A 115,343-nucleotide genomic window follows, 5' to 3' on the forward strand; every position below is an offset into this window, starting at 1 on the left:
GTGTCTGTCGAACTTTGGCTACAGTGCGTAGATTTTTTATGCGATGAACTGCCCTCGCAGCAATTCAATACGTGGATTCGTCCCTTACAGGTAGAAGCGCACCCCGGTGGATTAAATATTTATGCCCCCAATCGCTTTGTTTTAGATTGGGTGAACGAAAAGTATATTACCCGTTTATTGGAGCTGATGGCCGAGCGCAATAATGGGATTGCTCCGCAGCTGACCTTATTAATCGGCAGTCGGCATAAAAAATCCGCAATACCGGCCGCAGCGCCAGTGGGTAAGTTGCAAATTCCGGCACCGATCGTGATTCACACGCCACAAATGCCCGAGGTTGAGCCAATTTATCAGGCCGCGCCTGAGCCAGTAGCCGCACCGACGCCAGCCCCAGCTCCCACAGTAAAACGCACGACCAGTAGCAGTAGCCAAAAAAGCAGCGCCGAGCGCCCAGGTTTTGAGCCTTTGCTTGAGGCCAATAGCGCACCAACGCCGGTTTCTACCCCCGAGCGTAAAGAGCAAGTAGAAGGGGCACTGAAACATGTTAGTGCGCTGAACCGAGCGTTCACTTTTGATAGCTTTGTTGAGGGTAAATCGAACCAGCTAGCCCGTGCAGCTGCTTGGCAAGTAGCTGATAATCCTAAGCATGGTTATAACCCACTCTTTTTATATGGCGGAGTAGGGCTTGGTAAAACTCACTTGATGCATGCGGTGGGTAACCATTTAATGCAAAAGAACCCCAATGCTAAGGTTATTTATTTGCACTCAGAACGCTTTGTCGCCGACATGGTAAAAGCCTTGCAGATGAATGCCTTTAATGAGTTTAAAAATTACTACCGCTCGGTGGACGCTTTACTGATTGATGATATTCAATTCTTTGCCAATAAAGAGCGTTCCCAAGAAGAGTTCTTCCATACGTTTAATGCATTACTGGAAGGTAATCAGCAGGTTATTTTAACCAGTGATCGCTACCCTAAAGAAATTGATGGCTTAGAAGAACGGTTAAAATCCCGTTTTGGTTGGGGCTTAACTGTTGCTGTCGAGCCGCCAGAGCTGGAAACGCGGGTTGCGATCTTGATGAAAAAAGCGGAAGAGAGCAAGGTCAGCTTGCCCCATGATGCAGCGTTCTTTATTGCTCAGCGTATCCGTTCCAACGTGCGTGAACTAGAGGGGGCGTTAAAAAGGGTCATTGCCCACTCGCACTTCACTAATGAGCCAATTACCATTGAGCTGATTCGCGAATCGCTTAAAGACTTATTAGCACTGCAAGAAAAGCTGATTAGTATTGATAATATTCAGCGTACCGTGGCTGAGTATTACAAAATCAAAATGTCCGACATGATGTCGAAACGACGTTCACGTTCTATCGCGCGGCCTAGACAAATGGCCATGGCACTGGCAAAACAGTTAACCAACCACAGCTTGCCAGAAATTGGTGATGCTTTTGGCGGCCGAGACCATACTACGGTGTTGCATGCTTGCCGAAAAATTGCTGAGCTACGCGAAACGGATGCTGGCATCAGCGAAGACTTCCACAACCTTTACCGCACCTTATCAAGCTAATTTATAGGATTTGTTATGCACTTTACTATTTCACGCGAGGCGCTGCTGCCTGCTTTACAACTAGTAGCAGGAGTGGTTGAGCGTCGCCAAACCATGGCAGTGCTGTCAAACATCTTGTTAGTGTTGCAAGGCCAAGAATTAAGTTTGACCGGTACTGACACTGAAGTTGAGTTAGTCGGGCGAGTCACTTTAGATCAGCCTGGGGAATCAGGTGAAATTACAGTACCTGCGCGTAAACTAATGGATATTTGTAAAAGCCTACCCACCGATGCGCAGTTAAACATAGAGCTAGATGACCATCGTTTAGTGATTAAGTCAGGCCGTAGTCAGTTTACCCTGACCACGTTACCGGCGGCTGACTTCCCATCAGTTGAAGAGAGTGCAGGCTCCTTAATGCTCAATATTGAGCAGAAAAAACTACGTCACCTAATTGAGCGCACCAGTTTTGCCATGGCCCAGCAAGATGTGCGTTATTACCTTAATGGTTTGTTACTGGAGGTGCGCTCTGGACAATTGCGTGCAGTAGCAACCGATGGTCACCGTCTGGCAATGTGTGAGGTGGATACTGGTGTTGATCGCAATGATGAGCATCAAATTATTGTGCCGCGTAAGGGAGTACTTGAGCTGGCTCGCTTAATGAGTTCAGATAGCGAGCACGTTAACTTAGTGTTTGGCAGTAACCATATTCGCGCCACCACACCTAACTTTACCTTCACCTCTAAATTAGTTGACGGCAAGTTTCCAGATTACGAACGAGTACTGCCACAAAACAGCAGTAAATTAGTAACGGCTAATCGCTTAGGCTTAAAAGATGCCTTAACCCGTGCGTCGATCTTATCCAATGAAAAGTACCGTGGAATCCGCTTAGATCTAGAAAATAATTTACTGCGCATCGAAGCCAATAACCCTGAGCAAGAGCAGGCAAAAGAAGAAGTGGCAGTGGAGTACTTGGGCGAGCCATTAAATATTGGATTTAACGTCAGCTACCTATTAGATGTGCTTAATGTCATGACTGAAGAGCAGGTGGTGCTGCGCATGGCCGATGCTAATAGCAGTACCTTGTTGCAAGAAGCCAGTAATGCCAACTCGTCATACGTTGTTATGCCAATGCGCATTTAGGGCTAAGCCGCAATCTTTATGGGCATTCGCCAATTACAGATTAACGGGGTGCGCAATCTACACCCCGTAACTCTTAATCTTTCCCCGCAAATTAATGTCTTTTATGGCGAGAATGGCAGTGGTAAAACCAGTGTCTTAGAAGCCATTCATTTGTTAGCACTCACGCGTTCTTTCCGTAGTAATCGAATTCAACCGGTGATTCAGCAGCAGCAAGAGCAATGTCTAGTATTTGCTGAGTTACACGATGTAAGTTTAGATACAGTCCATCGACTAGGTATGAGTCGTAATCGTCAGGCTGAGTTACAGTTACGTTTAGATGGGCAGGCAATAAAAAGCGCTGCTGAATTAGCTGCAGTGTTGCCGGTGCAGGTGATTAATCCCGATAGTTTTAGTTTGTTAGAAGGGGCGCCTAAGGTCCGTCGGCAGTTTTTAGATTGGGGAGTGTTCCACGTGGAACATTCTTTTATGCCTGCTTGGCAAAGGCTACAGCATTCGCTGCGGCAAAGAAATTCATTGCTGCGTCATGCTACAATAGACCCCATTTCTCAGCAGAGCTGGGACCGTGAGCTAAGCTTAGCAAGCGCGCAGATTGATCAGTTACGCCAAGCCTATATTCAGCAGTTAAAACCTGTGTTTGAAGAAGTACTGGGCAAACTTATTACCCTTGAAGGACTTAGCCTAAGTTATTATCGCGGCTGGGATCGAGAGCGCGAACTAAGCGAAGTGTTACTAAGTAATTATGAGCGTGATCGGCAGCTGGGATATACCCAAGCCGGACCACAGCGGGCAGATTTACGGATAAGAATTGGCACCACTAACTCGGTTGATGTGTTGTCCCGAGGCCAGCAGAAGCTGGTAGTCTGTGCCCTAAGAATTGCCCAGGGTTATCTGTTATCACGTTTGCGTCAACACAACTGTATTTACCTTGTGGATGATCTGCCATCAGAGCTTGATCAGCAGCATCGTAAGGCGTTATGTCAGTTGTTAGAAAATTTAAATTGTCAGGTTTTTATCACCAGTATTGATAAAGACCTAATGATCCATGATTGGAGTGAAGCCACTTCGGTCAAAATGTTCCACGTGGAACATGGACAAATCACACCTTCGGAGTGAATGCATGAGCGAAAATAAATCTTACGACTCCAGTAGTATTAAGGTTCTGAAAGGCCTAGATGCGGTTCGTAAACGTCCTGGCATGTACATTGGGGATACTGATGACGGCACAGGATTACACCACATGGTATTTGAAGTGGTGGATAACTCGATTGATGAAGCTCTGGCAGGTTACTGCGATGAAATTAGCATCACCATTCATACTGACGAATCTATTACTGTACAAGATAACGGTCGTGGTATTCCGGTCGATATTCACGAAGAAGAAGGCGTTTCTGCTGCTGAAGTGATTATGACCGTTCTGCACGCTGGCGGTAAGTTTGACGATAACAGCTATAAGGTTTCTGGCGGATTGCACGGTGTAGGGGTGTCGGTGGTTAACGCGCTGTCTAAGCAGTTAATTATGACCATTCGCCGTCAAGGTAAAGTCTGGGAACAGACCTATGTGCATGGTGTACCGCAGGGGCCGATGTCACCGATTGGTGACACTGATGCAAGCGGTACTCGCATCCACTTTAAGCCTTCAGAAGAAACCTTCCGTAATATTCAATTCAGCTGGGATGTGTTGGCTAAACGCTTACGCGAATTATCCTTCCTCAACTCTGGGGTAGGGATTCTGCTTAAAGACGAGCGTAGCGGCAAAGAAGAATTGTTTAAGTATGAAGGTGGCCTTAAGGCGTTTGTTGAGTACTTAAACACCAATAAAACCTGCGTCAATGATGTGTTTCACTTTACGGTACAACGTGAAGAGGATGGGGTTGGCGTTGAAGTGGCGATGCAGTGGAATGATGGTTTTAATGAGAGCATTTTATGCTTTACCAACAATATTCCACAGCGTGATGGCGGCACCCATATGGCGGGCTTTCGTTCGGCACTGACTCGTAGTCTGAATAACTACATTGAGGCTGAAGGTTTAGGTAAGCGTGAGAAAGTAAGCACTACGGGTGACGATGCCCGTGAAGGTCTGACTGCGATTATTTCGGTCAAGGTGCCTGATCCTAAGTTTAGCTCGCAAACCAAAGACAAACTGGTGTCGTCTGAGGTGAAAACTGCAGTTGAGCAGGAGATGGGCAAGTTCTTTGCTGACTTTTTATTAGAAAGTCCAAATGAAGCCAAGGCCATTGTTGGCAAAATGATTGATGCGGCCCGTGCCCGTGAAGCCGCTCGTAAAGCCCGAGAAATGACCCGTCGCAAAGGTGCCCTCGATATTGCTGGGCTGCCGGGTAAACTGGCCGATTGCCAAGAGAAAGATCCGGCGTTATCAGAACTTTATATTGTGGAAGGGGACTCTGCTGGCGGATCTGCCAAGCAGGGACGAGACCGTAAAACCCAAGCTATTTTGCCGCTGAAAGGTAAAATTTTAAACGTTGAGAAAGCACGCTTTGATCGGATGATTTCGTCCCAAGAAGTGGGTACGTTGATTACAGCGTTAGGCTGCGGAATTGGTCGTGAGGACTACAATATTGACAAGTTGCGCTATCACAACATTATCATCATGACCGATGCTGACGTGGATGGCTCACACATTCGTACCTTGTTGCTCACCTTTTTCTTCCGTCAATTACCCGAGTTAGTTGAGCGTGGCTATATCTATATTGCTCAGCCGCCGCTGTATAAAGTTAAACGCGGTAAGCATGAGCAATACATCAAAGATGATGAGGCCATGGATGAATACATGACCCAAGCGGCATTAGAAGAAGCCAGCTTGCATGTTAATGAAAACGCGCCAGGCTTATCCGGTGCTGCGCTTGAAAGCTTAGTTAATGAATACCGTGGAGTGATGAAAACCTTAGATCGTTTATCACGCCTGTATCCAAAAGAAATGACCGAGCATTTTGTCTACCTGCCACGCTTAGAAGCTACCGAGCTTACTAGCCAATCAGCTGTTGCTGCTTGGGTTGAGTTGCTGCAAGCCGAATTAGATGCGGTCGAAAAATCAGGTGAGACGTATACGGTCTCGGTCCGTGAAGATAAAGAGCGTGGTTTATGGCTGCCTGAAGTTAAAATTAAGGCCCATGGCTTAGCTAATTATGTCACCTTTAACCATGATTTCTTCGGCAGTAATGATTACCGGAGTATGACTGAGCTTGGTGCTAAGCTGAATCAGTTACTGGAAGAAGGCGCTTACGTTAAGCGTGGTGAGCGCACTAAAGCGGTCAGCTCGTTTAAAGAAGCACTTGATTGGCTACTAACTGAAAGCATGCGTCGCCACAGTGTACAACGCTATAAAGGATTAGGTGAGATGAACCCAGAGCAATTGTGGGAAACCACCATGGATCCCAATACCCGCCGGATGCTGCAAGTCACTATTGAAGATGCAGTGGCCGCGGATCAGATCTTTAATACCCTCATGGGCGATCATGTAGAACCCCGCCGCGAGTTCATTGAAACCAACGCTTTAGCTGCCTCTAATTTAGATTTTTAGTTAAGGTTATACGCTTAAGAAAAGGCGAGCTCAAGATGAGCTCGCTTTTTTTGTACCGCTAATTAAGAATCCACAGTGGTTAAAATAGGCAGATATAAGCGCGCAATTAAGCCTTGGGGCTGGTTGCTGCTGAGGGAGAGCTGTCCTTGATAGCGATCGGTAATGGCCTGCACGATGGCCAGTCCAAGGCCAGAGCCTTGCTGATTACTGGCGCGCCAGAAGCGTTGATGCATCTGTGCCAGTTGCTGCTGATCGAGGCTAAGCCCTTGATCCTTCACCTCAAAAATTAGATCTTGCTCAATTTGGCTGAGGGTGAGGGTAATCGGTTGCTGGTGGCTATAGCGCAGGGCATTTTCTAATAAATTGCGCAGCGCAATCACTGCTAAGGATTCAGGTAGTGCTAAGCGCACCGGTTGTTGCAGCTGGTTATCGAGTTGAATCCGTTGTGGTTGTAAGTTGGTAAGTTCTGACAGACTAACGCGCACGACCTGATCGGCCAGTACCCCTTGTTCATTTTCAAATAACTCAGTGGCTTCAACCCGGGCCAATAGCAGTAACTGCTCTAGGGTGCGCTGTAGACGTTCAACGCCATGCTCGGCTTTAGTCAGCGCGACTTGCGACTGCTCGCCGGTGGTCATCTGGGCCAGTTGTAGATGGGTTTTTATTGCAGTAAGCGGGGTGCGTAGCTCATGGGCGGCATCTCCGGTGAAGCGCCGTTCTCGAGCTAATAAATCCTCAATTCGGGCAAATAGCTGATTTAACGTATCAACCAAGGGCGCTAGCTCGTGGGGTAAAGGCTTGAGCGGTAAGGGGGCTAAATCATTGGCTGAACGTTGAGCTAGGCTATGGCGCAACTGTTTAAGCGGTGCTAAACCTTGGCCAATTCCAAGCCAGATCAGCACCAAACTTCCCAGCAAAGCTAAGAGTACCGGTAACGCAGCAGCGATTAAGATCGAGCGCTCTAAGGCTTCACGTTCTTCCATGCGATCAGCGGTGGTAACCATTAATTGATTACGGGTCAGGGTAAAGGTGCGCCAGCGATCGGCATCAACGCTGGTTTCGCTAAAGCCGCCGGCATGGCTCGCTAAAGCCTGACTGGGGCTGCTGGGGGTATGCACCAAGACTTCGCCCCGCAGCGAGTTAACTTGGCAGACTAAACCATCGGGAATCCCCAGCTGATCAGTGGCTAATGGATTACTAGGAATCAGTAGCGGTGGCGGCAGTTGCTCTAATAAGCCAGCGACCATCCGCGCTGAAGAGGCTAAGCGCTCATCTAGGGCGTAGGAGACCTCTTTACGCAAATCACCCAGCAACCAGATAGCTGCTAAGGACCAGAGCAAAATAAAGGTACCACTGAGGGTCAGCAGGAGGCGGCGGCGAATACTCATGGTGCCGGGCCTAAACGAAAGCCTAAACCGCGGACAGTTTCCACAATCTGGCTGCCCAGCTTACGGCGCAAATTATGGATATGCACATTCAGCGCATTGCTTTCTACACCCTCACTAAAACCATAGAGACTGTCTTGCAGTTGCTCGCTGCTGAGAATGCGCCCAGGGCTATGCAGTAACGCCATCAATAACGCATGTTCTTTGGCTGACAGTAAGACCGGCTGCTGATTGAGAGTGACCGACTTCCCAGAAGGATCGTAAGTGAGTGCTCCATATTCAATTAAATTACTGCTTCGGCCGCTGCTGCGGCGTAATAAGCTGTGCAACCGAGCAGCTAGTTCCCGTAAGTCAAAGGGCTTGAGCAAATAATCATCGGCCCCCGCCTGTAGGCCAGCTACGCGCTGGGTGACGGCATCGCGGGCGCTTAAAATCAGCACCGGTAAATCGATTCTTTGCTTACGTTGCCGCTCTAAAAAAACTAAGCCGTCTTCATCGGGCAGGCCTAAATCTAAAATTAAAGCATCAAAACTGGCCAGTTTTAAAGCTTGTTCAGCAGCGGCAGCAGTGGCCATATGGTCTACGGTAAAGCCTTGTACGGTTAATCCAGCCACTACGCCTTCGGCAATTAAGTGGTCATCTTCAACTAAAAGTACATGCATCGAGCCTGATCCTTACGCCATTAAGTGACGCACTAGCAAAACGTAAGCCTGTATCATACAGCGGATTTCTTAATCCTAGATTAATCGCCATCGGTAGAATACTAACGCAAACTATTGTTAAAGGGTGGGTCATGCCTCGTTTACTCTCATGGTTGCTGTTGTTCTGGTTAATTCCAGCCCAGGCATTTATTACCAATCAAGATGATTTTTTACCGGTGGAACAGGCGTTTCAGTTTGAATTGATTCAGCCTGATCAAGGTCAGCCAATTTTGGCCTGGAAGATTGCCGATGGTTATTATCTCTATCAACATAAGCTTGGCTTAATTGATGACAGTGGAACAGCGGTTGAGTTGGAGTTGCCGCCGGGAATTCCTCATTCTGATGAGTATTTTGGTGATTCTGAAATTTACCGTAATCAACTCTCAATTAGTTTGCCTGAAGCTGTCGAGCCACCTTACGAGGTGCGCTGGCAAGGTTGTGCGGATGCAGGTTTATGTTATGCACCTCAAGAGTTAGTTATTGGTGGCGAGTTAAGCCAAACGGGAGCGCCTGCGTTAGCTGAGGATCAAAGCATTGCTGCCACCTTGGCCGATGCCGGGTTGCTGTGGAACTTAGTGGCCTTTTTTGGCATGGGCTTACTGTTAGCCTTTACTCCGTGCATGCTGCCAATGCTGCCGATTCTAACCAGTGTAGTGGGTGGCGCTCAGCGTGGTGGCTGGAGCGGCGCACGGCTGGGACTGGCCTTTGTGCTGCCGATGGCATTGGTGTATGCACTCTTGGGGGTATTGGCGGCTAAGCTTGGGGGCAACTTACAGGCCGCGCTACAGCAGCCGTGGCTCCTGATTCCCTTTGCTGGAATTTTTATTGCTTTAGCCTTAGCTCAGTTTGGGGTGTATACCCTGCAATTACCGGCAGTTATTCGTGATCGCTTACAAACGGTAGACCGCAAACAAAAAGGCGGCAACATGCTGGGCGTGGCGATTATGGGAGCGTTGTCGGCACTACTGGTGGGTCCCTGTATGACCGCGCCGTTAGCCGGTGCCCTGCTTTACATTGCCCAAAGTGGTGATGGTGCGACTGGTGGATTGGCATTATTTGCCCTTGGCTTAGGTAGCGGAACACCATTGCTGTTAGCGATTAGTTTTGGTATGCGCTGGATGCCAAAACCTGGGGTATGGATGGAAAACGTCAATAAAACCTTTGGCTTTGCCTTAATTGCTGCCGCTATTTTAATCACTCAACCGCTGTATAGCGATACCTTGGCCTTGGGTTTATGGGGCGCTTGGTTATTGAGTGTAGCGGTATTTTTTAGCCAGGTGCAGGCTACGAGTAAGCTGTATTTTATCGGTCGTTATTTAGCTTTTTTATTAGGGATTTGGAGTGCGGCCATGATTTTTGGAGCGGCCGCTGGAGGTTATGATCCTTTGCGTCCACTTTCAGGCTTAACAGCCGGTGCATCGGTAGCCAGTGCTCATCAGCAGCAGTTTTTGCGTACGCCATCGGTTGATGAGCTAAAGCAACAGCTGGCCCAAGCACAGCAACAAGAGCAATGGGCATTAGTGGATTTTTACGCCGACTGGTGTGTTTCTTGTAAGGTGATGGAACGTGAAGTATTTGCTAAGCCAGAGGTGCAGCAGGCATTAGCTGGCATGCGTTTACTGCAAATTGATGTGACTGATAACACCAAAGCACAGCAGGCCTATATGCAAGAAATCAGTATTATGGGACCCCCGACGATTTTATTTATCTCCCCTGATGGTAGCGAGATTCGAGCCCAGCGAATTACGGGTGAGGTCAATGCTGAGCAATTTTTGGCTTACTTAGCCCGCGCTAAAGGAGAGGCTTAATGTTAAGTGTTAACTTGGGACCTTTAGCTATTCCAGCAAACTTAGCGTTATTGTATTTAGGCTTTTTTATCGCCTGGCTGACCGGCTGGATTATTGGCCGTAAGCGTGGAGTTAATCCAGAATCAGCACTTTTTAATATGCTGTTAGGCGGTGCCTTAGTTGCTCGAATCGCCTTTGTGGTGAGTTATTTTGAGCAATATAAAGCCCAGCCGTTAGGCATGCTGGATATTCGTGATGGTGGATTTTTACTTATCCCCGGCTTAATCGCGGCGATTGTGATTGGCGTGCTGTATGCTATTTGGCAGCGACCATTACGCACACCGCTGAGTATTGGCGTGGTGGTTGGTGCTATGATTTGGGGCGCTGGAATGTCATTGTTGAGCGCCTTTGAAAGCAGTCAAAGTATCCCTGAGTTGGCCTTGCGTGATCTGCAGGGAAATCCTGTGGCTTTGCATGAGTTAGACGATAAACCCTTGGTGGTGAATTTGTGGGCGACTTGGTGTCCACCTTGTCGTCGTGAAATGCCGGTCTTAGAAGCGGCACAAAAAGCCAATCCTGATGTCCGTTTTGTGTACGTCAATCAAGGTGAAGGGCAAGAATTAGTGGCTGATTTTTTATTGCGGCAACAATTAGAGCTATCCGGTGTATTACTTGACAGTGGCGCGCGGGCGGGACAAGCCGTCGGTTCGCGCTCCTTGCCTACCACCTTATTTTATAACAGTGGCGGTCAGTTGCAGCACAGTCATTTGGGTGAGCTGTCCAATGCCAGTTTAGATCATTCGTTGAAGCACATTAAAGCTTCAGCTAAGTAATAGAGAACAAGGAAATTTTTAATGAAACCATTTGCAATTGCATCACTCGCTGCACTTTTAGCCGCGCCTACTGTGGCGCTAGCCGCAGACTATCCTGCACCGATTAAAGCCATGCAAGAGCGTGGCATTGAAGTGTTAGAGAAGGTCGACGCGCCGGCCAATCTAACCGCTTATACCGCACTGTATCAGGGCCGCCCTTTAGTGTTGTATGTAACCGCAGACAATAAGCATGCGTTAATCGGTAGCTTACTAGATGAGCAAGGGACAGACTTAACCAGTTCGGTAATTGAGGAAAAAATTGCCCGTCCCCAAGGTGAAAAAATGTGGGCAGAAATGGAGAAAATGGATTGGATTAAAGATGGTTCAGATAAAGCGAAGCAGGTCGCCTATGTTTTTACTGATCCCAATTGCCCTTACTGTAAAAAATTCTGGGCCGATGCGCGTCCTTGGGTAGATGCAGGAGAGGTTCAGCTGCGCCACTTTGTGGTGGGTATGTTAAGTGAAGGCAGTGCCAAAAAAGCGGCGTCTATCTTAATGGCGAAAGATCAAACCAAAGCATTAAATGATAACGAGAGCGGTAAAAAAGCGGCAAAAGAAATTACCGTGTCCGCGGCAGTGAAAAAGCAGTTAGACACTAATATGCAGATGATGCAAGGCTTAGGTGCAAGCGGTACACCAGCGATTTTCTATAAAGACGAAACGGGTTTACTGCAACTGCAACCAGGTGCAGCCAGTGCTGAAAAACTGGTGGAAATGTTTGGTGCTAAACCGAAGAAATAATCTTGGGTTAAGCAAAAAAAGGCGCTATCACAGCGCCTCAGACTGCTGACAAACCCCTCGTTCCCATCGAGGGGTTTGTTTTTTATACTGGGCACACATCTGCTGCAGGAGTTGTACAGTGCTACGTGATCGCCCCCAGACCCAGTCCGAACTCGAATTTGTCTGTATTGACGAGCTGGTTCCTTCAGACCATTTACTACGCAAAGTAGATCGTCATATCGATTTCTCGTTTATTCATGATCTGGTCAAAGACTTGTACTGCGCGAACAACGGTCGCCCAGCGCTGGATCCAACCCTACTGTTTAAACTGCTGCTTATAGGCTATTTATTCGGTATTCGTAGTGAACGTCAGTTGATCCGTGAGGTTCAGGTCAATGTAGCCTACCGCTGGTTCCTCGGTTTAAACCTGACCGACAAAGTCCCTGATGCCAGCACCCTTAGTCAGAACCGTCGCCGCCGCTTTAATGACTCGGATATCTACCAGCAAATTTTTGATGAAATCGTCTTGCAGGCGATGCAGCGTAAGTTGGTATCCGGCACGGTACTGTATACCGATTCAACCCACCTGAAAGCTAATGCTAACAAGGGGAAATGGGTCAAAGCACACGCCGTTTCAGAACGGCAAGCCTATATGGATAAGTTGGATCAGGCGATCGAGGAGGATCGCCTAGCCCACGGAAAAAAGCCCTTGCCGCCGCCATCGAGCGAACCTCAGGTGCGGGAAATCAAACAAAGTAAGACCGACCCTGAAAGCGGCTTTATGACTCGGGATAATAAGCCCAAAGGCTTCTTCTATCTTGACCATCGTACGGTGGATACCAAAGCCAATATCATTACCGATGTGCATGTCACGGCAGGTAACGTCCATGACGCAGTGCCCTATTTGGCACGATTGGAACGGCAGACACAGCGTTTTGGCTTTAACGTCCAGTATGTTGGCCTGGATGCAGGCTATCACACCACAGCCATCAGCAAAGGTCTGGAAGATAAGGGGATAAAAGCGGTGTTTGGCTATCGGCGACCGATCCATCGCCAAGGGTACTTGCGTAAACGTGAGTTTATCTATATCGCCGAAACAGACCAGTATGTGTGCCCACAAGGACAGGCCTTGATTTACAGTACAACTAACCGGGAAGGGTATCGCCACTATGTATCTGATCCGGCTGTGTGCCGACAATGCCCGCTGCTGTCACGCTGTAATCAGAACGCCAAACAACAAAAAACGGTCACCCGTCATGTGTGGGAAGGCAGCAGAGAACGGCAGGATGCCAACCGGCTGACGCCTTGGGGTAAGACCATCTATCAGAGGCGCAAAGAAACAGTAGAGCGCAGCTTTGCCGATGCCAAAGAGCTGCACCAATACCGCTACGCGCGGTATCGCGGTCGTCACAAAGTGCAGGCGCAATGCCTGATGACTGCCGCGGCACAAAACATCAAGAAAATCGCACTATTGGCAGGATAATCCCGCTTTTGTAAACCTCTTGCCCTCATGAGTGCCTGTTTACACGCCTACTTAAGCTCAGATACGCCCAATTTACTTTAAAAAATCTTGGAGCAAAAACTTCCGCTCTTTGAACGCTTATCCCATTTGAGTGCTTATCCCAAAAGAAAAAGCGTCATTGAAGTGCATAAAACAACAAACCCCACCAAAAAGGCGGGGTTTGTCAGCTACCTGAGGCGCTATCACAGCGCCTTTTTCATTTTTAATTTAGCCTCAGTCGTTAGCGAGCACTGCGAATGCCTTGGCTTAGCTCGCGGCACAGTGCCAGCACCTCATCCACAGCTTGCTGATCATTCTCAGCTTGTTCGATTTTATTGACTAAAGCTGAACCGACCACCACGCCATCGGCACGTTTAGCCACCTCGGCGGCATGCTCTGGGGTGCGAATGCCAAAGCCAATGCACACCGGTAAATCCGAGTGGCGACGAATTCTCGCGACGGCTTCTTCCACTTGATCCATGGTAGCTGAACCAGCTCCTGTGACTCCGGCAACGGAAACATAATAGACAAAACCAGCACTTCCGGCTAAGACCGTAGGTAACCGTTGATCGTCAGTGGTGGGAGTGGTTAAACGAATAAAATCTAATCCAGCGGCTTGAGCTGGGGTACAAAAGTCAGCGTTATGTTCGGGGGGTAAATCCACCACAATCATGCCATCGACGCCAGCGGCTGTGGCATCGGCAATAAATTGCTCAACTCCGTAGTGATAAATAGGGTTGAAGTAACCCATTAATACCACTGGAGTTTCTTGGTTAGTTTGACGAAACTCACTGACCATTTGTAACGTTTTACGTAGATTTTGACCGTTGGCCAATGAGCGTAAGTTAGCCTTTTGAATCGCAGGACCATCGGCCATTGGATCGGTAAAGGGCATCCCTAGCTCGATAATATCGGCCCCAGCGGCTGGTAAACCCTTAAAAATTTGCATGGCTGCCAAATAGTTAGGGTCCCCTGCAGTGACAAAGGTAACTAGTGCGGCACGATTTTCTTGTTTTAGCTTGGCAAAGCAATCTGTAAAGCGACTCATGCTGATTGCTCCTCTAGGTTTAAATAGTGCATGACCGATTGCATGTCTTTATCACCACGGCCAGAGAGATTCACTACCATTAGGTGATCAGTTGGCAGTTTGGGCGCTCGTTTAAACATTTCAGCCAGCGCGTGGGAGGATTCCAGTGCCGGAATAATTCCCTCTAAACGGCAGCACTCTTGGAAGGCGGCTAAGGCTTCATCGTCCTTAACTGCGGTATATTCCACCCGACCGATATCATTTAACCAAGAGTGTTCAGGGCCAATGCCTGGGTAATCTAAGCCTGCAGAGATTGAATGAGCATCTACAATTTGGCCATCTTCATCTTGCAGTAAGTAGGTTTTATTACCGTGTAATACTCCCGGTTTGCCACCTTTTAAGCTGGCCGCATGCAAGCCAGTTTCTACCCCTTTACCGGCGGCTTCTACGCCAATAATGTGGACGCTGCTGTCATCTAAAAACTCATGGAATAGTCCCATGGCATTTGAGCCACCGCCAATGCAGGCGATTAAGCTATCGGGTAGACGGCCTTCTTGTTCCTGTAGTTGCTGGCGGGTTTCCTTGCCAATGACGGCTTGGAAATCGCGCACCATGGCCGGATAAGGGTGAGGGCCTGCCACCGTACCAATTAAATAAAAGGTGCTATCGACATTGGTTACCCAGTCGCGCAGCGCTTCGTTCATGGCATCTTTTAATGTGCCGGTACCAGCGGTTACCGGAATCACCTCAGCCCCTAATAACTTCATCCGAAATACGTTAGCTTGTTGGCGTTCAATATCGGTTGAGCCCATATAAATAACGCACTGCAAACCAAAGCGAGCAGCTACTGTGGCGGTGGCAACCCCATGCATACCAGCACCAGTTTCAGCAATAATGCGCTTTTTACCCATGCGTCGGGCCAGTAAAATTTGGCCAATACAGTTATTAATCTTATGCGCACCGGTATGGTTGAGTTCTTCACGCTTGAGATAAATTTTAGCTCCGCCACAAAACTCAGTAAGGCGCTCGGCAAAATACAAAGGGCTTGGGCGACCTACATAATCACGCTGAAAGTAAGCTAGCTCTTGGGCAAAGGCTGGGTCCTGTTTCGCTGCTTCGTATTCTTTGCCTAGTTCTAAAATGAGTGGCATCAGCGTTTCAGCGACGTACTGTCCACCAAACTGGCCAAACAGTCCTTTGGCATCGGGTGCTTGAGAAAACTGGCTCATGATAAGTCCTGTTAAAAATAACTAATGGAATCAAGTTAAAGGATTGATTGGCGCAATAAAAGCGATATTATTGAGTGAATAGGTTAGGAAAACTCACATATGGAAGCTGTAGAACTACCTCCACTTAATGCACTTCGGGCGTTTGAAGCAGCGGCTAAACATCAAAGTATCAGTCTTGCTGCAGATGAGTTGTGTGTGACCCATGGCGCAGTGAGCCGACAAATCAAACAATTAGAAGACTACTTAGCAGTAGCACTATTTAGTAAACAGGGGCGCGGCGTAAAACTCACAGAAGCCGGTGAGCGCTTATATCAGGCAAGCCATCAGGCGTTTAATTTGTTGCGACAAGTCACTTGGCAGCTTCAGCAGCAACAACAGGAAGCACCTTTTGTGCTGAGTTGTCCTGGTAGTTTGTTGGCGCGTTGGTTAATCCCTAGGCTCGATCAACTGAAGCACGATCTGCCCCAGTTACAGTTACAAGTAGTGACCCATGAAGGCGATGATGCAGTCGATATTCATAATCCCTATGTTAATGCTTACCTAAGCTTTAGCCAGCCGCCTTGGCCACAGCAGATGCACGTGATTGAATTGGCCGATGAGCGAATTGGGCCAGTGGTTAGTGGCTATTCAGCATTAGCAGAACAATTACAGCAGGCAAGTCCTGAGCAGTTAACTCAGGTACCATTGCTATATACACAGTCAAGGCCACAAGCATGGCCCAACTGGTTGGCCGCCCATGGCTTAACTGTCGAACAATTATCCTTTGAGCAAGGTTTTTCCCATCTTTATTATTTGTTAGAAGCTGCTGTTGCAGGTTTAGGAGTAGCCATTGCCCCCGAGCTTTTGGTGCAAGATGATATGGCCAAGCAGCGTTTAATTGCCCCTTGGGGCTTTCATAACACCTCAGGCAAGCTGGTTTTACTGCTACCTAAGCAGAAACTAAACCCTCAGGCGCAACTGTTTGCTCGTTGGTTACAACAGCAAATTGCATCAGGTGAAGAAGGGGGGAAATCAGTTCAGAACTAAAGTCGTATGCGGGTTTCGAAGCACTTGACAAGTGCGGGGTCTGAACGTAACTTTTCAAACGACTGTTTGAGGGTGGCAAAAACGATGATTCCCACTCTTTTTTTAGAATCTTGTTGTGGATTTACGCAAGGTCATTACACCTAGAGGTGATTCAACTATGGCTAACTATAAAGCTCCTTTACGCGATATTCGCTTTGTTCGTGATGAATTATTAGGTTACGAAGCGCACTACCAAAATTTAAACTGTGAAGACGCAACACCCGATATGGTTAATGCGATTCTTGAAGAAGGGGCTAAATTCTGTGAAGAAGTTTTAGCACCATTAAATCGCGTAGGTGACCAAGAAGGCTGTACGTGGAGTGCTGAAGGTGTGACCACGCCGACTGGCTTTAAAGAAGCCTATCAGCAGTTTGTTGAAGGTGGCTGGCCAAGCCTAGCTCACGACGTTGAGCACGGTGGTCAGGGCTTACCTGAGTCACTGGGGATTGCTATCAGTGAAATGGTGGGTCAGTCGAACTGGTCATGGGGTATGTACCCAGGTCTGTCCCACGGTGCAATGAATACACTGCACGCTCACGGTACAGAAGAGCAACAAGCCACTTACTTAACTAAATTAGTCTCCGGTGAGTGGACCGGTACCATGTGCTTAACCGAGCCACACTGTGGTACTGACTTAGGTATGCTGCGTACTAAAGCTGAACCTAATGCCGATGGTAGCTACAGCATTACAGGTACTAAGATCTTTATTTCAGCCGGTGAACACGACATGGCTGATAATATCGTGCACATTGTATTAGCCCGCCTGCCTGATGCACCGCAAGGTACCAAAGGTATCTCGTTATTTATCGTGCCTAAGTTTTTACCGAACGCTGAAGGCGGTGTGGGTGAGCGTAACGGCGTGAGCTGTGGTTCGATTGAACACAAAATGGGTATCCACGGTAACTCAACTTGCGTAATGAACTTTGACGCGGCGACCGGTTTCTTGATTGGTCCACCAAACAAAGGTCTAAACTGCATGTTCACCTTTATGAACACTGCTCGTTTAGGTACTGCACTACAGGGCTTAGCCCACGCTGAAGTTGCGTTCCAAGGCGGTATTGAATACGCCCGTGAGCGGATCCAAATGCGTTCCTTAACCGGACCTAAAGCACCAGAAATGGCGGCTGACCCAATCATCGTGCACCCTGATGTGCGTCGTATGTTACTGACCACTAAAGCCTTTGCTGAAGGTAATCGTGCGATGTTGTACTACGCAGCACAACAGGTTGATATTCTGCAGCGCAGTAAAGATGAAGAAGAGCGCAAAGCAGCGGATATGATGCTGGGCTTCTTAACCCCAATCGCTAAAGCCTTTATGACCGAAACTGGTTTTGAAGCGGCTAACCACGGTGTACAGATTTTCGGTGGCCACGGCTACATCTCTGAGCACGGTATGGAGCAGAACGTACGTGATAGCCGTATTTCTATGCTGTATGAAGGTACCACTGGTATTCAAGCGCTTGACTTATTAGGCCGTAAAGTTCTGATGACTCAAGGCGAAAGCTTAAAAGGCTTTACCAAGGTAGTACACAAATTCGTTAAAGCTAACGAAGAAAACGATGCGGTTAAAGAGTTCGTGGCGCCGCTTGCAGAGCTCAACAAAGAGTGGGGCGACATCACTATGAAAGTAGGGATGGCAGCGATGAAAAACCGTGAGGAGGTCGGTGCAGCTTCTGTGGATTACCTGATGTACTCAGGTTATGCTTGCCTTGCTTACTTCTGGGCTGATATGGCGCGTTTAGCTGCCGAGAAAATTGCTGCAGGCACCACTGAAGAAGCGTTCTACAAAGCGAAAATTCAGACTGCACGTTTCTACTTTGCTCGTATTCTGCCGCGTACTCGCGCGCACGTAGCTGCAATGTTATCTGGTGCAGATAACTTAATGGATATGGCTGACGAAGACTTTGCATTAAGTTACTAAGGCTTAGGTCTTGGAACGACAAAAAGGTCCATGCAAATGGGCCTTTTTGTGTTAATAAGTATATGCATTCTTATATCTTTTAAAGTCATCACGCTTTGTAAGCTTTCTCTTACAAAGCGTGATGACTTTTTCGTATTCCATACTTTTTATTGCGCACTATAATGGTACCCAAGGAATGAGGCAGGGCGCCCCCTACTAGTACTAGAAGTTAATCTAGCGGCAACCATGAGGGTTGAGCTTACAAGGATGTCAGGAGAAAACCACACACGACGAAAGCTGTGGTAAAAGGATAACGACAGGAATCGTTCATCAGGAGTGGAATCTGATGATAGTAAGGATTCTTGATAGACAGGGATGTAAGGAAACAGTCTGCAAAACCCCGCTTAGGCGGGGTTTTATTTTTCTGCTAAATAATTAGCTCAGTGCGCAACCTGTACCCCGTAGACCACAGTAACCATTGGGATTCTTGGCTAAATACTGTTGGTGTTCCGTTTCTGCATAATAAAACCGAGGAGCCATGGCTATTTCGGTAGTGATCATTCCTTTGCCATAGCGATCCAATTGCTTTTGAAATTGAGCCTTTGAAATCTCGGCTAATTCCAGTTGTTCCGCCAGTGAGCAGTAAATGACCGAGCGATACTGACTGCCAATATCATTGCCTTGGCGCATGCCTTGGGTTGGGTCATGGGACTCCCAAAACACCGTTAATAAATCCCAGTAAGCCACTTGCTTAGGGTCATAAACCACCTTGACTACTTCAGCATGCTGAGTTTGGCCCGTACATACTTCAAGATAACTAGGGTTGTCGATTACTCCTCCAGAATAACCCACTGCAGTTAAGTAAACCCCTGGCTGCTGCCAAAAGCGGCGCTCTGCGCCCCAAAAACATCCCATACCAAAATAAGCCACTGCTAATCCCGTAGGTGTCGGTTGAGTAAGGGGACGCTGAAAAATAGGGTGAATGGTTTGCATAGCCTAAAGCCTATTAATTAAGAAGAGTGAAAGCAGGGCAGTAAGCCTAGAAACTTTCTGACAACTTTGAAAGCGAAGGGTTGATGTCCTGTAACTGCTTAAGTTCAGGTATGATAGGCAAACATTTTAAGAAAAAGCAGTGAAATAATAAAAACAGAGCGATAGTTTCCAGGAAATATTGAAATATCCTGACTTATCGAGACTTTTAACCAAAATTCACCGCACAAACTTCTACTTAATTATGGACTCCTGCTATGACTACTCTGAAAAATGATCGTTTTCTTCGCGCCCTGCTGAAACAGCCGGTAGATGTCACCCCGGTCTGGATGATGCGTCAAGCAGGACGCTATTTACCTGAGTATCGAGCAAGCCGTGCTAAAGCGGGCGACTTTATGAGTCTCTGCATGAATCCCGAGTTTGCTTGTGAGGTTACGTTACAGCCACTAGAGCGTTACCCATTAGATGCGGCGATCTTGTTTTCAGATATTCTAACCATTCCAGATGCGATGGGTTTAGGCCTGTATTTTGAAACCGGTGAAGGTCCGCGTTTTCGCAATGTAGTGGATACCCCCGAAGCGATTGAAGCATTACCGATTCCAGATGCCAATGATGATCTGGGTTATGTAATGGATGCGGTGCGTACTATCCGCCGTGAACTCAATGGCCGTGTGCCGCTCATTGGTTTTGCCGGTAGCCCTTGGACTTTAGCTACTTACATGGTTGAAGGTGGTTCTTCTAAGGACTTTCGCAAGTGTAAGGCGCTGATGTACAACAATCCGCAAGCCATGCATATGCTACTAGATAAGTTAGCGCAATCAGTGACGAGCTACCTGAATGCACAAATTCTCGCCGGTGCTCAAGCGGTACAGATCTTTGATAGCTGGGGCGGTAGTTTATCCGATGTGGCTTATCAAACGTTCTCGTTAGCTTATATGCAAAAAATTGTTGATGGCTTAATCCGCGAACATGAAGGTCGCCGCGTACCAGTGATTTTGTTCACTAAAGGGGGTGGTTTGTGGTTAGAGTCAATGGCCGATACTGGCGTTGAAGCTTTGGGGCTTGATTGGACTTGCGACATTGGCAGCGCGCGTCAGCGCGTGGGCGATAAGGTAGCGCTACAGGGCAACATGGATCCTTCGGTACTGTACGCTAGCCCTGATTCGATTCGCGATGAAGTGGCCCGTATTTTAGCCAGCTACGGTACTGGTACCGGTCATGTATTTAACCTTGGCCACGGCATTACACCGCAGGTTGATCCCGAGCATGCAGGCGCCTTTATTAATGCAGTGCATGAGCTATCAGCTAAATACCACGAGCAAAACTAAGTACTCTAGTTTTCGCTAGGCCGCTGTATTAGCCATATCCACCAGCCCTGCTAGCCTTAGGTTATGCAGGGCTGTTTGGTTTTATGCCAGTGCTTGCTGCAATTGCTCGGTTAAAAAATCAATCATTACTCGCACCTTCAACGGTAAATAGCGCTGCTTAGGATAAAACGCATAAATTCCCTCTTGCGGCAGCACCGGTTGATCCAAGGTTAAGTTGACTAAACGCCCATCGGCGAGAGCATCACGCACTAAAAAGTCGGGTTTATAGATAATGCCTTGGCCGCCAATGGCTGCTATGACTAAGGCATCACCATTATTAGCGGTGAGATTACCGCTAACCTCAACCACAGTTTGTTGATGCGTACCAAATGCCCAGCGATTGGGCTCGCTCAGGCTGTACTGTAAACAGTTATGCTGGGCTAAATCGGCCACAGTTTGCGGTGTGCCGTGTTGCGCTAAATAAGCCGGTGCTGCACACACATGTAGTTGGCAGTCGGCCAGTTTACGCGCTTGTAAGCTGGGGCTATTGGCTAAGCTGCCGACCCGAATCCCCATATCCCAGTGGCCAGCCAATAAATCGATCGCTTGATCTGTTAAACCCAATTCCACTTGCACCTGGGGGTAAGTTTGGCTAAATAACGGCATTAATGGCGCTAGGTATTTAATGCTAAAGCTTAGGGGAACATTCATCCGCAATATCCCTTGGGCTTGGTGCTGCTGGGCGGAGACCATGCGATTGGCCTCACTGATATCAGCCAAAATTCGTTCGCAGGCGGGTAGGTAGTTAACCCCAGGCTCAGTAATGGATAGGCGTCGGGTAGAGCGATGAAACAGCTTAACTCCCAAATATTCTTCTAGCTGGGTTAAATGGCGTCCGGCCATGGTAGGCGAAAGTTCTAGCCGCTCGGCAGCTGCAGAAATACTGCCTTGCTGTGCAGCCAAGACAAACACGCGCATCCCTGTTAATTGATCGAACATTATCTACTCCTAGTACAAAGATTTTGTACATAAAGGGTGATTATCTTTGTTTAGTATACCTATAAGCTAATTGATAGTGATTCTTATCTAGTTTGTGGGGTGTCTTATGTTTCATACAGCAGCTACAGCATCGGTGCCGAGCCCGATGCCCAGACACTATATTCCCCATGGAGCAGGCCCGTGTTTTTTTATGGACTGGCAGCCAGCCGATGAGTGGTATGCATTAAAAGACTATTTAGCTAGCGTTCAGCAGCGGTTACCGCGTGTGCCAAAAGCTATCGTAGTGATTTCGGCACATTGGTTAGAGGCAGAATTTACTGTGCTCACTCAAGCCCAACCGCAACTGTTGTTTGATTATTACGGCTTTCCAGAGTCGACCTATCAGCTTACCTACCCTGCAGCCAATGACTTACCGCTAACCGATACTATCGTGCAGCGTATTCAAGGGGCAGGGCTTAGGGTTAATACTGACGCCGAGCGTAACTATGATCATGGTGTGTTTATTCCGTTATTACTGATGTTTCCTGAGGCTCAGATTCCGGTGGTGCAGATTTCCTTACGCCAAGATTTAGATCCAGCGGCCCATATTCAATTAGGCCAAGCTCTTGCGTCTTTGGCCGAAGAAGACGTATTTATTTTGGGCAGTGGCATGAGCTTTCACAATATGCGGGGGTACGGTGATCCTCACTATACTGCTGCGTCCCAGCAGTTTGATCAGTGGTTGACGGATACTTTGTGCCTACCGGTAGCCGAGCGTAATGCTGCTTTAGCTAATTGGCAGCAGGCGCCTGCGGCACGTCTTTGTCATCCCGTAGGTGCCGAAGAACACTTATTGCCGTTAATGGTGGTGGCGGGTGCGAGTGGGCAGCCGGCACAGAAAGCCTTTAGTCAATTACAGCTTAAAACACAAATTTCAGCCTTTGAGTTTGGCTGATTATTTTACTTATCAGAGGTGTCTTGCATGCAACAGTTAATAGGACAGGTAACCACAGCAAATCCGCAGCGCTTAGCCAAGCGTTTAGCCAAACATTGGGCGCACAAATTTCCGGTGACCGAAGATGAGCAGCAGCTCAGCATTGAGCTGACGGATTTTGGTCGTTGTGTGATGGGCTATCAAGCCAATGGCTTACTGTTGCAGTTAAGTGCGAGTGCGGAGCAGTTAGCTCAACTTAAGCAGGTGGTGGTTGATCATTTGTTGCGAATGGCCAGTAAAGAAACGTTAGAGTTTAGCTGGCAAACGGCTGAATAAGGGATAAACCAATGGGGAGTAACACGATGTGGCAGGACAGCAAGCAGCGTTATGGCACTTTCAGCAAGCTATTGCACTGGGGAATGGCCATCTTATTTTTGCAGCAATTTTTTAAATTTGCTGGACGGATCAATGATAATCAGCACTGGCTGGGCAACACCTTTGGTCCTTGGCATGGTTCAGTAGGTAGCTTGTTATTGCTGCTGGTGATTGTGCGGCTAGTTTGGGCCTTTAGCCAGCGTCGGCAGCGGCCATCGACAGCAGGTAGCTTAGGTCTGTTAGCCAAATTAGGCCACGGTGTACTCTATGCTTGTATGCTGGCAATGCCCTTAACCGGTATCGCTTTTATGCTGGGTAATGGCTATGGGTTAACAATTTTTGGTATGCAGTGGGTAGCTAAAAGCCCTGACACTATTCCTTGGTTAGTGACGCTTGGTAATTTGCACTCGCCATTGGCTTTGTTATTTGTGTTGTTGGTGCTGGGTCATATTGCTGCGGCTTTGGGCCATCACTGGCTATTAAAAGATAACACCTTAAAACGCATGCTTTAATTCACTTGTCCGTGCCCTAAAATGACGGACAAGTGAAGTGTAAAATCTGCTTAGTTGGTGCTAGGCAGATTTTTTTGTTTTCAGTAGTGGTTTACTAATGCTGGCAGCGAGGCTGCGCAAGGAGGCCAGCTGCTGGCTGATCAGCAAGAGCTGAGTTTGTAGTAGCCGCAGGGTGTCGTCCTCTTCGCTGTCGAGATGGCGTAAGCGTACAGTTTGTTGCTGTTCGGTTTCATTGATCAGCTCGATGGTTTGCCGTTGTTTCAGTTGTTCTGCTAAGGCCTCTAAACTGTTAACCAGTAACTGCGCCTCAGCGGATAAATTGCTATAGGTCGGGGCATCTGCCAGTAGTTGACGATGGGCACCTAGCGCCGAAATATAGCCTAGCAAGGTGTGCGACAGCAGTAAAAAGCGAAAACCAACATCGGTTTCTTTACGAAAATGTCCCGGTTCTTTGAGCATATTGGCTAAGGTAACAGAGAGCGCAGCATCGGCATTATGGGCATCGCGGCGTGCTACCCGATAACTCATATCGTTGGTTTTACCGGTTTGATACTCCTGCATAATTTGCTGTAGGTAATGGCTATTAGCGGTTAGGGTGTTAGCCACTACCAGATTTAAGCGCCGGCCTTGCCAGTCAGGCAGAATTAATAACACTGCTAAACCTGCAATACCCGCACCAATTAGGGTATCGGTTAAGCGTGGCAAAAACAGATGATAACCGTCACCAATTTGGTTAAAACAAAACAGCACCATCAAGGTAATAAAGGCGGTCGACAACATATAGTGGGTGGTGCGGGTGGCAAAAAAAGCCACCCCAGCGGCCACCGCAAATAGGGCTTGTACCCATAAATAAGGAAACAGGGTAAACAACACCCAGCTGGCACCCAAGCCGGCAATGGTGCCAATAATCCGCTCTACTAATTTAACTCGGGTAGCACCATAGTTCGGCCGGCAGACAAATAGCGCAGTCAGTAAAATCCAAAAGCCTTGATGGGGATGCAGCCATTGCATCACACTAAAACTCACTGCTACTACCAAGGATAAACGCAGCGCATGGCGAAACAGTAAAGAGTTAGGTGTAAGTTGCTGTACGATACGTTCCCAAGCCTCGCGTAAGGTTTTAGGATCACGGTCTAAAATCATAGTGTCTTGGCTCAGCGCCAGTGCATCAGGATTAGCGGCATCACTTAGTAAACTATCGAGGGTACTGAGGTTGTTAGCCAGCGCGCGCAATGAGCGCAGTAAATCTCGCCATTCGGGATTGTTTTGTTGGCGTAAATATAAAATTGCTGCTTGTAAATCCTCTAACGCTGCGGTGTGCCCCGCACCGTAATCGAACGGCTGCTTAAACTGAATCGCCTTGGCCAGCGCCTTACAGGCATCACCTTGCTGGCGCAATAAACGTAAACAGCGAAACAGTACATCGCTGTGGAAGAAAGCTTCAGCTAGTTCTTGGTAAGGGTAATGCGACGAGCTGGCGCGCTCGTGAATATCTTGGGCTAAAAAATATAACTTAAGGTAGCGACTAACTTTAGGGCTCGGGCGACCGCCACCTACACGGTGTAGGATGATATTTTTGGTGTCATTGAGGGCCGCTACTACTCGGCTATTTTGCTGGGCCAAGGCTAAACGATGACTCTCCACATCCATATTGCGTAGCGGTTCAAACAGGGTGGACTTGATTTTTAAGTATTCACATTGACGGCGAAATAATCGCGCTAAGCTTTGCTGCAGCGGCTGTTGGGCAAACAGACCATGCCAAATGACCGAGATCACCCCATAAATAGCCGCCCCGCTAAGTAATACTAAAGAATCATCAAATAAGATAATGGGCTGATCACCTTTTTGTTCTAAACCGATCATGGTGTAAATCGACAGTACTAAGGTGGCAAAGGCAATGGTGCCGTAGCGCTCACTCACTGCACCAAACATAATCAAGGCAAAGGTTGCCATACTGAGGCTAATACCAAACAGCAAAGGGTGAGGGTAGAGCAGCTCGACCGCGGTGGCGGTGACTAAAAAGCAGCCTAAGGTAACTAACAACGCGACCAGACGACCTTGCCAAGTGTCATCTGATTCAGCCAGTGCACTGGCAATCACTCCTAAGAACAGAGGAATTAGCTGCTGCATATTATGCTGCGACCAGCTCCAAGCCATGCAAATAGTCAGCGCGATAAAAAAGCGCACACTGGGGCCAAACTTATCAATCGCCCACACTCGGCGTAAGGGTAAGCGTAGGGTGAACACAGCCATAATGATTTTCTCCTAAAACTCTCGCGCTGAATTGCGAGCTTAATCAGCGCTCAAGTTACTACAACTGGGTGACAATTGGGTGAGAAACAACAGGGCGTTGGTAAAATGTTCCACGTGGAACATTGTGTGCCACGAGGAATAAAACACGCCTAAGATAAAGCAAAAACACTGGTTAAAAGCTCGTATACTTTGGCGTAATTTTACTTTACCAAGAGTGCAGCGATGTTGACTGAACAAACCTTTATTGCCGGCAAAGACGCGGCCTTAGAAACTACCATTGAGCGTTTTCAGCAGCAGCTGCAAAACATAGGCTTTAATATCGAGCAGGCTTCATGGCTTAACCCGGTGCCTAATGTCTGGTCGGTGCATATTCATGACCGTGATTGCCCGCAGTGCTTTACCAACGGCAAAGGCACCACTAAAAAAGCGGCCCTGGCTTCGGCTTTAGGTGAGTTTCTTGAGCGCTTATCTTGCAACTATTTTTTTGCCGATTTTTATTTGGGTGAGCAAATCGCCAACAGTGAGTTTGTGCATTATCCCGATGAGCGTTGGTTTGAATTAACTGATAACCAACAATTACCCGCAGGGCTGCTGGATCAGCGTTTATTAGATTTTTATCAAGCCGAGCAGCCGTTACAAGCCAATGCCTTGATTGATTTACAGTCTGATAACTTCGAGCGCGGTATTTGTGCGCTGCCCTTTGTGCGTCAGGCCGATCAGCAAAGGGTGTATATCCCGATGAATATTATCGGCAACTTGTATGTATCTAATGGTATGTCGGCGGGTAATAGTCGTGATGAGGCGCGGGTGCAAGCGCTATCGGAGATTTTGGAGCGCTATGTAAAAAACCGAGTATTAATTGATGCCATTAGCCTGCCAGAAATTCCAGCCGCAGTGCTAGCGCGCTATCCGCTAGTAGTAGAGGCGATGCAAGCGATTGAGGCGCAGGGTTTTCCGCTGTATGCCTTTGATGCTTCGCTAGGTGGCGAGTTTCCGGTTATTAGTGTGGTGTTATTTAACCCAAGCAACGGCACTTGTTTTGCCTCCTTTGGCGCACACCCTGATTTTTCCGTAGCCTTAGAGCGCACCGTAACCGAGTTATTGCAAGGCCGTAGCCTAAAGCAGCTGGATGTGTTTTTACCACCGACCTTTGATAACGACCAAGTAGCCGATTACACCAACCTAGAAACTCACTTTACCGATTCAAGTGGTTTAGTTTCTTGGGATTTATTTAGTCAGCAGGCTGATTATGAGTTTGTCGACTGGAGCTTTAAAGGCAGTACTGCTGAAGAGTTTGCCAACTTATTAGCCATTGTGCAGCAGCAAGGAACTGATGCTTATATTGCCGATTATCAGCACCTAGGGATTGACGCTTGCCGCATTATTGTGCCGGGACTGTCTGAAATTTATGCAGTGGAAGATTTAGAGTTAGCCAATAACAACATGGGGCAAGACTTGCGTGAACTGGTGCTTAATCTTGCCGACAGTGATTGGCAAGAAGAAGAGTATTTAGAGTTAATTGATGCCTTAACCGAAGAGGGTTTTGATGACTTTATGCCAATTGCCGAGCTAATTGGTGTAGTGCCTACCGCAGGCTCGGTACTGGCTGGGCTGCGTATTGGCGAATTAAAAGCAATGTTGGCGCTGGCTGGTGGTGACTTTGCAGCCGCCATGGAATGGACTGAGTGGACACTGGCCTTTAATAGCAGCGTGTTTTCAGCAGAGCGTCAAAACTATTACCGTTGCCTACACGCATTCCTTAGTTTTGAGTTAGACGGCACCGAGCGCGAATTTGCGGACTACTTGCCTGCATTTAATCGTATGTACGGCGCCGCGGTCGTTCAGCAAGTACAACAGGTAGTAAACGGCGAGTTGCGTTTTGCTGGCTTAGAAACAGTCGACAACAACTTAACCCAGCTTCCCGCCCACCAACGTTTACTCGAGGCTTATCAAAAGTTGCAGCGAGCAAAAAGATCAGCCTGAAAGAGAGCTGGGTACTTTAGATAAGGTGCCCAGCGTTTGTTTCGGGCTCTGCTGTGTTCAACTGAGTTTACTGGCGGCTGAATTAAGTTTGAATGTCAAAAAACGCCTTAGGCGTAGCTGAAAAAAGTTGTTTAAACGCAGCAATAAATGCCGATACCGATTCGTAACCGCAGCTAAAGGCTACTTCAGTAACCGCTTGTTGCTGTTCGAGTAGGGACAGTGCGCTGAGCAATCTTAGGCGTTGACGCCATTCACGAAAGGTCAGTCCTGTTTCCTTAATAAATAAGCGACTTAAGGTTTTGCTCGAAACAGTCAGTTGCTCAGCCCACTGCTCCAGCGTGGTAGGGTTTTCTGGGTGCTGGCTTAATTGCTCGGTAATGCGTTTTAGCCGCGAGTCTTCAGGTAGCGGCAGCATTAAATCGTGCTTGGGAGCAGCGGCTAGTTGATCCAGTAACACGCTGGCTAAACGCCCAGCAGCAGAGTCTTCATCGTACTCAATCGGCAGCTGGCTAAAGGCGCGGATTAACTCCCTGAGTAATAAATTGACTTCCAGCACCCTGCAGTCAGTACTGCCCCAAGGGGCTGCTGCCGAATCAATGTATAAACTGCGCACCACAGTTTGCGGTTGGCTAGTCACCCGGTGTTCGATGCCTTGGGGAATCCAAATACCCCGTTGTGGCGGCGCTATGTAGCGGCCGCGCGCGGTTTTCACCTCCAGCACCCCTTGTAACGCATAGGAAAACTGCACCCACGGGTGGCTATGCCAAAAATTCAAGACATAATTGGGCAGTGATTCAGCTTGTCCGTAAATAGGTCGTGGTAGCTGTGTTAATTGATTGAGATCCAGTAAGGCAGGGCTCATTTTATGTCCGTTTAGCATTACTCTTAGACTGTTTGTCGTTAGCAAGAAGGTTAGCAACTGCGTATGCTGTGCCGCAATCTTTATTCAGTTGTTGTAAGGAAAGTTAGCCATGTTGGCCAAGTTACGTATTTTATTTGATAACTTTACTCTGATTTTAATTGCGGTCATTGTTACGGCTTCGCTGTTGCCGGCCCATGGTCAAGGCGCGTTGGTGTTTGAGTGGATCACAGCCTTTGCCATTGCGCTGTTGTTTTTTTTACATGGCTCTAAATTATCGCGCAGTGCGATTATTGCCGGTGCTATGCATTGGCGACTGCACTTGTTGGTGTTTGCCTGCACCTTTATTTTATTTCCTATTTTAATGCTTGGTTTGCAGCCGGTGCTGCGTCCGTTACTGGGTGATGAGTTATGGGTGGGGATGCTGTATTTATCGGCTTTGCCAGGCACCGTGCAATCGGCGATTGCTTTTACCTCCATGGCACGGGGCAATATACCGGCCGCGGTGTGTAATGCTTCGGCGTCGAGCTTGGTAGGAATTTTAGTCACCCCGCTGTTGGTCAAAATCTTGTTAGATGCCGATGCGGGAACCACCGGAATGTTAGAGGCGGTGCTAAAAATCAGTGTGCAATTATTACTGCCATTTATTGCCGGGCACCTTATGCGTCGTTGGATTGGCGACTGGATTGATCGCAACCGTAACTGGTTAAAAAATGTCGATCAAGGCTCTATTTTGTTAGTGGTCTACACCGCCTTTAGTGCGGCAGTGGTTGGTGGCTTATGGAGCGCCGTGCCACCGTTATCGCTGTTGTTACTCACGGTGGTTTGTAGCGTGATTTTAGCCATAGTGCTATGGATGACCACCACGCTGGCGCGCCGGTTACACTTTAATAAAGAAGATGAAATCACCATTGTGTTTTGTGGCTCGAAAAAAAGTATGGCCACCGGTGTTCCTATGGCCCAGGTGTTATTTGCCGGTGGCGCAGTAGGTCCTGCTATTTTGCCGCTGATGATTTTCCACCAAATTCAATTGATGGTGTGTGCCGTGATGGCGCAGCATTACGCTAAGCGTGAAAATCTACCCGAAGATTGATCCGTCTTAAGCTTTACAGTAACACCCAAGCGAGCCTGCATCAGCGGCTCGCTTTTTGCGTTACTCTATTTAAACCTTGCAGCCGATCATCTAAGGCGTCGCGGGCGGTGCGCATAATAATCGGCGTATGATTCTGAGCATCTTGGCGCAGCCGTTGGCAAACCTGATAGCCATCAATTCCTGGCAGCATAATATCCAGCACAATTAAATCGTAGCTGTTACTGGCCGCTAGATGCAGACCACTTAGGCCGTCTTGGGCACAGTCTCCGGTAAAGCCCTTAAGCTGCAGATAATCCAAAATATTCGACAAAATATCCCGATTATCTTCAATTACTAACCTTGGTTTGACGATACTATCTTTGTGTTTGTCGCCGATCACACGGCAGGTAGTGCCGGTAAAGAAGACTTACCGATTGCCAACTACCATATTCCGCTCTTTATCTACAGTCCCCAGCATATTCCAGCGCAAACAATCGAGTTAGTCACCAGTCAGATTGATTTAGCCCCAACCTTATTGGGCTTGCTTAATGTGTCCTATGAGTCGACCTTTTTTGGCCGTGATGTATTGCGAGCCGAAGCTCAGCACAAAGGCCGCGCACTGATTGGCAACTATCAGCACTTAGGTTTATTTGATGGGCAAGACGTAGCCATTTTAAGTCCGCGCAAACAAATGCGCCGCCATGATCATGTGCTACAAGATAGCCAAGAGCGTAGCGCCACCCGAGCAGCAAGGCAAGGTATTGATTCACTGCAAGCATGGACAAAATCGCACGGGACTCATCGCAGCGATGTATCGCATGGTGTATCAAGGCTGGAGTAAAGCCCAAGCGCTAGCTGAGATGCAGCAAGGATTTGGCGGTGAAGCCCGCATGGAAGACACTACCCGCTATATTCAACAGGTAGATGTGGCAGCGATTCGTTATGCCTTAGCCAATGGCCATTGCAGCACGCAAAAGTGGCATTTTTGCCAGATATCCCAATGGTGGCGTGATTTTAATTTAATTGGAGGTGCAAGTTGATTAAATGTGAGATTTAGCGATTTTAGCCAATAGGATTATTTGTTATTTGTTATTTGTTATTTGTTATTTGTTATTTGTTATTTGTTATTTGTTATTTGTTATTTGTTATTTGTTATTTGTTATTTGTTATTTGTTATTTGTGTAAATAGCATTTTGTTTATTGTTTATTGTTTATTGTTTATTGTTTATTGTTTATTGTTTATTGTTTATTGTTTATTGTTTATTGTTTATTGTTTATTGTTTATTGTTTATTGTTTATTGTTTATTGTTTATTGTTTATTGTTTATTGTTTATTGTTTATTGTTTATTGTTTATTGTTTAATTAAAAATTAAAAATTAAAAATTAAAAGAGCTTGCGCCAGTTATTGTTGTATGTAATAACTGACGCTTAGTTTAGTATTTTATTTAGGGGTTAATTTAAGTGATGAAGCCGTTTGTTGTTTAATTAACTCAGGAGATAAATATTGTTTTTGATAAATACCTAATGTATGGTCTTGGGCTTGGTCTGCATAATGTTTATCAAAAAATACGCCACTTTGCCCAGTGGGAATAATGCCTAATGAATAATCAGTATTAGCAAAGTCAATAATCCGTCGCGTAGAAGGACCATAACTAACGGGCCAAGGCGCAATACTGCGGGCAGCAGAAAAGTTATTGGGCAGCTCGTGTCCACCTGGCGCGGCAAACTCGCCAATATTAAGCAAAAAATCCAAAGGGGCGACCTGACCTAAGGGGTGTTTGTGGGTAATACGGTGGGCTTGTCCCCAATGCCAGTCTTGCCACTGCTCGCCATACAGTTCGCTTAAGTGCGCCCAACTGGCTTGCCAAGCGGCTGCGACTGCGGCTTGCCGCCCTTGGGCATCACGCCACCAAGGTGATTGCTGGCGCTGGGCCAGTTCAGGTAAGGCGTAATCGATAATTGGCGTGTGCACCAAGGCGTGATACAGCTCCTCACCAATGTTAGGCTGCACCACGTTTTGCATTAGCTGCATGCTAAATTCACTAAACAGAGTAGGTAGCGCACTGTCTAGCGGATAGTCGCCGTGCCAATTCAGTAACGCTGCCACTGCCTGCTGTTGCGCATCGGTTTGCGCGGCCTGTTGTAACTCAGTAGCTAAGGCCTGCAGCACCTTAGGCGCATAGTCTGATTGGGCATCTAGCTGCAGCGCTTGCATATCGCTGGCTTGCCAAGGGCTGGCCTGGGCTTGTAGCAAGTCCCAGAGCCTTTGCCCACGCTCGGGCGGGTTGTAATAGCCAGGAATACTAATGCCTTTAGGCGAAGCAGTGCGGTAGTTGGCGGATAAAATTTTGCCGTTTACCGGATTTTCTAGCTGCGGATTGTAGCTAAAGTCATAAAAGCCTAACTTTTGTGCCTGCCCTTGGTTGGCCTGCAATACTAAGTTAGGGTTCACTCCCTCTGGCCTAATCGGCAACTTAGCTGCGGCCCACCAAGCAATATCACCTTCGGCGTTGGCCCAGACAATATTTAATCCTGGTGCATGAATTTTTTGCACCGCCTCCCGCGCCGCTTCTAGATGATCCGCGCGATTGAGCAGATAAAACGCATCCAGTAAGGGGTTTTCAGTTTCTAAAAATGCCCACCATAGCGCGATTGGCTGGCTCACTGGTCCTTCAACAATATCGGTAATAATCGGGCCATTGGGCGAGCGCGAAAGGGTTAACGCCACCGGCTCAGCGCCTTTAACCTTAATGAGCTCGGTGTGCTGTTCTAGCTCGACCCATTGCTGCTTATGCCAAACTTGCTGCGGATTGTCCGGATTGAGCTGCTCGGCAATTAAATCCACATCATCATTTTGGAACATCGTAATGCTCCAAGCGAAGTTTTGATTATGCCCTAGCAACGCAAAGGGATTGAGCGCCATAAAATGTCCATACAGTTCAAAATCTGGGCTATTTAGGTGTGCCTCATACCAAACTGCTGGGGTCGAAAAAGTAATGTGTGGATCACCCGCCAAAATAGGTAGGCCGCTTGCAGTATGGGCACCAGAAACAGCCCACGCATTACTGCCTTCAAATTGCGGAAGACCCGCATCTAATAAAGCACTATGGGATAAGCGGGCAACCTGTTGCAGCGCTTGCAAGGAGTCTTGTGGCAGTTGGCTGACTGCGCCAGTGCTTGGGCTATCGAGCGGGAAAATATCTAAATAATCATTGCCCAGCTCTTGCTGAATAAAGCTTAGCACCGGCTCGGTGCGAAAAGCCGCAGCAAAGCTGTAGGCTAAATAGCCGGCAATCGCCACCGTGTCTTCTGGGGTAAAAGGACGCGGCTGAATGCCCAGTAAATCGTACTCAACTGGTGTAGGACCTGTTGCTTGGTAATGATTAACCCCAGCTAAATAGGCTTGCATTGCGGCTAATGCGGGGCTATCGGCAGGGATATTCGCTACATACTGCCGTGCGTGTTCGGCCAGCCGTAGGGTACGAAACAGCTTATCAATGTTAACTAAATCTTCACCCAGCACTTCGGCTAGCTCGCCGTTAGCTAGGCGGCGCATAATTTCCATTTGAAATAATCGATCCTGGGCATGCACAAACCCCAGTGCACGGTACATATCGGTTTGATTCTTAGCATAAATATGCGGCACCCCGCGCTCATCATAATGCACCGTTACTTCAGCACTTAGCCCAGACAACGCAAGACTGCCGCTGCGCTTGGGCAGTTTGTAATACAAATAGCCCGCGCCTAAGGCTAGCAGTAACAAAGGCACCGCTAACATCACCGCCAATAACCGTCTCATCTGCACGACCTTCCCAGCAAAGATTCTAAAGTGACCAAAGCATGGCAATTCGTTCTGTGTGAGGCAAGGGTTCTAGATAGAAAGGATGAGGCGTACCAGCTGCTATGTTTGCTGTTACAGTAGCTAAACGAGTGAATTAAATGAGCCCAAGAACAAATCACCTGATGTACACGTTTTAACGGCAGGCTACGTGTTGCTTGCTCTGGGTGGCGGATAAGCAAGCATTGATTTTCATAAGCCAGTTCTAAATGACGATGATCAAGAATAATGGTTTGCATGATTAGATACTCTAGCGTGCATTATTTAATCTAAGTTACTTATAACATCCGCTGAATAGATAAAAACTAAGCTTATGTTGAAGCAACGACAGAACACTTACTAATTATTAAGAGTTGGATTTAGCACCATGTCAGGCACTAAAGATACGCTGTTACGGCAATTAACTTTGTTGCGTTTAATTCCGGAGGCGCCGCGTTTTACTAGCACTGCAGTGTTGCAAGAAAAGCTACAAGAGCGGGGCTTTGAGGTAACGCTGCGTAGTGTGCAGCGTGATTTAGTGCGATTGTCTGGGCCTTTTCAGTTAACCACCGAAAAGCGTAATGGGCGTAATGCGTGGAGCTTTATTGCCGGTGGCACAGTGGATTTGCGTGATATAGAGTCGCCAACGGCCTTGGCTTTGGCGCTGGCTGAAGAACACTTGCAAAACTTATTGCCGCAAAGTGTGCTGGACTTAATGGCGCCGCAGTTTAGTCGGGCGTGGTCGTACATTAATAGCATGAGTAAAAACCACCTATCGCATTGGTCGCGTTCAGTGCGGGCGATACCGAACGGTAAATGTTTGCTGCCAGCAGAAGTCAGTGCTGAGGTGTGGGCGGCGGTATCGAATGCGTTGCTGGAGCGCAAGCAGATACAGGTTAGTTACTTAGGGCGTAATAAAACCCAGCCCAGTCAGTTTGTCTTGCATCCTGCGGGGGTTGTCTCAAGGCATGCTATCAGCTACTTAATTGCCAGCGTTAATGAGTACACTGATCTACGCCAATTTGCCTTGCATCGAATTCAGGCCGCTACTGTATTGGAGCAGCCTGCCAAAGAGCATCCAGAGTTTAATATTGATCACTACATTCGCGATGAGCTGAACAGCGCCGCGCCTATTCAGCAGGTAACACTGGAGGCGATTGTTTCGGCCGATATGGCCTGGGTGTTAAAAGAAACCCCGCTGGCTGAGCAACAACAGCTGACGCCTATCGCCCATAGTGAGGATTATCGTTTAGTTGCTACTGTGCCCGATGACAGTGAAACCCTATGGTGGGTATTTGGCTTGGGCGAGCATATTCAGGTGCAAGCCCCCACGCATTGGCGTAAGGCCATCACCGAGCGCTTACAAGCTATGCAGCGGCTTTATCCTGAGTCAGCGCAATAAAATAATGGAATATTTTGCCGTGTATGCGGTCTGATGCTGCATCTAGTTGGGAGGACACCTTAATGAAAACACTTACTCAGTCATTGAAATACTTAGGTTTTGCAACACTGGCGCTAGCGGCTGTGGGCTGTAGCAGTATGGAAAACTCATTTAAAAAGTCAGGCGATACCCTAGAGCGGGTTACCACCGCAGTAGTTGGCAAAATGAGCAGCTACCAGTGCAGCGATAAAAAAACCTATTCGGTGCGCTACTACGATTCAGGTGAATCGAATTTGGCGGAAATTCGTCTACCTAATGGCAAAATTTATACCCTGGCGCAGGTAATCTCTGGCAGTGGTGCTAAATATGTTGGCGACATTTATGAATGGTGGAGCAAGGGCGATACCGCTTACTTTACCGACCTAATGGCCAACCCTGATCAGTCACTTGAGTGCAAGATTAAAAGCTAATTCTGCTGCTGCACTAGGATTAAGCCGATTTCACTGGCCTGAAGTCGGCTTTTTTATTGCGCCGCTGTTAGCTGAAAAAGCTGGTGAAAGTTTTGGCTAGAATGCTTGGCCAGTTGCTCAGGGGATACTTGTAAGATTTGGGCTACCTGCTGGCAGATTTGCGGCAGGTTTTCTGGGCTGTTGCGCTGATTAGCTGCAAAACTTGGCGCCATATCGGGGCTGTCGGTTTCCAGCAGCAGACTATCTAGCGGCAGTTGCTGCAAGGTACGCTGTAAGCGGGTGGCATTTGGCCAGGTATAAGCGCCGCCAATGCCTAGATAAAATCCAAGCTTAATGTATTCTTTGGCTTGTTCTGGGCTGCCATTAAAAGCATGAATTATTCCACCGCGCGACAGTTTAAAGCGTTTTAGGATAGCGATGGTTGGGTCGTGAGCTTTGCGCACATGAATAATGGCTGGCAAATTAAACTCATGAGCTAGCGCTAGTTGTTGCTCAAAAAAGTAGTGTTGTTGGCTTCGATCAAGTTCTGGCAACTGAAAATCTAAACCGATTTCACCCACTGCAACCAGTTGTGGGTTAGTAGCTTGGCTGCTGAGTTGTTCGGCTAGCTGTTGAAGGTGCAGGGCCTGGTGCTCGGCTAAAAAATACGGGTGTAAACCCAGCGCGCCGTAGAAATTAGGAAATTCTTTAAGGGTAGCAAGCAGGCGCTGCCAGGTCGCCTGAGTAGTGCCTGCCAGCAGCATATGGCTCACGCCCAGAGCTTGACTTCGCTGAATCACTTGGGAGCGATCAGGATCAAACACAGGGAAGTCAAGGTGGCAATGGGAGTCAATCAGCTGCATGGTGGCTCCTTAGTGTACTCAGCTAAGCGTTGCGCCTAGCTGAGTCAGCGAGCTGGCGGCCGCGAAAGTTAGTGGTGCTCGCGAGTGGCTAAGAATTTAATATCGGGCCAACGCTCTTCCATTAAACTCAGGTTAACTCGGGTAGGGGCAAGGTAGGTGAGGTGACCGCCGCCATCAATTGATAAATTGTCGTAGGCTTTGTCTTTAAACTCATCCAGCTTTTTCGCGTTATCACATTCAATCCAACGCGCCGACCAAACGTTAACTGATTCGTAAATACAGTCGACTTTGTATTCTTCTTTTAAGCGGCTAGCCACCACATCAAATTGCAGCACGCCGATGGCACCCAAAATAATATCGTTATTGTGCTGCGGGAAGAATACCTGGGTGGCGCCTTCTTCGGCTAACTCCTGCAAACCTTGGCGTAACTGTTTGGATTTGAGCGGATCTTTTAGACGCACGCGGCGGAACAGTTCTGGTGCAAAGTGCGGGATGCCCATAAAGGTCATACTTTCACCGGCGGTAAAGGTATCGCCAATTTGAATTGTGCCGTGGTTGTGTAGGCCAATAATATCGCCGGCATAGGCTTCTTCTAGGCGCTCACGATCACTTGAGAAAAAGGTCAGCGCATCGGCAATTTTAATGTCTTTGTTAATCCGTACGTGGCGCATTTTCATGCCTTGCTCGTATTTACCTGAACATACCCGCATAAAGGCAATCCGGTCGCGGTGGCGTGGATCCATATTGGCCTGAATTTTAAACACGAAACCACTAAAAGTTTCTTCGCTAGGCTGCACCGCACGCACTTCAGTGTCGCGCGATTGGGGTTGTGGCGCCCAATTAACAAAGGCATCTAACACATGATCAACCCCAAAGTTGCCAAGTGCGGTACCAAAGAACACTGGGGTCATTTTGCCCGCTAAGAACAGTTCATGATCAAACTCATGGCAGGCGCCCTGTACTAGCTCCAATTCTTCGATGAAATCATCGTACAGGTCACCAATTAGCTCCCTTGCTTCGGGGCTATCGAGGCCTTGAATCACTTTGGCTTCGGTACGCTCATGACCATGACCTGGACTATATACATAGATACAGTCATCGGTTAGGTGATACACCCCTTTAAATTCACGATAAGAACCAATCGGCCAAGTAATGGGCGCGGCTTGAATATTGAGTACTTCTTCGATTTCATCCAGTAGCTCAATGGGATCACGAATATCACGGTCGAGTTTGTTCACAAAACTAATGATCGGCGTATCACGTAGGCGACAGACGTTCATTAAGGCGATAGTCCGCGGCTCTACCCCTTTACCGCCGTCAATCATCATCAGGGCGCTATCGACCGCGGTTAGGGTGCGGTAAGTATCTTCCGAGAAGTCTTCGTGACCTGGGGTATCGAGCAGGTTAATCATGTGCTCGCGGTAAGGAAACTGCATCACCGAGGTGGTAATTGAAATACCCCGTTGCTTTTCCATTTCCATCCAGTCTGAGGTGGCATGGCGATCGGACTTACGGGATTTAACCGTGCCCGCTACCGAAATGGCTTGCCCCATTAACAGTAGGCGCTCGGTAATGGTGGTTTTACCCGCATCTGGGTGCGAGATAATAGCGAAAGTACGGCGTTTTGCGACTTCGGCAGCTTGCTTGCTCATGCTTAATAGCGCCTCAATGAAAGAATTAAAATGGGCGCAAGTATAACAAAAAAAGCGCTCGATATTTGAGCGCTTCGTGGTTAAACGCTTTGCTTAGGGATTAGTCAGCTGGCTAAGTATGTTGTAGTTGTGCAGTGAGATAAACTCGAAAATCAAACTCTACCTGATGGTAATTGGGCATCATAAACTCACAGAGCTGGTAGAAGCTTTTGTTGTGTGCACTTTCTCGTAAGTGAGCAAGCTCGTGTACCACAATCATGTTTAAAAATGCGCTATCGGCCTGTTTGAATAGATGAGAAATTCGAATTTCTTTTTTTACTTTAAGCTTATTACCTTGCACCCTAGCATATGAGGCTCTTCGCATTTGAGGGTGTGGAAAAAATCTGACCGGCTGGAAAAGGAGTCGGGGATCTTAGAAAATGTAAGCTCCTACACCAACAAAAACCAAGCCCCCGACATGAGCAATCTTACCTTTTCCAGCCCAGACCTTTCCAGCTTTTGCCAACTAAATATCCTCGGCCTGACTGCCACTGGACAACATCTTTGTGCAGAACGCGCCGTCATCGAATGCCGTTTCACCAAAGCACCTGAGCCGTGCCCCAAGTGCGGTGCTGCTGGCGTTTCACGCGGCACGGTCGATAGGTATCTTGCTCACACACCTTACGGGCAACGGCCAACTACATTGTTGCTGCGTATTCGGCGTTGGCGTTGTATTTGCGGCTGCTTCTGGCACGAAGATACCAGCAGTGCTGCGCCGCCACGCGCAAAGCTTTCCCATGGGGCGATACGCTGGGCATTGGCTGCCATCGTGCTGGATGACTTGTCGGTATCCCGTGTTGCGAGCCATCTGGACGTTGCCTGGCACACCGCCAATAGCGCTATTATCAACGAAGGTCAGCGCCTGCTTTTTAATGACTCGACACGTTTTGACGGTGTGACCGTGCTCGGCGTGGATGAGCATGTCTGGCGGCATACACGCTGGGGTGACAAGTACGTCACCATCGTGGTTGACCTTACGCCCGTGCGTAACAAAACTGGGCCGGCCCGCTTGCTCGATGTGCTGGAAGGCCGCTCCAAACAAGCCTTTAAACAGTGGCTGAACAATCGTCCCAAGGCTTGGCGTGACCAGATTGAAAGCATTGCCATGGACGGTTTTACGGGGTTTAAATCTGCGGCACAAGAAGCCTTGCCCCAAGCCCAAACCGTGCTGGATCCCTTTCATGTGGTGCGCTGGGCAAGCAACATGCTGGATGAATGCCGCCGGCGTGTGCAACAAGACGTCCTAGGCCGTAGAGGGCGTAAAAACGACCCGCTCTACAAAAGCCGTCGAACGCTGCTGACCCGGATCAGCTACCTGTCTGACGCCAACAAAAAGCAACTGTTCCAGCTGTTTGCAGATGAGCACCACCTCGAAGTGGATTGCACTTGGAACATGTACCAACGGGTGGTCAGCGCCTACAACGAGCCGGATCGAAGGCGTGGTAAAAAACTCATGGAAGAGGTCATAAATATCATTACAGCCAGTGACTTGCCCAAAGCGCTCATCGAGGTGAAAGGCTTGGGAAAAACGCTGAAAAAATACGCGGATAGCATCCTGGCCTACTTCGACCGACCAGGAACCAGCAACGGACCTACAGAAGCTATCAATGGTCGGCTAGAACACTTGCGAGGCACTGCTTTGGGCTTTAGAAATTTAACCAACTACATCGCCAGGTGCCTGCTGAAATCCGGAGGGTTTAGAAACCAGCTACACCCTTAAATGCGAAGAGCCGCATATGAGGTGTGGAGCCCTAAGGCGTGGTGAATCACATCCAGTTTGCTGTCATAGAGTGCTTTTGCAATGGGCGGCGCTGATTTTAAGTGGGTGTTTTTCAGGTGCTGGATGTAATGATAAAGCGCTTTATCATTAGTGTAATTGTGTGGGGTTTGATACCTAGCCTGTAAATACGCATTGAGCTGTTGCTGATTCCAGAGTTGCTCTACTTGCTGTTGTAGTGCTAGTGGGTAATGTTGAATATAACGATTAGAAAAAGCAGAAACATTCATAACGCCATTAGCCGATATTTGAGGATGTGATGCGCATTATAGGCAACAAAGCAACTAGCAGTAGACGTTTTAGCTGGCATGACTGTCAGGCTGCTGACGGATTAGCAACCTGACAGTTAAGGCGTGATTTACTTAAGACATTACTTGATAGTAAGTTTGCGGCTATTTTCAGCAGGTTTACGTTTTGGTAAGACTAAGTGCAGTAGTCCTTCGCTATACTCAGCCTGCGCCTGTTCTAGGTCAATATCAGTCGGTAATTCAAAGCGCCGTGACACGCTACCGTAATAGCGCTCGCTGCGTAAGCGTCGACTGTCTTCGCCGGTAGCATTTTTTTGCATGATTTCTGCTTTAATGCTGACTACTGCGCCATCAATATCTACGTGGATATCTTCTTTTTTTACGCCAGGTAGTTCGGCCTGAATATGATAAGTATCGTTAATTTCTTCAATATCAACTTTAATGCTTTGGGGTAAAGCTTCGCCATGTAAGGGCTTAATATAATAGCCGCCTAAGTTATCTAGCAGTTCATCAAATAGACGGTTACGTGTAGGAAACATACTCATCGTTTACCTCCTATGGTTTGCTTATACCTTATATATTGGGATGGCATCGATTTAATTCAAGGGCTGTAATAAATCAGCACGATACAATATCGAACTCAGGCCTTGGCCGCTTAATTATTTACCTATCCAATAAATGGGGGCAGTTCAATTATGCAGGCTTTTTTCATCCTACTTTTCTATCATGACTAGTGTTGGCTGTGCCATAGTCATCGGTTGATGAATTTCTAATTGCTTATTGTGTTTTGTCTTCTATCGGATACAATCATGTTATGAATTATTTTGAGAGAACTGCTGAGTTCGATAAATGGCTGGGTGGGCTAAGAGATCCTGCTGCTCGTGTGCGCATTGTGAGGCGTATCAATGCTGCAGTCAGCGGTAATTTCGGAGACTGTCAGCCAGTTGGCGAGAGTGTCTCCGAGATGCGTATCCATTACGGACCTGGTTACCGGGTGTACTTCACTCGAATCGGAGATACGGTGTATCTCCTGCTGGCTGGCGGCGACAAGTCCAGTCAGAAGCGTGACATAGCCAGAGCTCTGGAAATGGCCAGACAACTAAAGGGGGAGTAAAAAATGGAAATAATCAATGTTAACCCGAGCGTATTGAAAAAGCTTGGCGTTCAGCCTTTTGATGTAGCCGACTACCTACAAACCGATGAGGATATCGTCGAGTATCTCAGCCAAGTGTTATCGGAAGGCGATACTGATGAGCTAGTCCGTGCCGTTGGCTATGTGGCCAAAGCACGTGGAATGTCTCAGATAGCCAAGGACTCTGGCCTTGGCAGAGCGAGCTTGTATAAGTCTTTTGCGCCCGGCGCACAACCTCGTTTTGAGACCGTAATAAAAGTCATGCGTGCCATTGGTCTTGAGCTACAAGCTATTCCTTCTACGCATAAAGCCTAACATCGCTATACGCGGCAGTAAGGCAGTTTACAGGGCTTAGATGAAAGCGGTTAACCCTAGATAGGGGTATATTAAGTTTGTGGCATATTAGGTTTTTCTGCATATTTTTTGAAGGTTGGAGACACTACAATGGAACGTATATTTGAAGCTCAAAATGTGGGGTACGGGCAGATGATTCTTGGAGTTGCCTGAGCCACCAAGAAGTGAACTGACCCCAAAAAGTTGGACTAATTTTTTGGGGTTTTTATGTCTAAGTACTCACCTTAGTTTAAAGAAAAACTGGCTCGGAAATATCATGAGTCAAACATTGGAATAACAAGCTTAGCTAACCAGTACGGATTATCAGTAGGCATGCTTCTTTCTTGGTATCAACGATATCAGGTGCATGGCGCTCAAGCCTTTGTGAAAAAGTACGGTGCTTACTCAGCCAAGTTCAAAGTCTCAGTTCTTGTGTATATGAAAAAACATCAGCTGTCATATAGAGAAACAGCTGCTTATTTTAATTTACGCGGAGGTCATAGTGTCGTTAGCAAGTGGCAGCGTGTGTATGATGAGGGTGATATCCGGCTCTTCGCATTTAAGGGTGTAGCTGGTTTCTAAACCCTCCGGATTTCAACAGGCATCTGGCGATGTAGTTGGTTAAATTTCTAAAGCCCAAAGCAGTGCCTCGCAAGTGTTCCAGCCGACCATTGATAGCTTCTGTAGGTCCGTTGCTGGTTCCTGGTCGGTCGAAGTAGGACAGGATGCTATCCGCGTATTTTTTCAGCGTTTTTCCCAAGCCTTTCACCTCGATGAGCGCTTTGGGCAAGTCACTGGCTGTAATGATATTTATGACCTCTTCCATGAGTTTTTTACCACGCCTTCGATCCGGCTCGTTGTAGGCGCTGACCACCCGTTGGTACATGTTCCAAGTGCAATCCACTTCGAGGTGGTGCTCATCTGCAAACAGCTGGAACAGTTGCTTTTTGTTGGCGTCAGACAGGTAGCTGATCCGGGTCAGCAGCGTTCGACGGCTTTTGTAGAGCGGGTCGTTTTTACGCCCTCTACGGCCTAGGACGTCTTGTTGCACACGCCGGCGGCATTCATCCAGCATGTTGCTTGCCCAGCGCACCACATGAAAGGGATCCAGCACGGTTTGGGCTTGGGGCAAGGCTTCTTGTGCCGCAGATTTAAACCCCGTAAAACCGTCCATGGCAATGCTTTCAATCTGGTCACGCCAAGCCTTGGGACGATTGTTCAGCCACTGTTTAAAGGCTTGTTTGGAGCGGCCTTCCAGCACATCGAGCAAGCGGGCCGGCCCAGTTTTGTTACGCACGGGCGTAAGGTCAACCACGATGGTGACGTACTTGTCACCCCAGCTTGTATGCCGCCAGACATGCTCATCCACGCCCAGCACGGTCACACCGTCAAAACGTGTCGAGTCATTAAAAAGCAGGCGCTGACCTTCGTTGATAATAGCGCTATTGGCGGTGTGCCAGGCAACGTCCAGATGGCTCGCAACACGGGATACCGACAAGTCATCCAGCACGATGGCAGCCAATGCCCAGCGTATCGCTCCATGGGAAAGCTTTGCGCGTGGCGGCGCAGCACTGCTGGTATCTTCGTGCCAGAAGCAGCCGCAAATACAACGCCAACGCCGAATACGCAGCAACAATGTAGTTGGCCGTTGCCCGTAAGGTGTGTGAGCAAGATACCTATCGACCGTGCCGCGTGAAACGCCAGCAGCACCGCACTTGGGGCACGGCTCAGGTGCTTTGGTGAAACGGCATTCGATGACGGCGCGTTCTGCACAAAGATGTTGTCCAGTGGCAGTCAGGCCGAGGATATTTAGTTGGCAAAAGCTGGAAAGGTCTGGGCTGGAAAAGGTAAGATTGCTCATGTCGGGGGCTTGGTTTTTGTTGGTGTAGGAGCTTACATTTTCCAAGTTCCCCGGCACCTTTTCCAGCCGGTCAGATTTTTTCCACACCCTCAAATGCGAAGAGCCTGATATCCAAGCACTTGAACCTCGCCGCAAAGGACATCCTGCTAAAATGAATAGACCACCAAAACTCCTCCCTCACAAAACCTAACTCCAGCAGAGCAAGAGCTTAAAAAGCTGCAAGAAGAAGTGGCGTACTTGCATGCGGAAAATGCTTATTTAAAAAAGTTTGACGACTTGCTCCGCCAGAAAGAGCAGTTCTTAAAGAACACGAGCAAAAGAAAGAGAAAGTAAAAGCAATCATCGAGTTAAGGAAGAGATATCCGCTAGTGACTCTGCTTCAAGTGGCGAATATAGCGCGGAGTACTTTCTATTATTATGCAGATCAACAATCAAAGCCTGATGTATACGCTGCAATTCAAGATAAAATTTTAAAGGTTTACCACCAGCATAAAGGGCGCTATGGCTACCGTCGTATTACGTCTGCTTTACGCAGTCAAGAGTTGCGTATTAACCATAAAAAAGTACAGCGAATCATGCAGGTCATGGGTCTTAAAACTTTAGTCAGGCCTAAGAAATATCGCTCATATCGAGGACAAGAGGGCCGTATAGCAGCTAATATGTTGCAGCCAGACTTTACGGCGACACACCCCAATGAAAAATGGGTAATAGATGTCACAGAGTTCAATGTGGCGGGTGAGAAGTTGTACTTCTCACCTCCAGTGGAACTTTATAATGGTGAAATTGTTGCCTATGAGCTTAAAAGTCGCCCTGCGCTTAGCTTGGTTACTAATATGATAAGCAACGCTTATAAAGAGCTTAAAATGATGAGGCGCCAGTCGTGCATAGTGATCAAGGCTGGCAATACCAAAACCCTCGGTACCAAGAAATGCTACGAAGTAGAGGGCTGTCACAAAGTATGTCTCGCAAAGGAAGTTGCTTAGATAATGCAGTGATAGAGAGCTTCTTTGGAACGCTAAAATCAGAACTGTATTACTTACAGAAATGGACGTCTGTAGAGCAGCTAAAAAAGGCTATTGATGGATATATCCACTACTATAATCACAAACGCATTAGGCTAAAATTAAAAGGCCTGAGCCCGATACAATATCGAACTCAGGCCTTGGCCGCTTAATCATTTACCTGTCCAATAAATGGGAGGCAGTTCAGAAGCAGTGGCTAAACTGACTGTAGAGCTATTTAACAGAGAAACAAGAAGCTGAAAAGGGTAACTATTAAAGGGTGACTTTAACTCCTACGGTTAGATTACGACCGGGTAATTGCACGCGGTCTTTGATGAATGACGTATGTTCGCGGGCTTTAACATTAAGCAAGTTATCACCGCGTAAATACAGCTGATAGTCGCTTTGTGCATTGAGTGCGCCTTGATAGCTAATACCTGCACCCAATAAGTTATAGCCCGAGGTTTTGCTTTCAAAATCGGCTAAGCGGTTTTGTTGCTGTACGCGAAATAGCTCTGCAGAGGCTTGAATATTATGGGCAAATTGTTGCTCAACCTTGATCCCGAAGCGATCGGCTGGAATCCGTGCGAGATTACCGGCTCTTCGCATTTAAGGGTGTAGAAAAAATCTGACCGGCTGGAAAAGGTGCCGGGGAACTTGGAAAATGTAAGCTCCTACACCAACAAAAACCAAGCCCCCGACGTGAACAATCTTACCTTTTCAAGCCCCGATCTTTCCAGCTTTTGCCAACTAAATATCCTCGGCCTGACTGCCACTGGGCAGCACCTTTGTGCAGAACGCGCCGTCATCGAATGCCGTTTCACCAAAGCACCTGAGCCGTGCCCCAAGTGCGGTGCTGCTGGCGTTTCACGCGGCACGGTCGATAGGTATCTTGCTCACACACCTTACGGGCAACGGCCAACTACATTGTTGCTGCGTATTCGGCGTTGGCGTTGTATTTGCGGCTGCTTCTGGCACGAAGATACCAGCAGTGCTGCGCCGCCACGCGCAAAGCTTTCCCATGGAGCGATACGCTGGGCATTGGCTGCCATCGTGCTGGATGACTTGTCGGTATCCCGTGTTGCGAGTCATCTTGACGTTGCCTGGCACACCGTCAATAACGCCATTATCAACGAAGGACGGCGCCTGCTTTTTAATGATTCGACACGTTTTGACGGTGTGACCGTGCTGGGCGTGGATGAGCATGTTTGGCGACATACACGCCGTGGTGACAAGTACGTCACCATCGTGGTTGACCTTACGCCCGTGCGTAACAAAACAGGACCATCGCGCTTGCTGGCTGTGCTGGAAGGCCGCTCCAAACAAGCCTTTAAGCAGTGGCTGAACAATCGTCCCAAGGCTTGGCGTGACCAGATTGAAAGCATTGCCATGGACGGTTTTACGGGGTTTAAATCTGCGGCGCAAGAAGCCCTGCCTCAAGCCCAAACCGTGCTGGATCCTTTCCATGTCGTGCGCTGGGCAAGCAATATGCTGGATGAATGTCGCAGGCGTGTTCAGCAAGACACTCTGGGCCGAAGAGGGCGCAAAAGCGACCCGCTCTACAAAAGCCGTCGAACGCTGCTGACCCGGATCAGCTACCTGTCTGACGCCAACAAAAAGCAACTGTTCCAGCTGTTTGCAGATGAGCACCACCTCGAAGTGGATTGCACTTGGAACATGTACCAACGGGTGGTCAGCGCCTACAACGAGCCGGATCGAAGGCGTGGTAAAAAACTCATGGAAGAGGTCATAAATATCATTACAGCCAGTGACTTGCCCAAAGCGCTCATCGAGGTGAAAGGCTTGGGAAAAACGCTGAAAAAATACGCGGATAGCATCCTGGCCTACTTCGACCGACCAGGAACCAGCAACGGACCTACAGAAGCTATCAATGGTCGGCTGGAACACTTGCGAGGCACTGCTTTGGGCTTTAGAAATTTAACCAACTACATCGCCAGATGCCTGTTGAAATCCGGAGGGTTTAGAAACCAGCTACACCCTTAAATGCGAAGAGCCAGATTACCTTGTTTATTACGCAGCTTGCCGCGCACATGATCACCTTGGACCGAGACCGCTAAGCCACGGGCTAATTGATAACGGGCTTGACCTTCTAAACCACGAAAGACAGCATCTTGTTGACGATACTCGAGGACGCGATAGCCAGATCCTGGACGTTCGCCAGTATCGGCACCATGGATATAGTCGTTAATGCGATTTTGATAGGCGGTTAAATTGAAAGTTAGCGGGCCGTTAATTTTTTTCACCGAAAGCTCGATATTATGTGAAGTTTCTTTGTTCAGTTTAGGGTTGCCAATTTCGACGGTACGGCTAGCGGCGTGAGGGCCAAAAGCATAGAGTTCTTCAGCCACTGGTAAGCGCTGTGAGCGTGACCAAGAAATAGCGGCATTGTAGTCAGGATGAAACTGCCAAACGCTGCCTAAAGAGAACGAAGTGCCTTGATGGCTGCGATCAGGTTGCTGACTTTTGGCATCAATCGATTGCCATTCATGGCGCAGGCCTAGCTCATAGCGCCAGTTTTGCCATTGGTACTCTTCGAGTAAAAACAGGGCGTGGTTCTTGGTTAATGTTTTGGGTACATAAGCCTCTTCGCCGCTGGCTTTAAAGTTACGACGACTAAACTGTCCACCAAATACCCCTTTCCAACCCCACAGTGGTTCGTGCGTGAGTTCTAAGCGGCTATCCCAAGCACGGCTATCGAAGGCCGTACTGACTTCGTGGCCTTCAATTTCATCATGTTGATAATCGCTATGGCTAGCGCGAAAGCGTAATTGTTCAATCCCAGCAAAGGGCTGTTCGTAGTCTGAACGTAAATCCCAGCGTTTTTGCACCATATCAATATAAGGCACGCCGTGCTCATCGTGTCCGTGTCCGTGTCCGTGTCCGTGTCCGTGTCCGTGTCCGTGAGAGCCACAGTGCCAGTGCAAACTGCTGCCTTGGCCATGGGTATGGCAATGCCCGTGCTCATGTGCCAGTAAACCGTAGGTGTTGGCTTGGCGACTATAGGCGATGCCGGTGTAGCCGGTATCGGTGATCCAGCTTAAGCCGAGGCTGGCGCTGTCGGTATCGTTGTAAGAGCCGGTTTGTTTTTTAGCGCGGCTGCCATCTTCATGGCCGGCTAGGCGATAAGCATTGGCGTTGCGCTTTAATCCTTCGACCCGTAGGGCAAAAGGTCCCATGCCTAAGGTGGCACCAGCCGCGGCGGTATTACTTTTGGCTACGCTGTTGGCTTGCCACTCCAGATCAACGGCGTGACCATTTTCTGGTAAGTATTCAGGAATTTTACTGTCGAGTACGTTGACTACGCCACCAATAGCACCACCGCCATAAAGTAAGGTGGCTGGCCCTTTGAGTACTTCAATTTGTTGGCTGAGCATAGGCTCTAAAGTGACTGCATGATCAGGGCTTAACGTTGAAGCATCGAGACTGCTCACACCGTTGGATAAGACTTTTACCCGGGCGCCATCCATACCACGAATCACTGGGCGACTAGCGCCTGCACCAAAGGAACTGCCGCGCACCCCAGGCAGTTGCTCAATGGTTTCACCTAAAGTGGCTTTACGTTGCAGTAATAAATCTTCTGTGGTTAAGACTTCAGCAGCGCTGGTCATAGCATTAGGTGAGCTGGCTAGGGGACTGGCGCTAACTACGGTGGTGGGCAATTGCAGCACAGGATCAGCCGCTAGCGCGTGAGTCGATAAGCTAATACTCACCGCTAACAGGGTTAAAGAAGTAGGAGAAGGGCGTTGCATGGTGACTAACCTCGGATCGGAGAACTATCAAAACGCAGTCATTTTAGTGTTATAACGTAACAAATCAACAAAAAGTTATAATATTGCACTTTATGCTGGGGTAACGTGCAACAGATTGAGGGCCTGAGGGTGATGCGGAGGGTGGTACAGGTGGGAATTAACAAGCGGGCTCGCGGCTAATTCATAGAGTTAACCGCGAGCGCAGGATTGGCCGTGTTATTGCAGCATGCCTGCAGCCACGGTTTGATTAGAAGAAGGATCAATCAAAATAAAAGCACCAATGGCTTTTTGCTGTTGATAAGGCAGATGAATCAGAGGGTCGCGGGCTAGCAAGCTAATGCGGGCAATGTCATTCATCTCCAGTGTGGCTTTGTCTTGATTAGGTTCTAGGGTTGCGATATCTCGCACATGGTGAATTTGTGTCAGTTTAGTTTGGGTTAGGCGAGTACCTTGTTTTAGCCAATAGGTGCGAGCGAGATTCACTGGGGTCGTATCAAGCCAGCAAATATCTGCCTCTAGCTTGCGCTCTAACGGCACCTGAACTTCAGCCTGGGTAATTAAATCACCCCGCGAAATATCAATATTTTCTTGCAGCTCTACAGTAATCGCATCGCCAGCCTGCACCTCGCTCACAGCTTGGCCTGAGCGATACAGTTGTTTAATGGTGGCTTGCACTTGGCTAGGCCAGACGCTAATGCTGTCGCCTACTTTAAGCTGGCCTTCTAATAATTGGCCGGCATAACCACGGAAGGCATCTTGGGCTTGGCCATTATGCCGAATCACCCACTGCACGTAGAGCTTAGCATTGGCCGCAAGCGGTTGCGTATTGGTAGGTAAGGTTTCTAATAGATGCAACAAAGTCGGACCGTTATACCATGGGGTGTGGGCGCTGGCAGTGCTAATGTTATCGCCAGTTAAGGCTGCGACCGGAATGATATGAAACTGCTCAATGCCCACTTGCTGCGCCAGTTCCTGATAGGCCTGTTGAATTTGTACAAACACCTGTTGATCCCAGTTAACTAAATCCATTTTATTGACCGCGACGATAATGTGCTCAATTCCCAGCAGCTGCGCAATCACAGAGTGACGGCGGGTTTGGGTAAGCAATTGGCCATGTTTGATCTTACTGGCATCAATTAAAATAATCGCTGCTTGCGCAGTCGAGGCACCGGTGATCATATTGCGGGTGTACTGCTCATGGCCTGGGGCATCAGCAACAATAAATTTGCGTTTGGGGGTGGCAAAGTAGCGATAGGCTACATCAATGGTAATGCCTTGCTCCCGCTCTGCTTCTAAGCCATCGGTTAATAGGGCTAGGTCGGGTTGATCCTGCTCGGTGCGCTTATATTTGGAGCGATTAATCGCCGCCAGTTGATCAATAAAAACACCTTTGGTATCAAACAAGAGGCGACCAATCAGGGTAGATTTACCATCATCCACTGAGCCGGCAGTAATAAAGCGCAGTACATCGGTTTGTTGGCTGTTGAGCCAGTTTAAATCCTGTGTAGTCATTAGAAATACCCCTGACGTTTACGGTGTTCCATGGAGGCTTCCGAGCTTTGATCATCCATCCGCGTGGCGCCTCGCTCGGTTAAGGTGGCAATGGCGGTTTCTTGAATAATTTCCAGCGGATTACTGGCTAACGACTCAACAGGGCAGGTGCAGGAAATATCGCCCACGGTGCGAAAACGCACATCCACTACTTCGATTATTTCGCCTTCTTTGGGCGGTGTGAGTGGGGTATTGGGCACCAATAAGCCGTCGCGACGCACCACCTCACGTTTGTGGCTGTAATAAATCGGCGGCAGAGCAATTTGCTCGCGTTCGATGTATTGCCAGACATCCATTTCAGTCCAGTTAGAAATCGGGAACGCCCGCAGGTTCTCGCCTGGATGGATTCTTGTATTAAACAGGTGCCAGAGCTCGGGACGCTGATTTTTAGGATCCCACTGGCCAAAGGCATCACGAAACGAGACAAAGCGCTCTTTGGCCCTTGCTTTTTCTTCATCACGGCGGGCGCCACCAATGCAGGCGTCAAAGCCAAATTCCTCGATGGCCTCCAGCAAAGTCACCGCTTGCGCGCCGTTGCGCGAAGCATTGGCGTGGTGCAGGGTGACGGTTCCCCGCGCGATCGAGTCTTCAACCGAACGGACAATTAATTGCTCGCCAAGCTGGGCGACGTATTGATCACGAAACTCGATGACCTCAGGATAGTTATGGCCGGTATCAATATGCATCAAAGGAAAAGGAAATTTACCTGGACGAAAAGCTTTTTCGGCCAGTTTAAGCAGTACGGCTGAATCCTTGCCACCAGAGAATAATAAAACGGGGCGTTGGCATTCTGCCGCAATTTCACGCAACACATAGATGGCTTCTGCTTCTAGCCAATCTAGATGGGAGTTTGCAACTGTGCTCATGGTGATTCCTATCAATAAAAATTAAGCATTGGCAGCGGGCAAGGCCATTAATGCTGAGAGTGTTCTAAATTGGTGGCGTGTAAACCACACTCAACGGTATCGCGCTGCTCCCACCACCAGCGGCCAGCGCGCAGGTCTTCATCGGGTTTAATGGCGCGGGTACAGGGTTCGCAGCCAATCGATGGGTAACCCTGATCATGCAGCGGGTTGTAGGGGATCTGCTGGTGGCGAATCGCGGTCCAGATATCGGCAAACGACCAATCACGTAGCGGATTAAATTTAATTAAGCCAAACACCTCATCCTGCTCTTGAAAATCCAAGTGAGCGCGGGTGATGGCTTGGTCTTTACGCTGCCCAGTAATCCAGGCCGAAAACTGCGGTAAAAATGCTTGTAAGGGCGCCACTTTGCGAATCGTGCAGCAGGCTTTACGCAGCGCTAAACTCTCATAGAAAGCAAAAGCGCCATGGGCTTTTACATGTGCTTCAACCTGCTCGGGATCAGGATGTAAAACCGTCAGTGAGGTGCCGTAGCGTTGCTCAATGGTGTCAATTAACTGCAAAGTAGCACTATGTAAACGACCCGTATCGATCACAAAGCTGGTAATGCTGAGCTCAGGGTGAGTCTGTTTAAGCACGCTTAAGGCATGCTGTAACACCATATCTTCAGCGCCTAAAGAATTAGCAAAAGCAGTAGTCGGCGAGTGCTGCGCAATCTGGTGTAAGTCATCTAGCAGCTTGGCCCAACGGGCGGGATAGCTGTCAGTCGACTGAGTAGGAATTATCTGCGTCATCATCTGCCCTCCAAATAATGAATTTGCTAAAAAAGCCTGAAATCAATGATTAATTCAGGCCACTGGTTATGGCTTATTAAAAATTAGCAAACAACCCATGGGCTTAGCTAAGACCATAAATTTATATGGTTAGAGAGGCATATCGATATAGCTAAACGCTGGTTGTTGCCGTGGCTGGCGCTTTATAAAGTAGCGATCTAACAGGTAGGCCATTAATAACCCAAACACTGGTTACCTTTCATTTGCTAGCTGAAGAATGATCATGACTGACACTGCGTTATTTCCTTTATTTGCCAACTTAGCTAAGCGTCCGGTACTGGTCGTGGGGGCGGGTGAAATTGCCGAGCGTAAAATCCACTTATTACTTAAAAGTCAGGCGTTGATTACAGTGGTGGCCCATCACGCCAGTGAGCAAGTGCAGCGCTGGCATGCGGCTCAGCAAATCACTTGGTTGCAACGCGATTATCAAGCGAGCGACTTAGATCAAGTGTATTTAGCCGTGGCGGCGACCAATAACCGCAGTCTTAACGCACAAATTGCCGATGATGCAGAGGCGCGTTTTCGCTTAGTCAATGTGGTGGATGATGCCGAATTATCCAGTTATCAGGTTCCTGCGATTGTTGATCGGGCGCCCTTAACGATTGCCATTTCTTCCGCTGGGGCTGCGCCGATGATGGCGCGTTATGTGCGGGCTAAACTGGAAACAGTATTGGATGAGTCTTTGGCTGACATGACTCAGTTACTGCAGCAGTATCGCCAGGCAATTCAGCGACAGTTTCCAGAGCTAGAAGCACGCCGTGCTTTTTATGATTGGGTGATTGAAGGACCAGTGGCGCAAGCAGTGCAGGCCGCGCAGTGGAACACCGCTTGCCAGCGTTTAGAGGCGGCTTTGCAGCAGCCACGACTGCCTAGTACAGGGCAGGTGATTTTAGTCGGTGCAGGTTCAGGTGATCCTGGTTTATTGACCTTGCATGGATTGCGCGCACTGAATCAGGCGGATGTGATTTTGTATGATCGCTTGGTGAGTGATGAAATTTTAGAGCTAGCTCGGCGTGATGCTACCCAAGTTTATGTCGGAAAAAAGGTAGGTGAAGATCACCACGCGACCCAAGCCCGAATACATCAGTTGATGCTGGATTATGTGGCCCAAGGTTTAACCGTGGTGCGGCTGAAAGGGGGCGATGCCTTTGTTTTTGGTCGTGGCGGCGAAGAGCTGAGCGTACTAAGAGCGCATCAGGTGCCGTATCGGGTAGTCCCTGGAATTACCGCTGCCTTGGCCTGTGGTGCTTACAGTGGGATTCCTTTAACCCACCGTGAATATGCCCAAGGCGTGCAGTTAATTACTGGGCATCAACAGGCAAATAGTCAGCCCGTGAGTTTGGTCAGCAGTTCTGAGGATCAAACGCTGGTGGTATACATGGGGTTACAGCAGATTTTAGCTTTTAGCCAACGTTTGCTAGCCGAAGGTCGTGCCGCCGAGACAAGCTGTGCCTTGATTGAAAATGGTTCGCGGCCAAATCAACGGGTGTTATTGGGGGAGTTAGCGCAGATACCCCAGCTGGCTACTGAACATGCCTTTAAAGCGCCTTCATTATTGGTGGTTGGCGACGTTGCGGCATTGGCGGCAGAATTGCATTGGTTTGGTCAGCTGATTGATGCACGAGGCACAGCCGTGCCACCGGTGTTATTAAATGCAGGCTAAAAAATAACGGTCAGTAAAATGACTGACCGTTATTTTTAGGCTAACAGTGCCGCTTTTAGGCGGTTGCGAGTGCTAAGCGACGACGTCGGCTTTGCAGCCAAGCGATAAAGCCTAATAACAGCAAGCCTGGAATCCACATCCATTCTTTCTGGATACGATCGGTCGGTGCACGAACGCGTAAAATTTCCTGATCAAACTCTAAGCCAAGGTCAGCCGCCTGGCTGCCAAAAGCTACGTTGTCGACCAGTAATTTGCCATCTTCGACCATCAGTTCTAGGCCTAGTTTTTCTAAGCGTTGCTCACCTGTATCGCCAGAAGGCACTGGCAGTAACAAGACAAACTCACGGGGCTGACCAATACCATCTTCACCCATGATCCGTAAACGTAGTTGGCTGCCTTCATCGACTTGACCTAAGGCTTGCACCATTTCGGTTAGTGGAATTTCTTGGTAAGGGTCATGTAACTTATCCATCCAAAAGCCAGGGCGGAATAAGGTGAAAGCTACTAATAACAGTAAGACACTGTCGTACCAACGGTTTTTGGTAATAAACCAACCTTGGGTTCCGGCGGCAAAGATCAGCATCGCGATAGTGGCTACAACAAAGATTAACAACCCGTGCCAAAAGCTCACATCGATTAACAGTAAATCGGTGTTAAAGATGAACAAGAAAGGCAGTGCTGCAGTACGCAAGCTGTAGTAAAAGGCCTGCACGCCGGTTTTGATTGGGCTTCCTTTTGAAACCGCTGCCGCCGCGAAGGAGGCCAAACCAACAGGTGGCGTAACGTCCGCCATAATGCCGAAGTAAAACACGAATAAGTGCACGGCAATTAATGGCACGATCAGTCCATTTTGTTGGCCCAGCTGGACAATCACGGGTGCTAGCAGGCTTGATACCACAATGTAGTTGGCGGTAGTGGGTAAACCCATACCTAAAATCAAGCTAAATACCGCAGTAAATAGCAGCATCAACAGTAGGTTGCCCATCGACAGTAGTTCGACTAAATCCGCAAGAACTAGCCCAACACCGGTTTGGGAAACGGCACCGACGATGATTCCAGCCGCTGCGGTTGCAATCCCAATTCCAATCATGTTGCGCGCACCGGAAATTAAGCCTTCACGTAGGTCGATTAAACCATCGGTAAAGCTGCCATGATTAAAGCTATGGTCTTTGCGCATCCAGTTCAGCAATGGGCGCTGGGTGATTAAAATCAGCATCAGCATCACACTGCCCCAGAATGCAGACAATCCGGGCGACAAGCGTTCGACCATCAAACACCAGACCAACACCACCACCGGTAAAATAAAGTGTAGGCCAGACAGTAGCACCTCTTTCGTTTTCGGTAGTACATCAATCGGTTTATCTGAGGCATCCGCTGGCAGCGGTGGATTTGAAGCCGCAATTTTTAACAAGCCTAAATAGGTGACCAATAAAATAATGGCCGAACCTAACAGCATGTACTCGCCCAGCATAGGCTTGAGCCAGCCGAGCCCGTAATATACCAGCAGTGAAATACCCGAGATCAGCATCACGCCAAAGGCAAAACCGGTTAAGCGGCGTAACCAAGGTTTGGGTGTGTGTTCACCAATTGGCTGCATGCCCAGTTTTAGCGCTTCAAGGTGCACAATATAGAGCAAGGCAATATAGGAAATTGCCGCTGGTAAGAAGGCATGCTTGATCACTTCAACGTAGGGAATCCCCACATATTCCACCATCAAAAACGCAGCAGCGCCCATCACTGGCGGCATAATTTGCCCGTTAACCGAGGACGCCACTTCCACAGCCCCGGCTTTTTCTGCTGAGAAACCAACGCGTTTCATCATCGGAATAGTGAAGGTACCGGTGGTCACTACGTTGGCAATTGATGAGCCAGAAATCATCCCGGTCAGTGCAGAAGAAACCACCGCCGCTTTGGCCGGACCACCGCGCATGTGTCCCAGTAGGCTAAAGGCTAGCTGGATAAAATAGTTACCGGCTCCAGCACGTTCGAGTAGCGCCCCAAAGAGTACAAATAAGAACACAAAGCTGGTGGAAACGCCTAATGCAATGCCGAACACCCCTTCGGTGGTAATCCACTGATGGTTTGCAAGCGCATTAATACTGACGCCGCGGTGGGCGATCAGGCTGGGCATATAAGGGCCGGCCAAACTGTAGATTAAAAAGATTAGGGCAATAATCGCCAGTGGTGGACCAAGGGCGCGACGGGTGGCTTCCAGCAGCAAGGGAATACCAATACAGGCGGTTACCATGTCGCCAGTGGTTAAACTGCCTGGGCGTAGCGCTAACTGTTGATAAAAAATAAACAGGTAGGCAGCACTGGCGGCAGCCACCAGTCCCAAAGCAATATCAATTAAGGGCACACGGTTACGGGGTGAGCGCTTAAAGGCTGGATAAGCTAAAAAAGCTAATAACAGCGCAAAAGTTAAATGGATTGCGCGGGCTTGGGTGTCATTAAACACCCCAAATCCGAAAATGAAGGGCAGTGGTGAGGCAATCCAGAGTTGGAAGCTCGACCATAATAATGCCAAGCCAGCCATCACCTTGGCCATTACGCCATCGGGCAAGCGCGCACCGGTATCTTGAGCAATCAGCTCTTGGGTAGAAAGTTGTTTCTCAGGCATAAAAGAACCTGCTGTTAACAGCTAAGAAAGCGAAAAACGCCCGCACCTGAGTAGGTGGGGCGTTCAATTACAATCGCGAAGTAACGCGTTTAACTTACATCCAGCCGCGTTCTTTGTAGTAACGCACCGCACCGTCATGTAAAGGCGCAGAGAGACCGGCTTTGATCATTTCTTCTTCTTTTAGATCTTTAAATGCAGGGTGCAATTTCTTAAAGCGATCTAAGTTGTCGAATACTGATTTTACTAATGCGTAAACCGTGTCATCGCTGACTTTAGCGCTGGTAGTTAATACGGCTTTACCACCAATCGATGGCGTTGGATTGTCATTACCCTTGTACACGCCACCTGGAATTTCGGCTTTGGTGTAGTAGGATTTTTCTGCTAGGAGCTGATCAATTGCTTCGCCAGTGACCGGAACTAACACCGAGTCGACGGTGGTGGTGGCTTCTTGAATTGCGCCATTGGGATGACCTACGAAGTAAGTCATGGCATCAATGTTATTGTCGCCTAACGCACTGGCTTGTTCAGCTGGTTTAAGCTCTGCAGCTAAGGCAAAGTCTTTTTTACTCCAGCCTTTGACAGCCATGATTTCTTCTAAGGTGTCACGCTGACCTGAACCTGGGTTACCAACGTTTACACGTTTGCCTTTAAGGTCATCAAAATTGGCGATATGCGCATCACGGCGGGCCAAAATGGTGAATACTTCACTTTGCAGAGAAAATACTGCGCGGATATCGTCCATTGCGCCTTCTTTTTCAAAGGGCGCCAGACCCTCCATAGCTTTGTATTGGTGATCAGACTGCATCACCCCAAAGTTAAATTCGCCGCTGCGAATGCCATTTACGTTGGCTACACCGCCGCCACTGGCTGGGGCGTTGCATTTGATGCCGGTAGTTTTAGTATCGCGGTTTACAAAGCGGCAGATTGACTGCCCAGCTACGTAATACACTCCAGTTTGGCCACCTGTACCGATGGTTACAAACTTATCGTCTGCTTGCACAGCGCTGGTAGCGCCTAAGCTAAGACCTGCCAGCGTAGCGGACAGGGCCCATGCGAGGGATTTACCTTTAATCATGGGATGACTCCTTGAGGTTTGTTTGTCGAAAATGCTGAAATGCAATTTTTTCGAGATCGGGAGGATATTAACGTATTTTTAATCGAATGCGTATTATCCCAAGGTTTTGCGAAAAACTTTAGAATTGCGTTGGAAGTTGTATAACTCAGCTTTTTTCTGTGGTAATTGTTCGAGCTGGCAAGGTTCAAAGCCGCGCTCTTGGAACCAGTGTGCGGTACGGGTAGTAAGGACAAACAGGCTATTTAAGCCCTGGGCTTGAGCGCGCTGCTCAATCCGCTCCAGTACGGCATCACCACGGCCGCCGTGGCGATATTCAGGGTGGACTGCTAAGCAGGCGAGCTCTCCTGTTTGTTCTTGGGGAAACTCATATAAGGCGGCGCAGGCAATGATGGTGCCGTCACGCTCGACAATCGAGAAGTGGCTAATCTCTTGCTCAAGTAGATCTCTTGAGCGGCGCACTAGGATTCCTTGTTCTTCAAGGGGGCGAATTAGCTCGAGTAAGCCGCCCACATCTTCAATACTAGCCTCACGTACTTGTTCAAATAGCCCGGCACTAATTAAGGTGCCGCTGCCATCGCGGGTAAAGAGTTCGGTTAATAAGGCGCCATCTTCGGCATAGCTGACTACATGGCAGCGCTTAACAGTCTCAGCGCAGGCTTGTACGGCGCTACTTAATAACGAACGACTGGGCGCGGTAGTGGGTAGTTGCTCGGCTAGCTGCCGGGCTTGTTCAAGGTTCAGTTCACGTAATAGTTGCTGCTTAGTATCGACAATGCCAGGTTCGGGGCTAAACAAAATTAACTTATCGGCATGCAAGCTGAGCGCTGCTTGGGTCGCAACGGTTTCGGCTGATAGGTTAAAGGCCTCGCCAGTCGGCGAATAGCCTAAGGCAGATAGCAGCACAATATTTTGCCGCTCTAATACTTGGCTAATCGCGGCACGATTAATCCGCCGTACTTCGCCAGTGCTTTGTAAATCAACTCCTTCTACTACGCCAATCGGTTTAGCTGTTACCCAATTACCGCTGACGACCTGGACCTGGGCGCCGCGCATGGGAGAAGAGGCCATATCGGTGGAGAGCAAGGCTTCTATTTGAATCCGTAATTGACCTACTGCCTGTTGCACACAGTTTAAGGTGGGGCCATCGGTAATACGCAGACCTTGATGATAGCGCGAGGCCAGCTGTTGCTCGGCCAGTCGCTGTTCAATTTGCGGACGAGCACCATGCACCAGTACCAGCTTAACGCCTAGGCTATGGAGTAAGACTAGGTCGTGAATGATGGCTTGAAAATTGGGGTGAGCCATGGCCTCGCCTGGCAGCATAACCACAAACACTCGGCCGCGGTGGGCATTGATATAGGGCGAGGCATTGCGTAGCCAGGTAACAGAATTGGGCATGGTTAATCCAAAAGCAAAGTAAAGTCAGTGATTAATTTAATGCATCAGCCAGTTTACGCAAGGGTTGGCGTTAATCAGGGAGGCGATATTTTCTCTAGGCATAAAAAAACGGTATTGGCAGAGCCAATACCGTTTCGGTTAACGCTGTAGCTTAGAGGAAAATCAGCTTTAAAATGCTAAAGAAGATAATCGCTAAGAACGCACCAGCAGGCAAGGTGATGGCCCATGACATAAAAATCGAACCAATCACGCGCAAGTTCAGTGCGCCAATACCGCGGGCTAAACCGATGCCTAAGACCGCCCCGACTAAGGTGTGGGTAGTCGATACCGGTAAGCCAATGGCTGAAGCGCCTACCACCGTTGAAGCAGTGGCAAGCTCAGCAGCAAAGCCACGGCTTGGGGTAAGTTCGGTAATTTGTCCACCTACGGTGGCAATAACTTTATAGCCGTAAGTGGCTAAGCCGATCACGATCCCTAGGGCGCCGAGCAACAGTACCCAAGCGGGTACGGCTGATTTCGTGGTGAGCTCGGTTAAGCCTTCGGACTGAATCACACCGGCAATCGCCGCTAAGGGACCAACTGCGTTGGCTACATCGTTAGCGCCATGGGCAAAGGCCATAGAACAGGCGGTGAAGATCATTAGGATCGCAAAGACTTTTTCAACTCCCGCAAAGTAGGTGTTGTTATTGGCTTGGGTGTCGACCTTAATGTTGCGCAGCAACAAGATACCAAGCAGCATCACTAAAATACCCACGCCGATGGCCAGTAAAATACTTTGCTCATCGGATAAGTCTAAGCCCACATGCTTTAACCCCTTTGAAAGGGTCATAATTGCCACCATAAAGCCGGTGACAAACATATAGAACGGCACATAGCGTTTAGCATTGGCGAACGGATCATCGGTATTAATAATCAGCTTTTGTACACTGACAAATAAACCAAAGGCCAAAATTCCAGATAAGAAAGGCGTAACAACCCAACTCATAGTGATCGGAATAATCGCTGCCCAGTGCACTGCATCGAAGGACACGCCAATGGCTGAGAAGCCAACCACCGCACCAATAATAGAGTGGGTGGTAGAGACCGGCCAGCCTTTACTGGTGGCAATCATTAGCCAGGTACCAGCGGCTAAGAGTGCCGACATCATGCCCAAGACTAGTAAGTCTGGTGTCATGACATCCATATCCACAATGCCATTTTTAATGGTTTCGGTAACCTGACCGCCTGCGAGATAAGCACCGCAGAATTCAAAGACCATGGCGATAATAATCGCCTGTTTAATGGTTAACGCTTTGGAGCCTACCGAAGTTCCCATAGCGTTAGCGACGTCGTTTGCACCGACCCCCCACGCCATAAAAAAACCAAATAGACAAGCCAGCACCAAGAGTACGAAGCCGTAGTCGGCGAGAAAAGACATATAAATAATTCCGCTAGTAAAAAGCTTAGCGCGTTACCTTAACGCGCTAACAGTTGTTCCAGACGGTTACCGATTCGCTCGGCACGGTCAGCGACATCACCGATCCATTCGATAATGGTGTATAAGAACATCACATCGACTGGAGGCAAATCCTTCTCCAGTGCGTAGAGAGAGCGGCGTACTTCAATTTGGATACGATCGGTATCGTGCTCGATATCTTCTAGCACTTCGATCATCCCAGTAATACGCGCCACTTGGCGAGAGCCAAAGCCGGTTTCTAAGACTTCATCGAGTTCGTTCATGGCCCGCAACGCTTGTTCGCTGGCATCCACACTGCGCTGCACATACGCCAACATGGCGAGTTGCATAGGCTGTGGAATAGTCATTTGACGGCCTGTCATCAGTCCAGCGATATCTTTTGCGCGGTTGGCTACTTTGTCCTGTACACTGAGCAGCTCTAATAAGTCTGAGCGTGGCACAGGTAAAAATAGGCTTTTAGGCAGGTGAATGCGCACGTTTCGTTTCAGCTTGTCAGCTTCTTTTTCAAGACGCGACATTTCTTGCTGAACTTCAGTCACTTTAGGCCAATCTTCGGCGATAACCGCTTGAAAGAACGGGACTAAGTGGGTCGCACATTCATGTGCTTTAGCAATATGTTGTTGCATCGGCCCGATAGGGGAACGACCAAACAAGCTAACAAAGGGATTAATTGACATAGCGAGCAACGCTCAGTTTCCAATGATGGGGCTAATTATACGGTGGGAACTGTCGCTCGACTAGCATCCTTGCGCTTTCAGCGTTTTTAAACAGGTAAAACATGGCAATTGAAACAGAAATTAAGCTGCAAACAACGCTAGAAGGCTTGCAGGCCTTGCGTCAGTCTGCAGTTGTAGCAAAGTTACAAAAAGATACGGCTTGGCAAACTAAGCAGCTAAATAATCAGTATTTTGATACCCCGGACTGTCGTTTGGCGCATTCAGCAGTGGCGCTGCGGATTCGCCAAGATGGTCAGCAACTGATCCAAACGCTAAAAACCCGAGGCCAAAGTGTGGCCGGTTTAGCAGCGCGTAATGAGTGGGAGTGGCCACTCACCAGCGAGCAATTAGACCTAACACGCCTTGATGACAGCTGCTGGCCGATTGAACTTAATGACTTAGATAAAACACAGTTGCAGCCGATTTTTCGCACAGACTTTAGCCGAGAGTTACTGGAACTCGCCTTTGACTATGAAGGGCAGCCAGTAGTGATTGAGCTGGCGCTGGATCAGGGCCAAGTGACGACAGCCCAAGGCAGTGAGGCAATCTGCGAAGTGGAGCTTGAGTTGCGTCAAGGACCCGCAGTGGCCTTGTTGATTGTCGCTCAGCAATTAGCAGCTGAGGTAGTTTTGCTACCCTGTGATGTGAGTAAAGCCGAGCGAGGTTACCGCTTGTTAGGTGCTGAACACTATGCACTCCGCTTAGCCAAATTGCACTTAGCTCAGGAGCAGAACCTAGATCAAACGATTGCCGCTTGTAGTGGGTACTTACTTGGTAATAGTCAGCGTTTAGCTGAGCACTATCGCTTTACTGGGCAGTGGAAATTGTTTGAGCAATGGCTGCAGCAGGTGGCTCAGTTAAAAGCTTTTCTAAGTAGTTTGGGCTTAGCCGCACCCCGTAAAACTACCGCCCATCTGCGTCAGCAATTAGAGGAGTTTATTGCGCATTGGCAACCCTTGGCCCAAGCAGCAACCCAGCAGCAAACTGCCCGTGAGCAAGTGGCGACTCATTTCAGCGAATGGTTACAGCAACCGGCCTGGGGCCAGTTTGTCTTGGCTATGGCGCTCTGGATTGAGCAACAGGCGTGGCAAGTTGGGCGTAATGCTAAGGGGCAACGTCAAGGCCAAGCGTTGTTAGTGAATTGGCTAAGCCACTTCTTGCAAGATGAGTTGCACGCTTTATCAGTGACTGACTACCTACGAGAGCCGCAACGCATTAATGAGCAACAGCCACGGCTAGCGCGGATATTAGTTTGGCTAGAGTTAGCCCGCGAGCAGTTGGCGCTGGCTGAGATTGATCAACTATTGGGCAGTTTACGGGCTATTTATAGCCTCAGCCAAACCTCCGAGCAGTGGCCAAGTGCGGAGGCAGCGGTTGCCAGTGATGAATTAGAACAAGTGGTGATGACTCCAGCGGCACAGCTTATTGAGCGATTAATTGAGTTACGTCGTTTATCGGCGTGGAAACAACTGGTTAAATAATCCTTATAACAGGATGTGCTGCTCGGCGGTGAAGGCGCAGGCGTACATTGATTAGACATACACAGCGGAGAATTAAAGATGGATATGGGAACGGCAGTTATTGTTTTTTTTGGCTTAATCGCCGCCATTATTTTTATGGGTTTCAAGGTGGTGCCTCAAGGTGATGAGTGGACCGTAGAACGTTTTGGGCGCTATATCAAAACCTTAAAACCTGGGCTGAATGTGATTGTACCTGTGATGGATACCATTGGCCGTAAGCTTAATATGATGGAGCGGGTATTGGATATTCCACCACAAGAGGCGATCAGTGCTGATAACGCCATTGTGCGGATTGATGCTGTGTGTTTCTTTCAAGTGATTGATGCTGCGCGCGCGGCCTACGAGGTGAGTGATCTGGAATATGCCATTCGTAATCTAGTCATGACCAATATTCGCACGGTATTAGGCTCAATGGAGCTGGACCATATGTTAAGTCAGCGCGACTCTATTAACGAGCGCTTACTGACCACGGTGGATCATGCTACTGCGCCTTGGGGGATTAAAGTCACTCGGATTGAAATTAAAGACATCACCCCGCCAGCGGATCTAGTGGACGCGATGGCCAGTCAGATGAAAGCGGAACGCATTAAGCGGGCGCAAATTCTGGAAGCTGAAGGTAAGCGGGCAGCAGAGATTTTAACTGCAGAAGGTGAAAAGCAATCACAAATTTTAACCGCCCAAGGTAAACGTGAAGCGGCGTTCCTTGAAGCCGAAGCCCGTGAGCGGGCTGCTCAAGCAGAAGCAGAAGCTACGCGCATGGTATCGGAGGCGATTGCTGAGGGTAACGTGCATGCGGTGAACTACTTTGTGGCGCAAAAGTATGTGGATGCTTTAGGTAAGGTGGCTTCGGCCAATAACAGTAAAATTATCATGATGCCCTTAGAGTCTACCCAGTTAGTTGGCTCGGTCGCGGGGGTAGGTGAAATCATTAAGGCTGCGTTTGACGGAAAGAAATAAATGAGTGCGCTGTTAACCGAACTGACACCATGGACGTGGCTGGCAATCGCCAGTTTACTATTGATAGTTGAGGTATTTGGGACAGCTGGCTATTTCTTATGGTTTGGTATTTCTGCGGCCCTAGTAGCCGCAGTACTTGCCCTGATTCCTTTGCCTTGGACCTTGCAGCTGACGTTGTTTGGGTGTCTAGCTCTAGTCACGGCCGTGATTTGGTGGAAACGTCTTAAACTGCGTGCACCAGAAGCCTTTAGCCTGAATAATTTAGGTAAAGAATACCTCGGACGTGAAGTGTTGCTGCATGAGGCGATTATTAATGGTCGCGGTAAGATCAGGCTAAATGACAGCTTTTGGCTGGTAGAAGGTCCGGAGCTAGCTGCAGGTAGTGCCGTGCGCATCACCGGGCAAAACGGGGTGATTTTTAAAGTGGAGCCAGCCTCCGCCCTCGACACTAATTAATCCACGCGCAGAACAGGAGGGTGGTCATGTGTTTATTAGTCTTTGCTTGGCAGCCAGATACTGAACAGCCGCTTGTGTTATTGGCTAATCGTGATGAGTTTTTGGCGCGCCCTAGTGCGCCCTTAGCCGCGTGGCCAGATCATCCGCAGATTATTGCAGGACGTGATTTAGAGGCTCAGGGCACTTGGTTGGGGGTTAATCGTCAGGGCAGTGTTGCGGCGCTGACTAATATTCGCGACTTAAACTTAGCGGAAGGGCCGCGCTCTCGTGGGCAACTAGTCAGTGACTTTCTGCAAGCGCAGTTGAGTCCCGAGCACTATCTACAGCAGGTCGTTGCCGAGCGGGGGCTGTATAGTGGCTTTAATTTACTGCTGGGTAACCGCCAGCAACTGTGGTTTTTTAACTCGACTCAAATTAAGCCTCAGCGTTTAAGTCCAGGAATTTATGCCTTATGTAATGCCAGTCTAGATACACCCTGGCCTAAGTTGGTGCGTTTGCGTACGGCCTTTAGTGCTTGTTACCGCACGGCTAGTGATCAGCAACTGTTGGCATTAATGCAAGATTCACAGCGCGCAGAGGATGAGTTTTTGCCCGATACCGGAGTGGGCTTAACTGCTGAGCGGTTATTGTCGAGTATTTTTATCCGCGGTGAGCACTACGGAACGCGAGCGACGACCTTAGTGCGTTTGTTGTCAAGTGAGTGTCAGATTACTGAGCAAACCTATTTAACTGAAGGGCAAAGGCCCGCTCCGGTGCAGTTTAGACTGCCATTGGATTAACTTATTACAGTATATTTATCGCTTAGCTATTGGCTGGATAACGGACGTATACTTAGTCCGAGTCGAATTGAATAATTTGAATTTAATGATTAATTAAGCGTCTTAAACAGCTTAAATTGACCTAATTTGGGAGCCATCGATGCGCAAACTACTGTTATCTTCTTTTCTTGCAACCAGTTGTTTATTCGGAACCCAAGCCTTGGCGGTTGAGCCTGTGGCGGGAACCAATTACGTAGTATTAGAGAGCCCTGTGGCGGTCTCGAAAAAAGATCAAATTGAAGTAGTAGAGCTGTTTTGGTACGGCTGCCCCCATTGCTATCAGTTAGAGCCGACCCTTAATCCTTGGGTTGAGCAGCTGCCTGAAGACGTCAACTTCGTCAAAATGCCAGCGATGTTTGGTGGTGCTTGGGATGTGCATGGCCAGTTGTTTTATACCTTGCAGGCCTTAAAGGTTGAGCAGAAAGTGCACGACCGAGTATTTGATGCGTTGCATAACAAAAAACAACGCTTAGCCAATGCCAAAGAAATTGCCCGCTTCTTAGAAGCCGATGGCATTGACGAAGAAACCTTTAACAAAACCTGGAATTCGTTTGGGGTTAAAAGCCAAATGGAAAAAGCCCGCCAACAAGCTATGGCGTATCAAGTACAAGGTGTACCGGCTTTGGTAATTAACGGCAAATACCGTTTTGATATTGGCATGGCTGGTGGCTTAACCGAAACCACGGAACTGGCCGATGCCCTGATTGCTCAAGAGCGCCAAGCGACTGAGTCTGAACAAGAGTAAGTAGCGCGTATTATGATTTTATCCCGTCGTCCTGAGGACCGCTTAGTCGCTCCCTGTCAGCCCGAAGTGAATGAACACTTTTTGGTGGATAATAAAGTGTGGGTGGATGACGGGATATTGCGCCTACTGAGTTTTAATATTCAGGTAGGCATTAATACCGCAGCTTATCGCCACTATGTCACCCGTAGCTGGCAGCATATTTTACCGCACCAACAACGCAACAATAATTTGCATCGGATTGCCCAGTTAGTGAGTCAGTTTGATGTGGTTGCACTACAGGAGGTAGACGGCGGCAGTTTACGTTCTGGATATATCAATCAAGTGGAGTATCTGTCTAAACTGGCGCACTTTCCTTATTGGTATCAACAGCTTAACCGCAATTTAGGGCACTTTGCCCAGCACAGTAATGGTTTGCTGGCGCGTTTTCAGCCAGAATTTATCGAAGATCATCCCTTGCCTGGACCGCCTGGTCGAGGTGCAATCTTGATGCCCATTGGCCACGGTGAGCAGCAAGTGGCCGTGGTGATGATGCACCTAGCCTTAGGCGCTCGGGTCCGTAATCGGCAGTTGGAGTATGTCAAAGAGTTAGTCAGCGATTATAAACACTGCATCTTGATGGGCGATATGAATACCCTGCCAGATGTGTTGCTGAATAACTCGCCCCTAGCTGAACTAAAGCTACGGGCCCCGCAATTAGAAGCAACCTTTCCTAGCTGGAAGCCCCAGCGCTGCTTGGATCATATTTTAATTTCCTCAGAGCTAGAGTTAGAAAGCGTAGAAGTATTGCCGATTACCATTTCTGATCATTTACCGGTGGCCATGCGCATTCGCTTACCTCAAGTGATTAGCATCGCTCGGCCTTATTTAGCTAATCCAATACTTGGGCTTTAAATCCACTGGTAATAATCGCTTTTTCTAATGCAACTAGATTGGGAATAATGGCTTGAATATTACCGATGCGGACTTGGCTCAGTGTCCAGTTATGTGGAGTGTTTGGGATTTCATGTAATAAGCTGGCAGAGAGCTCGATACCTGAAGGAATACCGTATAGCCGCAGGGCAAAAAACTTAATTCTAGTATCACCGCTAATAGCATTGATAATGACTAGACGACGGTTACTGGTTTTATCTGTATGGGGTAGTTGGCACCCTAGCTCAAAATCAACTACGGGTACCTGCTTCCCTTTCCATTCGGTTGTACCTAGAAGCCATTGGGGAGCGTCAGGTTGTGGAGTAAGTTTGTGGTGGGCGCCAATTACCTCAACAATTACTAAGCTAGGTACCAGCAGTAAGTGGTCCGCCAAGGGCAGTAAAGACGCTTTGAGTGGCGTTGTGTCTAGAGTGGTGGTGGAGTGCATATTAAACCCTTAGTACTGATAGCGGTGTGACTAATTAGGCAGTTACACCGCTGATAATTTAATTAATTAACAAGTGTTGGATGACAGCCAACAGCTGTTCTTCTTGGTAGGGCTTTCCAAGGTATTCATTGACCCCTAAGCTTAGGGCGCGTTCACGGTGCTTATCACCTGTCCGTGAAGTAATCATTACAATTGGTATATGCTTTAAACGCTCATCATGGCGCACCAGTTTGGCCACTTCAAAGCCATCCATACGCGGCATTTCAATATCCAAAAGCATAAGATCTGGAATTTTGTCTTGTAACTGACTAATAGCATCTACACCATCTTTAGCCGTGCTCACCTCCATGTCATTACGCTCTAGCAAGCGGGAAGTTACTTTACGCACAGTAATAGAATCGTCAATGACCATAATATGAGGCTTATCTGCGAGGGTTGGATGTTCGGCAATAAACTCAGGTAGAAGTAGACGACCGTTGGCTAACTTTTCTCTAACTGTTGCCATAAGGTCAAGAATGATAACCACTCGACCGTCACCTAAGATAGTTGCTCCAGAGATACCTGGCACATTGGCAAATTGTGGGCCTAAACTTTTTACAACAATTTCACGTGAGCTAGCTAAGGCATCAACTTGTACTGCAACGGCATAATCGGCTGAGCGTAATAAGATGAGGGGTAAACTAGTGTTTTCATCGCCAAGTAATTTAGGTTGCTGTCGACTATTGAGTAGGGTGCCGATATAAGTTAACTGGTAGTCTTGATCAGCATAGCGATAGATAGCAGGTTTACCATCTTGTTGCTGTTGTTGGTAGAGTTGCTGCAGTTCTAAATTAGAAATACGAGTAATACCCTCGATGGTATTCAGTGGAATAGCGTATAAGTCATCCCCCGAATAAGTCATCAGTGCGCGGTTGATAGATACCGTAAAGGGTAAGCGTATAGTAAATTTAGAACCTTTGTGGCGCTGGGTTTCTATTTCTAAATGACCACCCATTTGTTTTATTTGGGTGTTAACCGCATCCATTCCAACGCCGCGCCCTGAAATTTGACTAAGGGTATTAGCAGTGGTTAAGCCGGAACGTAAAATAAACTGTGCCGCATCTTGATCTGAAATAGGCGCATCCTGCTTCATCCAGCCTCGCTCAATCGCTTTCTCTTTTACTGCTTCAATGTTTACTCCGTCACCATCATCTTTGAGGATCAGCAAAACATCGGCGCCTTCTCTGGCTAGTTCTAGATGAATCTGTCCTACTTCTGGCTTGCCTGCTAAACGGCGCTGATCAGGGGATTCAATGCCGTGATCTAGCGCATTGCGTAACATATGCTCTAAGGGCGCAATCATACGTTCTAGCATGGTGCGATCCACTTCACCCTCGGCGTTACTTACGGTCAGTTCAGCTTGTTTACCTAACTCGGCGGATACTTGGCGCACAATACGTCGTAAGCGAGGTAATAATCGGTCAAAGGTAACCATGCGGGTGCGCATTAAGCCCTCTTGCAACTCAGTATTGACCCGTGACTGTTGTAGGAGGAGTGTTTCAGTATCTCTGATTCGATTGGCTAGGGTTTCTTTTAAGTCTAGCAAGTCAGAAGCGGACTCAAATAATGCCTGTGATAACTGTTGCATTTGTGAGTGTCGATCCATTTCTAGTGGGTCGAAATCTTCATAGCCTTGTTCCACATCTATTTGATAGCGGCTTAAAATTTGTGCTTGAGTTTCCGTGTCTAAGCGACGTAATTGATCGCGTACTCGATCAATAGTGGCTTCCATTTCGCTTAGGGTAAAGCTGAAGTCACTAACTTGCTGTTCGACTCGCCCACGGAAAATAGAGGTTTCTCCTGCCAAGTTAACCAGTTCTTCTAAGTGTTCAGAAGAGACCCGAACCTGTTCGGTAGGGGGCTGTGGCTTGGTTTTGATTGATGCTTTCTTTTGTTTCTCAAAGGGCAGAACAGCTCTATTTGGCGTGGCTAGCTGTGAGCTAGCAAGGGTAATAGTCTCAGTGCTAGGTCGAGTAATTTCTTTGAGCTGAACTGGAGTTAAGTTGGGATCAAGAACGCGTTGAATGGCATCTAGCAATTGGGCCATGATTAAGCGAGTCAATGGCTTGCTTTCGGTTAATAACGCTGATTGAGCATCCTTCAAGGGATTATGAATTATGGTTACTTTGGCTTGCTTGGCATCAGATTTTAATTCTTGTAGGCACACAAGTAAGTGATTACGAGTTGCAAGGCTTAGTTGCTCTTGGGTCTCTTGTTCAAGCAAAGCATGTAGTGTTTGAAAGTGTTGTAGTGCCTGCTGCATAAAGCTATCAGGTATGTTGATAGCTTTAGATTCTGTTGGAGTTTTGGTGGCAGCATCTTGGGTGCGATATGTTTGAATGCGTGCCATTAAGTCCTCTATTGAAGCCAGAGGTTTATGTTCACGTACTCGGTTAATCAGTGCTTGTAGCGTATTCTGTCCATCGTGCAATAGATTATAGAGTTCTGAGGTAACAGTGATCTTTGCATGCTTCAGATCAGCATAGATCAGTGCAAGCTCTTGTGATAATTCAGCTACAGAGGTTACTTCAGCCATGACGGCACTGCTTTTTAGAGCATCAAAATTTTGTTGCAGTTTATCCAATTCCTCGGTTGCTGACTGATTCAACTCCCAGTTAGCTAGATTGACTGCAGTACTTTGTAAAATTTCGTCACCCTTAGCTATAAAGAGTGCGAGCGCAGTATGTTCGTTGAGTAACCTTCGGTTATTGTTGTAACTACTAACCTGTGCTTTTTCGGATTGAGCTATGCTTGCTTCAACGTTTTCAGTTGCAGCAGATGTTGGCGCAGTGCGTCCTTTGTGGCGGTAGTTAGCTAAACGCTCTGTGAGTTGAGTAGGAATAGATAGCGGTTGTCGCTGATACAGTTGATCAATCAGTGAGGCTAAAGTGTCGTGTCCTGTTTGTAATTGTGAAAATAGCTCATCTGAGGGTTGATACAGATGGGCAAGCAATCCTTCATATAAAGATTCAAGCTCATGTGCTAAGTCCCTAATAGGAAATAAGCCTGCCATTGCCGCACCACCTTTTAAGGTGTGTAACTCGCGCATTAACTCTCTGAGAGTGTCTTGATCCTCTGGTTGAGTTTGCCAGCGTTCTAGCTGTGTGCCAGCATTTTCAATTAGTTCTAAGGCTTCTTCTAAGAAAATATCTAATACCGCGTCAGTGTAATCAACAGCGAAAATATTATTCTCATTGTTCGGGACCAGTGGCTTAGCTAAAGTATTAGCTACTACAGCATCACTTTTATTTTGCTGTATGAATTTTTGGAGAGTAGCAATGGCTTCTGGTTGCGCTGTTACTTCGAGCCCAGCCATAAACTCATCCATCATATTCATTAATGCTTCATGACTTTTTTCAGCTAAACCAAAAAACTCAGGAGTGGCCGTTAGCTTTTCTTGTTGTATAGCGTGATAAAGATCATGCAATGCGTCAGCTAAGTGTTGCATTGCGAAAAGCTTTGCATTTTGTGCGTTTTGGCTTAAGGCTTGAAGATCTTCAAGTAGCTCAAGTGGTATTAGATTGGGCTCAGGGTTAGATTTCCACTGAAGAAGTAATTCTTCTGAGTTAAATAAAAGATCTGAGCAAGTGGCCAAAAAGTTAGAAATACTTTTCTGGTTTGTGGTGCTTTGACTTTCTTTGGCCGCCAATAACTTTTTATTACGAATAGCACTATCAATGCGCAAGTTGATGGCAATAATTACATTGTCTGCACCAGGTAAGCTTTTTAATGGTGTAGTTGATAGTTGTTCTAGGCCACTTTGGATTAGTTTGGCGCTAATTTTTAATAGTTCTAGATCTTGTTCGTGTACTTTAAGTAAGTGTGCTTTGTACTCTTTAGCTAATCGTTCAAGCGGGGTGGCTAATTGTAAAATGGGGTAGATATTAGCCATAGCTGCGCTGCCTTTTAAGGTGTGCAGTGTTCGTTGCAAGGCATCAGGAATTTCCCGCGGCAAGAGTTCGGCGCTGTTTTGGATAAACTCGTAAAGGCTTTGTAAGTGTCCCTGAGCTTCTTGTCGAAAGATCTCAAGCAGTGTTTTGTCTAAAACTTCTTCAACTACTTCGGTTGTATCTGTATCACTGTTAGGGGCTACAAAATCAGGTACCGGTTGATTGTTAGCTAAAGCATGGGCTGTAGCGGCAAGGCAGTCTACAGCAAACGACTGGCGTTGCTGTTGTTGAGCATATTCCTGTACTAGTGTTGGCAGTACCTCAATAACTTGCTCAAGCAGCTGAATAATCTTATTACTAGGAGTAAGAGTTTGATCAATGACTCGATTAAGCATGTTTTCAATTGCCCATGCTAATTCACCAATAATCAAAGCACGTACCATGCGCCCACTACCTTTCAAGGTGTGAAAGGCACGACGAAGCTCCTTGAGTGCAATCGTGTTTTCAAGATTTTGCTGCCAAGTAGGAAAGTGCATCTGGATTGTTTCTAGCACTTCTTCTGCTTCTTCAGTGAAAACTTCTTGCAGCTCAAGATCAACTGGCTCTTCATCTGCAGGAGGAGGTAGCAAGTGTTTAGGGGTTTCGGCTGCAGGAGGATTAATCATTTGAGGTGTTAAATCCATAGTATTAAGTTGATTATAAGCGTTATCACTAAAGCGCTGTTCCATAGATGAAGATGCTGCAGTGAATCTAGAAGAAGAGTAATTCGTTATTGAGGGTGAGTATTTACTCTGTTCATCTACAGTGCTGTTGCTGCTAGTAAAAGATGAAGCTAACTCGTTATCAAAAGAAGAGTAAATAGGACGTGTGCTATCAACTGTACCCGGGCTGGTTAGCTGTATGAGTGGATCCTGTGCTGGGATAGGCAGTTGAAGATCAGCAGGGTAGCCTAAAGTTATTAAGCCTCTAATGGCTGCGGTTAAAGCATGCTGGTTAGGATGGCTGGAGTTTTGTTGTAAGCCTTCTAAATAATAATCAACACTAGCAATAATGTCGGCAAAGGCATCCAGATCAGTCCATAGGGGTGGAGTATCTTTCGCTAGTAACTGCTGTTGTATGTAATTGCGGCTGTTATCTAAAATTTTTGCTGCAGCAAGCAAATTCAACGAGTATAAAGTGCTGCTTAACTTATTTAGACAGCTAATTGTAGATTGCAGATGTGTACGTGACCACTGTGAAGAAATAAATTGAATAATGCCTTCTTTAGCCTGCTCTAATTCGGCTCGTGCTGCTTGCAGCATACGCTGCTGATTTTGGCTTAGAACTGTGGCAGGGTAGTCAGAAGTTTCTAGCGCTGACAGGGGTTGGCTAGCTGACAAGGTTGAGCTGACATATAAGCAAGCACCTGAGACGTTGAGTAAAGTTGGCTTATCGTAATCCTTAAGTGCTTCAAGTTGCTGTGCTTGTTCAAGCATAATTTTACGTAAAGCATGATTGCCAACAAGGGCTAACGAATCAGCAATCTGACGGCAACGGTACGCTTGCTCGTGAATAGCAGCAAGACTGGTGGTTGTCTGAAGACTTTGTTGTAATTCGATTAGCTCCTCAAGTACGGCAGCTATTACTGGCATTAAATTATGCTTAGCTATTTGCGGTGTTTGCTTGTGTTCAGATCTATTGGTTAACGCGTTTAAGTTCAAGCTCTCACTAAGCTTAAATTGTTGGCGTAGTTGCCGGTTACACTCGGTATCGAGATCGCTAAGGTAAATATAAAATAGGGCATTTTTTAAAAATGCAGTAGGTGCTGGCTGATTTAATGCGAGCCAGCCTTCTTTAGTTAAGGTTTGTAAAAATGGCCGTGTTTGTAGTAGCAAAGTCAATACGGCCGGTGATAGCGGAATGCATTGCGCTAGTAGACTTTCAGTGAGTGCTGAAGCCGATTGCCAAACTACCACTTGTGGTGTCTGTTGGCTCATTGCTTCTAAACGAGCATAGATTTTTAGTAGTTGATGTAGCTGCTCGGCGGTATGTTCTGTGTCTTGTACTAAGTGGTGTAATGCTTCAGTTAAAAGCTTTTGCAGTTTATTTAGAAGCGCATCGTTATCTTGTGTTTTAAGCTTGCTCAGTTGGGCTTCAGGTTGAGCGTTAGGCAGTGCATTTAAGTCGGGAAAGAAAAAATGATTTTCAGTAAAAAAAGCTTCTTGTTGTACTGCACGTAAATCATTCAGTAAGGATAGCAACTTTAATAGCGGGTCTTGCTCTTGTTCTTGAAGATTATCTAAATACAAAGGAAATTGTGAAAGCGTGTGCATTAGCACACTCACAGCCAATTGAGGATTGCGTATTTTTTGTTGGATTAGGCGATGAACTAGAATCTCTATTTCTTCCGCTAATAGCGCTGCGCCGGCCAATTCTACAATGTGTAAGGTGCCGTATACTTGGTGAACAAAACTAAGGCATCGCTGTAAAGCAGCTGTATCTTCGGGGTTGGTGATATAAACCTGCAGTGATTCTGTAGCTTGGCGAAGAGTTTCTGTAATCTCATCTTTCACCCAGTGTAGAGCTATAAACTCACGATGATCACCCATAATCATGTCGCTCATATGCGCTATCCATTTTAAATTGCTGCTTAAATACAGGATTTAAGCAGCTAACGTACAGTATTGAATATCGAGTAAATAGTTCATCACTTACTGCGTGTTCATTGAAATCAGGGAGCGAGGCTATCTGAACTATTTTTTTTGCATATTTGGTAAAGTGAAACCAGAAATAGAATTACGCATTTCAACAGCCATTTTTGCTAATTCACCAATATTGAGTGCAGTGGTTGTGGTACCAGAAGATGTCTGCGATGTAATTTCTTGAATTACGCTCATAGTATTAGAGATATGTCCTGCTGAAGAGGCTTGTTGGCGAGCTGTATTAGAAATATTTTGAATAAGAGCAGCTAAGTCTTTAGAGACGGTTTCAATTTCTTCTAGGGAAACACCCGCATCTTGGGCTAAGCGAGCGCCTCGTACTACTTCAGTAGTCGTTTGCTCCATAGAAGCTACAGCTTCATTGGTATCAGTTTGAATCGTTTTAACTAAGGTTTCAATTTGCTTAGTGGCAGCAGAAGAACGCTCTGCTAAGCGTTGAACTTCATCGGCAACAATAGCAAAACCGCGCCCAGCATCACCTGCGGTAGAAGCTTGAATGGCCGCATTGAGTGCAAGAATATTGGTTTGGTCGGCAATGTCGTTAATGAGGTCAACAATATCACCAATTTCTTGGGATGACTCACCAAGGCGCTTAATGCGTTTGGAGGTGTCTTGAATTTGTTCGCGGATATTATCCATACCATTAATAGTATTATGTACCAGCTGGTTACCTTTATTTGCAGTAGCTACGGACTGTTCTGCAACTTTGGCTGACTCAGCAGCATCAGCTGAAACTTGATCAATTGATTGGGCCATATCGTTAATTGCAGCGGTTGCTCCAGCAATTTCTTGGGCTTGGTGATCAGAAGCTTCAGCAAGATGCATTGCCGTTGCTTGGGTTTCTTGCGCTGCAGTTGATACTTGTACAGCCACTGTATTAATGGTGCCAACCAAGCCGCGTAACTGGTCAATTGCGTAGTTAATTGAGTCAGCAATAGCGCCAGTAAAATCTTCAGTTACAGTGGCTTGAGCTGTTAGGTCACCATCAGCTAGACCACCAATTTCATCGAGTAGGCGCAAAATAGCTTCTTGGTTGCGAGCCTCGGCAATCATTGGCTCACTAGCTACTCCTTGCTCTAATTGGGTAAATAAGCGCAGTACTTGAATGATGAGTAGGATAGTTATTAGCAGTAAGAATGCTGCTAAAGCATAGTGGATATACTTAAAGGTTGTTGCATCAAGTGTTTCTGTTAGCAATTGTTGATAAAGGTTATCTGCTTGTTGAGTGAGGAGTTGAGTATTACTAGCTGTTAGCTTAACGGCTTGTTGCACAGCAGGTTCGTACATGGCATTTTGGTTTTTTAATACTGCCTCGGCATGATTTTGTAATTGTGCCCAGCTTGTTAACACAGTGCTTAGTTCTGGTGCATGGGGATAGTTATTTTTTAGCACCGTGAGCCGAGTATTAAGCTGCGAGCGAGCCTGCTCAATACGAGGAAAAGCTTCTAAATTGCCATCTGCTGCATCTTTAATCGCTTTTTCTAATGCAAGTGTATATTTATGTAGCTCCATATTCTGCTGCCAGAGCAGTTGCTCTTTCTTAATTTGGATGCTAGCAAAGTGTGCATTGCCAAATAAGGCAACTAGTCCAATACCCAGTAGTAAAATTAAACTAATGAGTAAGGACTTAGAAACAGGTTTGGGTAAAGTATCTGTGCTGCTGGAGTTCATAATTTTAGCTTCCCACTTGATGGCCTAAACGGTAAGAGTGGTATTAAACCTACTGTTTAAATTTCAGGTGCTTTATGCGATAACGGCAAAAAAATCTGGGCTTTGGATGAGCTGCTCAAGGCTAAATACCTGCCATGTATGCTCGTTAACAAAGGCGCCATGAATGTAAGGTTGCGCTTTAGTTGAGACTGTATCGGCTATTTCTTGATAACTAGCGATAAGAAAGTGCTGCATGCCGTACACCTCATCTACAAGAAAACCGGCGAAAATATCGTCATGCTCAATCACAATAACGCGTCGCACTTTACTGGGTGTAGTAAAAGGAGCATCAAGTAAAGCATTTAGGTCAATGATAGGAAGTAGCCGCCCGCGAACATTGGCTACTCCTTTAATCCAGGATTTTACTCGAGGAATCATGGTATAGCTGAGTTCATACAGAACTTCGCTTACTTCATCAAAAGGCACGACATAGCGATGAGAACCTAAGCGAAAGCCAACACCACTCCAGCTGTGTGCAGCATCACGTTGTGCTGGCAAGTAGCTTGAGTGGGTTTGGCATAATGCAGCTAGCTCAAGTAATTGCTGAAACGGCTGTTTACTAAATTGGGTAGAGGTATTAGCCATAAAATTAATTTGCCTTGTAGTCCTTAGCTTAAAACTGTGAGCAAAGTTTCAATGAGCTCTGTTTCCTTAACGGGCTTGGTTAAATAATCACGGGCTCCTTGGCGTTGCCCCCAAACTCGATCAGTTGCTTGATCCTTGGTAGTGACGATAATGATCGGAATATGCTGAGTAGTTGGGTCACGGGATAGTTGGCGAGTCGCCTGAAACCCGTTAAGACCAGGCATCACAATATCCATCAAGATAGCATCAGGTAATTCTTGCTTAGCTTTTGCAATACCATCAGCACCATTTTCACTGGTAATGACTTGAAAACCATGTCGCTCAAGAATTGAGGTGAGTGTATACACCTCGGTCGGAGAGTCGTCCACGATTAAAATACGAGCTGTACCTGCTGGTAAATTATCCTGGGACTGACTGGATTCTTGAGTGAGGTTATTAGGCTTCTTGGAGTTGAATAAATGACGGAGCATGAGCTTTAATCGCACCTAGCAATTCATCTTTACTAAAAGGCTTGGTCAAATATTGATCAGAGCCAACGATACGGCCTTTGGCTTTATCAAAAAGCCCATCTTTAGACGACAACATAATGATTGGAATACTTTTGAAGGCATTATTGTTTTTGATCAGCGCACAGGTCTGATAGCCATCTAAGCGAGGCATCATAATATCTACAAAAATAATATCGGGATGAGTATCAGCAATTTTAGCTAATGCATCAAAGCCATCAATTGCAGTAATGACTTCGCAGCCACATTTTGTAAGTAAGGTCTCAGCAGTGCGGCGGATAGTCTTTGAGTCATCAATGACCATTACTTTTAGATTTTGAGAGTTCTGTTCCATGTTTTTCCTACCGAAAGGAGCATTGCTAAATTTATATGAAAAATTTAAAAAGCAACAGAATGATGCTTAATTGAAAGTTAGCACTCAATACATACCCGTGTAAGCACAGGAGTTAGGTGCTGACTGCAGTTTTCAGCTACTTATAGCAGACTGCTTTCGTGCAATCCAATAAAAGCGCTCGGTTAGCCGCTAACTTGTGTTAGCTTACCACAGGCTAGACTTAGCTTTCGTGATTCTTAGTTCTCCGTATAATATAGAGTCTCACATTTTCTAAATGTGTAACCTGTGCTTGCTAGTGTAAGTGCTTGTTACACATATGTTTTAATACAGGTGTCAACCAATATGTCCTTAAAAGTCGGCGTCGTAATGGATCCCATCGATGAGATTGCATTCCATAAAGACAGCACCCTAGCAATGTTACTCGCAGCTCAGGCCAAGGGTTGGTCTTTATTTTACATGGAACCGCACGATTTATATCAATTACGCTCTGAAGTAAGGGCGAAAATGTGTCCTTTACGCGTTTTCAATGATCCTGAGCATTGGTTTGAGCTTGATCAAGAGCTTGATCAAGCATTAGGTGAGCTAGACGTCATCTTGATGCGTAAAGATCCACCCTTTGATAATGAGTTTTTATACAGCACCTACTTATTAGAACAAGCAGAGCAAGCGGGTTGTTTAGTAGTCAATAAAGCCGCTAGTTTACGTGACTGTAACGAAAAACTATTTGCGACGTTATTCCCAGAGCTAACCCCAGCCACGCTAGTTTCGCGTCGCCCAGATATTATTCGCCAGTTTGTACAAGAACAAAAAGATGTGATTCTCAAACCCTTAGACGGTATGGGTGGCTCTTCAATTTTCCGCCATCGTGAAGGGGATCCTAACTTATCAGTAATTCTCGAAACCTTAACGGCACATGGTACTCAGCAGATCATGGCCCAAGCCTATCTGCCAGCAATTGTTGAAGGGGATAAGCGGATTTTAATGATTGATGGTGAACCCGTGCCCTATTGTTTGGCGCGGATTCCGGCACAAGGCGAAACCCGCGGCAACTTAGCAGCTGGCGGACGAGGTGAGGCTCGCCCCCTAACCGAACAAGACTTAGCAATTGCCCAAGCTGTAGGACCAGAATTACGTAAGCGAGGTTTACTTTTTGTCGGCTTAGATGTGATCGGTGACCGTTTAACTGAAATTAATGTAACTAGCCCAACATGCATTCGAGAAATTGACCAAGCATACGATACGAAAATAGCTATGCGTTTAATGGATGTAATTGAGCAAAAAATTACTAAGAGAGCATAAGTTTGTGCTGATATGAAGTGATTGATAGTGCTGCTGAATTTTGTTTTTAAACCTATGTTAAAAATAGGTGACATTTTATATGGAAATACCTACAAGCTTAACTCGCTCTACTGAGCGTTTAGGCGTTACTTTGTTCTTCGCTGCATTAGCGCATGTTGGTGTGATTTTAGGGGTTGGTTTTACTGTAGGTGAGCTTTCTGCACAAGGCACCAGTTTAGATATTACGCTTTCGACCTTTGCTAGTGAGGCTGAGCCTGATAAGGCAGATTTTTTAGCTCAAGATAATCAGTTGGGAAGTGGTGACTTAGAAGAAAAAGCTGCGCCTAAAACGACAGAAATTGCTGATTTTCAAGAGAATAAAGTTCAGCCTATTTATACAGAAAGTACTCCTGAATTGAGTCTTACTTTGCAAACAGAGCAACCTGTACTTGCCAGTCACCAGCTAGAGAAAGAGCAGGTGGTTGAGTCGTTAAGTGTTCCACAAGAGCATGAAAAAGAGAGTCTTGCAGAGCTTGAACAAGCGCAATTAAATGCTGAAATAGCAAGTTTAAAAGCGGCTTTAGCTTTAGAGCAACAAGCGTATGCGAGACGTCCTCGGGTTAGTCGGCAAAATACAGCGGCAACTAAGCGAGATATTACGGCACAGTATCGGGATGAGTGGCGGCGTAAGGTCGAGTTAATTGGTAATCTTAATTATCCTCAAGCTGCACGGCAGCAAGGTGTGTATGGCAGCTTACGCTTATTAGTTATAGTACGTAAGGATGGAGCGTTACAAGAAATGCGTATTCTTGAGTCCTCAGGCCAGCCAATTTTAGATCGAGCCGCTTTAGATATTATGCGTAAAGCTGCACCTTTCTCGCCTTTTACTCGAGAGTTGGCTAGTCAGTTTGATCAAATTGAAATCATTCGTACTTGGCGTTTTGAGCATGGTGAAAAACTATCAACACAGTGACTTTATACGTTAACTAGTGCAAGAGCTTGCCATTTCGGTTAAGTCACTGAGATGAGTAGAATGGTGTACATGAAAAAAGATAATTTTGTTTCATTACGGCATCACTTTTTAATTGCTATGCCCAATTTACAGGACAGCTATTTTAGCCAGTCTGTGGTGTATCTGGTTGAGCACAGCCCCAAAGGGGCAATGGGGCTGATTATTAATCAGCCCAGTGGACTTAATCTATCGGATATTTTGCAGCAGTTACGTCCAGAAAATACGGCGCCTACGGGTTTTATGCATAGTGTGCATAATGGCGGTCCAGTAGACACTGGACGTGGTTTTGTGCTGCATTCAGCTGAACAAAGCTATCGCGAAAGCATTGAGCTTAACGGCTTACGCTTAAGTACTTCACAAGACGTATTGTTTGCCATTGCTGACCAGCAAGATGCGCCAGCAAAAAGCCTGATTGCGCTAGGTTTTTCCGGTTGGGATGCGGGGCAGTTAGAGCAAGAGTTAGCGGCTAACAGTTGGCTTACGGTACCCGCTACTGAACGCATTATCTTTGACACACCAGCCACCGAAAAGCGGGCCCAAGCTGCTGCGCTGCTGGGGATTAATCTTAACCAACTCTCTACCCAAGTAGGTCATGCATGAGTGGGCAATCGATTCAAACAGTGCTGGGATTTGACTATGGCACCCGCCAAATTGGTGTGGCAGTTGGACAAACGGTCACCACCCAAGCGCGTGAGCTGACCACCCTCAAAGCGCAAAATGGTGTACCTAATTGGGAGCAAGTCGCGCAACTGCTCGACGAGTGGCAACCCGATGCAGTGGTGGTGGGTTTACCGTTAAATATGGATGGGAGCCGTAGTGAGATGTGTGAGCGGGCAGAGAAATTTGCGCGCCGTTTAGAAGGACGTTTCAATGTCACTTATTTTATGCATGATGAGCGTCTGACTACCTTTGAAGCCAAGGGGCAGCGTTTGCAAGCCGGTGACTATGCTAAAAATTTTCGTGAGCGACCTGTGGATGCCATAGCAGCAGCGCTGTTATTACAGGGATGGCTTGAACACTTTATGCAACACTAGGAGGAGCCATGACTTTACCTCAACCCCATGACCTATTACCGGTAATGGCGCAGCAGCTAGAGGCGTATTTAGCCGAGCGGCAAATTGAGCAACCCCACTTTGTCAGTATTCAAACTGGCGGGGTATGGGTGGCTAATGCCTTATTAGCAGCAATGAATCAAGCCGATCAGCCATTGGGAACCTTGAATGTATCCTTTTACCGCGATGACTTTAGCCGCAAAGGGCTGCACCCGTTAGTTCGCCCATCACAGCTGCCGTTTGATATTGAAGGCCAGCATTTAGTGCTGATTGATGACGTACTAATGAGCGGACGAACCATTCGTGCAGCACTGAATGAACTCTTTGATTATGGTCGCCCAGCCAGCGTGACCTTGGTTTGCTTAGTGGATTTAAATGCTCGCGAATTGCCGATTCGCCCTGATATTGTCGGGGCAACACTTACTTTACCTGCCGCGCAGCGAGTAAAATTAACCGGACCTGAACCTTTAGCCATTGAGCTAAGAACTCTTGCGTAATTGTCATACTGGAAACGCCCATGCCCTCTAAATTTGCTGCTTGTCCTTTGCAACTTAATGAACACGGTCGCTTGCGACACTTTCTCTCTTTGGATGGATTACCGAAAGAGATGCTCACCGAAATCTTGGACACAGCCGATTCCTTTTTAGAGGTGGGCGCTCGAGCAGTTAAAAAAGTGCCGTTACTGCGTGGAATGACAGTTTGTAACGTGTTTTTTGAAAACTCGACCCGTACCCGCACCACCTTTGAACTGGCAGCTAAGCGTTTATCGGCCGACGTATTAACGCTCAATGTTTCAACCTCGTCGACCAGTAAAGGTGAAACCCTGACCGATACCTTGCGTAACCTTGAAGCGATGGCGGCCGATATGTTTGTGGTGCGCCATGCCGACTCAGGCGCTGCCCACTTTATTGCCGAGCATGTCAGTCCCAATGTAGCGATTATCAATGGCGGTGATGGCCGTCATGCACACCCAACCCAGGGGATGCTAGATATGTTGACCATTCGTCGACATAAGGGGGATTTTTCTAAGTTATCGGTGGCTATTGTTGGCGATATTCTGCATTCGCGAGTGGCGCGCTCAGATATGTTGGCGCTGAAGACTTTAGGTTGCCCAGATATTCGAGTGATTGCGCCCAAAACCTTATTGCCTGTGGGGCTAGAGCAGTATGGGGTATCGGTTTATCACGATATTGAGCAGGGTCTCAAAGACGTGGATGTGATCATTATGCTGCGCTTACAGCGTGAGCGCATGCAAGGTGGGCTGCTGCCTAGCCATGGCGAGTTTTTTCGCTTATATGGGCTCACAGAGCAGCGGCTAGCTTTAGCTAAACCAGATGCCATTGTGATGCACCCAGGGCCGATTAATCGTGGCGTAGAGATTGAATCAGCCGTAGCCGATAGCGCCCAGTCGTTGATCTTAAATCAAGTTACTTACGGCATTGCGATACGCATGGCAGTGTTGTCTATGGCGATGAGCGGGCAGATGGAGCAACGGAATGAGTTTGAGCGTTTAGCGGCACAGGAGATCAACTAACATGCGAATTCAAATCAGTGGCGCCCGTTTAATTGATCCAGCTAATCAGTTAGATCAAGTAGCCGATATTTTTATTCAGTCCGGTAAGGTGGTCGCGATCGGACCGATGCCCCGTGACTTTGTGGCCGATCAAATGATTGATGGCCATGGTTTAGTGGCAGCACCAGGATTAGTCGATTTAGCCGCTTCGCTGCGCGAGCCTGGCTATGGCCGTAAAGGCAATATTGCCAGTGAAACCTTCGCTGCCGCAGTTGGTGGAGTAACCAGCCTATGCTGTACGCCCTTTACCAAACCGGTAACCGACACTGCAGCGGTGGTTGACTTAATCTTAGAAAAAGCCCGCGACCAAGGCTTTACCAAGGTATATCCCTTAGGTGCGCTAACCCAAGGTTTAAAAGGTGAGCAATTAGCAGAGTTAGTTACCTTAAAACAAGCCGGTTGTGTGGCCTTTACTAATGGTTTGCAGCCGATTGTGAATAACCGCGTGTTGCGTCATGCCTTAGAGTACGCTGCGACCTTTGATTTAACTGTGATCTTTCAACCCCAAGACGCTGATTTAGCTGCCGGTGGTATTGCTCACGAAGGTAAAACTGCGAGCTTCCGTGGCTTAGCGGGCATTCCAGAAACCGCTGAAACCGTGGCGTTATCTAGGGATTTACTACTGGTTGAGCAAAGTGGGGTACGGGCGCACTTTAGCCAGATTACCACTGCTAAAGGCGCTTATTTAATTGCTAAAGCCCAAGCCCGTGGTCTGCCAGTGACGGCTGATGTGGCAATGTATCAGTTGCTATTAAATGACGAAGAATTAATCGACTTTTCTAGTGACTACCATGTTATTCCGCCGATTCGCTCACAAGAAGATCAGCAAGGCTTACTCGAAGCGGTGAAGTCTGGAGTCATTAGTGCAATTGCTAGCCACCATCAGCCCCAAGAACGGGATGCGAAGCTAGCGCCGTTTGCCGATACCGAACCTGGTATTAGCAGCATTGAAATTCTTTTACCCTTAGCCTTACGTTTAGTTGAGCAGGGACTATTGGATTTACCGACCGCGATTGCCCGCTTAACCTATGGCCCAGCACAAGCTCTGAATTTAAAAGCAGGCCGACTGACGGTTGGCTCGGTTGCTGATTTGGTGTTATTTGATCCGCAGCAGAGCATCACGGTAGGTGAGCGTTGGTATTCGAAAGGTCGCAATTGTCCGTTTATGGGTGAAACCTTGCCGGGGCATGTGCGCTATACCCTGCTCAATGGTGAAATTATTTACCGCGCCTAAACCAGCGCTAAATATAACGGGGCGCTTAACTGCCCCGTTATTGATGGCAGTGATTAACTGGTAGGTAAAACACGGCATACCATGGTCTTTAGTACACGGCTTTCGTTGATCGCCGGATGGCTTGGGTAGCAAGGGCTAGCACCACTGACTTGTAGCACTTGTAGGTTACGATCTAAGTGGCGAGCACTGGCCAGCAACGCTGCTTGCATTTGTTCTTCATTAAAGAAGGGCGAGCGCGAGTTGACCAGTAATAAACCATCGCGGTTGAGTAAACGCATGGCACCTTCATAGAGTTTGCGATAGCCTGCTTCACCGGTTTTGAGGTCTTTTTTACGCTTAATAAAGGCCGGTGGATCAATAATCACCAGATCAAAACGCTGTTCTTCGGCTTTTAGGCTCTGCAAACCTTCTAGTACTTCCCCTTGTAAACACTGCACGATCTCTTGCACTTGATGCTGTTCAGCGTTTTCTAACAGTAAATCAGTGGCTAATTCGCCAGCTTCTAAGGCGACCACTGACTCTGCTCCAGCAATCGCTGCAGTAATTGGCCAAGCGCCAGTGTCGGCATACAGGCAGAGTACGCGTCTATCAGTCACCCATTGCGCCAGCTGCTGACGGCTGCTTTGTAAGTCAAACTGCCACGAAGTTTTTTTCTTTTCTAAGGCGTGGGTGACAAAATCAAGGCCGTTTTCTTCCACCATCAGGGCTTCAGGAAACTCGCCATAGGCAGTTTCTACATAGCGTGGCAGCTCTTCCCAGTCGCGGTTAGGTAAATCATGGCGCCAGAGCACGGCTTCAGGCTTAAACACTTGCACGATTGCTTCCAGCAGCAGTGCTTTGTGCTGCTCCATCGCTTGGGTAGAAAGCTGCACCACAAAGTAATCACCAAAGCGATCAATCTCAATCCCAGGTAAAAAGTCAGCTTCGGCATTCACTAAACGATAAAACGGGCTAGGGTAGATTGCATCACGCAGTGATGCGGCAATGTTTAAGCGGTGTACCAGTAGCGACTTATCAAACGGATGCTCAATATCGCGGGAGTATAAACGGGCACAGACCAACTGATTAGGCGCCATTAAGGCAATACCTAATGCCTTACCTTGGGCACTTTCAATAATCACCGCTTGGCCTTGGCTAAATTGCGTCAGCGGTGAGAGTTTAGTATCGACCTCATTGCTGTAAACCCACAGATGGCCGCTGCGCAAACGGCGGTCGGCTTGGGCCTTGAGTCGAAGAATCGCCAGAGACATGTAACTACCCCAAAAAATAATAAAAAACTGAGCCGTAGTTTACCTTGCGGTAACATACTGCGCTCATTCTTCTGTTACTTCGTCTTAGGATTGATCATCTTGTTTAAAGCACGCTGGAAAATCGTTGTTCTTGTGGCCTTATTAGTATTACTCGGTAGTGCCAGCCATTATTTTCATTGGCATCAACAGTTATTGTTTTGGGTTAAAGAAACCACAGTCAGACAAAAAGTGCGCGAGCAAAGTATTTGGTTGCCCGATTATGAGGCAGTGATTCAAGCTAAGGAACTGCCGGGCCTAGAAAAGTATGAGACCTCGGCTTTAACTTGGAACCCAGCCACCCAAACGTTATTTAGCGTAACAGGCAAGATACCGCAACTTGTGGAAATCTCACCTGAGGGTGAGCTGTTGCGCAGAATTGAGCTTGAAGGGTTTGCTGATCCGGAAGGGGTTGAGGTAATTGACGCACAACGCATGGCTATTATCGATGAGCGTCGTGGCGAAATGGTGGTGTTTAAACTGCCGATTAAAGGCAATGTCTTGCGTCATGCAGAACTGGTTGCAGTCAACTTAGGCATTGTTAAAGCCGGTAATAAAGGCTTTGAAGGGATTGCTTGGGATGCGGTGAATCAGCGCATGATTTTAGCCAAAGAGCGCAGTCCCTATGGGTTGTTTAGTTTGCCATTTCCTGACGACAATAACTTTCCTAAGACCCTGCAAGAGCTGCCTTCGAAGCATTTATTTGTGCGTGATATGTCATCTCTGGCGATTGACCCACGCACAGGACACATGCTGGTGTTATCCGATGAGTCGCGGTTATTGGTAGAGCTAGATGAAAATGGGGAAACGGTCAGCTATATCAGTTTAGTTCGCGGTTTTAACGGCTTGAAAAAGAGTATTAATCAAGCCGAAGGGGTAGCGATAGATGAGCACGGCACAATTTATTTAGTCAGTGAGCCGAACTTATTCTATGTCTTTAAAAAGCCCAAGAATTAGTAATAACTTAAGCCTTAGCTTGTGCCAGCAGGGGACGCAAACTGGCAAACCAGGGTGCATCTTTTGCTAGTGCCATAAAATAAGGGTTAAGTAAGCTCGCCTTGGCTGGGTAATTAAAGCGACTGCCATCTAGCTGCAAGACAACCCCGCCAGCGCCTTCGACTACCGCTTGGGCGGCGGCGGTATCCCACTGCGAAGTGGGCGCAAGGCGTGGATAAAAATCGACTAACCCCTGGGCCAATAAACAAAACTTGAGCGAGCTGCCAATGTTGGCCAGTTCTACTGCAAATTGTTGTTTGAGGGTGGCTAAGAGTTGCTCTTGTAACGCTGAACTATGGCGGCGACTGGCGACTACAGTCAGTGTTTCAGGGCTATTACGCACCTTAATCGGCTGTGGGCTGCTGTGTGGTTCGATTAACCAAGCGCCTAACTCAGCGCCGCCATAAAAACATTGCTGCCGCACGGGGACGCCTACTACACCAAAGACCACTTGGCCTTGCTCGATTAGCGCAACATTGACGGTAAATTCATCGCTGCCATTGATAAACTCTTTGGTGCCATCGAGCGGATCAACCAACCACCAACGCTGCCATTGCTGGCGCTCGTTGAGCGCAATATCGCATGCCTCTTCCGAGAGCACCGGGATCTTGGGAGCAATGCGCTGTAAGCCTTGGCTTAATACTTGATGCGCGGCCAAGTCAGCTGCAGTGACTGGAGAATTATCTGGTTTTTGGCTAACTTCGGTGTTGGTTTTCCAGTAGGGTAAAATGGCTTCGCCGGCTTCTCGCACTAGCGCCACAACGGCTTGCATTAGCGCATCAGAAATCTGCATTAAGGTGCTCCCTTAACATCAGTAGGTTTGAGTAAACCGCGCTGCTGTAATAGATCGCGTACCACATAGAGCGCCGCTAAAGCGCGGCCTTCCGAAAAGTTAGGGCGAGCTAATAAGCCGAGTAAGTCATTGAGCGAGGCTGTTTCAACCCCCATAGGTTCAGGTTCATCACCCTCAAGCCGAGATGGGTATAAATCGCGAGCCAGCACCACTTGTATGCGTTGGCTCATATAGCCGGGCGATAAGCTCAGCTCGGTGACCCATTCTAGTTCACGGGCAGCATAGCCTGCTTCTTCTTGCAGTTCACGATTGGCGGCCATTAAGGCATCTTCACCGGGATCAATCAGCCCCTTAGGTAGGGTTAATTCGTAGCTTTCAGTGCCGGCGCAGTACTCTTCAATTAACACAAAGTTTTCGGCATCGAGCATGGCCACAATCATCACCGCACCTAGGCCGCCGGGTTTACCGCGTAAGCGCTCGTAGGTGCGCTGCACGCCATTACTGAAGCGTAGCTCTAATTGTTCTACCCGAAATAAACGGCTCTTTGCCACTTCTTGAGTAGCTAAAATTTCAGGTTTTTTACGCATATAGAGGCTCCTTTAGTGATTCCTTGTATCATACCCTGCTCGACAATCAATTGAATGGGTTAGTTTGCATGTTGCCATTACCGTGGGCCGAGATAGATACCGTGCTATTAGATATGGACGGCACCTTGCTGGACTTACATTTTGATAATTATTTTTGGCTGCATCATTTGCCTGCCTGTTATGCCAAGCAACATCGGCTGAGCCTAGAGCAAGCAAAGGCCTATTTACAGCCATTACTGGCCAGTTATCAAGGTCAATTAGCCTGGTATTGCACCGACTTTTGGAGCGAAAAGCTGCAGTTGCCGATTGTGCAGATGAAACGTGATACGGCCGAAAAAATTGCCTGGCGCCCAGAAGCCCAAGCATTTTTACAGCGTTTAGGAGCGATGGGTAAACAGCGGGTGTTAATTACCAATGCTCATCCTGACTCGTTACAGATTAAGTTAGAACAGGTGGCTTTAGCGCCTTATTTAGACCAGATAATTAGCTCCCATACGCTTGGCTATCCGAAAGAAGATCAGCGTTTTTGGCAGGCACTACAGGCACAGTTGCAGTTTAGTCGTGCGCGGAGTGTGTTCTTTGATGACAGTGAAGCGGTGTTAACCAGCGCTCAGCACTATGGCGTTGCACATACCTTAGCCATTGCCCAGCCAGATAGCCAAGGGCCATTCAAGCATTACCAGCACTTTAGTGCAGTACAGAGCTTTATGGCGTTATTTGAATCCTAATAACTATTCAGCCCGCATATTGCGGGCTGAATATATCGGGTTAGAAGCTAAAGGCTGAAGGTGCTGGTGGCGGTGGTGGAGGAACCCAAGCACCACTGGCTAAATAGTACGCACCAGCAGCTACTATCAGGGAAAAGACTAAGGCGATCCAGCCGCCTCCTTTAGCGTCTTGTTGGCTGTCATGGGTCGCTTTGGCTTGGCCGGTGATCATGGGTTTGACTAAATTATGCTTTTTAACTAACGCATGCAGAGCAATCGCTAGAATGTGTAAGCTAATTAAACCAACAATAAACCAGAGGCCTAAGCGGTGCAGGCTGGTGATTTCTAAGCTGGTACTAGAGCTGACCAAGCGTGCTAGGGGGCCGCGAAAGGCAATGTCGTCGTAGGTAAATAAGCCCGTCACAGCTTGCCAGGTCAGCAAGCCGAGCAGCGCGAAAACCGATAACACGCCTAGTGGATTGTGACCGGCTTGGTGCCACTGACCCTTCAAGTACTTTGGCAATTGCAGCACCGAGCAGAGTAAGCGATCAATTCGGGCATAGGTCGAGCCAACTAGCATCCAGCTCAAACGAAAAGCCAGTAAGGCGACAATCAAGACGCCTAAGCGTCCGTGCCACTGCATTAAGCTGCCACCTTGCCAGCCAGTATAGAGCGCACCGAAGGTGGCAGCGGCAAGTAACCAATGAAACACCCGCAAGGGTGCATCCCATACACGAATTGAGCGAACCATGATGACTCCCTATGGAAGGCTAAAGTAATTTAAATCAGAATCGTCACTAATATCTAGCTTGAACTCTTGCTTAGTGCTTGCTAGGTAATCAGAACCATTTTCTGAGGCTAGTTTAACCATTAAACGTAAATCGTTTTCAGAGTTGGCATGAGCTAAAGCATCTTCATAGCTAATTTTACCTTTGCTATAAAGCTCATAGAGATCTTGGTCAAAGCTGCGCATTCCTAACTCAGTGGAGCGCTTCATTAAATCTTTCAACTCCAGAATATCACCTTTGCGAATATATTCTGCTGCTAAAGGGGTGTTAAGCAGTACTTCAACGGTGGCAACTCGACTGTTTCCATCAATACTAGGGATAAGTTGCTGGGCAATAATCGCACGTAGATTAATGGATAGATCCATCCAAACTTTTTCATGACGCTCGCTTGGAAACATACTGACAATACGTTCTAGTGTTTGTACTGCATTTTGCGCGTGCAAAGTTGCTAAGCAAAGGTGGCCCGTTTCAGCAAAAGTAATAGCATATTCCATGCTTTCTTGCGTACGAACTTCACCTAGTAAAATTACATCGGGAGATTGGCGTAAGGTATTTTGTAATGCATCTGAATAGGATGCCGTATCTAAGCCTACTTCGCGCTGGGTAACAATGCAGCCATCATGCTGGTGGATAAACTCAATAGGGTCTTCAATGGAAATAATGTGTCCACTGCTATTACGGTTACGATGACCAATCATTGCCGCAAGACTGCTTGATTTACCTGCCCCGACAGGACCAACAAATAAAATTAAGCCATTTTTACTCATGGCTAGTTGTTCAAGAATAGGAGGGAGACTGAGTTCATTAAAATCAGGGATAGCTGTTTTAATGCGGCGAATAACCATGCCAACAAACCCCTGCTGTAAGAAAGTATTGGCACGAAAGCGCCCTATACCTTCTAAATTAATGGCAAAGTTTACTTCAGTGCCGCTATCAAATGTCGCACGATCAGAATCGCTCATGAGATGATGAGCAATGATTTTAGATTGTTTTGGAGTGATCGGCGGAAAACTTAATGCATGCATCTTACCGTGAACTTTATAGGTTGGAGCAACACCTACAGTAATAAATAAGTCAGAGGCATTGATGCTGATCATGCCTTTCAACAGCTGTTCAATTGAAGGCAAACCTGGCTTAGTCATTGATAGAATCCTTATGAATTAAAATTGCTCAGGTATTTTGGCTTTTTCGCGAGCGGTTTCTCTAGCAACAATTCCACGACTAACTAAGTTAGATAAGCAACTATCGAGAGTTTGCATACCTAGCGAGCCGCCAGTCTGAATGGCTGAGTACATTTGAGCAATCTTATCTTCGCGGATCAGGTTACGAATGGCAGGGGTACCCAACATAATTTCATGGGCTGCGACGCGACCGCCCCCAATTTTCTTTAGCAGAGTTTGTGAGATTACCGCTTCCAATGATTCGGAGAGCATTGAGCGTACCATTGATTTTTCGGCTGCTGGAAATACATCCACGATCCGGTCTACTGTTTTAGCAGCTGAGGTAGTGTGTAGAGTGCCAAAAACTAAGTGCCCAGTTTCTGCAGCAGTGAGAGCTAAACGAATTGTTTCTAAGTCGCGCAACTCACCTACTAGAATAATATCAGGGTCTTCACGTAGCGCTGAGCGCAGTGCTTCATTGAAACCATGGGTGTCGCGATGCACTTCTCGTTGGTTAACTAAGCACTTTTTTGATTCGTGAACGAACTCAATTGGATCTTCTACCGTTAAAATATGGCGATAATACTTATTATTTAAATAATCCATCATTGCGGCCAGGGTGGTCGACTTACCCGATCCGGTAGGACCAGTGACAAGCACGAGGCCACGTGGCACTTCAGAAATACGCCGGAAAACATCACCCATATCCAGCTCTTCCATGGAAAGCACTTTGCTTGGAATAGTTCGAAATACTGCTGCAGCACCGCGGTTTTGAGTAAAGGCGTTAACCCGGAAGCGAGCAATACCGGGTACTTCGAAAGAAAAGTCCGTCTCTAAGTTGGCTTCATAATCTTTTCGTTGACGATCATTCATAATGTCATAGATTAAGGCATGAACTTGTTTGTGCTCCATGGCAGGTAAGTTAATGCGTCGCATATCACCGTCTATACGAATCATAGGCGGTAGTCCTGCCGATAAGTGTAAGTCCGATGCGCCTTGTGTGGCACTAAAGGCCAGTAACTCGGTAATATCCATAATGCTCCAGAAAACCTTTAACGTAACAGGTATAAATAGTTAGCTTTAGAAGAGTAATGATACCTTAAATGCATAAGTTGATTTGATGTACATTTTAAAATTTTGTTTTTAATAGCGAATCAGACAGTGAGACAAACAAATAATCATGTCCCTTAACTTATCACAAAATCTTCAGCGGGTTCGACAACGCTTAATACAGGCTAGCAGTGCCTATACAGTGTCACATACTCCACAGCTGCTAGCGGTGAGCAAGCATCATAGCAGCGCAGCGATTGCCGAGCTTTATCAGTTAGGACAGGTAGCTTTTGCAGAGAGCTATGTGCAAGAGGCCTTAAGTAAGCAACAGGAGCTAGCAGGGCTTGCAATAGAGTGGCATTTTATTGGGCCAATTCAATCCAATAAAACCAAGCAAATTGCGCAGCACTTTACTTGGGTGCATTCGGTTGATCGCTTAAAGGTTGCCGAGCGTTTAAATAAAGCCTGTGCTGATAGTGGTCGGCGTTTAAATATTTGTTTGCAAGTTAATATCAGTCGTGAAGCCAGTAAGTCAGGCTGTTTACCCGAAGAACTGCCAGCCTTAGCTATAGCTGTGCAGTCTTTGCCTTATTTGCAGTTACGAGGATTAATGGCTATTCCTAACCCAACTGAAGATATCGCCGAACAGCGCGCAAACTTTGCTAAAGTGGCCGCATTGCAAGCGCAGCTTAATCAAATCCTTGATGACCCATTAGATACGCTATCTATGGGGATGAGTAATGATTTAGAGGCAGCCGTGGCTGAAGGTGCCACCTACGTGCGTATAGGAACAGCGTTATTTGGTGCACGTACTTAATATTGGGGAATTTGGAACGATGAAAAAAATTGCATTTATTGGCGGTGGTAATATGGCCGCCAGTCTAATCGGTGGTTTAGTGAGCAATGGATGGACTGCCGAGTATATTATAGTGAGTGATCCAAGAGTTGAGCGACTGGCATATTTACAGCACACTTTTGGAATTCAGACTACGCAAGATAATAGTGCAGCAGCAGCGTATGCTGAAGTGATAGTGTTAGCAGTCAAACCTCAGGTGATGCAGTCTGTTTGTATGAGCTTGAGTGAGCAAGTAGGCTCGCAATTGATTATTTCAATTGCTGCAGGCATTCCCTGCTCAGCCATTAGTCAATGGCTAGGCAGCCAAACAGTCATTCGCTGCATGCCCAATACTCCAGCTTTGATTGGAGCGGGTATTAGTGGATTGTTTGCAACTGCAGTGGTTACAGCGGAGCAAAAACAATTAGCAGAAAGAATTTTGCAAGGTGCAGGCAAGGTCAGTTGGTTAACACAAGAAGTACAAATTGATGCGGTAACTGCTATTTCAGGAAGTGGTCCGGCATATTTTTTCTTGCTAGTTGAAGCGATGATAGCAAGTGGTGAGCAACTCGGCTTAAGTCGTGCGGTGGCTACTGAGCTAGCTCAGCAAACGGCCTTAGGCGCAGCTAAAATGCTTGTGCAGAGTCCGCATGATGCAGCGACCTTGCGTCAGCAGGTGACTTCACCACAGGGTACAACGGAAGCAGCGATTAAGACTTTTTTAAACGGTGGTTTTATGGCCTTAGCTGAGCAAGCCATTACCGCAGCTGCGACTCGCTCGCAAGAGTTGGCTCAGCAATTGAGTCAGTAACCGAATGAATTTATTAGCAGAAGTTGAGTAATTTATGAACGAAGCACTTTCTGGTGGTCAAGCCTTGCTTTATGTGATTAAAGCGTTGGGTGGCTTTTATGTCTTTTTAGTGATGATGCGTTTTTTACTACAGCTAGTGTATGCGGACTTTTATAATCCTATCTCTCAGTTTATGGTTAAAAGTACTCAGCCGGTGCTGGCACCATTACGCCGCTTGTTACCGTCTCAAGGACGTTTAGACCTTGCTTCTTTAGCTCTTGCGATTGTATTACAAACAGCATTAATTTTAGTGATGTTGGTGCTTATGTTTGATAGCAGTGTGTTGGGCGATTTTGCTCTCAGTGCGGTACTTTGGAGTATTGTGCTGTTAGGTAAGTTAGCGGTAAAAATATTTTATTTTTCGTTAATTATCAGTGTGATTTTATCGTGGATCGCACCGATGAGTCGCCATCCTGCTGCAGAACTGATTAATCAGGTAGTTGATCCAATGCTAGGTATTTTCCGACGTTTCCTTCCTAATTTAGGAGGGCTGGATATTTCGCCAATCTTTGCCATTATTGGACTTAATTTGCTTGATAATTTTGTACTGATGAATTTAGCTCAGGCAGTTAATATGCCCAGTATTTTATTAGGGAGTTTTTAATTAGTGCTTGAGACAGTATGGCGTCAAGAGGGTGAGGATATTGTCTTATTTTGTCACTTGCAGCCTGGTGCACGTACAACTGAATTAGCAGGCTTGCATGATGGGCGTCTTAAAATACGGATTCAAGCGCCTCCTGTTGAAGGTAAAGCTAATACAGTCCTGATTCATTTTCTGAGTAAATTATTCGGTGTACCAAAACGTCGAGTTCTTATTGAATCTGGTGAGCTTAATCGACAAAAACGTGTGCGTATTATTGCGCCTGCAAACAATCCGCTTTTAACTTAGGCAATTTGTAGGAACAGAAGATGTTGCTTGTTCTGAGTAGGTATATGCTATGAAAAATTGTGATAAAACACACTGAAAAATAAGCCAGTCAATACCTGTCGTACAGTAGATTCTGTCACTCGCCTAAGCCACATTTGTTTAAAGTTAGTAAAATAAGTGCGGCTAACCTTGCCGCACTGCGCGGCAAAATCTAGACTGCATAGCTTACGTATGAGAGAGATTGGTCGTGCCTTCTACATTTCCTGAAGATTCTGTGGGGTTAGTGACTCCACAAATCGCTGAGTTTGAGCAGCCACTTGAGCTGGACTGCGGCAAAACCCTACCGGCTTATCAAATTATTTATGAAACCTATGGCCAGTTGAATGCTGATGGCAGTAACGCAGTGCTAATTTGTCACGCGTTATCGGGTCATCATCATGCGGCTGGTTACCATTCGCCGGAGGATAAAAAGCCTGGCTGGTGGGATGCCTGTATTGGTCCGGGTAAAGCCATTGATACCAATAAGTTTTTTGTGGTGAGCTTGAATAACCTTGGCGGCTGCCATGGTTCTACCGGGCCTGCCAGTATTGATCCTGAAACCGGCAAGCAGTACGGCGCAACCTTCCCAATTGTTACGGTTAAGGATTGGGTGCGTAGCCAAGTGCGCCTAGCGGATCGCTTAGGTATTAAACAATGGGCAGCCGTGGTTGGCGGCAGCATGGGCGGTATGCAGGCAATGCAATGGAGTATTATGTATCCCGAACGGGTACGCCATTGCGTGGCAATTGCTGCGGCGCCTAAATTATCTGCGCAGAATATTGCCTTTAACGAGGTGGCGCGCCAAGCAATTATGAAAGATCCTGACTTTCATGGCGGAGACTTTGCCGCCCATGGTGTCATTCCTAAGCGTGGATTAATGCTGGCGCGGATGGTCGGGCACATTACCTATTTGTCCGATGACTCCATGGGGCAAAAGTTTGGTCGTGAACTGCGCAGTGATTGCCTAACCTATGACTTTAATAATATCGAGTTTCAGGTTGAAAGCTATTTGCGTTATCAGGGCGAGCAGTTTTCCACCCGCTTTGATGGCAATACCTATCTGTTAATGACTAAGGCTTTGGATTATTTTGATCCTGCCGCTGACTTTAACGATGATCTGAGTGCTGCAATGGCTGAAGCCAGTGCCAGTTTCTTTATTGTGTCCTTTACTACCGACTGGCGTTTCTCGCCGGCGCGCTCCCGGGAAATTGTCGATGCGTTGATTTCAGCTGACAAGCGAGTGACTTATTTAGAGGTGGATGCGCCCCAAGGGCATGATGCGTTCTTGATTCCGATTCCTCGTTATTTACAAGCCTTTAGCGGCTTTATGCAGCGGATTGAGGTGTGAGATGCGTGCCGATTTAGCGTTAATTGAACAATGGATTCCTAAGGGCAGCCGGGTGCTGGACTTAGGCTGCGGTGATGGTGAGTTGTTGGCTTCATTGATGAAGCACAAACAAGTCACCGGTTATGGTTTAGAAATTGCGGCCGACAACATTGCTGCCTGTATCGACAAAGGCGTCAATGTGATTGAACAAGACCTTGACCAAGGCTTGAGTAATTTTGATAGTGATAGTTTTGATGTGGTGGTGATGAGCCAAGCACTGCAAGTGGTGCATTACCCGGACAAAATTTTGCAAGAAATGCTGCGGGTGGGTAAAACCTGCATCATCACCTTTCCAAACTTTGGGCACTGGCGTTGCCGTTGGTACTTAGCTACTAAAGGGCAGATGCCGGTGTCTGAGTTTATGCCCTACACCTGGTACAACACACCGAACATTCACTTCTGTACCTTTAAAGATTTTGAGGTGATGTGTCAGCAAATGAATATGCAGGTGTTAGATCGTCTCGCGGTAGATAGTCAGTATGAGAAAACCGTGGCCAGTGATCTGTGGCCGAACCTCTTTGGTGAGGTGGGGATTTATCGGGTCACGGCTAATCGTCACAACTAAGGAGAACAGCATGCGTCATTTAATCGTCCTATTGCTCAGTGCGGTGTTAGCTTTACCGGTATTGGCTGCAGAGCGTATGCAGCGCTTAGGTGAAGTGGAAGCCCATTACAGTGTGTTTAATTCCAGTTTTTTACAGCCCGAGATTGCTAAGGCCAGCGGCTTAACCCGCAGTAAAGAGCTAGGCGTATTGAACTTGTCTTTTGTGCAACAGGGTAAAGGTCAGGTAGTAAAACTTAGCGGTACGGTGACCGACTTAATGAGTAAAACTACGCCATTAACCTTTCGCGAAACCAAAGAAGGCAGTGCGGTGTATTACTTAGCGCAGTTCAAGCAAAGCAGCCGTGAAATTTTAAAATTCAAGATTGAGGCTGAGTTTGCCGATGGCCAGCGCCATACCCTGCAATTCAGCCAAGAAGTTTTTCCGGACTAAATTTTCTCAGTAAATAAGTAGCGACTTAATGAAAGAACTTGTTCTCGCCAGCCATAACCCAGGCAAACTCAAAGAGCTACAAGCGATGCTCGGAGCGCAGGTCAAACTGCGCTCGATTGCTGAGTTTAGCCAAGTCGAGCCCGAAGAAACGGGCTTAAGCTTTATTGAAAATGCTATTTTAAAAGCCCGACATGCTGCCGAAGTTTCGGGTTTACCAGCCTTAGCCGATGATTCGGGATTGGCTGTGGATTATTTAGGCGGTGCGCCGGGTATTTATTCGGCGCGCTTTGCCGCCGATGAGGGCGCTAAAGGTGATGCGGCGAATAACGCCAAGTTACTGCGCGTGCTTGAAGGTGTACCTGAAGCTGCACGGGGTGCGCAGTTTGTCTGTGTTTTAGCACTTATGCGCCACGCGGCTGATCCACTACCGCTGGTGTGTGAAGGACTGTGGCAGGGCCGTATTTTGCTGCAAGCCCAAGGCCAACATGGCTTTGGCTATGATCCTTTATTTTGGCTTGAGGAGCATCAGTGCAGTAGCGCCGAGTTAGCTCCAGAGTTAAAAAATCAGCATAGCCATCGGGCGCTGGCGATGCGTTTGCTTAAGCAACGCTTAGGACTGTAAATGCCCAGTTCTTTGCTGCAGTTACCGCCGCTTTCACTGTATATCCATATTCCGTGGTGTATTCGTAAGTGCCCGTATTGCGATTTTAATTCCCATGCCGCTGGCCCTGAATTACCTGAGGCAGCGTATGTGGCTGCATTGCTTGAGGATTTGCAGCAAGATTTAGCTTGGGTGCAAGGGCGTAAACTGACCTCGATTTTTTTTGGTGGAGGCACTCCTAGTCTGTTTTCTGCCAATGCCATGCAACAGATTTTAACCGGAGTCGAGCAGTTAATTCCATTTCAGCCAGGGATTGAAATTACCTTAGAGGCTAATCCGGGTACCTTTGAGCAAGAAAAATTCACCGGCTTTCGCCAGACCGGCATTAATCGGTTATCGATTGGAATGCAAAGCTTTCAAGACGATAAGCTTAAGGTACTGGGGCGAGTACATACCGGCACAGAAGCCATGCGCGCCGCAGATATGGCACGCACGGCTGGGTTTGATAACTTTAACTTAGACCTCATGCACGGTTTACCTAAGCAAACTGTGGCAGATGCAATGGATGACTTAGCCCGTGCCTTTGCTTTGCAGCCGACCCATATTTCGTGGTACCAACTGACCATGGAGCCCAATACGCTGTTTTGGAGTAAGCCGCCGGTACTGCCTGAAGACGACACCCTGTGGGATATTCAAGAGCAAGGGCAAGCACTGTTAGCTGAACAGGGGTATCGCCAGTATGAAACCTCAGCCTATGCCAAGCCTGGCTATCAAGCGCAGCACAATCTTAATTATTGGCAATTTGGTGACTTTTTAGGCATTGGAGCTGGCGCCCACGGCAAAATTACCCAAGCCGATGGCCAAATTCTACGAATGTGGAAAACCCGCCAGCCTGCGGATTATTTGAATCCTGATAAAGCTTTTTTAGCCGGCAGTAAGGTGCTGATGGCTGAAGATCTGCCATTTGAATTTTTGATGAACACCCTGCGTTTAGTTGAGGGTGTGCCGAGTACGCTGTTTAGCCAGCGCACAGGCTTGCCGTTAGCCCAATTAGCAGCAGGCCGACAGCAGGCCGAGCACAAGGGATTGTTAGACAAAAATCCTGCGTATTTACGACCTAGCGTCCAAGGGCAGCTGTTTTTAAATGATTTACTACAGCTGTTTTTAGAGTAATTGAGTAAATTTTCGCTAAAAAAAGCACAAAATGTTACTTCCAGTCGGTCTATTGGTTCTAATAATTAACGATTAACCGCCGGTTAATTTTAAGTGAATGCGTCAAGTGTTGGCACTTGGCGCTTGAGTAACAGGGTAGAACAGACCGATGAAAAGCTCTAAGAAAGCGTCGCCCGAAAACCATAGCAGTCAGTTTAGTCTGCTTAAACAACAGCGTTTCGCGCCATTTTTTTGGGTGCAGTTTGCAGGAGCTGCAAACGACAACTTATTTAAGTTTGCCTTTACCGTAATGGTCACCTATCAGCTGAGTGTCAGCTGGATGCCACCGAGCATGGCAGGTCTTGTGATTGCTGCGTTGTTTATTTTTCCTTACTTATTATTCTCGGCGACTTCAGGACAAATCAGCGATAAGTTCGCCAAAACCAAATTAATTCGCCACGTTAAAGATTTAGAAATCGGCATTATGCTGCTGGGGGTTGTGGGCTTTGTCCTAGAAAGTCCTGTGGTGTTATTACTATGTACTTTTTTAATGGGGCTGCAGTCGACCATTTTTGGTCCACTGAAATACGCCTATTTACCCCAAGTCCTCAATCAGCGTGAACTAACCGGTGGCAATGGGGTGATTGAGATGGGCACCTTTGTGGCGATTTTATTGGGTAACGTCGCAGGTGGCTTAATGATTGCGGTGCCCGAAATAGGTCACTATCAGGTCGCGGCAGCCTGCTTGGGTTTAGCAGTGCTGGGGCGTTTAATCGCACAAGCCGTGCCAGAGCTACCGGCTACTGATCCACAGCTAAAAATTAACTGGAATCCTGTGACTGAAACCTGGCGCAACCTAAAGCAGGCAAGAGCCAACCCGGTGGTGTTTCGCTCTATGCTGGGGATCAGCTGGATGTGGTTCTTTGGCGCGGTATTTTTAAGTCAGTTTCCCAGTTTTGCCAAAGAAGTACTGCAGGGTAATGAGCAAGTAGCTTCATTGTTGCTGGTGGTGTTTTCGGTGGGTATTGCTATCGGGTCCTTACTTTGTGAAACTCTTAGCCGCCGCCAAGTAGAAATTGGTTTAGTGCCGATTGGCGCTATTGGCATGAGCTTGTTTGCGGTGGATCTGTATTTTTCTACCCGTGGTTTGCCAAATCAGGCCGAAATGGGTCTAGCCGCTTTTATGCAGCAGCCTGCACACTGGCGGGTATTAGTGGATTTATTCGGTTTAAGCTTATTTGCCGGCCTGTACAGCGTGCCAATGTATGCCTTGATTCAAATGCGTACGGAACCGACTCATGTGGCACGGATGATTGCTGCCAATAATATTTTAAACGCACTCTTTATGATTGCTAGCTCCTTACTTGCTGGTGGTTTATTGGCTGCGGGTTTAACTATTCCCCAAGTGTTTTTAGTGGTTGGGGTGATGAATGCACTAGTAACTTTTTATATTTTTATGCTGGTGCCGGAGTACTTTTTACGCTTTTTATCTTGGCTACTTTCCAACCTTATTTATCGCTTTAAGGTTAGTAATGCTGAGGCCATTCCCCAGCAGGGACCGGTGGTTTTAACCTGTAACCATGTCAGCTTTGTTGATGCGGTCTTGCTTATGGCTGCTAGCCCCCGGCCGATTTACTTTTTAATGGATCACCGGATTTTTAAAACTCCAGTCTTAGGCTGGGTATTTAAATTAGCCAAAGCCATTCCTATTGCACCCCAGCGCGATGATGCGGCCGCCTATGAGCAAGCCTTTGAGCAAGCAGCGCAGGTGCTAAAAAACGGTGATGTGTTAGCGATCTTCCCTGAAGGAGCGATTACCCGTGATGGTGAGCTAGGAGCGTTTAAACCGGGGCTATTAAAAATTTTAGCCTCAGCCAAACAAGCGGGCTTGTCGGTACCGGTGATCCCTATGGCGCTCACTAACTTATGGGGTTCGTACTTTAGCCGAATTGAGGGAGTAGCGATGAAAAAGCCATTGCGTCGTGGCCTTTGGAACAAAGTGGGACTGCGAGTAGGGGAACCCATAGCCGGTGATCAAGTGCGAATGGATCAGCTCAAGCAGCAGATCCAGGCATTACTTAATCAAGCCTAAGCACACAAAGTTAATGGCGGTGGCGGTGTTGAGTTTAAAGTGCGCCGTCACCAGTTACTGAGCAGACTCGTAGGTAGGGGTAAAGGCTTTAACAAAGCCATTTTTTAGCACTGATAAAAAAGCTTGTAAGGGGCTCAGTTTGGCGTGCTGGGTGGTGCCTTTAAGCTCAACCTTGGTGGCAAACTGATTTTTTGCTTGGTTTTTTAGTGCTGTTTCGCCAGTACCTTTAGCAAAATCAAACTTAGCGTAAGCTTGGGTAAATTCATTAAAGTGTTTGAGTTCCACGTCCGTGGTTTTGGCTTTAATGGCAAAGTTTTGCCAATCAGTTAAGGGGTCAAAGGAGGCGCTAGCCTCTATTTTGGCCGCATTAAATAACTGGCCATGCCCAGTAAAGTGCGCCACTCGCTGACCTTGAGCGTCCTCAATATTGGTTAGATTACTGATGCTGCCTTGAACTTGATCAGCATACAGATGCACTTTGGGCTGGGTGGTAAAATTGTAAAAGGCTAGCTGTCCATCATGTGTACTTCGTTAAGCTTAATCGGCACTAATTGCCGCAGTTGCTGACGCCAGTCCACGCCCTGACCGGTTTGTGAAGCACCTGTTCGGCCGCCATCAACAAAGTTGACTTCAGGTTGTTCAAAACTGACGGTGGCAACAACAGAGTGCCGGTTCCAAAGAGCTGGCCAGCTAATCGAGATAAAAATTTGCTTGGCGGCAAATAAAGGGACGGGAATTTCTGCATTCTTTTTAACAATGCTGAGTTGGTCTATTCGATAAGCCCCACGCCATAATTGCAGATCAATGTGCTCAATATGGCCACGATATTGCTCTAAATTATCTAGTTTTTGATTGAGGTAGTGTAATAACCAAAGGGGTAGTAGCCATTCAATGGCGATGACTAACAATAACAGGCTAAACAGGAGCCCCAGGGAAATTTTAGCGGTACGAGACATGGCATTACCCTACCTAGAGTCAGTGGTGGCGATAAACTAATCGACCGAGAATAGGGCTAAGGGTTCGCGCATGTGCGCTGCGCAAAGTTTAAATTAGTCGTCAAACTGCAGTGCAGTTTCTAGCATCGTTAAAAAAGCACGGGTTTTAGTGGGCATTAATTGGCGACTAGGAAACACCGCCCACGCGGTTTGCGCTGGTAAGTACCACTCAGGTAATACCCGCTGCAGCAGGTTTTTGTGCTGATAAATTTGCGTAAAATAGTGAGGCACGGCGATGATACCTGCACCGCGGCAGGCCAAATTAATCAACAGTTCTGGCGAGTTGGCAGTGAGGCGTCCAGGAGGTAAGCCTTGCCATTGTTCTTGGCCTTTTTTTAGTAACCACGGGATACTGGCGCCTTGGCCAGTCATTAAGCGGATCGAGTCAAACTGCATTAGCTGGTCGGGCGTGGCAGGCGTGCCTCGTTCTCGTAAGTAAGCACTTGAGGCATACAAGCCACATTCAAAGACGCGCAGTTGTTTGGCAATTAATTGTGGATTGTCATCCACATTGCCAACGCGCAGCGCCAGATCAAAAGCTTCATCTAAGAGATCAACTCGGCGGGCAGATAAATCGAGCTCAAGACTGACATGGGGATGCAGCGCACTAAAGGCCGCCAGCATATCGACCAATAAAATATTAGCAAAGTCAGCCGGCATTGATACCCGTAATCGCCCGCTTGGTTGGGCTTGACGACTATCGCTAAGCTGCTGAGCTGCACCTACTTCAAGGCTAATTTGTTGCGCGTGCTCGAGTAACTGTTCGCCAAATTCAGTTAAGCGCAAACGCCTTGTGGTGCGTAGTAACACCTGCTCGCCTAATACCTGTTCTAGCTGGCTAATCCGCCGAGAAACGGTGGACTTAGGCAACCCTAAGCGATTGGCGGCGGCGGTAAAGCTGCCAAGTTCAACCACTTTGGCAAAGATCACCAAATCATCTGCGGTTAATTGTTCTTTAGGTGGAACAATGTTATCCATTTTTCCTCTCTAATCAGTGTGCGCAACAGTTGCTAGGATAACCCCACATTTAACGATTAATTATTTTATTTTATCCAGCCAGTGCTAAGGAACTCTCGATGAAAATTTTACAAGTGAATGCCAGCGTACGCGGTGATCAAGCTAACTCTACAAAGATTGCTAACCAAATAACGGCAGCCTTGCTCAATAAGCACCCAGAAGCTGAAGTAATCATTCGTGATTTAGGCCAGCAATCACCCGCGGTATTAGACAGCGCTGGTGTTCAAGCGCTATTTACGCCAGAAGAGCTGCGCACCCCTGAGCAGCAGCGCCGCGTGGCCTTAGATGATCAGTTAATTGCTGAAGTGCAAGCAGCCGATGTGCTGGTGCTCGGTGTGCCGATGTATAACTTTGGTAACTCGATTCAACTAAAAAGCTGGATTGATGCGCTGTGCCGTAACGGTACTACCTTCCGTTATACCGAAAATGGCCCCGTCGGTTTATTAACCGATAAAACCGTGTACGTCGGCTTTGCCCGAGGTGGGCGCTACCGTGGTACTGAGCAAGATAGCCAAACTCCATACTTAAAAACTGTACTGGGCTTTATTGGATTAACTGATGTGCGTTTTGTGTATGCCGAAGGATTAAATATGGGCCCCGATGCCGCCGCCCAAGGTTTTGCTGAGGCCGAACAAGATATTGCTCAGCAGGTGCAATAATTTCTGAACCCTGTTATTAACGACGCTGGAGATTGAGATGAAACACGTTACCCAACAAGCGATTCAACGTAGCCGCGAAATTGAATCAGTCGTGGCTGGGCAAGCAACCTCAGACGGTGCAGGCGTGCAACTTACCCGTTTACTTGGGCAACAACTGCAGCGTCGTTTAGATCCATTTTTGATGCTCGATGCCTTTGGTAGCGATAATCCGGATGATTACATTGCCGGCTTTCCTGACCACCCACATCGGGGATTTGAGACAGTTACTTATATGCTGCACGGCAAAATGCTACACCGCGATAGCCAAGGTAATGAGGGCTTATTACAAGACGGTGGGATGCAGTGGATGAGTGCAGCACGTGGGGTGATTCACTCAGAAATTCCCCAGCAAAGCGCAGGCTTAATGCAGGGTTTTCAATTATGGGTGAATTTACCTGCAGTCAATAAAATGGATCAGCCGTGGTATCAAGATGTAAACCCCGAGCAAATTCCGGCTATAGAAACCGAGCAGGGCGTACAGGTAAAAATTTTGGCGGGCGAAACCCATGGGGTGCGAGGAGCAATTCAGCGCCCAGTCACCGAGCCGCTGATTTTAGATATCAGCTTGCCGGCTAATAGTGAGTTTTCCCAAGCCTTGGCTGCCGAGATGAACGCTTTTGTCGTGCCTTATCAAGGAGAGCTGCGATTGGCTGGGCAGAGAGTGAGTAGCCATCAGTTAGCGATTCTAAATAATTCAGCAGCTGCCGATGGTGTTACTTTGCGTAGTGCTGAGCAGCCAACACGGGTGTTATTGATAGCGGGCAAACCACTAAAAGAAGATATTGCGCAATACGGCCCCTTTGTGATGAATAGCAAAGAGGAGATTTACCAAGCAGTGAATGATTTTCAGCAGGGTAAGTTCGTTTAATTCACGCTGTTTAACCGGTCCACGCACTCAGCCTTTGCCCACAAGCGCTGGGTGCGTTAAGATTTGCCCCTTAAATTGGACACTGTAAAGGACATCGCGATGAAGCGCGTTTTATATCCTGGTACCTTTGACCCCATCACTCGCGGTCATAGCGATCTTGTGGAGCGTGCGGCCCGCATTTTCGACGAAGTAATTGTAGCGGTTGCGGCCAGCCCGAAAAAACAGCCATTATTTAGCTTAGAAAAGCGCGTAGCCTTGGCCGAAGAAGCCTTAGCGCATTTACCTAATGTACGGGTATTGGGCTTCAGCAATCTACTGGCGCACTTTGTAAAAGAAGTCGATGCCCATGTACTGATGCGTGGTTTGCGTGCAGTTTCTGATTTTGAGTATGAATTTCAACTGGCGAATATGAACCGTAAACTAGCCCCTGATGTTGAAAGCATGTTTTTAACCCCATCAGAAAAATACTCCTTTATTTCCTCAACCTTAGTGCGAGAAATTGCGGCGCTTGAAGGAGATATTTCTGAGTTTGTGCATCCCGCAGTAGAGGCGGCTTTAGCTGAGCGCCGTCGGCAAGTGGCAGCTGAAAAAGCGGCTAATTAGCTGACTCGTTGCGCGGAATAATGTTTTGTAGGAGTAGCCAATCATGGCGCTAGTCATCACTGATGATTGTATTAACTGCGATGTGTGTGAGCCGGAGTGTCCGAATAGCGCGATTTCGCAGGGCGAAGAAATTTATGAGATTGATCCCATGCTCTGTACCGAGTGTGTGGGGCACTATGATGAGCCGCAGTGCCAGCAAGTATGCCCAGTAGATTGCATTCCGTTAGATCCTAATAACGTTGAAAGCAAAGATGAGCTGATGGAAAAGTACCTGATCATTACTGGTAAAGCTTAAGTTTTACTGCGCAGCTTGCATAATCTGCTCAATCACTAACGCCAAGTAGCCAACGGGATACTTGGCGTTTTTTTTGGCTAAACCGAAATCAGTGGCATCTCGTCATTGTCACTTAAGCGGCGCATTTCCCGTAATAAGTCACCTTCTTGGGATAAGCCCAATTGCATTACATTACGTAAGCTTTGGGTAATACGGCTGCAGTAACCTAGATCATTCATCAGCGAGCTGGCTTCATGACCATTTAATTGCGCATCTCGCACTTGGGCAAAAATTTGCTGGCGAAACAGATGATCAAACTGTGCTGCCTGCCCATCAAACCAGTCTAGGCGCGTGCGCCAGACTTCATCCGGTAATTCGAGTAAGCCCATTTCCCGGACTTGGCGAAGCACCCAGATCAGATGTTTTCTGAGTTCAAAGTAGTTTTGTTGCATGCAGGGGCTGCTTTCTTGCAAAAACCGCCCCAAGTTTTTTTGTAGGTGTTTAGCGTCTTTAACCGCATCCACCAGTTGCAGGGCAACAATTTGTACCGTGCGCCAAAACTGTTGCTGTTCTGGTTCATTGGGAATATCTAAACGACTAATAAAGTCTAATAGGTCGCCATATACCCCTTTAATATGACGCTCGTAGAGCACTTGGGCATCTAACCATTCACGCTCTGGGCGGGCCATTAAGCGGGCTTCATCAAGGGTGGGCGCGAGTAGTTGTTGAATTGGTTGGTAGAGCGCATGGCAAATCACCTCCAGACTTAGGCGGCCTAAGTGCTGCAGCTCTTGTACCACTGCCCGTGAGGCTGTGTCGGGCGACGTTAACGCTGAGGCACTGAGATAGCGAGCTTGGGTAAGGAGTGCGCTATGGGCAGAGAGCTGTTGGTCGGCAATGAGCACTTCTGGTTCTTGGCGATCGGGCAGTAGCTTAATCAGCGCTTTTTCCAGTAAGTTTTGCCATGGCCAAAATAAGCCAACGCCAATTAAATTAAATAGTGTTTGAAACAGTGCCAGCTGCAACAGTGGATTATCCCCTGCAGCTAACCACTGCATCAGCCATTGGCAAAGCCAAGCTAAGGGACTTAACAAGAGCAGGGTGATAATTCCCACACTTAGGTTAAACAGCACGTGCACTAAAACAAGGCGCTGGCCGCCCCGGTTACCGCCCAACCAGCCGACAATGGCAGTGGTCACGCTACTGCCCACGTTGCCACCAATGGCCAGCGCCATACCTTGCCATAGCTCGATTTGTCCGGTGGCGAGCGCGGCTAAAATCAGCATTAAGGTGGCGTGACTGGATTGCAAAATTGAAGTCAGTAGCAAGCCAATTGCCACCAGAATCAGTTGCCCTATTAGGGTGTTATCCACCGCTTGGGTAAAATCAATCGAGTCGCCAAACTCACTGAAACCCACTTTAAGCTGATCGATGCCTAAAAAGATAAAGGCAATGCCTAATACTAAGCGACCAGCGGCTTTACCTTTGCTGCCATGAAAGCCCGCCAGCACGCCAAATACCAGTAGTGGCAGGGCTAATGGACTCAGGCTAAAGCCTTGACCGGCAGCGGCCAGTAGCCAAATGCCAGCACTGGTGCCTAAGTTAATACCGAGCAAAATGGCAATGCCGCCAGCCAGTTGAATCAATCCAGTGCTGATAAAGGCAATGGTCAATAACGACATCAGCGTGGTGGATTGCAAGAGCATGGTGCCGCCCATCCCAAATAAAAAACTTTTGCCGCGGGTGGCGGTGCTGCGTTCTAGCCAGGTATCCAGTTTGCTGCCGGCTAACTGTTTTAACCCTTCTTCAAGGCACTGCATGCCAAATAAAAATAAGGCAAGGCCTGCACACAACTGTAACCAGCTGGCACTAAACCAAAAGCTGACACTGAGCAGAGTGATTAAAATCGTGATAAAACTAAGTTGTTTGATAACCGTATTCATGCAGAGTTACTCAAGGCTGCGGGCAAAAAAATCCCAAACCGATTAAGGCTTGGGATTTTAAGCTAAAACCTAGGCGGGATTATGTTTCACCCGCAGGCTAGGGGATTAATAGTGCTGTTCTTCAGAATCTAAGGCGATATCGTCCAGATTAACTTCTTGCATTTGCTCTTGCACCACTGCTTCATCAACCCGCGGGTCAAGGGCCGCAACTAACGGCGAGCTGCTTAAACTGTCGGGCATCACCACGTGCTGTAGCGTATCTTCGACCACTGTATCTTCTGGGATATTGCTTGGGTGCACGCAGATTGCAATAATCACCGCACACACGGTAAAAAATGCGTACAGCATATTGGCACCTATCAGGTTCATTAAAGACCCAGCCAACAGTGGGCCAATACTGGCGCCAACACCAAAAATAGTCAGCATAACCGCGGTGAGCGACACCCGGCGATCGGCATCCACATGGTCGTTGGCTAAAGCCACAGCCAGCGGATATAAGCTAAAAAATAGCGCACTACTGGCCGCGCCTAGGGTAAAGATTGCCCATAATGGGAATTCACTAAAAATAGCTAACGGCAGTGCGGTAAGCATTAAAATAATACTGCAACCACGAATTAACGTGGGCCGTGCTAAGCGGTCAGATAACCAACCAATAGGCCATTGCACCAATAAGCCGGCCACAATACAGATCGCCATAAACAAACCAATTTTATCGGTCGGTAGGCCAATTAACTTGGCGTAGAGTGGCGCTAGACCATAAAACGCACCAACGGCCAGGCCTGCGGTGATTCCGGTAATCATCGACAGAGGAATTTTACTAATAAAGTAGCGCGGATTTAATGGCGCAGGGCGTAACGGTTCGGGGTGAATCCGGCGAGTCACGGCCACTGGCACCAAGCACAAAGAAAAACACAAGGCCACCAATAACAGCAATTGAGTGCCCAAACTAGGTAACGCCACCAACACCAGTTGCCCTAAGACCATCCCCAGATAAGAAGCCATCATATAGCCAGAAAACACTAAGCCACGTTCATGGGCACTGGACTGCTCGTTAAGCCAGCTTTCAATCACCATGTACATACACATCATGCCCAGCCCGACAATGACCCGCAGACCCAGCCAAATACTCAACTCTTGAGTCAGGCCATGGCCGAGCACCGCCGCGGTAACAACACCAGCACTGGCCACATAGGCACGAATATGACCCACCCTGGCAATCAGCCGGTGTCCTAACTTACCGCCAAGTACCAGTCCTAAATAAAACCCTGTCATCAAAGCACCCACCCAGATACTGCTGGCTTTATCGGCGATTTGTAAGGCTAGGTAGGTACTTAATAAACCTGAGCCAAGGAGCATGAGTAGGGTGGCAAAATACAACGCGCGAAAGGATTTCCACAGTTCCATGGTGCTTTAGGTCTCCTATCTAAAGGTATGGGGGTGTAGGACGCCAAGATACGTCGAGAAGACGAGTGGCGATGGTAAGTGGCTGTGAGCACCTAGGCTCATGCTACACCTAAGGGCAATGGGATGCCAAAAGCCGACTAAAGTTTAGTCTTGCCGAGGCTTAACTAGCACTACCTAGAGTTGGGATAGATAAAATTATTGACTGAGACTTTTTCCGCTGATCTGCGCTGCGACAATCGAGCCGAGCTTAGGTATACTGTGGGCTTTCATGCCAGTTTTTAAATGGGTATTTTTGTGAGCCAGACAACACCTGCGGTACGCACATTTCAGGATTTGATTCTCGCCTTGCAGAGCTTCTGGGCCGAGCAGGGCTGTATTGTATTACAACCTTACGATATGGAAGTAGGCGCGGGTACTTTCCACACCGCTACTTTCTTACGCGCGATTGGCCCCGAAACATGGAATGCGGCCTACGTGCAGCCCTCGCGTCGTCCAACTGATGGCCGTTACGGCGAAAACCCTAACCGTTTACAGCATTACTACCAATTTCAGGTGGTGCTCAAGCCTAACCCAGACAATATTCAAGACTTATACCTAGAATCGCTGCGTCGTATCGGTATTGATACCCAGGTGCACGACGTACGCTTTGTGGAAGATAACTGGGAATCGCCAACGCTGGGTGCGTGGGGATTAGGCTGGGAAGTGTGGCTCAATGGTATGGAAGTCACCCAGTTTACTTATTTTCAGCAAGTCGGTGGCGTTGAGTGTTACCCCGTGACCGGTGAAATCACCTACGGTTTAGAGCGCTTAGCCATGTACTTGCAAGGCGTGGACTCGGTGTATGACTTAGTTTGGACCGATGGCCCCTTTGGTGTCGTGACCTATGGCGATGTGTTCCATCAAAACGAAGTCGAGCAATCCACCTACAACTTTGAACATGCCAATGTTGAAAAAATGTTCGAGTTATTTGATTTCTATGAAAGCGAAGCCAATCGCTTAATTGCTTTAGATTTACCCTTACCCACCTATGAAATGGTGCTTAAAGCATCCCACACCTTTAACTTGCTGGATGCGCGCCGGGCCATTTCGGTGACCGAACGTCAGCGTTATATTTTACGGGTTCGCACCCTTGCACGTGCGGTGGCCAAAAGTTATTTACAGGCCCGGGCTAAACTAGGTTTCCCGATGGCCGAAGCCAGCTTGCGTGATGAAGTATTAGCTAAATTGGAGGCAGCAGAATGAACAACCTAGACTTTTTAGTCGAATTAGGAACCGAAGAGCTGCCACCGAAAGCCCTGCAAAGTTTAGGTAAAGCCTTTTTAGAAGGGGTGCTAAAAGGGGTTAAAGAAAACGGTTTACTGCATGGTGAAGCGCGTTTTTATGCGGCTCCACGTCGTTTAGCGGTCATGATCGAAGGCTTAGAAATTCAGCAGCCAGATCGTGAAGTCACCTTAGAAGGGCCACCGGTTCATGTGGCGTTTGATGAAACTGGTGCACCGACTAAGGCTGCAGAAGGCTTTGCCCGTAAGTGCGGCGTAGAGCTAAGCGAAGTGGATCGCAGTGGGGCTAAATTGCGCTATGTGCGTCAGATTGCAGGCTTGCCAACCACAGAGTTAATGCCAGCGATCGTGGAAACCGCGCTGAATAGTCTACCGGTGCCCAAGCGGATGCGTTGGGGTGCGAGCCGTAATGAGTTTGTACGTCCCACCCAGTGGTTATTAATGATTATTGGTGGCGAAATCATTGACTGTGAGATTCTTGGGCAAACCGCTAATCGCCTCAGCTATGGCCATCGTTTCCATCATAATCAAGCGATCACCATCAATAAGCCCAGCGAGTACCTTGATAAACTGCGTGCCGGCTATGTGATTGCCGACTTTAATGAGCGCCGCGAGCTGATTAAGCGCCGCGTTGAGCAGTTAGCCAGCGAGCAGCAGGGCACCGCCATTGTGCCGCCAAGCTTGCTTGATGAAGTCACTGCACTGGTTGAGTGGCCTGTGCCGTTAGTCTGCTCATTTGAAGAGCACTTCTTGGCTGTACCGCAAGAAGCCTTGATTATCACCATGCAAGATAACCAGAAGTACTTCTGCTTGTTAGATGCTGAAGGCAAGTTACTACCACGCTTTATCACCGTGTCTAATATTGAAAGTAAAGATCCGCGTCAGGTGATTGAGGGCAACGAAAAAGTGGTGCGTCCGCGCTTAACCGATGCCGAGTTCTTCTATCTACAAGACCAAAAGCAGCCCTTAGCCGACTTTAATGAGCGGTTAAAATCAGTGGTATTCCAAGCGCAGCTGGGCACCGTGTATGAAAAAGCGTTACGGGTTTCGGCCTTAGCGGGCACTATCGCCCAGCAAATTGGCGGTGATGTCGAGCAGGCACAGCGTGCAGGTTTGCTCTCAAAATGCGACCTTGCTACGGAAATGGTCGGCGAGTTTCCTGAGATGCAAGGTATCGCTGGCTACTACTACGCCCAAGCGAACCAAGAGCCAGGTGAGGTGGCGTTAGCTCTGAACGAGCAGTATATGCCACGTGGGGCCGGAGCTGAGCTACCTAGCACTCTAACCGGTGCGGCAGTAGCGATTGCCGATAAGCTAGATACCTTAGTGGGGATTTTTGGCATTGGTATGTTGCCAACAGGTTCTAAAGACCCTTATGCCTTACGTCGTGCGGCCTTAGGTGTGCTGCGAATTTTGATCGAGAAAAAGCTCGAACTTGATTTACCAGCGATTTTACAACAGGCGATTGCCCAGTTTGGCGAGCGAATCAAAGCGGCAGGCTTGTTGGAGCAAGTGCAAGAATTTATCTTTGACCGTTTACGTGCGCGCTACGAAGACGAAGGGGTCAATGTACAGGTCTATCAAGCGGTGCGTGCGATTCATCCCGTCTCGCCGCTAGATTTTGATCAGCGAGTACAGGCGGTACAAAGCTTTATTCAGTTGCCAGAGGCGCAAGCCTTAGCGGCAGCTAATAAGCGTGTATCGAACTTACTGGGTAAAAGTGCCGATGCCCAACAGGTAAAAATTGAGCCGCGGTTCTTTGATACGCCGGCTGAGTTCACCTTGTATTCGGCGCTGCAACTAGCCGAGCAAGCAACTCAACCTCTGCGTGAACAACATCAGTACAGCGAAGTATTATCCCGTTTAGCCAGTTTGCAAGAGCCGGTGGATAAGTTCTTTGATGATGTAATGGTGAATGCCGAGCATGCCGATATTCGTAATAACCGCCATGCGTTGCTGGCGCAGTTACGCCGCTTATTCTTGGCGGTAGCCGATATTTCGGTGCTTGACTAACACCTTTAAAGCCGCTGGGAGTGATTGCTAACAGCGGCTTTTTTAGCGGTGCAGTAAATTTTTGACTCTTGGGTCACGCGGGTGACCTTGATGCAGCTAGAAGGTAAAAACTAAGGCATGCAGTTAATTATTCTTGATCGTGACGGTGTGATTAATCAGGACTCTGATGCCTATATCAAAACCGTAGATGAGTGGATCGCCTTACCCGGCGCGATCGAAGCCATGGCACAACTTAGTCAAGCTGGTTGGACCGTGGCGATTGCCACCAATCAGTCGGGTTTAGCCCGCGGTTACTACAGCGAGCCAACCTTGCATGCGATGCACGCTAAGTTGCGCGCTTTGGTGCAGGCGGCGGGCGGTGAGCTGGGCTACATTGCCTATTGCCCGCATGGTCCTGATGATGGCTGTAATTGCCGTAAACCCTTGCCTGGTTTATTGGAACAAATAGCGGCGCACTATCAAACCGATTTAACTGATGTCTGGTTTGTCGGCGATAGTTTGCGTGACTTAGAAGCGGCCGTGGCAATCAAAGCTAAACCGGTATTAGTCAAAACCGGTAAAGGTGTAGAAACCGTCAATAAACGTTTACCCGCAGATACCTTAATTTTTTCTGATTTAGCCGCAGTGGCCGAGTATTTGATCAGCTCAGGAGCTTAATATGGTGTTACTAGCAAACATTCGAACCACGGTGTTTTATGTGTTATTGGCGCTGTTTTCTTTGCTGTGGTGCGTGGTTTGCTTATTTGTAGCACCCTTTTTAGGTTTTTCTAAACGCTATCATTTTACTGCGGTGTACTGGTGCCGTGGGGCGCTCTGGTTAGCCGAGCATATTTTAGGCATCACTTACCGGATTGAAGGGGTAGAGCATATTCCCCAGCAGCCCTGTGTGATTTTGGCTAAACATCAAAGCACCTGGGAGACGTTTTTTCTGTCCAAGTACTTTGAGCCGCTGACCCAGGTGCTGAAAAAAGAGCTGTTATCCATCCCATTTTTTGGTTGGACCATGGGCATGCTAAAACCCATTGCCATTGATCGCAGCAATCCCAAGCAAGCCTTAAAGCAAGTAGCGACCCAAGGCGGTTTAGCGCTTAAGGATCAGCGCTGGCTATTAATTTTTCCTGAAGGTACACGGGTGCCGGTGGGCAATATTGGCAAGTTCTCCCGCGGTGGGGCAGCCTTGGCGGTTAATAATCAAGTGGGGGTATTGCCGGTTGCGCATAACGCTGGGCGTTTTTGGCCGAAAACAGGCTGGGCGAAATACCCCGGAGAAATTACCGTGCGTTTTGGCCCAGTGTTATATGCCGAAGGCACAGGTTCTGAGGCGATTAATCGGCTCAATCAGCAAGCCTTTGCTTGGATTGCGCAGGCGCAATACGAAATTGGTGATTTAAGTGCTAAGGTGTGGAGCGATTTAGATCTTGGAGAGAAGGAAATCCAGCATGTCCCACCCGCCCTTGAGCCACCACAGCCTTAAAACCAAACAACGGCGCCTACGCCCAGACTTTTCTGAAGGGCTATCTTTGCGCGTGCATCGCGCTCTGAGCTGGTTGCAGCGCGCAGAGCAAGAAACCGATGATTTAGATGCCAAGCTGGTCTTTCTGTGGATTGCCTTTAATGCGGCCTATGCCCAAGACATTGACGAGCAATACCGCAGCTCGGCCTATGAAACCTTCACCGAGTTTTTAATCAAGTTATGCAATCTGGATCTAGATGGCCGGGTCGAGCGTATGGTGTGGGAGCAGCTGCCGCGCAGTATTCGTTTTTTAATGGATAACGAATACATGGCTGCCGATTTTTGGAGTTTTCAGCGGGGTAAAATCAGCCAAGCTGAGTGGAAGCAACGCTTTAGCAGCGCCAAGTTTGCTACCCGCCAAGCCTTAAGTGGCCGTGATACTGCTACGGTGCTTAGTCTAGCGATGAATCGAGTCTATGTGCTGCGCAACCAACTGATGCACGGCGGTGCCACCTGGAATAGCAGCATCAACCGCGAGCAAGTGAAACTGGGCGTTACTTTTTTATCGGCCTTTGTTCCCTTGCTGATCGATATCATGATGGACAACCCCAAAACCCTGTGGGGCGATGCTTATTATCCGGTGATTAAGTAGTTAAGGTTTAGATAAAGCCAACACGGGCTATGGTCATGGGTTTACAGCAAGTGGGTGAGCAGCTAGCAAGTAATCTGCACTCGTGCCGGCTTAGCCTTGGGTTGGTGCCAGAAAGTAATCAGCACAACGCACCGCGGGCTATTTATCGCTAGTTTAGCCTCCCTGATTATCTGAATACTCGAACCTGCTGTTTTTAGGTGGAATCTGCTGTATGGCATACAATAGCCAGCATTTTTACCGTCTTCACTTATCAGGGATTTACAGTAGTTATGAGTAGCAGCAATTTTTCTTCGGTGGCGGCGTTTATTTGGTCGGTGGCGGATGTACTGCGTGGGGATTTTAAGCAGTCGCAATATGGGCGGATTATTTTGCCCTTTACCTTATTGCGCCGCTTGGAGTGTGTATTAGCCAAAACTAAACCAGCGGTGCTAGAAAAGTTTGAGCAAGTGAAAAACATGCCGCTTGAAGCCCAAGATAAATTGCTGGCCCACGCTGCTAAATTAAGTTTTTACAACACCTCCGCCATGGATTTAAGCCGTTTAGGGGAAACCCAGGTAGCACACAATCTAGAAGTTTATGTGCGCTCATTTAGCCCCAACGCCCGTGAAATTTTTGAGCACTTTGATTTTTACAACACCCTGAGCAAACTTGCCGAAGCAGATTTGCTGTATACCGTGGCAGATAAGTTTGCCAATACCGATTTGCACCCAGACACCCTCAGTAATCACGGCATGGGCTTGGTGTTTGAGGAGTTAATCCGCCGCTTTGCTGAAAGCTCTAACGAAACCGCAGGGGAGCACTTTACCCCGCGTGATATTGTGCGTTTAACCACCTCGCTGGTGTTTAGCACCGATGATGAAATTCTCACCCAAGCGGGATTAGTGCGCTCGATTTATGACCCTACCGTCGGAACTGGCGGCTTTTTATCTTCCGGCATGGAATACGTGCATGAACTTAACCAGCGCGCCACCTTAACTCCCTTTGGGCAAGAGCTTAACCCCGAGTCTTACGCGATCTGTATGGCCGATATGCTGATTAAAGGGCAAAAGGTCGACAACATTAAGCTGGGCAACACCCTATCTAATGATCAGCTACGTAACGAGCGCTTTGATTACATGCTATCTAACCCGCCATTTGGCGTGGACTGGAAAAAGATTCAGTCAGCCATTACCGATGAGCATAAAGACCGTGGCTTTGAGGGGCGTTTTGGGCCTGGCTTGCCGCGGGTATCGGATGGCTCTTTGCTGTTTTTATTGCACCTGATTAGCAAGATGAAACAAGGCCAAGGCGAAAGCTCACGCATTGGCATTATTTTAAATGGCTCGCCGTTATTTACCGGCGGCGCTGGCAGCGGTGAGAGTGAAATTAGGCGCTATATTTTAGAGCACGATTTGCTTGAGGCGATTATCGCGCTGCCGACTGATATGTTTTATAACACCGGCATTGCTACCTATATTTGGCTGCTATCTAACAACAAACCCGCGCACCGCAAAGGTAAGGTGCAGCTAATTAACGCTGCTAAAGAGCGGGCTAAAACTGGCGGTCGTGGGCGCAGTGGTGGTGGTGAAAGTGACGAGCCTGTGGAAAACGTGTTTTATCAGGCGATGCGTAAATCGCTGGGTAGCAAACGCCGCGAACTCACCGAAGAGGGCATTGCCACGTTAGTGCGCACTTACGGGCACTTTGTGGAAAATGAGTTTAGTAAAATTTTTGATTACCGGGCCTTTGGTTATCGTCGAATTACCGTAGAGCGCCCGTTGCAGTTGGCAATTTATCCACAGGCTGCCGAGCGTTTGGCGGCGCTACAGGCGGATAAAGCTTGGGAGAAACTAACCGCCAGTTTACAAAGTGATATTTTAGCCGCGCTGGCGCAATTGCCAGAAGCGCAGTACTTATCGCGCGATGGGTTTTTAAAGCAGTTAAATGTAAAACTCACCGCAGCCCAGCAAAAACTGTTGGTTAAGCACTTAGGTGAGCACGATGAAACTGCCGAAGTGTGCCGCGTTGCTAGCGGTAAAGATAAAGGCCAGCCTGAAGCTAACCCCGATTTGCGCGATTATGAAAACGTGCCGTTGTTGGAATCGGTAGAGCATTACTTTGCCCGCGAAGTGCTGCCCCATGTACCCGATGCGTGGATTGATCGCACTAAGTGCGACGAGCGCGATGGCGAAGTGGGGATTGTGGGGTATGAGATTCCGTTTAACCGTCATTTTTATGAATATCAGCCGCCGCGTTCATTGGTAGAAATTGATGCCGAGCTAGATGCGGTAGCAACAGAGATTATGCAGTTATTGGCTGAGGTGCATTCGTAATGGCGGGGCGGTATAAGGCGTATCCAGCTTATAAGGATTCTGGGGTTGAGTGGTTAGGGGAGATTCCAGAGGGGTGGGTTTTCACAAAAGTGAGTCGTTTTTTTAAAATTGGAATGGGTCAAACTATTTTAAAAGAAAACTTAAATGAAAAAGGGAGCTGGCCTGTTTACTCAGCTACAGAAAAAGATGAGTATTTTGGATATATAAATAATCCAGAGTTAAAACTTTATGCTGGGGATTTGGTTATTCCAGCGCGTGGTAACTCTATTGGTTTTGTTAAAATGATTAGTGAACCATCAACAAGTACTCAAACAACAATATATTGTAAGAAATTAAATGGCGATTTATTAAGTGAGTATGTTTATTATTATTTTGTAGGTAATAAAAAAAATTTATTTAGATTTACGCAAACTGCTATTCCACAAATTACTACTGAGGAAGTTAGTAATTTACCTATTTTAATTCCAAGCCTTTTAACTCAACAAACAATCGCTCAATTCCTCGATTATGAAACTGCCAAGATTGATGCGTTAATTGCCAAGCAAGAGCAGTTAATAGAGTTATTAAAAGAAAAGCGTCAGGCGGTGATTTCCCATGCAGTTACCAAAGGCTTAAACCCCGATGCACCAATGAAAGATTCCGGTGTGGAATGGCTAGGGCAAGTGCCTGAGCATTGGATTATTTGCGCTTTAAAAAGAAAACTAGTCTCGTTAAATTTTAGAAGAATTCCACTCAGCTCTGAAGAGCGATCTTATAAAAGAGGGGAGTTTCCTTACTATGGTGCATCAGGAATTATTGATTATATTGATGAGTATATTTTTGATGAGCCAACTGTTTTGGTTGGTGAGGATGGTGCTAATTTATTGAGTCGAAGTACACCATTGGCATTTTCAGCATATGGGAAGTATTGGGTAAATAATCATGCTCATATCTTTAGCTCTAAAGATAAGTTAGTGGATTATTGGGCTGAGGTAATTGAAAATATTGATGTTACACCAATTGTAAGTGGTTCAGCTCAGCCTAAATTAACGGCAGAATCTATTAATAATCTTAAGGTTGCATTTCCTCCTGACTTGGAAGAGCGAGTTTTGATTGATTCTTTTATAAAAAATGAAAAAAGCAGATATACAGCAATTATTAGCAACTCTGAGAGGCAAGTTTCTTTATTGAAGGAGCGCAAAACCGCCCTAATCTCCGCCGCAGTCACAGGTAAGATTGATGTGCGGGATTGGCAGCCGCCGAGTGTGGGGTAGTTGCGGGCTGATTTATTGCGGGCTTACTAATCGTTGGGTTGATGATTAAGCGCCCAGTGCGTTAAGGGCGCTAGAACATAAAAGGGAAAAATAATGCAGTTGCCACCAGAAGCCATTGTGCGCGAGCACCAGTTTCAACACGATATCCTTACCCAAATGCAAGCCAACGGCTGGCTGCTGGGGGATTCGAGTAAATATGATCGTCAGCGCGCAATTTATCCTGATGATGTCATCAGCTTTGCCCGCAACAGCCAGCCCGAACAATGGCAGCGGCTAGCCAAGCATTACCCAAACAGCCAACAAAACCCTAATGCCACCGCCGAAGCGTTACTCAATACCCTAGAGCGCGCGCTAAATGATCGCAATAAAGGCACCTTATGGGTGCTGCGTAACGAGCTAAAAGATCGCGGCGCACGAATTGCCCTATGCGGTTTTAAGCCCGACCACGCACTTAACCCCGAA

General features: G+C 47.6%; 98 protein-coding genes and 9 pseudogenes (1 of these 107 running past the window's edge). 65 read left to right on the top strand and 42 right to left on the bottom strand.

The annotated features are described in order from the left end of the window. Genes dnaA through gyrB form a run of 4 tightly spaced genes read left to right on the top strand, consistent with a single transcriptional unit; the run spans window position 1 to window position 6,217 of the window. Complete coding sequence (dnaA, locus tag AC2T15_RS00005; protein WP_053100828.1) at window positions 1-1,560, top strand: chromosomal replication initiator protein DnaA; 1,560 nt, start codon at window positions 1-3, stop codon at window positions 1,558-1,560. A gap of 15 nt (window positions 1,561-1,575) precedes the next feature. Then, window positions 1,576-2,679, top strand: coding sequence for a DNA polymerase III subunit beta (gene dnaN, locus AC2T15_RS00010; protein ID WP_053100829.1), 1,104 nt, complete (start codon window positions 1,576-1,578; stop codon window positions 2,677-2,679). Between the two features lie 18 nt (window positions 2,680-2,697). Beyond that, window positions 2,698-3,792 carry a DNA replication/repair protein RecF gene (gene recF, locus AC2T15_RS00015; RefSeq protein WP_053100830.1) on the top strand — a complete coding sequence of 365 codons (1,095 nt, stop codon included), beginning with the start codon at window positions 2,698-2,700 and terminating at the stop codon, window positions 3,790-3,792. Window positions 3,793-3,796: 4 nt separating this feature from the next. Continuing rightward, window positions 3,797-6,217 carry a DNA topoisomerase (ATP-hydrolyzing) subunit B gene (gyrB, locus tag AC2T15_RS00020; protein ID WP_053100831.1) on the top strand — a complete coding sequence of 807 codons (2,421 nt, stop codon included), beginning with the start codon at window positions 3,797-3,799 and terminating at the stop codon, window positions 6,215-6,217. A gap of 62 nt (window positions 6,218-6,279) precedes the next feature. On the opposite strand, the gene AC2T15_RS00025 is transcribed toward gyrB, so the two are convergent. Next, window positions 6,280-7,605, bottom strand: coding sequence for an ATP-binding protein (locus AC2T15_RS00025; protein ID WP_486778418.1), 1,326 nt, complete (start codon window positions 7,603-7,605; stop codon window positions 6,280-6,282). Further along, a complete protein-coding gene (locus AC2T15_RS00030; RefSeq protein ID WP_486778419.1) occupies window positions 7,602-8,264 on the bottom strand; it encodes a response regulator in 663 nt (220 codons plus the stop codon). Before AC2T15_RS00030 ends, AC2T15_RS00025 begins: the two co-directional genes overlap by 4 nt. Window positions 8,265-8,395: 131 nt before the next feature. On the opposite strand from AC2T15_RS00030, the gene dsbD reads away from it, so the two are divergent. From dsbD to AC2T15_RS00050, 4 genes are all read left to right on the top strand, one after another. Next, window positions 8,396-10,111: a protein-disulfide reductase DsbD gene (dsbD, locus tag AC2T15_RS00035; RefSeq protein ID WP_080996961.1), complete on the top strand. Its 1,716-nt coding sequence runs from the start codon at window positions 8,396-8,398 to the stop codon at window positions 10,109-10,111. Continuing rightward, the gene (locus AC2T15_RS00040; RefSeq protein WP_486778420.1) at window positions 10,111-10,923 is read left to right on the top strand and encodes a prolipoprotein diacylglyceryl transferase family protein; all 813 of its coding nucleotides are present in this window, start codon (window positions 10,111-10,113) and stop codon (window positions 10,921-10,923) included. The genes dsbD and AC2T15_RS00040 overlap by 1 nt, the downstream gene beginning before the upstream one ends. A gap of 21 nt (window positions 10,924-10,944) precedes the next feature. Next, complete coding sequence (dsbG, locus tag AC2T15_RS00045) at window positions 10,945-11,703, top strand: thiol:disulfide interchange protein DsbG (RefSeq protein ID WP_486778421.1); 759 nt, start codon at window positions 10,945-10,947, stop codon at window positions 11,701-11,703. 118 nt (window positions 11,704-11,821) lie between these two features. Continuing rightward, window positions 11,822-13,165 (top strand): IS1182 family transposase, encoded by a 1,344-nt coding sequence (locus tag AC2T15_RS00050; RefSeq protein ID WP_486778422.1) that lies wholly within the window; start codon window positions 11,822-11,824, stop codon window positions 13,163-13,165. Between the two features lie 259 nt (window positions 13,166-13,424). On the opposite strand, the gene trpA is transcribed toward AC2T15_RS00050, so the two are convergent. Together trpA and trpB are read right to left on the bottom strand one after the other, a co-directional pair. Then, the gene (trpA, locus tag AC2T15_RS00055; protein WP_486778423.1) at window positions 13,425-14,231 is read right to left on the bottom strand and encodes a tryptophan synthase subunit alpha; all 807 of its coding nucleotides are present in this window, start codon (window positions 14,229-14,231) and stop codon (window positions 13,425-13,427) included. Further along, window positions 14,228-15,439, bottom strand: a complete 1,212-nt coding sequence (trpB, locus tag AC2T15_RS00060; RefSeq protein ID WP_486778424.1) for a tryptophan synthase subunit beta — start codon at window positions 15,437-15,439, stop codon at window positions 14,228-14,230. The genes trpA and trpB overlap by 4 nt, the downstream gene beginning before the upstream one ends. 99 nt (window positions 15,440-15,538) lie before the next feature. Here trpB and AC2T15_RS00065 point away from each other — a divergent pair, with 99 nt between their 5' ends. Continuing rightward, window positions 15,539-16,465, top strand: a complete 927-nt coding sequence (locus tag AC2T15_RS00065; protein ID WP_486778425.1) for a LysR family transcriptional regulator — start codon at window positions 15,539-15,541, stop codon at window positions 16,463-16,465. A 157-nt stretch (window positions 16,466-16,622) separates the two neighbouring features. After that, window positions 16,623-18,425 (top strand): phenylacyl-CoA dehydrogenase, encoded by a 1,803-nt coding sequence (locus AC2T15_RS00070; protein WP_373332231.1) that lies wholly within the window; start codon window positions 16,623-16,625, stop codon window positions 18,423-18,425. A 414-nt stretch (window positions 18,426-18,839) separates the two neighbouring features. Here AC2T15_RS00070 and msrA read toward each other — a convergent pair. Then, window positions 18,840-19,385, bottom strand: a pseudogene (gene msrA, locus AC2T15_RS00075) (peptide-methionine (S)-S-oxide reductase MsrA); the annotation flags it as partial. Between the two features lie 266 nt (window positions 19,386-19,651). Between msrA and hemE the strand changes: the two are divergent. Beyond that, window positions 19,652-20,722 carry a uroporphyrinogen decarboxylase gene (gene hemE / locus AC2T15_RS00080; RefSeq protein WP_053100841.1) on the top strand — a complete coding sequence of 357 codons (1,071 nt, stop codon included), beginning with the start codon at window positions 19,652-19,654 and terminating at the stop codon, window positions 20,720-20,722. 81 nt (window positions 20,723-20,803) lie between these two features. Here hemE and AC2T15_RS00085 read toward each other — a convergent pair whose 3' ends face one another. Further along, window positions 20,804-21,700, bottom strand: a complete 897-nt coding sequence (locus tag AC2T15_RS00085; RefSeq protein ID WP_486778426.1) for a LysR family transcriptional regulator — start codon at window positions 21,698-21,700, stop codon at window positions 20,804-20,806. Between the two features lie 106 nt (window positions 21,701-21,806). Between AC2T15_RS00085 and AC2T15_RS00090 the strand changes: the two genes are divergently transcribed. From AC2T15_RS00090 to AC2T15_RS00100, 3 genes are read left to right on the top strand one after another with little or no spacing between them, the layout of a single operon-like run. Further along, entirely contained in the window at window positions 21,807-22,634 is an 828-nt protein-coding gene (locus AC2T15_RS00090) for a DODA-type extradiol aromatic ring-opening family dioxygenase (RefSeq protein WP_486778427.1), read from the top strand. A 27-nt stretch (window positions 22,635-22,661) separates the two neighbouring features. After that, the gene (locus AC2T15_RS00095; RefSeq protein ID WP_486778428.1) at window positions 22,662-22,949 is read left to right on the top strand and encodes a DUF2218 domain-containing protein; all 288 of its coding nucleotides are present in this window, start codon (window positions 22,662-22,664) and stop codon (window positions 22,947-22,949) included. Window positions 22,950-22,975: 26 nt separating this feature from the next. Further along, window positions 22,976-23,500 (top strand): cytochrome b, encoded by a 525-nt coding sequence (locus AC2T15_RS00100; RefSeq protein ID WP_486778429.1) that lies wholly within the window; start codon window positions 22,976-22,978, stop codon window positions 23,498-23,500. Between the two features lie 60 nt (window positions 23,501-23,560). On the opposite strand, the gene yccS is transcribed toward AC2T15_RS00100, so the two are convergent. Continuing rightward, window positions 23,561-25,753 carry a YccS family putative transporter gene (gene yccS / locus AC2T15_RS00105; protein WP_486778430.1) on the bottom strand — a complete coding sequence of 731 codons (2,193 nt, stop codon included), beginning with the start codon at window positions 25,751-25,753 and terminating at the stop codon, window positions 23,561-23,563. Between the two features lie 222 nt (window positions 25,754-25,975). Here yccS and ycaO point away from each other — a divergent pair, with 222 nt between their 5' ends. Next, window positions 25,976-27,736 carry a 30S ribosomal protein S12 methylthiotransferase accessory factor YcaO gene (gene ycaO / locus AC2T15_RS00110; protein WP_286594027.1) on the top strand — a complete coding sequence of 587 codons (1,761 nt, stop codon included), beginning with the start codon at window positions 25,976-25,978 and terminating at the stop codon, window positions 27,734-27,736. A gap of 82 nt (window positions 27,737-27,818) precedes the next feature. On the opposite strand, the gene AC2T15_RS00115 is transcribed toward ycaO, so the two are convergent. After that, window positions 27,819-28,598 carry an AraC family transcriptional regulator gene (locus tag AC2T15_RS00115; protein ID WP_486778431.1) on the bottom strand — a complete coding sequence of 260 codons (780 nt, stop codon included), beginning with the start codon at window positions 28,596-28,598 and terminating at the stop codon, window positions 27,819-27,821. A 112-nt stretch (window positions 28,599-28,710) separates the two neighbouring features. Here AC2T15_RS00115 and AC2T15_RS00120 point away from each other — a divergent pair, with 112 nt between their 5' ends. Continuing rightward, complete coding sequence (locus tag AC2T15_RS00120) at window positions 28,711-29,688, top strand: bile acid:sodium symporter family protein (RefSeq protein WP_096334918.1); 978 nt, start codon at window positions 28,711-28,713, stop codon at window positions 29,686-29,688. 70 nt (window positions 29,689-29,758) lie between these two features. Here AC2T15_RS00120 and AC2T15_RS00125 read toward each other — a convergent pair. Further along, window positions 29,759-30,040, bottom strand: a pseudogene (locus AC2T15_RS00125) (response regulator); the annotation flags it as partial. Between AC2T15_RS00125 and AC2T15_RS00130 the strand changes: the two are divergent. From AC2T15_RS00130 to AC2T15_RS00140, 3 genes and pseudogenes are all read left to right on the top strand, one after another. Next, a pseudogene (locus AC2T15_RS00130) lies at window positions 30,026-30,397 on the top strand (sulfatase-like hydrolase/transferase); the annotation flags it as partial. The pseudogenes AC2T15_RS00125 and AC2T15_RS00130 overlap by 15 nt on opposite strands. After that, window positions 30,375-30,476 (top strand): annotated as a pseudogene (locus AC2T15_RS00135) (protein-tyrosine-phosphatase); the annotation flags it as partial. The pseudogenes AC2T15_RS00130 and AC2T15_RS00135, both read left to right, overlap by 23 nt. Then, a complete protein-coding gene (locus AC2T15_RS00140) occupies window positions 30,477-30,707 on the top strand; it encodes a hypothetical protein (RefSeq protein WP_486779052.1) in 231 nt (76 codons plus the stop codon). Between the two features lie 401 nt (window positions 30,708-31,108). Here the strand turns inward: AC2T15_RS00140 and AC2T15_RS00145 are convergent, their stop codons facing one another. Continuing rightward, on the bottom strand, window positions 31,109-33,466 hold the full coding sequence (locus AC2T15_RS00145; RefSeq protein ID WP_486778432.1) for a penicillin acylase family protein: 2,358 nt from the start codon (window positions 33,464-33,466) through the stop codon (window positions 31,109-31,111). 406 nt (window positions 33,467-33,872) lie between these two features. Between AC2T15_RS00145 and AC2T15_RS00150 the strand changes: the two genes are divergently transcribed. Beyond that, window positions 33,873-34,886 carry a helix-turn-helix transcriptional regulator gene (locus AC2T15_RS00150; protein ID WP_286597074.1) on the top strand — a complete coding sequence of 338 codons (1,014 nt, stop codon included), beginning with the start codon at window positions 33,873-33,875 and terminating at the stop codon, window positions 34,884-34,886. Between the two features lie 62 nt (window positions 34,887-34,948). Further along, entirely contained in the window at window positions 34,949-35,335 is a 387-nt protein-coding gene (locus AC2T15_RS00155) for an MliC family protein (RefSeq protein ID WP_053100854.1), read from the top strand. Window positions 35,336-35,388: 53 nt separating this feature from the next. Here the strand turns inward: AC2T15_RS00155 and AC2T15_RS00160 are convergent, their stop codons facing one another. From AC2T15_RS00160 to AC2T15_RS00170, 3 genes and pseudogenes are all read right to left on the bottom strand, one after another. Continuing rightward, window positions 35,389-36,177 (bottom strand): TatD family hydrolase, encoded by a 789-nt coding sequence (locus AC2T15_RS00160; RefSeq protein WP_486778433.1) that lies wholly within the window; start codon window positions 36,175-36,177, stop codon window positions 35,389-35,391. 68 nt (window positions 36,178-36,245) lie between these two features. Further along, window positions 36,246-37,829, bottom strand: a complete 1,584-nt coding sequence (locus tag AC2T15_RS00165; RefSeq protein WP_486778434.1) for a peptide chain release factor 3 — start codon at window positions 37,827-37,829, stop codon at window positions 36,246-36,248. A 112-nt stretch (window positions 37,830-37,941) separates the two neighbouring features. Then, window positions 37,942-38,175: pseudogene (locus AC2T15_RS00170) on the bottom strand (M48 metallopeptidase family protein); the annotation flags it as partial. Between the two features lie 111 nt (window positions 38,176-38,286). Between AC2T15_RS00170 and AC2T15_RS00175 the strand changes: the two are divergent. Further along, the gene (locus AC2T15_RS00175) at window positions 38,287-39,588 is read left to right on the top strand and encodes an ISL3 family transposase (RefSeq protein WP_486778435.1); all 1,302 of its coding nucleotides are present in this window, start codon (window positions 38,287-38,289) and stop codon (window positions 39,586-39,588) included. Here the strand turns inward: AC2T15_RS00175 and AC2T15_RS00180 are convergent. Together AC2T15_RS00180 and AC2T15_RS00185 are read right to left on the bottom strand one after the other, a co-directional pair. Beyond that, complete coding sequence (locus tag AC2T15_RS00180; protein WP_486778436.1) at window positions 39,585-39,875, bottom strand: hypothetical protein; 291 nt, start codon at window positions 39,873-39,875, stop codon at window positions 39,585-39,587. The genes AC2T15_RS00175 and AC2T15_RS00180 overlap by 4 nt on opposite strands. A gap of 140 nt (window positions 39,876-40,015) precedes the next feature. Beyond that, on the bottom strand, window positions 40,016-40,438 hold the full coding sequence (locus AC2T15_RS00185; protein ID WP_053106084.1) for an Hsp20/alpha crystallin family protein: 423 nt from the start codon (window positions 40,436-40,438) through the stop codon (window positions 40,016-40,018). Window positions 40,439-40,707: 269 nt separating this feature from the next. Between AC2T15_RS00185 and AC2T15_RS00190 the strand changes: the two genes are divergently transcribed. Continuing rightward, window positions 40,708-41,007, top strand: coding sequence for a type II toxin-antitoxin system RelE/ParE family toxin (locus AC2T15_RS00190; protein WP_486778437.1), 300 nt, complete (start codon window positions 40,708-40,710; stop codon window positions 41,005-41,007). 3 nt (window positions 41,008-41,010) lie between these two features. After that, entirely contained in the window at window positions 41,011-41,340 is a 330-nt protein-coding gene (locus AC2T15_RS00195; RefSeq protein WP_286639807.1) for an addiction module antidote protein, read from the top strand. A 577-nt stretch (window positions 41,341-41,917) separates the two neighbouring features. On the opposite strand, the gene AC2T15_RS00200 is transcribed toward AC2T15_RS00195, so the two are convergent. Next, on the bottom strand, window positions 41,918-43,219 hold the full coding sequence (locus AC2T15_RS00200; RefSeq protein ID WP_486779044.1) for an ISL3 family transposase: 1,302 nt from the start codon (window positions 43,217-43,219) through the stop codon (window positions 41,918-41,920). A 311-nt stretch (window positions 43,220-43,530) separates the two neighbouring features. Between AC2T15_RS00200 and AC2T15_RS00205 the strand changes: the two are divergent. Further along, window positions 43,531-44,202, top strand: a pseudogene (locus AC2T15_RS00205) (IS3 family transposase); the annotation flags it as partial. After that, window positions 44,103-44,393 (top strand): annotated as a pseudogene (locus AC2T15_RS00210) (transposase); the annotation flags it as partial. The pseudogenes AC2T15_RS00205 and AC2T15_RS00210, both read left to right, overlap by 100 nt. Window positions 44,394-44,493: 100 nt before the next feature. Here AC2T15_RS00210 and AC2T15_RS00215 read toward each other — a convergent pair. After that, complete coding sequence (locus tag AC2T15_RS00215; RefSeq protein WP_486778438.1) at window positions 44,494-44,829, bottom strand: hypothetical protein; 336 nt, start codon at window positions 44,827-44,829, stop codon at window positions 44,494-44,496. A 93-nt stretch (window positions 44,830-44,922) separates the two neighbouring features. Between AC2T15_RS00215 and AC2T15_RS00220 the strand changes: the two genes are divergently transcribed. Continuing rightward, entirely contained in the window at window positions 44,923-46,224 is a 1,302-nt protein-coding gene (locus tag AC2T15_RS00220) for an ISL3 family transposase (RefSeq protein ID WP_486779029.1), read from the top strand. On the opposite strand, the gene AC2T15_RS00225 is transcribed toward AC2T15_RS00220, so the two are convergent. From AC2T15_RS00225 to AC2T15_RS00240, 4 genes are all read right to left on the bottom strand, one after another. Beyond that, window positions 46,221-47,990 carry a TonB-dependent receptor gene (locus tag AC2T15_RS00225; protein WP_486778439.1) on the bottom strand — a complete coding sequence of 590 codons (1,770 nt, stop codon included), beginning with the start codon at window positions 47,988-47,990 and terminating at the stop codon, window positions 46,221-46,223. The two genes, AC2T15_RS00220 and AC2T15_RS00225, sit on opposite strands and share 4 nt — an antisense overlap. Window positions 47,991-48,206: 216 nt before the next feature. Further along, the gene (locus AC2T15_RS00230) at window positions 48,207-49,502 is read right to left on the bottom strand and encodes a sulfate adenylyltransferase subunit 1 (protein WP_486778440.1); all 1,296 of its coding nucleotides are present in this window, start codon (window positions 49,500-49,502) and stop codon (window positions 48,207-48,209) included. Then, window positions 49,502-50,407, bottom strand: coding sequence for a sulfate adenylyltransferase subunit CysD (cysD, locus tag AC2T15_RS00235; RefSeq protein ID WP_286594038.1), 906 nt, complete (start codon window positions 50,405-50,407; stop codon window positions 49,502-49,504). The genes AC2T15_RS00230 and cysD overlap by 1 nt, the downstream gene beginning before the upstream one ends. Window positions 50,408-50,454: 47 nt before the next feature. Next, window positions 50,455-51,201: a phosphoadenylyl-sulfate reductase gene (locus tag AC2T15_RS00240; RefSeq protein WP_486778441.1), complete on the bottom strand. Its 747-nt coding sequence runs from the start codon at window positions 51,199-51,201 to the stop codon at window positions 50,455-50,457. Between the two features lie 259 nt (window positions 51,202-51,460). Between AC2T15_RS00240 and cysG the strand changes: the two genes are divergently transcribed. Next, window positions 51,461-52,900: a siroheme synthase CysG gene (gene cysG / locus AC2T15_RS00245; protein WP_486778442.1), complete on the top strand. Its 1,440-nt coding sequence runs from the start codon at window positions 51,461-51,463 to the stop codon at window positions 52,898-52,900. A 55-nt stretch (window positions 52,901-52,955) separates the two neighbouring features. On the opposite strand, the gene AC2T15_RS00250 is transcribed toward cysG, so the two are convergent. The 5 genes from AC2T15_RS00250 to AC2T15_RS00270 form a co-directional block, all read right to left on the bottom strand. Then, complete coding sequence (locus tag AC2T15_RS00250; RefSeq protein ID WP_486778443.1) at window positions 52,956-55,520, bottom strand: TRAP transporter permease; 2,565 nt, start codon at window positions 55,518-55,520, stop codon at window positions 52,956-52,958. 94 nt (window positions 55,521-55,614) lie between these two features. Continuing rightward, window positions 55,615-56,592, bottom strand: a complete 978-nt coding sequence (locus AC2T15_RS00255; RefSeq protein ID WP_053101959.1) for a TAXI family TRAP transporter solute-binding subunit — start codon at window positions 56,590-56,592, stop codon at window positions 55,615-55,617. 96 nt (window positions 56,593-56,688) lie between these two features. Further along, window positions 56,689-57,993 (bottom strand): amino-acid N-acetyltransferase, encoded by a 1,305-nt coding sequence (argA, locus tag AC2T15_RS00260; RefSeq protein ID WP_486778444.1) that lies wholly within the window; start codon window positions 57,991-57,993, stop codon window positions 56,689-56,691. Between the two features lie 151 nt (window positions 57,994-58,144). Continuing rightward, window positions 58,145-59,410 (bottom strand): inorganic phosphate transporter, encoded by a 1,266-nt coding sequence (locus tag AC2T15_RS00265; RefSeq protein ID WP_053103264.1) that lies wholly within the window; start codon window positions 59,408-59,410, stop codon window positions 58,145-58,147. A 38-nt stretch (window positions 59,411-59,448) separates the two neighbouring features. Further along, window positions 59,449-60,126 carry a TIGR00153 family protein gene (locus AC2T15_RS00270; RefSeq protein WP_053100866.1) on the bottom strand — a complete coding sequence of 226 codons (678 nt, stop codon included), beginning with the start codon at window positions 60,124-60,126 and terminating at the stop codon, window positions 59,449-59,451. A gap of 101 nt (window positions 60,127-60,227) precedes the next feature. Here AC2T15_RS00270 and AC2T15_RS00275 point away from each other — a divergent pair, with 101 nt between their 5' ends. The 6 genes from AC2T15_RS00275 to AC2T15_RS00300 all read left to right on the top strand — a co-directional run bounded on the left by AC2T15_RS00275 (window position 60,228) and on the right by AC2T15_RS00300 (window position 65,552). After that, the gene (locus AC2T15_RS00275; protein ID WP_486778445.1) at window positions 60,228-61,646 is read left to right on the top strand and encodes a CYTH domain-containing protein; all 1,419 of its coding nucleotides are present in this window, start codon (window positions 60,228-60,230) and stop codon (window positions 61,644-61,646) included. Between the two features lie 78 nt (window positions 61,647-61,724). Continuing rightward, a complete protein-coding gene (locus AC2T15_RS00280; protein ID WP_053103266.1) occupies window positions 61,725-62,642 on the top strand; it encodes an SPFH domain-containing protein in 918 nt (305 codons plus the stop codon). After that, window positions 62,643-63,098, top strand: a complete 456-nt coding sequence (locus tag AC2T15_RS00285) for an NfeD family protein (RefSeq protein WP_486778446.1) — start codon at window positions 62,643-62,645, stop codon at window positions 63,096-63,098. A gap of 26 nt (window positions 63,099-63,124) precedes the next feature. Then, the gene (locus tag AC2T15_RS00290; RefSeq protein WP_486778447.1) at window positions 63,125-63,877 is read left to right on the top strand and encodes an NRDE family protein; all 753 of its coding nucleotides are present in this window, start codon (window positions 63,125-63,127) and stop codon (window positions 63,875-63,877) included. A 139-nt stretch (window positions 63,878-64,016) separates the two neighbouring features. After that, window positions 64,017-64,661: a thiol:disulfide interchange protein DsbA/DsbL gene (locus AC2T15_RS00295; RefSeq protein WP_486778448.1), complete on the top strand. Its 645-nt coding sequence runs from the start codon at window positions 64,017-64,019 to the stop codon at window positions 64,659-64,661. Between the two features lie 15 nt (window positions 64,662-64,676). After that, window positions 64,677-65,552, top strand: a complete 876-nt coding sequence (locus AC2T15_RS00300) for an endonuclease/exonuclease/phosphatase family protein (protein ID WP_053101960.1) — start codon at window positions 64,677-64,679, stop codon at window positions 65,550-65,552. Here AC2T15_RS00300 and AC2T15_RS00305 read toward each other — a convergent pair. The 6 genes and pseudogenes from AC2T15_RS00305 to pilG form a co-directional block, all read right to left on the bottom strand. Further along, window positions 65,530-66,018, bottom strand: coding sequence for a chemotaxis protein CheW (locus AC2T15_RS00305; RefSeq protein WP_486778449.1), 489 nt, complete (start codon window positions 66,016-66,018; stop codon window positions 65,530-65,532). The two genes, AC2T15_RS00300 and AC2T15_RS00305, sit on opposite strands and share 23 nt — an antisense overlap. A 58-nt stretch (window positions 66,019-66,076) precedes the next feature. Beyond that, complete coding sequence (locus AC2T15_RS00310) at window positions 66,077-72,550, bottom strand: hybrid sensor histidine kinase/response regulator (RefSeq protein WP_486778450.1); 6,474 nt, start codon at window positions 72,548-72,550, stop codon at window positions 66,077-66,079. A 129-nt stretch (window positions 72,551-72,679) separates the two neighbouring features. Continuing rightward, a pseudogene (locus tag AC2T15_RS00315) lies at window positions 72,680-73,801 on the bottom strand (methyl-accepting chemotaxis protein); the annotation flags it as partial. A gap of 588 nt (window positions 73,802-74,389) precedes the next feature. Next, window positions 74,390-74,941 (bottom strand): chemotaxis protein CheW, encoded by a 552-nt coding sequence (locus tag AC2T15_RS00320; protein WP_286594055.1) that lies wholly within the window; start codon window positions 74,939-74,941, stop codon window positions 74,390-74,392. 23 nt (window positions 74,942-74,964) lie between these two features. After that, window positions 74,965-75,411 carry a response regulator gene (locus tag AC2T15_RS00325; RefSeq protein ID WP_286594057.1) on the bottom strand — a complete coding sequence of 149 codons (447 nt, stop codon included), beginning with the start codon at window positions 75,409-75,411 and terminating at the stop codon, window positions 74,965-74,967. Next, a complete protein-coding gene (pilG, locus tag AC2T15_RS00330; protein WP_286594059.1) occupies window positions 75,377-75,781 on the bottom strand; it encodes a twitching motility response regulator PilG in 405 nt (134 codons plus the stop codon). The genes AC2T15_RS00325 and pilG overlap by 35 nt, the downstream gene beginning before the upstream one ends. Before the next feature lie 342 nt (window positions 75,782-76,123). On the opposite strand from pilG, the gene gshB reads away from it, so the two are divergent. The 7 genes from gshB (at window position 76,124) to AC2T15_RS00365 (ending at window position 81,930) form a co-directional block, all read left to right on the top strand. Continuing rightward, window positions 76,124-77,080, top strand: coding sequence for a glutathione synthase (gene gshB / locus AC2T15_RS00335; RefSeq protein ID WP_286594061.1), 957 nt, complete (start codon window positions 76,124-76,126; stop codon window positions 77,078-77,080). Between the two features lie 79 nt (window positions 77,081-77,159). Further along, window positions 77,160-78,032, top strand: coding sequence for an energy transducer TonB (locus tag AC2T15_RS00340; RefSeq protein ID WP_286594063.1), 873 nt, complete (start codon window positions 77,160-77,162; stop codon window positions 78,030-78,032). A 69-nt stretch (window positions 78,033-78,101) separates the two neighbouring features. After that, window positions 78,102-78,671: a YqgE/AlgH family protein gene (locus AC2T15_RS00345; RefSeq protein WP_486778451.1), complete on the top strand. Its 570-nt coding sequence runs from the start codon at window positions 78,102-78,104 to the stop codon at window positions 78,669-78,671. After that, complete coding sequence (gene ruvX / locus AC2T15_RS00350; RefSeq protein ID WP_486778452.1) at window positions 78,668-79,105, top strand: Holliday junction resolvase RuvX; 438 nt, start codon at window positions 78,668-78,670, stop codon at window positions 79,103-79,105. Before AC2T15_RS00345 ends, ruvX begins: the two co-directional genes overlap by 4 nt. Before the next feature lie 8 nt (window positions 79,106-79,113). Beyond that, on the top strand, window positions 79,114-79,620 hold the full coding sequence (gene pyrR, locus AC2T15_RS00355) for a bifunctional pyr operon transcriptional regulator/uracil phosphoribosyltransferase PyrR (protein WP_053105006.1): 507 nt from the start codon (window positions 79,114-79,116) through the stop codon (window positions 79,618-79,620). Window positions 79,621-79,640: 20 nt separating this feature from the next. Next, a complete protein-coding gene (locus AC2T15_RS00360) occupies window positions 79,641-80,657 on the top strand; it encodes an aspartate carbamoyltransferase catalytic subunit (protein ID WP_053100881.1) in 1,017 nt (338 codons plus the stop codon). 1 nt (window position 80,658) lies between these two features. Continuing rightward, window positions 80,659-81,930, top strand: coding sequence for a dihydroorotase (locus tag AC2T15_RS00365; protein WP_486778453.1), 1,272 nt, complete (start codon window positions 80,659-80,661; stop codon window positions 81,928-81,930). A gap of 53 nt (window positions 81,931-81,983) precedes the next feature. Here AC2T15_RS00365 and AC2T15_RS00370 read toward each other — a convergent pair whose 3' ends face one another. Continuing rightward, on the bottom strand, window positions 81,984-83,180 hold the full coding sequence (locus AC2T15_RS00370) for a class I SAM-dependent rRNA methyltransferase (protein ID WP_373332252.1): 1,197 nt from the start codon (window positions 83,178-83,180) through the stop codon (window positions 81,984-81,986). Window positions 83,181-83,279: 99 nt separating this feature from the next. Here AC2T15_RS00370 and AC2T15_RS00375 point away from each other — a divergent pair, with 99 nt between their 5' ends. Beyond that, the gene (locus AC2T15_RS00375; RefSeq protein WP_286594070.1) at window positions 83,280-84,173 is read left to right on the top strand and encodes an SdiA-regulated domain-containing protein; all 894 of its coding nucleotides are present in this window, start codon (window positions 83,280-83,282) and stop codon (window positions 84,171-84,173) included. Window positions 84,174-84,180: 7 nt separating this feature from the next. On the opposite strand, the gene cysQ is transcribed toward AC2T15_RS00375, so the two are convergent. Both cysQ and nudE read right to left on the bottom strand, forming a co-directional pair. Then, complete coding sequence (gene cysQ / locus AC2T15_RS00380; protein ID WP_486778454.1) at window positions 84,181-85,005, bottom strand: 3'(2'),5'-bisphosphate nucleotidase CysQ; 825 nt, start codon at window positions 85,003-85,005, stop codon at window positions 84,181-84,183. After that, window positions 85,005-85,592 (bottom strand): ADP compounds hydrolase NudE, encoded by a 588-nt coding sequence (nudE, locus tag AC2T15_RS00385; protein WP_486778455.1) that lies wholly within the window; start codon window positions 85,590-85,592, stop codon window positions 85,005-85,007. The genes cysQ and nudE overlap by 1 nt, the downstream gene beginning before the upstream one ends. A gap of 68 nt (window positions 85,593-85,660) precedes the next feature. Here nudE and yrfG point away from each other — a divergent pair, with 68 nt between their 5' ends. Next, the gene (gene yrfG, locus AC2T15_RS00390) at window positions 85,661-86,320 is read left to right on the top strand and encodes a GMP/IMP nucleotidase (protein WP_373332255.1); all 660 of its coding nucleotides are present in this window, start codon (window positions 85,661-85,663) and stop codon (window positions 86,318-86,320) included. Window positions 86,321-86,360: 40 nt separating this feature from the next. On the opposite strand, the gene AC2T15_RS00395 is transcribed toward yrfG, so the two are convergent. From AC2T15_RS00395 to AC2T15_RS00405, 3 genes are read right to left on the bottom strand one after another with little or no spacing between them, the layout of a single operon-like run. Then, entirely contained in the window at window positions 86,361-87,050 is a 690-nt protein-coding gene (locus AC2T15_RS00395; protein WP_286594074.1) for a cytochrome b/b6 domain-containing protein, read from the bottom strand. 9 nt (window positions 87,051-87,059) lie between these two features. After that, window positions 87,060-88,229: a PilT/PilU family type 4a pilus ATPase gene (locus tag AC2T15_RS00400; RefSeq protein WP_286594075.1), complete on the bottom strand. Its 1,170-nt coding sequence runs from the start codon at window positions 88,227-88,229 to the stop codon at window positions 87,060-87,062. 18 nt (window positions 88,230-88,247) lie between these two features. After that, window positions 88,248-89,282 carry a type IV pilus twitching motility protein PilT gene (locus tag AC2T15_RS00405; RefSeq protein ID WP_286594077.1) on the bottom strand — a complete coding sequence of 345 codons (1,035 nt, stop codon included), beginning with the start codon at window positions 89,280-89,282 and terminating at the stop codon, window positions 88,248-88,250. 145 nt (window positions 89,283-89,427) lie between these two features. On the opposite strand from AC2T15_RS00405, the gene AC2T15_RS00410 reads away from it, so the two are divergent. The 10 genes from AC2T15_RS00410 to AC2T15_RS00455 all read left to right on the top strand — a co-directional run bounded on the left by AC2T15_RS00410 (window position 89,428) and on the right by AC2T15_RS00455 (window position 98,116). Continuing rightward, window positions 89,428-90,114 carry a YggS family pyridoxal phosphate-dependent enzyme gene (locus AC2T15_RS00410; protein WP_486778456.1) on the top strand — a complete coding sequence of 229 codons (687 nt, stop codon included), beginning with the start codon at window positions 89,428-89,430 and terminating at the stop codon, window positions 90,112-90,114. Between the two features lie 19 nt (window positions 90,115-90,133). Then, window positions 90,134-90,943 (top strand): pyrroline-5-carboxylate reductase, encoded by an 810-nt coding sequence (gene proC / locus AC2T15_RS00415; RefSeq protein ID WP_486778457.1) that lies wholly within the window; start codon window positions 90,134-90,136, stop codon window positions 90,941-90,943. A gap of 34 nt (window positions 90,944-90,977) precedes the next feature. Then, window positions 90,978-91,586, top strand: a complete 609-nt coding sequence (locus tag AC2T15_RS00420) for a YggT family protein (protein ID WP_486778458.1) — start codon at window positions 90,978-90,980, stop codon at window positions 91,584-91,586. Window positions 91,587-91,589: 3 nt separating this feature from the next. Continuing rightward, window positions 91,590-91,871 carry a DUF167 family protein gene (locus AC2T15_RS00425; RefSeq protein ID WP_053100891.1) on the top strand — a complete coding sequence of 94 codons (282 nt, stop codon included), beginning with the start codon at window positions 91,590-91,592 and terminating at the stop codon, window positions 91,869-91,871. A gap of 226 nt (window positions 91,872-92,097) precedes the next feature. Next, window positions 92,098-93,237 carry a homoserine O-succinyltransferase MetX gene (metX, locus tag AC2T15_RS00430; RefSeq protein ID WP_486778459.1) on the top strand — a complete coding sequence of 380 codons (1,140 nt, stop codon included), beginning with the start codon at window positions 92,098-92,100 and terminating at the stop codon, window positions 93,235-93,237. Window position 93,238: 1 nt separating this feature from the next. Continuing rightward, a complete protein-coding gene (metW, locus tag AC2T15_RS00435) occupies window positions 93,239-93,841 on the top strand; it encodes a methionine biosynthesis protein MetW (RefSeq protein WP_053100892.1) in 603 nt (200 codons plus the stop codon). Window positions 93,842-93,851: 10 nt separating this feature from the next. Beyond that, a complete protein-coding gene (locus tag AC2T15_RS00440) occupies window positions 93,852-94,271 on the top strand; it encodes a DUF4426 domain-containing protein (RefSeq protein ID WP_053100893.1) in 420 nt (139 codons plus the stop codon). A gap of 28 nt (window positions 94,272-94,299) precedes the next feature. Beyond that, window positions 94,300-94,893: an RdgB/HAM1 family non-canonical purine NTP pyrophosphatase gene (gene rdgB, locus AC2T15_RS00445; RefSeq protein ID WP_486778460.1), complete on the top strand. Its 594-nt coding sequence runs from the start codon at window positions 94,300-94,302 to the stop codon at window positions 94,891-94,893. Continuing rightward, window positions 94,894-96,045, top strand: a complete 1,152-nt coding sequence (hemW, locus tag AC2T15_RS00450; RefSeq protein ID WP_486778461.1) for a radical SAM family heme chaperone HemW — start codon at window positions 94,894-94,896, stop codon at window positions 96,043-96,045. A gap of 148 nt (window positions 96,046-96,193) precedes the next feature. Then, window positions 96,194-98,116, top strand: coding sequence for an MFS transporter (locus AC2T15_RS00455; protein WP_486778462.1), 1,923 nt, complete (start codon window positions 96,194-96,196; stop codon window positions 98,114-98,116). 54 nt (window positions 98,117-98,170) lie between these two features. Here the strand turns inward: AC2T15_RS00455 and AC2T15_RS00460 are convergent. Together AC2T15_RS00460 and AC2T15_RS00465 are read right to left on the bottom strand one after the other, a co-directional pair. Further along, window positions 98,171-99,072 (bottom strand): annotated as a pseudogene (locus AC2T15_RS00460) (AsmA family protein). A gap of 93 nt (window positions 99,073-99,165) precedes the next feature. Next, a complete protein-coding gene (locus AC2T15_RS00465) occupies window positions 99,166-100,089 on the bottom strand; it encodes a LysR family transcriptional regulator (RefSeq protein WP_486778463.1) in 924 nt (307 codons plus the stop codon). 98 nt (window positions 100,090-100,187) lie between these two features. On the opposite strand from AC2T15_RS00465, the gene AC2T15_RS00470 reads away from it, so the two are divergent. The 4 genes from AC2T15_RS00470 (at window position 100,188) to AC2T15_RS00485 (ending at window position 102,592) form a co-directional block, all read left to right on the top strand. After that, window positions 100,188-100,787, top strand: a complete 600-nt coding sequence (locus AC2T15_RS00470; RefSeq protein WP_286639630.1) for an FMN-dependent NADH-azoreductase — start codon at window positions 100,188-100,190, stop codon at window positions 100,785-100,787. 61 nt (window positions 100,788-100,848) lie between these two features. Beyond that, window positions 100,849-101,694, top strand: coding sequence for a pirin family protein (locus AC2T15_RS00475; protein ID WP_486779053.1), 846 nt, complete (start codon window positions 100,849-100,851; stop codon window positions 101,692-101,694). A gap of 99 nt (window positions 101,695-101,793) precedes the next feature. Continuing rightward, a complete protein-coding gene (gene coaD, locus AC2T15_RS00480) occupies window positions 101,794-102,297 on the top strand; it encodes a pantetheine-phosphate adenylyltransferase (RefSeq protein ID WP_053100900.1) in 504 nt (167 codons plus the stop codon). A 43-nt stretch (window positions 102,298-102,340) separates the two neighbouring features. Beyond that, complete coding sequence (locus AC2T15_RS00485) at window positions 102,341-102,592, top strand: YfhL family 4Fe-4S dicluster ferredoxin (RefSeq protein WP_053100901.1); 252 nt, start codon at window positions 102,341-102,343, stop codon at window positions 102,590-102,592. 77 nt (window positions 102,593-102,669) lie between these two features. On the opposite strand, the gene AC2T15_RS00490 is transcribed toward AC2T15_RS00485, so the two are convergent. Both AC2T15_RS00490 and AC2T15_RS00495 read right to left on the bottom strand, forming a co-directional pair. Then, window positions 102,670-104,514 carry a Na/Pi cotransporter family protein gene (locus AC2T15_RS00490; RefSeq protein ID WP_286639629.1) on the bottom strand — a complete coding sequence of 615 codons (1,845 nt, stop codon included), beginning with the start codon at window positions 104,512-104,514 and terminating at the stop codon, window positions 102,670-102,672. A gap of 105 nt (window positions 104,515-104,619) precedes the next feature. Then, window positions 104,620-105,918, bottom strand: coding sequence for an MFS transporter (locus AC2T15_RS00495; protein ID WP_053105017.1), 1,299 nt, complete (start codon window positions 105,916-105,918; stop codon window positions 104,620-104,622). Between the two features lie 294 nt (window positions 105,919-106,212). On the opposite strand from AC2T15_RS00495, the gene glyQ reads away from it, so the two are divergent. From glyQ to AC2T15_RS00535, 8 genes are all read left to right on the top strand, one after another. After that, entirely contained in the window at window positions 106,213-107,160 is a 948-nt protein-coding gene (gene glyQ, locus AC2T15_RS00500; protein ID WP_486778464.1) for a glycine--tRNA ligase subunit alpha, read from the top strand. After that, a complete protein-coding gene (glyS, locus tag AC2T15_RS00505; protein WP_486778465.1) occupies window positions 107,157-109,211 on the top strand; it encodes a glycine--tRNA ligase subunit beta in 2,055 nt (684 codons plus the stop codon). Before glyQ ends, glyS begins: the two co-directional genes overlap by 4 nt. 117 nt (window positions 109,212-109,328) lie before the next feature. Next, a complete protein-coding gene (gene gmhB / locus AC2T15_RS00510) occupies window positions 109,329-109,868 on the top strand; it encodes a D-glycero-beta-D-manno-heptose 1,7-bisphosphate 7-phosphatase (protein WP_486778466.1) in 540 nt (179 codons plus the stop codon). 1 nt (window position 109,869) lies between these two features. Beyond that, complete coding sequence (locus AC2T15_RS00515; RefSeq protein ID WP_486778467.1) at window positions 109,870-110,685, top strand: lysophospholipid acyltransferase family protein; 816 nt, start codon at window positions 109,870-109,872, stop codon at window positions 110,683-110,685. Continuing rightward, on the top strand, window positions 110,651-111,316 hold the full coding sequence (locus AC2T15_RS00520; protein WP_486778468.1) for a hypothetical protein: 666 nt from the start codon (window positions 110,651-110,653) through the stop codon (window positions 111,314-111,316). The genes AC2T15_RS00515 and AC2T15_RS00520 overlap by 35 nt, the downstream gene beginning before the upstream one ends. Before the next feature lie 269 nt (window positions 111,317-111,585). Beyond that, complete coding sequence (locus tag AC2T15_RS00525; protein WP_486778469.1) at window positions 111,586-113,628, top strand: type I restriction-modification system subunit M; 2,043 nt, start codon at window positions 111,586-111,588, stop codon at window positions 113,626-113,628. Continuing rightward, window positions 113,628-114,881, top strand: coding sequence for a restriction endonuclease subunit S (locus AC2T15_RS00530; protein ID WP_486778470.1), 1,254 nt, complete (start codon window positions 113,628-113,630; stop codon window positions 114,879-114,881). The genes AC2T15_RS00525 and AC2T15_RS00530 overlap by 1 nt, the downstream gene beginning before the upstream one ends. A 93-nt stretch (window positions 114,882-114,974) precedes the next feature. Then, window positions 114,975-115,343, top strand: the 5' end (the start) of a protein-coding gene (locus tag AC2T15_RS00535; RefSeq protein WP_486778471.1) for a type I restriction enzyme subunit R domain-containing protein. Its footprint extends 2,868 nt past the window's final position; 369 of the gene's 3,237 nt are visible here — the first part of the coding sequence; its start codon is at window positions 114,975-114,977; its stop codon lies beyond the right edge, outside the window.

The organism is Thiopseudomonas sp. SA1F2-1K (assembly GCF_057443035.1).

Coding starts and splice junctions, on each gene's coding strand:
- dnaN (WP_053100829.1), top strand. CDS start 1,576: ATGCACTTTACTATTTCACGCGAGGCGCTGCTGCCTGCTTTACAACTA.
- recF (WP_053100830.1), top strand. CDS start 2,698: ATGGGCATTCGCCAATTACAGATTAACGGGGTGCGCAATCTACACCCC.
- gyrB (WP_053100831.1), top strand. CDS start 3,797: ATGAGCGAAAATAAATCTTACGACTCCAGTAGTATTAAGGTTCTGAAA.
- AC2T15_RS00025 (WP_486778418.1), bottom strand. CDS start 7,605: ATGAGTATTCGCCGCCGCCTCCTGCTGACCCTCAGTGGTACCTTTATT.
- AC2T15_RS00030 (WP_486778419.1), bottom strand. CDS start 8,264: ATGCATGTACTTTTAGTTGAAGATGACCACTTAATTGCCGAAGGCGTA.
- dsbD (WP_080996961.1), top strand. CDS start 8,396: ATGCCTCGTTTACTCTCATGGTTGCTGTTGTTCTGGTTAATTCCAGCC.
- AC2T15_RS00040 (WP_486778420.1), top strand. CDS start 10,111: ATGTTAAGTGTTAACTTGGGACCTTTAGCTATTCCAGCAAACTTAGCG.
- dsbG (WP_486778421.1), top strand. CDS start 10,945: ATGAAACCATTTGCAATTGCATCACTCGCTGCACTTTTAGCCGCGCCT.
- trpA (WP_486778423.1), bottom strand. CDS start 14,231: ATGAGTCGCTTTACAGATTGCTTTGCCAAGCTAAAACAAGAAAATCGT.
- trpB (WP_486778424.1), bottom strand. CDS start 15,439: ATGAGCCAGTTTTCTCAAGCACCCGATGCCAAAGGACTGTTTGGCCAG.
- AC2T15_RS00065 (WP_486778425.1), top strand. CDS start 15,539: ATGGAAGCTGTAGAACTACCTCCACTTAATGCACTTCGGGCGTTTGAA.
- AC2T15_RS00070 (WP_373332231.1), top strand. CDS start 16,623: ATGGCTAACTATAAAGCTCCTTTACGCGATATTCGCTTTGTTCGTGAT.
- hemE (WP_053100841.1), top strand. CDS start 19,652: ATGACTACTCTGAAAAATGATCGTTTTCTTCGCGCCCTGCTGAAACAG.
- AC2T15_RS00085 (WP_486778426.1), bottom strand. CDS start 21,700: ATGTTCGATCAATTAACAGGGATGCGCGTGTTTGTCTTGGCTGCACAG.
- AC2T15_RS00090 (WP_486778427.1), top strand. CDS start 21,807: ATGTTTCATACAGCAGCTACAGCATCGGTGCCGAGCCCGATGCCCAGA.
- AC2T15_RS00095 (WP_486778428.1), top strand. CDS start 22,662: ATGCAACAGTTAATAGGACAGGTAACCACAGCAAATCCGCAGCGCTTA.
- AC2T15_RS00100 (WP_486778429.1), top strand. CDS start 22,976: ATGTGGCAGGACAGCAAGCAGCGTTATGGCACTTTCAGCAAGCTATTG.
- yccS (WP_486778430.1), bottom strand. CDS start 25,753: ATGGCTGTGTTCACCCTACGCTTACCCTTACGCCGAGTGTGGGCGATT.
- ycaO (WP_286594027.1), top strand. CDS start 25,976: ATGTTGACTGAACAAACCTTTATTGCCGGCAAAGACGCGGCCTTAGAA.
- AC2T15_RS00115 (WP_486778431.1), bottom strand. CDS start 28,598: ATGAGCCCTGCCTTACTGGATCTCAATCAATTAACACAGCTACCACGA.
- AC2T15_RS00140 (WP_486779052.1), top strand. CDS start 30,477: ATGTATCGCATGGTGTATCAAGGCTGGAGTAAAGCCCAAGCGCTAGCT.
- AC2T15_RS00145 (WP_486778432.1), bottom strand. CDS start 33,466: ATGAGACGGTTATTGGCGGTGATGTTAGCGGTGCCTTTGTTACTGCTA.
- AC2T15_RS00150 (WP_286597074.1), top strand. CDS start 33,873: ATGTCAGGCACTAAAGATACGCTGTTACGGCAATTAACTTTGTTGCGT.
- AC2T15_RS00155 (WP_053100854.1), top strand. CDS start 34,949: ATGAAAACACTTACTCAGTCATTGAAATACTTAGGTTTTGCAACACTG.
- AC2T15_RS00160 (WP_486778433.1), bottom strand. CDS start 36,177: ATGCAGCTGATTGACTCCCATTGCCACCTTGACTTCCCTGTGTTTGAT.
- AC2T15_RS00165 (WP_486778434.1), bottom strand. CDS start 37,829: ATGAGCAAGCAAGCTGCCGAAGTCGCAAAACGCCGTACTTTCGCTATT.
- AC2T15_RS00175 (WP_486778435.1), top strand. CDS start 38,287: ATGAGCAATCTTACCTTTTCCAGCCCAGACCTTTCCAGCTTTTGCCAA.
- AC2T15_RS00180 (WP_486778436.1), bottom strand. CDS start 39,875: ATGAATGTTTCTGCTTTTTCTAATCGTTATATTCAACATTACCCACTA.
- AC2T15_RS00185 (WP_053106084.1), bottom strand. CDS start 40,438: ATGAGTATGTTTCCTACACGTAACCGTCTATTTGATGAACTGCTAGAT.
- AC2T15_RS00190 (WP_486778437.1), top strand. CDS start 40,708: ATGAATTATTTTGAGAGAACTGCTGAGTTCGATAAATGGCTGGGTGGG.
- AC2T15_RS00195 (WP_286639807.1), top strand. CDS start 41,011: ATGGAAATAATCAATGTTAACCCGAGCGTATTGAAAAAGCTTGGCGTT.
- AC2T15_RS00200 (WP_486779044.1), bottom strand. CDS start 43,219: ATGAGCAATCTTACCTTTTCCAGCCCAGACCTTTCCAGCTTTTGCCAA.
- AC2T15_RS00215 (WP_486778438.1), bottom strand. CDS start 44,829: ATGCGAAGAGCCGGTAATCTCGCACGGATTCCAGCCGATCGCTTCGGG.
- AC2T15_RS00225 (WP_486778439.1), bottom strand. CDS start 47,990: ATGCAACGCCCTTCTCCTACTTCTTTAACCCTGTTAGCGGTGAGTATT.
- AC2T15_RS00230 (WP_486778440.1), bottom strand. CDS start 49,502: ATGACTACACAGGATTTAAACTGGCTCAACAGCCAACAAACCGATGTA.
- cysD (WP_286594038.1), bottom strand. CDS start 50,407: ATGAGCACAGTTGCAAACTCCCATCTAGATTGGCTAGAAGCAGAAGCC.
- AC2T15_RS00240 (WP_486778441.1), bottom strand. CDS start 51,201: ATGATGACGCAGATAATTCCTACTCAGTCGACTGACAGCTATCCCGCC.
- cysG (WP_486778442.1), top strand. CDS start 51,461: ATGACTGACACTGCGTTATTTCCTTTATTTGCCAACTTAGCTAAGCGT.
- AC2T15_RS00250 (WP_486778443.1), bottom strand. CDS start 55,520: ATGCCTGAGAAACAACTTTCTACCCAAGAGCTGATTGCTCAAGATACC.
- argA (WP_486778444.1), bottom strand. CDS start 57,993: ATGCCCAATTCTGTTACCTGGCTACGCAATGCCTCGCCCTATATCAAT.
- AC2T15_RS00265 (WP_053103264.1), bottom strand. CDS start 59,410: ATGTCTTTTCTCGCCGACTACGGCTTCGTACTCTTGGTGCTGGCTTGT.
- AC2T15_RS00270 (WP_053100866.1), bottom strand. CDS start 60,126: ATGTCAATTAATCCCTTTGTTAGCTTGTTTGGTCGTTCCCCTATCGGG.
- AC2T15_RS00275 (WP_486778445.1), top strand. CDS start 60,228: ATGGCAATTGAAACAGAAATTAAGCTGCAAACAACGCTAGAAGGCTTG.
- AC2T15_RS00280 (WP_053103266.1), top strand. CDS start 61,725: ATGGATATGGGAACGGCAGTTATTGTTTTTTTTGGCTTAATCGCCGCC.
- AC2T15_RS00285 (WP_486778446.1), top strand. CDS start 62,643: ATGAGTGCGCTGTTAACCGAACTGACACCATGGACGTGGCTGGCAATC.
- AC2T15_RS00290 (WP_486778447.1), top strand. CDS start 63,125: ATGTGTTTATTAGTCTTTGCTTGGCAGCCAGATACTGAACAGCCGCTT.
- AC2T15_RS00295 (WP_486778448.1), top strand. CDS start 64,017: ATGCGCAAACTACTGTTATCTTCTTTTCTTGCAACCAGTTGTTTATTC.
- AC2T15_RS00305 (WP_486778449.1), bottom strand. CDS start 66,018: ATGCACTCCACCACCACTCTAGACACAACGCCACTCAAAGCGTCTTTA.
- AC2T15_RS00310 (WP_486778450.1), bottom strand. CDS start 72,550: ATGAGCGACATGATTATGGGTGATCATCGTGAGTTTATAGCTCTACAC.
- AC2T15_RS00320 (WP_286594055.1), bottom strand. CDS start 74,941: ATGGCTAATACCTCTACCCAATTTAGTAAACAGCCGTTTCAGCAATTA.
- AC2T15_RS00325 (WP_286594057.1), bottom strand. CDS start 75,411: ATGCTCCGTCATTTATTCAACTCCAAGAAGCCTAATAACCTCACTCAA.
- pilG (WP_286594059.1), bottom strand. CDS start 75,781: ATGGAACAGAACTCTCAAAATCTAAAAGTAATGGTCATTGATGACTCA.
- gshB (WP_286594061.1), top strand. CDS start 76,124: ATGTCCTTAAAAGTCGGCGTCGTAATGGATCCCATCGATGAGATTGCA.
- AC2T15_RS00340 (WP_286594063.1), top strand. CDS start 77,160: ATGGAAATACCTACAAGCTTAACTCGCTCTACTGAGCGTTTAGGCGTT.
- AC2T15_RS00345 (WP_486778451.1), top strand. CDS start 78,102: ATGAAAAAAGATAATTTTGTTTCATTACGGCATCACTTTTTAATTGCT.
- ruvX (WP_486778452.1), top strand. CDS start 78,668: ATGAGTGGGCAATCGATTCAAACAGTGCTGGGATTTGACTATGGCACC.
- pyrR (WP_053105006.1), top strand. CDS start 79,114: ATGACTTTACCTCAACCCCATGACCTATTACCGGTAATGGCGCAGCAG.
- AC2T15_RS00360 (WP_053100881.1), top strand. CDS start 79,641: ATGCCCTCTAAATTTGCTGCTTGTCCTTTGCAACTTAATGAACACGGT.
- AC2T15_RS00365 (WP_486778453.1), top strand. CDS start 80,659: ATGCGAATTCAAATCAGTGGCGCCCGTTTAATTGATCCAGCTAATCAG.
- AC2T15_RS00370 (WP_373332252.1), bottom strand. CDS start 83,180: ATGTCTCTGGCGATTCTTCGACTCAAGGCCCAAGCCGACCGCCGTTTG.
- cysQ (WP_486778454.1), bottom strand. CDS start 85,005: ATGCAGATTTCTGATGCGCTAATGCAAGCCGTTGTGGCGCTAGTGCGA.
- nudE (WP_486778455.1), bottom strand. CDS start 85,592: ATGCGTAAAAAACCTGAAATTTTAGCTACTCAAGAAGTGGCAAAGAGC.
- yrfG (WP_373332255.1), top strand. CDS start 85,661: ATGTTGCCATTACCGTGGGCCGAGATAGATACCGTGCTATTAGATATG.
- AC2T15_RS00395 (WP_286594074.1), bottom strand. CDS start 87,050: ATGGTTCGCTCAATTCGTGTATGGGATGCACCCTTGCGGGTGTTTCAT.
- AC2T15_RS00400 (WP_286594075.1), bottom strand. CDS start 88,229: ATGACTAAGCCAGGTTTGCCTTCAATTGAACAGCTGTTGAAAGGCATG.
- AC2T15_RS00405 (WP_286594077.1), bottom strand. CDS start 89,282: ATGGATATTACCGAGTTACTGGCCTTTAGTGCCACACAAGGCGCATCG.
- AC2T15_RS00410 (WP_486778456.1), top strand. CDS start 89,428: ATGTCCCTTAACTTATCACAAAATCTTCAGCGGGTTCGACAACGCTTA.
- proC (WP_486778457.1), top strand. CDS start 90,134: ATGAAAAAAATTGCATTTATTGGCGGTGGTAATATGGCCGCCAGTCTA.
- AC2T15_RS00420 (WP_486778458.1), top strand. CDS start 90,978: ATGAACGAAGCACTTTCTGGTGGTCAAGCCTTGCTTTATGTGATTAAA.
- metW (WP_053100892.1), top strand. CDS start 93,239: ATGCGTGCCGATTTAGCGTTAATTGAACAATGGATTCCTAAGGGCAGC.
- AC2T15_RS00440 (WP_053100893.1), top strand. CDS start 93,852: ATGCGTCATTTAATCGTCCTATTGCTCAGTGCGGTGTTAGCTTTACCG.
- rdgB (WP_486778460.1), top strand. CDS start 94,300: ATGAAAGAACTTGTTCTCGCCAGCCATAACCCAGGCAAACTCAAAGAG.
- hemW (WP_486778461.1), top strand. CDS start 94,894: ATGCCCAGTTCTTTGCTGCAGTTACCGCCGCTTTCACTGTATATCCAT.
- AC2T15_RS00455 (WP_486778462.1), top strand. CDS start 96,194: ATGAAAAGCTCTAAGAAAGCGTCGCCCGAAAACCATAGCAGTCAGTTT.
- AC2T15_RS00465 (WP_486778463.1), bottom strand. CDS start 100,089: ATGGATAACATTGTTCCACCTAAAGAACAATTAACCGCAGATGATTTG.
- AC2T15_RS00470 (WP_286639630.1), top strand. CDS start 100,188: ATGAAAATTTTACAAGTGAATGCCAGCGTACGCGGTGATCAAGCTAAC.
- coaD (WP_053100900.1), top strand. CDS start 101,794: ATGAAGCGCGTTTTATATCCTGGTACCTTTGACCCCATCACTCGCGGT.
- AC2T15_RS00485 (WP_053100901.1), top strand. CDS start 102,341: ATGGCGCTAGTCATCACTGATGATTGTATTAACTGCGATGTGTGTGAG.
- AC2T15_RS00490 (WP_286639629.1), bottom strand. CDS start 104,514: ATGAATACGGTTATCAAACAACTTAGTTTTATCACGATTTTAATCACT.
- AC2T15_RS00495 (WP_053105017.1), bottom strand. CDS start 105,918: ATGGAACTGTGGAAATCCTTTCGCGCGTTGTATTTTGCCACCCTACTC.
- glyS (WP_486778465.1), top strand. CDS start 107,157: ATGAACAACCTAGACTTTTTAGTCGAATTAGGAACCGAAGAGCTGCCA.
- gmhB (WP_486778466.1), top strand. CDS start 109,329: ATGCAGTTAATTATTCTTGATCGTGACGGTGTGATTAATCAGGACTCT.
- AC2T15_RS00515 (WP_486778467.1), top strand. CDS start 109,870: ATGGTGTTACTAGCAAACATTCGAACCACGGTGTTTTATGTGTTATTG.
- AC2T15_RS00520 (WP_486778468.1), top strand. CDS start 110,651: ATGTCCCACCCGCCCTTGAGCCACCACAGCCTTAAAACCAAACAACGG.
- AC2T15_RS00525 (WP_486778469.1), top strand. CDS start 111,586: ATGAGTAGCAGCAATTTTTCTTCGGTGGCGGCGTTTATTTGGTCGGTG.
- AC2T15_RS00530 (WP_486778470.1), top strand. CDS start 113,628: ATGGCGGGGCGGTATAAGGCGTATCCAGCTTATAAGGATTCTGGGGTT.